Raw genomic sequence first — 115,343 nt, forward strand, 5'->3', positions numbered from 1 at the left:
AGGCGCTCGCCGAGATCAGCAAGAACATCGGCTCGGGGATGCGCGGCGACGCCAACGCCGACCTCCCCGAGGAGGAGCAACTGCAGGGCCGCGGCGTCTGAGTCGACTATTGAAAGGACATACATGATGCAAACGACAAACCCAGCGACGAACGAACCACTCGCGACGTACGAACCGCACAGCCCGGAGACAGTCGAGAAGATACTGAGCCGCGCTGACGAGACCTTTCGAGATTGGCGCGAACGCCCGATAGAGGAGCGGGAGTCCCTTGCCGCCTCGCTCGGCGAGGTCCTGCGATCGAACGCTGGGGAGTACGCGGCGACGATGACCCGCGAGATGGGGAAGCCGATTGACCAGGCCGTCGCCGAAGTAGAGAAGTGCGCCGATCTCTGTAATTACTACGCCGAGCGGAGCGCGGAGCACCTCCAGGACGAGCGAATCGGTGCCGAGCCGGGGACGAAGACGTACGTCTCCTACGAACCGCTCGGGCCGGTACTTTCGGTCATGCCGTGGAACTACCCGTTCTGGCAGGTGTTCCGCTTCGCCGTGCCCGCGCTCACCGCCGGCAACGTTGGCCTCTTGAAACACGCGCCGAACGTCCTCGGCTGTGCGAACGCCATCGAAGCGTGCTTCGAGGAAGCGGGCTATCCAGCCGGTGTGTTCGCATCGATGCAGATCGAAGCCGACCGGGTCGCTGACGTCATCGCGGACGACCGGATCCGCGCGGTGACGCTCACCGGGAGCACGAGAGCCGGCCGAGCGGTCGCGGCGGCGAGCGGCGAGAACCTGAAGAAAACCGTCTTGGAACTGGGCGGAAGCGACCCGTTCATCGTGCTCGATGACGCACCGCTGGACGAGGTCGTCGACGCCGCCGTGACGGCGCGAAACCAAAACTCCGGGCAGACCTGTATCGCCGCGAAGCGCTTCCTCGTCCACGAGTCCGTCCACGAAGAGTTCGTGGAGCGGTTCGGGCGCGCGGCCGAGCAATTGACCGTCGGCGACCCGACCGACGAAACGACCGACGTCGGTCCGCAGGCGCGCGCCGACCTGCTGGAGGAGTTAGATTCACAGGTGCGACGATCTGTCGAGGCGGGTGCGACCGTCGAGACCGGCGGCGAACCGCTGGACCGCGGGGGGAACTTCTACCCGCCGACAGTGTTGTCCGACGTGCCCGAGGACTGCCCGGCAGCGACCGAGGAACTGTTCGGTCCCGTCGCGGCCGTCTTCCCGGTGAGGAGCGACGATGAGGCTGTCGAGGCGGCCAACGACACGCAGTTCGGACTCGGTGGATGCGTCTGGACGGCCGACGCCGATCGGGGCGAAGCGCTCGCAAAGCGCATCACCGCGGGCAACGTCTTCGTCAACCAGGTCGTGAAATCGGACCCTCGCCTCCCCTTCGGCGGCGTGAAGGAGTCAGGCTACGGGTCGGAACTCGCCGGACACGGCATTCGAGAGTTCACCAACGCAAAGACGATTTGGGTCGAACGCTGATTCCAACGGAGAACAATACCATATGACACAGAGTCAATTCACCGAGACGATGCGAGAGAACCACCAGCGAGCGATCGACGAGGCGACGGCCGACGTGCGGTTCGACGCGTGGATCGACGGCGAGGCACACACCGCCGCGGGCGGCGAACGCTTCGAGACGCGAGACCCGGCAATCGAGAAACCGATTACGACGGTCTCACGCTGCGGCGAGGAAGACGTCGATGCCGCCGTCAATGCCGCAAGGGAGACCTTCGAGGGAGAATGGGGCGAACTGACGAAATCCGAGCGGTCCGACGCGATTCTCGACTGGGCCGGCGTGCTGCGAGACCACAGCGAGGACCTGGCGCTCTTAGAAAGTCTGGACACCGGGAAGCCACTCGCGAACGCCGAGTACGAGGTCGGCAAGGCACTCGATTACATCGAGTACTACGCTCATATCGTTCGTGGCGAACAGGGGAACCAGGTCCCTGTCGCCGACGACGTCCACGCCTACGCCACGCAGGAACCGTACGGCGTCGCAGGCCTTATCGTCCCGTGGAACTACCCGATGATACTTACCTCGTGGAAGCTCGGCCCGGCGCTCGCGGCGGGCAACACCGTCGTCTTGAAGCCAGCGGAGAACACGCCACTGACCGCGACGCGCATCGCGCAACTGTCAGAAGGCGTCCTCCCCGATGGGACGCTCAACGTCGTCCACGGGTTTGGTGACGAGGTGGGCGCGCCGCTGACAAGACACGAGGGGGTCGACAAGCTCTCTTTCACAGGCGAAGACAGAACCGGCGAAGTCGTGATGAAGGCCGCCGCCGAGCAGATAACGCCCGTTACGCTGGAACTCGGTGGGAAGTCGCCCTTCATTGTCTTCCCCGACGCCAACTTAGAGCAGGCCGCCGAGATCGCCGCCGACGGCATCTTCTACAACACGGGCCAGTCCTGCGACGCCTTCTCCCGGACTGTCGTCCACGAATCCGTCCACGACGAGTTCCTCGACCTGTTCGTCGAGGAGGCGGCGGCCCGGGAGATCGGCGACCCGCTTCGGGACTCGACGGACTTCGGTCCGCTCGCTTCCGAGCAGCAGTTCGAGAAGGTACGCGAATACGTCGAAGTCGGAAAGGAAGAGGGCGCGACGCTGGCATACGGCGGCGAGCCGATTGACCCAGCCGGCGACAGCGAGGGCTGGTTCGTCGAGCCGACAATCTTCGACGACGTGGACAACGACATGCGAATCGCACAGGAAGAGATATTCGGCCCCGTCGCGTCGGTCATCGGCTTCGAGGATTACGAGGAGGCAATCGAGATAGCCAACAGCATCGACTTCGGTCTTGCATCCGGCGTCGCGACGCGAGACCTCTCGCTTGCCCATCAAGCCGCCGACGACATCGACGCGGGGACTGTCTGGGTAAACCAGTACGGACGGTTAGTCCCAGGAACGGCCTTCGGCGGGTTCAAGCGCTCAGGGATCGGCCGGGAATGTGCGAAAGAGACGCTCGAGAAGTATCAGCAGACCAAGACTGTCAACGTCGCCCTTGACGACCCGGAACTCCGTCCGCGCGACGAGTAGTCTATAAAATCGCACTTCTATCGAACGCAGTTCGGATTTCGCCCGAGATATCACTCGGTGCGTAGCGAATCGAAAAATTGAATCGGACGTCGAGAACGGAGAAGAGTGCGTGTGCCTCAGCGGTCAGTGCCGAGCAGGTCGAACTCGGCCCCCTTCTCGGCTTCGCGGGCGGCGCGGTAGGTGACGCGTGCGGCCGCCACATCCTGTATCGCCAGTCCGGTGCTATCGAAGACTGTAATGGAATCGTCTTCGATGCGGCCGTCTTTGTTCCCTACAACGATCTCGCCGAGGTCACCGTAGATGTCGTCGTCGACAATCGTTCCCTCGGAGTACGGGACATTGATCTCGCCCGAGTGAGTGGTCTGTGCGTGGTCGTCGATAACGAGTTTCGCTTCAAGCAGAATCTCGTCGGCCAACTCTTGCTTGCCCTCGGCATCCGCACCCATCGCGTTGACGTGCGTGTGGTCGCCGAGGTCCTCGCGACTCACGATTGGATCTCGAACCGGCGTAACAGTCGAGAGTACGTCACACGATGCCGCTTCTGCGATATCGCCTTTCCGCACCGAGAACTCGTCTTCGAAGTGGTCGACGAACGCCTGCGCGCGCTTATCATCGGGGTCACTCACGACGATTTCGCTGATTGGTCGAATTTCGGAGATAGCCTGCACCTGCGTGTACGATTGGACGCCTGCACCGATGATGCCGAGCGAGGTGGCGCCCTCGACGGCGAGGTAGTCGGTTGCTACGGCCGCCGCGGCCCCCGTCCGCTTCATCGTCAGCTCCGTTCCGTCCATGATCGCGAGCGGAAGCGCGGTGTCGGGGTCCGAGTAGATCATCGTTCCCATGACCGTCGGCAGGCCGTGGTCGTCCGGGTTATCGGGATGGACATTGACCCACTTGATACCGGCGGCATCCCACTCGCCTGCGTCCATGTACGCCGGCATCGCGCGGAAGTCGCCGTTGTACTCGATGAGGTCGATATAGGACTTCGCCGGCATCTGTGCGGTTCCGCGTTCGTAGGCGGCGAAGGCATCTTCAACCGCCGGAATGACGTCGCTCATCTCCGCGCAGTCTCTGACGTTCTCGCTGCTCAGTAGGAGCACGCTCATAGCCCGACCAACACTATGTAGGATAATAGCTGATTTGTTGGTGCCAATATTGGCCAGTATTCTATATTCTCCCAGTTATTTGGATTTTAGACATATTCGAAGTGACCACGACACTCTGTCGGCGAAAGTAATATATGGTTCGAAAATTAAGGCGTAGAATGAGATGGCATACAATAGCAAAACGGAGATTTCGGTGTCAGGTTCATCTCATATCCCCCATTGGCACGACCCGGAGGGCAGCCGGTTCACAGTGAACGAGGGAGAGGGACCATATCTCTTCGACGAAAACGGCGAGGCGTATCTTGACTTCGTCTCGTCGCTCTACTGTGCTAACGCCGGTCACGACAATCAAAACATCATCGACGCAATGACCGAGCAACTACAGCGGATTCCTTACGTCTCCTCAGCCAAAGAGAACGACACTCGAACCGAACTGGCTGACAAACTCGCAGACGTCGCTCCCGGTCCTCTTTCCGATGTCGTCTTCTCTGTTTCTGGAAGCGAGGCCAACGAACTAGCAATCCAGTTCGCTCGGAAGCAACAGGACGCTTCGAAGATTCTGACGCGCTGGAACTCTTATCATGGAAGTACGTATGGGGCAGGGGCGCTCACGGGCGAGCCGACGACGCGAAACGCCGTGGAGACCCACGCAGCCACGACCGGTGCGGTGAAGTTCCTTCCTGCGCGGGCATATGACTCGCCTTTCGATGCGGATTCGCCGGAAGAGCTCGCGAAGCAGGCCGCCGACCACGTCGAATTCGTTATCCGAAACGAGGGCCCGGAGACCGTTGCTGCCGTCCTTATCGAGCCGGTAGCCGGGTCGAGCGGTGGCTATACTGCGCCGCCAAGCTACTTCGAACGACTGCGAGAAATCTGTGACGAGTACGACGTGCTTCTGATCGCCGACGAAGTCATTACTGGATTCGGTCGCTGTGGTGAGATGTTTGGAATGCAGACTGAAGGCGTCATCCCGGATATGCTTACGTTCGCCAAGGGAGTCACCAGTTCCTACGCCCCGCTCGCCGGCGTATTGATGCGCCCGGAGGTCGGCGAGTCGATTCGGAGTGGGACGGACATAGGGCAGACGTTCGCCGGTCACCCAGTAGGGTGTGCAGCCGCGCTCGCGGCGATCGATGAGTATGAGGACCATCTCATTGAGAACGTCCAAAACCTCGCACCGACGCTCGAAAACGAATTAAAGACCCTGGCGGCGAACCACGAAGAAATTACAACGGTTCGTGGCCGCGGATTCCACTGGTCTATTGTCGTCGAAGACCCTGAGACGGGCGAACCGTTCAAAAATAGTTGGGTTAGCGACGAAGATATCGACAATCCACTCAGCGACGTTACTGAGATAGCCGAAGAACAGGGCCTCTTAGTAGGGATGGGGCGTCCAGATTACCAGCTTATCGTCTGTCCGCCACTCTGTGTGGATGAAACTGAAATTCGGGAAGCAATCGATATTCTTGACGAGGCCTTCGATCAGGTGTTCAATTAATATCGAATTTTAAACCGGTGTTGCGCTGGAAATTAGACCTCAGCTGTGTGTTCGTGACCGCCAGTGGGGTAGTGGCGATGAATGAGAATGAACTCTTTACTGAGATGTCTGGGACAGGCCCCAACGGTATTTCTGCTTAGACTGCCGAGGCGACAGCCATCGCGAACGAAATTCACGACTTGCTTCGGGAGGAGTATGGATTGATTGACGTCGAAGGTGTTGCGACTGTCGTCAATCCGGATATCCACGAGCAGTTCGCTCTGTCGTCTCTACCCGTCCTTCATCGGTGATTTACATATCGATGACGGAGGGAGGGGTCAGGGACTTACACATCGACGACGGGGGGTGTGTCTACACTCAGACTCCGCGAAAAGCGCCACCCTCAGTCCTGGTGGAAGTCCCTCAGCTGTGCGTTGACAACCGTTCGGAGGAGTTCCTCCTGTTCGGCAATACTCTCCAATCGGGTGTCCTCCGTGATCCGTTTCATGATTCCCGTGGGGTCACCCGTGAAGGTGAACTTCATGTACATCCCACCACCGCGACCGCGGCTCTTCCTCGATGCCGAAATCAATCCGTACGTGGGAAGCTCCTTGACATACTTGACGTACGTCTCTCGAGTCATCTGGTCCGCGTCGAGCTCGTCCGTCACCCACTGATACGCTTTGAATCCGACGGGGCTCGGAACAGAACTTCCCGAGCGCTTCGAGTAATGCGCGACGGAAGCAGTAGCGTACAGCGAGATCTTTTTCTGCGTCGTGAGTCCCTCGACGAGCTTCAAGGAAGGGTCCTTGTCGGTCTCTTCCTGTGATTCGCGGACGTGATGTTCCTCGACGCTGTTGTCACTACGCTCGTCAGCGAGGTCGCCGGCGCCACGGAACAGGTCGATTGCCTTACGAGCATCCCCGTGACTTTGTGCTGCGAAGGCAGCGACGAGTGGAATCACGTCATCTGAGAGCGCATCCGGTCGGAAGGCGTCGCGACGATTCTGGAGAAACCTGCTTGTAGAACGCGTTGACCACCTTCTTCACTTCGGGAGGCTCGTAGACGTTGAAATTCTCGTACCTGTCGATTAATGAGTAGTGTATAGCTAAGAAATCGGTCCGCCTCACTTATCACACCTAACTAAGCACCGCCGTACAGACATCACGGATTCTTACAGTGCCAAGAGCACTATATGGTAAAGTCCATGGTCGTTCCTGACTGTAGCCTGAGTGCATGCTTCAAGGATTACCACTGATACTGTTACTCGTCGGGGCAGTGGCATTTATCATCATTGCCACGGCGAAGTTGGATCTGCACGCATTCCTTGCACTTCTTATCGCTGCCTACCTGACCGGGCTCATCGCGGGGCTCGATCCCGCAGAAGCCGCCACGCTGGTGACGGACGGGTTCGGCGGTATCCTCGGCTACATCGGAATCGTCATCATCGCCGGGACAATCATCGGCACTTGTCTCGAACGGTCCGGCGCAGCGATCGTCATCGCGGAGACGATTCTCGACTACGTCGGCGAAGAACACACCACAGAGGTAATGGCGATCACGGGGAGTTTCGTCTCCATTCCGGTGTTCTGTGACTCCGGATTCGTCATCCTCTCGGGGCTAAACCGGTCATTGGCCGAGCGCTCCGGCCTCTCGCTGTCGACACTCGGTGTGGCACTCGCTGGTGGGCTCTACGTCACGCACGTGTTCGTCCCGCCGACACCGGGCCCAATTGCGGCCGCGGGGATTATCGGTGCAGACATCGGTCTCGTCATGCTTGCCGGGATCATCGTCAGTGCGCCGATCGTCTTCGTCGCTGCGATATGGGCCGACAGAGTCGCGTCGAACTATCACATCGATCCCAATCCGGAGATGACGATCGACGAGATCAAAGACGAGTATGGGTCGATGCCATCGCGCGCCGCGTCGTTCGCGCCGCTACTCATTCCGATCGCACTCATCGCGATCGGGTCGATTGCGGCGTATCCTGAAGCGGAGAATCCGGAACTGATCACCGGGACACTCCAACGCTGGCTGCTGTTCCTCGGGGATCCGGCGGTCGCACTGCTCATCGGTGCGTTCATCGCCTTCGCGATCGTCCCCGATTTCGACAGCAGCGTCACGGACGAATGGGTCTCTGACGGGATCAAAAATGCCGCCGTCATCCTCGCGGTGACCGGCGCTGGCGGCGCATTTGGCGAAGTGCTCGGTGCACTGCCGCTCCAGAGCTTCATCACCGACACGCTGGGTGGCCTCGGCATCGGGCTGTTGGCAGCGTTCATCATCGCCGCGGCGATGAAGTCGGCGCTGGGCTCCTCGACGGTCGCGATTCTGACCACCGCCAGTCTCGTCGCGCCGCTGCTTGCGTCGCTCGGATTGAATACGGAGCTCGGCCGAGTGTTTGCCGTCCTCGCGATTGGCGCCGGCAGTATGACTGTTAGTCACGCGAACGACTCCTACTTCTGGATCATCACGGAGTTCTCCGACATGGAGACGGCGACGGCCTACCAGGCCTGGACGCTCGCGACGCTCGTGCTCGGAGTCTCGAGCATCATCTGGATCGTCATCCTCCAGAACGCCGCGGGACTGGTCTTCTAGACGACTACCAGTACCCGCAGATCGTTGCCGTTCGTGTCAGTTGGACCCATCAGAGGGATTAGCGGCGGACCGGGCCGGTCAGTCAAGCCTGCGGGGGACCGGCCTGGTGGTCGGGGAGCGTCTGTCCAGTACTAGTGTAGAGAGTAACAGCTAAGAGTGGACGTCCCGCTCACTTCGCCGGTTCGACCGGCCCGACGTACTGGCTCTTGATCTGGTCGTCCTCACGCCACTGCAGGTAGTAGTAACTCCGCCCGTCGATCAGTTTCGTCGTCAGCGTTCCGTTGCCCGATGGGAGGTCGGCCTTCTCACGGGCGATCTCGAGTGCCTCGTCCCAATCTTCATGATCGTTCCATCTATCAGGAGTCTCCATGTCGTTCTCGTCTTCGTGAGACTGCTCGTCGTCGAGACTCGTCAGCAGGGCTTCGACCGCAATGACTGCGTCCTCGTGGACGGCCTCCACGTGGTCGTCGTCAGGGATGATATCTTAGCGGATTATAAAAATAAATTGACGATGTATAATCATAACGAGAGTCACATTCGGTTATCCAGACGTGTAACGTGGACCTATCCGTCAATAGTCCTATAGTCGTGGTACTGATTCTGGACTTCGATTTCATTCTTGGCGTATCTGAGGACGTCCAACAGATTTGCCATATATTTAGTAGTGAATCGATCCCGAGGACCGGTAATTCCGAATGAAACCAGAACGTCTTGTTCCTCGTCGAATATCGGGACTGCAATTCCACGAACGCCGCGCAGATGTTCCTCGTCATCGATGGCGTACCCCTGCTCCCGAATCTGTTCGAGTTCAGTCTCGAGCGCTTGGGGCGAATCCAATGTGTTATCGGTTCCTACGGGGAGACCGGAGTTCTCGATTATCCTGTCTCGTTTTTCCGGCGGCAGATTTGCGAGAATGGCCTTACCGAGTGACGTCCAGTGCATATGCGTGTGATTACCGATCGGGATTTCGTCCCCGGCTGCTTTTTGTCCAGAACTCCGGTATACGATAACACGACGCCCGTGCTCTTCGAGTCCGACGCCAGCGATTTCGCCGGTCTTGCGGCTAATTTCCTCAACTTTGTTTTGGAGTAGCTGGCTGGCGTCCAGTTGCTGACGAACACTACCGCCGTGTTCGAGAAATCGGAACGACCGTCGATATTCGGTTGCCTCTTTCACGACGTACCCCCGCTCGATGAGCGTATTGAGGTGAATATAGAGTGTACTGGTCGGCACCTCCACATGAGTGGCGAGTTCGGAGAGGGTGATCGGTTCAAGTCCGCTCAGCGCGGACAGAATATCTAACGTCGTTTCGACTGAATTGATAGTTTTGTTCGCTTGGTCAGGCATGTCACACGATAATTCGTCCCGGGTAAAAAATTTTACCCAAGGCTGCAAAATGTTTCCAACCATATTGAAAAGCCGCCTCTTCTCCTCGACTACTTATGGAGTAATATATGTACGTTTGTTATTTTTTGGGGCGAGCGTAGCTTCGGTTCGTGATAATCGTCAACACGAATCAACCAATCTGCGTCGTGGGGAGCAATATGCGGATCTCAAGGTCTCTCAGACCCGATAATAATCCTCGTTCACTGGGCAGTGAAAACAAATTCTCTTTCAACTGTGTTAAGAGATACTACCGACGCCGTCCCTTTGGACCGCTCCGATTGTGTCGTCGGTATTCTCGGGCTTAGAGGCCATCTGATGCTATAATTGGCCGTGCTGTTTAGAAGGCGGTCAAATGAATCCCAACACGTCTACTCGACTTGCGGTAGTTCTAGCGGCATATTACGTCCGTTTCAACGTGAGTGTCTATCCGACCATTGTCAAGACTACCAACATTTATTATGCGCGATGGCGAGTCTTCCCATACTCGATATGAGTGAAGTTACACTGTCGAACGTGACCAAGGTATACGAGGACGACGTCCTCGCCGTCGAAGAACTCTCCTTAGCCGTGGGAGACGGGGAGTTCGTCGTCGTAGTCGGTCCGTCAGGCTGTGGAAAATCAACCACGCTTCGGATGGTTGCTGGACTGGAAACGGTTACTGACGGCGAGATCTCCATCGGTGACGAAGTCGTCAACGACGTTCGTCCCCAGGATAGGGATATCGCGATGGTATTCCAGAACTACGCGTTATACCCGCATATGACTGTGCGTGAGAATATGTCCTTTGGACTGCGTCTCTCGGAGGAGTTCGAAGACCAGATCGATCAGCGCGTCGAGGAGGCGGCCAAAATGCTGGAGATATCGGACCTCATGGACGATCTCCCGAAACAGCTGTCCGGTGGCCAGCAACAACGCGTGGCGCTGGGGCGAGCCATCGTCCGCGACCCGGAGGTGTTCCTCATGGACGAGCCGCTGTCGAACCTCGATGCGAAACTCAGGACGCAGATGCGGACCGAGATCCAGCGGATCCAAGAGGAACTCGGCATCACGACCGTCTACGTCACCCACGATCAGACAGAGGCCATGACGATGGCGGACCGAATCGTCATCCTGAACGACGGCAGATTACAACAGGTCGACCCGCCCGAGCAGTGTTACGACGAGCCGAACAACGAGTTCGTTGCGGGATTCATCGGGTCACCGTCGATGAATTTCTTCGAGGTTACTGCGACGAACACCGCCGATGGCGTCAGATTCGAATCGGCCACTTCTACGTTTACTCTCGATATCAATGTCCCAGACGGCGAGTACACACTCGGTGTACGGCCGGAAGACTTCGTCGTAGAGGACGAGGGAGGATACATCGAGACGATCGTCGACGTGGTCGAACCGATGGGGTCGGACAATTTCCTGAACTTGCGGACTGTAGACGAATCACAGGAGGTCGTGGCCCGCGTCGATAGCGAGTATAGCCCGGAACGGGACGATCGAATCACGCTCGGGTTCGACGAGAGCGATATTCACCTGTTCGATACCGATGGGCAGCGAGTCGCAATCAACGACCTACAGCGGACGGAGTCTACGTAAGATGCTATACGACGCTATCGGCCAACGTAGTAACGAGTGGGCTGGCATGTCCGCCAGTCAAATCCAAGCAGTCGGCGCCCGACCGGGGTCTGTACTGGTGATTCCAATCGGTAGTGTGGAGCAGCATGGCGACCACTTGCCGGTCATTACTGACACACTTCTCGCAGAAGCGATGGTCGACGCCGCGTTCGACCATCTCGACGACGAGCCGGTCGTCGTTACGCCGCCCGTCTGGAGCGGTTACTCTCCACACCACCTTTCGCTTGGAGGGACGCTGTCACTGGAGTTCGCACACATGCGCGCTATCCTCGAAGACATCGCGCACACCGGTATCGAAAACGAATTTGACGCCGTTTTGTTCGTCAATGGCCACGGTGGCAATGGCCCCCTCGTCGATGCCGTCGTCAGTACCGTCGGGGTCGAAACCGACGCGGAGGTGCTCGGAACGACGTACTTTGAACTGGTACCGGAGCTGATCGAAGAGATACGAACGACCGAAACCGGGGGAATGGCACACGGTGGTGAGTTCGAAACGTCGCTCATGCTCGCTCTCCGGCCGGATCTCGTGGGCGAACCCGATACGCGAGATGGCGAATTACTGGACGAACACTACCCGTGGGGCGGCCAGGATCTCCTTGACGGCGGCTCCGTCTCCGTGTATCGACCGTTCGAAGCCTATTCCGACTCGGGAGCTATCGGTGCCCCTGAACAGGCCAGCGCCGAAACCGGGGAGCAGCTCCGCTCGTTCATCGGAGAGGAACTTGCGTCCCTGCTAGTCGCGATTCATGAACACAACGTGTGAACCGTGAGTTCACGACACTAACACAAACAATTATGTATATGGAGCTAAGTCAATCATACGATGCAGCCGAGTGATATGCCCGACTCTGGTCAGGACAGCATCGACCGTAGACAGCTACTGCAGGCCCTGAGTGCTGGCGGTGCCATCGCTATCGCTGGCTGTAGCGGCGACGGTGGTGGTGATGGCGGTGACGGAAACGGTAGCAGTGGTGGCGGCGGCGGTCAGCAGACCATCCAGTTCCTCACGATGGGCGTCGGCGACAACATCAAGAGCTTCTTCCAAGAGAACAATAAGAAATTCGAAGAGGAACACGACGTCAACGTCGAGTTCACGAGCGTCACTTGGGATAACGCCAAGACAACGGTCAACAACCGAGTCGATGGCAACAAAGCCCCTGACGTCGCTCGGTGGCCCGCGCGATGGATTCCGCAGTTAGTGGGGAAGGACGCGCTCGTGTCCTTAGACGATCTGATGCAGGGGGAATTCCTCGACAAGTTCCCCGAAGGCGTTGCTAACGGGACTCGATATCAAGACCACTTCTACGGCGTCCCGTGGGCGGCCTCGAACAAGTGTCTGTACTACAACAAGGACATCTTCGAGCAGGCCGGCCTCGATCCGGAAAACCCCTCGCTTGACTCCTGGCAGGAGATGTTGGCGGCCGCAAAGCAAATCAAGAACTCGGATAGCGTCTCCAAGCCCGCCCTCGGACTCGCGGGAGCGGACGCCATCGAAACCGGCTCGCAGTACTATCACTACCACTGGTCCTACGGTGCGGACCTGGTCAGCGACCAGGGGGACAATGCGGTTTCGATGAAACCGGTCGTCAATACGCCCGAAGCCGTGGATGCGTTATCGTTCTACACCGACCTCGCAAACGAGCACCAAGTGACCCAGTCCTCGCCACTGTCCTCAACCCGTCAAGACATCCGTCAGCTATTCGAGGCCGGTGAACTCGGGATGGTCATCGGACACGTCTATACGGGGCTGAATATCGAGAGTGCCAAAGAGAAGGGGGAAGTCGACTTCGATTACGGCATCGTGCAGGTTCCCAAGGGACCCGCCGCTCGATACAGCCTCTACACCATCGACACGCTGGCCGTGTTCAGCCAGAGCGAAGTGCAGGACTTAGCGTATGACTTCATCGACTTCTATTACGACGAGGAACGTCGCTTCCAGTACTCGAAGCAGAAAGGCTTCCTCCCGGTGACGAAAGACGTCCTGGAACGCGATTACTTCACGGAGTCGAAAAACTGGGCACCCTTCGTCAAGGCGAGTGAGTACGCCCGCGCTCGGCCGAAGCTCAAGCAGTTCAATCAGTTCAACAGTCGGATGGTCCAGGCGATCCAAGAGGCGCTGGCCGAACAGAAACAGCCCAAACAGGCACTCGACGACGCACAGAGTGACCTGAAAGAGCTCATGAGTAACTAATGGGAATTGCCGAACAATACACAGAAAATACGCCCGACTCGCGATACGAGCAGACTGTCGGCTATCTTCGGCGGAACTACCGAGCGTACTTGCTGATCGCGCCAGCGGCGCTCTTCCTCCTCTCGGTGGTCGGGTATCCGATCTTCGAGACGTTCCGACTATCGCTGTATCGAGCGCCCGAATCCGCTACGACGGAGACCTTCATCGGGTTCCAGCATTACACCACTATACTCAACAGCCAGATATTCTACCAGCTGGTCTGGCAAACCGGCCGCTGGGTAGTCGTCTCCGTCTTCCTGAAGACCACCCTCGGGCTACTCATCGCACTCCACCTCAAGGGTGACATTAAAGGTCGGAAGTTCTTCCGGACGGGGTTCCTCATCCCGTGGGGCATTCCCTATGCTATCTCGGCCGTGGTCTTCCGATGGATGGAACACCCGCAGTACGGTTATATCAACGCGATCCTCCTGAAACTCGGCGTGATAGAACAGGGGATCGGTATCCTCGGTAATCCCCAGACTGCGTGGCTTGGCGTTGTCGTCGCCGATGCCTGGATCGGGACGCCGTTTATGGCCATCATCATCCTTGCGGGCCTCCAGTCCATCCCCGACCAGCTCTACGAAGCCGCTGCCGTCGACGGTGCCGAAAAGTGGCATCAGTTCCGGTATGTCACGCTCCCCCAGCTGAAGAGCGTGCTGCTCATCGCGACGCTGCTGTCGACTATCTGGACGTTCGTCAGCTTCGACGTCATCTGGACGATGACCGGCGGCGGCCCGATAAACAGCACGGCGACGCTGGTCATCTGGATCTTCGAGACAGCCTTCGCTCAAGGCAATCTCGGTCTCGGTGCGGCCTACAGCGTCATCGGCTTCGCCATCCTGGGAGTGTTTGCAGTCGTCTACCTGCGCGTCTACACAAGCGGAGGTGAAGAGCTATGACGATGGCTGGACACGACCGGAGCGGCCTCCGCAAGGTTCGCATCTACGGGGTCCTCATAGCGTTGCTGGGGATCATGATGTTCCCGTTCTATACGATGTTCACCAGCACGATCAAGCCCTCGCAGGAGATGTTCAACTCGCCGGCGACGCTGTTCCCGCAAAATCCGACCTTCGAGGCGTACTTCCAGGTCTGGACGCAGACGGACGTCTTGCTCTGGATCGGGAACAGCTTCCTCATCTCCCTGGGAACAGTAGCGCTGACGCTGCTGCTCGCTATCCCCGCCGGCTACTCGTGTGCCCGTAACGACTTCGTCGGGAAGCGGACGTTCCTCTTGGCGGTCCTGGTCGTTCAGATGTTCGCCCCGGTCGTCCTCATCGTCGGTCTGTTCGACGTTATCGTCCAACTGAACTTCTACAACACCTATTTCGCCGTCATCATCCCGGCCGCGGCGTTTACGCTACCGTTCAACGTCTGGATGCTGTATGGCTACTTCAAGACGATCCCGATCGAACTGGAGGAGTCGGCCCGCATCGACGGCGCCAGCCAGTTCCAGATCCTCACGAAGATCGTCCTGCCGCTGACCAAACCCGCGCTCGTCGCTAGCATCACGTACACGTTCCTCTATGCGTGGAATCGGCTGCTGTTCGTCCTTACGTTCCTGACCGATAGCAGCAAATACAACGTCCCGCGCGGCGTCTTCTCGATGGTCGGCGCGCTCCAAACAGACTGGCGGATGATGCTGACGGTGTCGGTGATCGGCATCATTCCGCTCCTGATCCTATTCGCCTTCCTCGAGGAGTACATCGTCTCCGGGATGACGGCTGGCGCGGTCAAGGAGTAGCCGCCTTCACTTTTATTATCGCTCCGGTGGAGGCCTATGCATGGAGTTCGCTACGTGGATCTATCCATGGGACGTCCTCGAAGAGGGACCGGAAACGGTCGAAACACGCTTACAGGCGCTCGGCATCGGTGAAGTGAACCTGGCGACGAACTATCATACGGTTCAGGCGTTCACACCACATAATCCTGAACGACGGACGATTTTCGCCCGCGCGAGTTCGTATTTCGATCCCGGGGAAGCGTACGGAGCGCTCGAACCGATTCCATACGAGGGAATGAACGGCGACTGGGTAACGGAGATCGCCGAGGGGCTGTCGGAACTCGACTTGACGTCTTGGACCGTTGGCTGCCATAATTCCCGACTGGGGCTGAACAACCGGCAGTACACGCTCGAATCAGCGTACGGCGACGACCTGGTGTTTGGCCTCTGTCCATCACGCCCGGCGGTCAGAACGTACCTCGCTGCTCTCGTCGAAGATATCGCTTCCCGAGAGGGGATCGGGCGGGTCGAACTGGAGACGTTCGATTACTTCTACGGGACCGGATTCGGCTGGCACCACCAGAAGATACACGCTCAGTTGGGCACTCTGGGAGAGTTCCTCTTCGGCCTGTGTTTCTGTCCGCACTGTCAGTCGAATGCCTCGGACGCCGGTGTCGATGTCGATCAGGTTCGAGAGGCGGTCGTCGAGACACTCGACGAGATCATCAACGGGACTATTCCATACGATCGCTCGCCGGAGGAGTGGCTCGACAGTCACCCGGCTGTCGGTGCGTACGTGGACGTGCGTGAACAAACTCTCACATCGCTCTACGCTGAGCTGGCCACCGCCGCAAGTGAGACGCCACTTGGCTACTACGTGGGTGTCCCGGACCCGGGTCGAGAGTGGATGGTCGGTGCGGATCTCGACGAGCTATCGCGGTATGTCGACTACTACTGTCTCCCGGCCTACGAGTCCACCGCCGAAGACGTGATGGAACAGTACGGAATCGTCGACGATATCGCGGACGATGTCCCACTTCACGTCGGTCTCTTGCCCGGTCATCCGGCGGTCTCCGACGAAGCGACTGTCGTCGACATGGTCCAGCGACTCAGCGACGAAGACGTCCCGCGCGTGTCCTTCTACAATTACGGACTCTTGCCCGAATCCTCGCTGGAGTGGGTCGGCAACGCGATCGATGCAGTGGGGTAATAACCGGAAGCGGTACTTTGATACTACTTCCCAGTTGAAGAAACTGTATGGAGATAACTGACGTGACAGCGGTGACTGTAGATATGCCGCTGGTCGACTTAGATGAACGCCTCGGGATCGGCCCATATGTGACGAATCACGGTCGTCTGGAATCGATGGAACGTGTCCTCGTTCGCGTCGATACGGACGAGGGCGTCAGCGGCTGGGGCGAGATGCGCGTCTTCCTGTCACCGGCCGCAACCGAATCCATACTCGAGGACGGCGTCGGGCCGATGATCCAGGGCCAGTCTCCGTTCGAGATCGAGCGGCTCCGGCGACAGGTGTTCGTCGAGTACACGAACGTCGATATGTTCTTCTCGGCCGTCGAGACGGCCTGCTGGGATATCGTCGGTAAAACGCTCGACCGACCGGTGTACGAGCTCCTCGGCGGGTGGACGGCACCGTCACAGGGCTCTCAGCAGCATCGGCAAGCGATCGACGGCGATAATCTGACACCGGATCCCGTTCCAGTCGCGTTCTGTCTCGGCATCCTTCCGCTAGACGAATCACGTGTCAAGGCCAGAGAAGCCCTCGAAGCGGGCTTTGACGTCCTCAAAACCAAAGCGGGAGAGGACTGGCGAGAGGACGTCAAACGAATCAGCGCGATGCACGACGAAGTGGACGGACAGCTCGAGTTCCGGCTCGATCCGAACCAGGGCTGGACGCTCGACCAAGCGGTCCGTGTCGGTGCGATGCTCGAAGACGAGGGGATTTACCTCCAGTACATGGAACAGCCGATTCGGGTTGATGCACACCGGTCACTATCTCGGCTCCGGCAGCGGTTGCGACAGCCGATCGCACCCAACGAGGACACCTATATCTCGCACAATATCCAATCGCTCGTCGAAGCCGGTGCGATGGACGTCGGCGTCATCGATCTAACGCCGGCAGGCGGTATCAGCGGGCTCCGTCAGCAGGCGGCCGTCCTCGAAGATGCCGGTGTTCCGTTCACGCATCACTGTGCGTTTGACCTCGGTATCCGAACGGCTGCGATCCTCCACGCGTTCACTGGGATTCCCGGATTCTCTCTGCCACCGGACTCGACGTACTACGGGTGGGAGGACGACATCATCGAGGCACCCTTCGAAGTCAGTGACGGGTGTCTCCCCGCCCCGCGTGGCCCCGGCCTCGGTATCTCAGTCGACGAAGATGCAGTCGAGGAGTATCGAATCTCGTGACCCGACAAGAAAAAAGTTCAAGGGGGACGACTCCGTGGGTGAAACCGACATGGTAGAGTTATCCCTACGGGACCGTCCGGCGATCGTAACCGGCGCGTCTCGCGGCATCGGTCGAGAAATTGCGGCACGGTTTGCCGAGTCAGGCGGCGACGTAGCGATCTGCTCGCGGTCGTACGACGACGTCGAGACCGTCGCGACGGAACTAACCGACGAATACGATGGCCGAGTCGTTCCGTTCGAGTGCGACGTGACCGACTCGGACGCGGTCCGAGACCTCGTCGATCAGACTATCGAGGAGTTCGGTGGTATCCGAGCACTCGTGAACAACGCAGGCGGGTCCGACGAATCCGCGAACCTGTTGCACCGCTGTGACGAGGAGACGTTCGAGCGCATGCTCGATCTGAATCTCAAGAGTCAGTTCCTGCTGAGCAAGGAGGTGTTACCAGCCATGGTAGCAAGCGGCGGCGGTTCAATGATTCATATGGGTTCGGTCAATGGGCTATTCGGAATCGGTCTCTCGGGCTATTCGGAGGCCAAGAGCGGTCTCTTGGCTCTTTCGAGAAACATTGCCGCACACTATGGCCAGCACGGTGTTCGATCGAACGTCCTCTCGGCCGGGACCATCGAAACCGAAAATAGACGCAGAGAGATGGAGAACACCGAGGAGCGGACTAACGAAGGGAGTGCCCGAGACCAATGGCTCGATCAGTACCCCCTGGGCCGCTTTGGAACACCCGAGGAGGTCGCCGACACGGCGCTGTTTCTCGCGTCGGAGCGATCGAGTTTCATAACGGGGGAAAACGTCGTCCTAGACGGGGGACTGACGACCGGGCTCGCCACGCCGTTCCTCAACGAGATGTACGATGCCGACGAACGACCGCAGTAAGAGACAATCCATGCAAGAGATCACCACCGACGACGCGCCGGACAGTATCGGGCCGTACTCGCAGGGCATCGCTAGCGGCGACCGCATCTACGTTTCCGGTCAGGGGCCGGTCGACCCCGAGACTGGTGATGTCGTCTCTGGCTCTCCCGCGGAACAGACGAGACGCACGTTACAGAATATCGATGCCGTCCTCCAAGCGGGTGACGCGTCCCTTGACGACGTCGTGAAGTCGACAGTCTTCGTCAAAGATATGCGGTACTATGACGAAGTCAACGACGTCTACGGCGAACTCATGTCTGCACCGTATCCGGCCCGAAGCGCCGTCGAAGTCGTGAAGCTGCCGGTCGATATCGACGTCGAAATCGAAGTCATCGCAGAACGGTAAATGAGTCGGCTCGTCGTCTTCGATCTCGACGGAACACTGACACGACAGCGGGGCGGATTCAAGCTATTGCACACGCTCTATGGGACTGCCGAGGCCGGCGAGGAGCTTACGGCTAAGTACGAGTCGGGCGAGGTTACATTCGAAGAGTGGTGTCGGATGACGGTCGATACGTGGCGCAATGCGGGAGTTACGGCCGCCGATATCGATCGCGCCACTCGCGCGGTTAAGCCCAAGAGAGGTGCCACGGAAGTTCTCGATTCACTCGAGGCGGAGAGTATTCCGTTCGGGATACTCAGTGCCGGCGTGGGAAATTTGGCACACCGATTCGAACAGCAGGATCTCGAGTTCATCCGAGGAAACTTTCTCCGCTTTAGCGACGGACACCTGTCGAATATCGACGTCGGCGTCGGTCCCTCGAAAAAAGGAGAGTTACTGCGAGAGTTTCGCGGCGAACTGCCCGAGACTGAGATACGATATATCGGTGACTCACATACCGATACGGAAGCATTCGAAGAGGCCGACACCGCAATATTGTTTGATCCGGACGAACGCGTTCCGGACGCAGCGATAGATGCGGCAGATACCATCGTTGAATCTGACGACCTGCGCGATACATCCGAATTTCTCCTCGGTAACTGAATCAGCCGACGATTCTGCATTGAATATCATTATATTCGTTCCATTCAGTAATATTCTCGTATAATCTCCTGTGTTTTAGTCGAAGTTCGTATAAGCAGATGATGAACGCGAATCCCGAAACGAGAAACGGTCGGAATCACATATAATCCGCAGTATCTGAGTTCATGACCCGTGTCTGTGAGACGCGTTCGGAAACTGCCGTGCTGTGGTTCCGAAGCGTCGGTTACTGGAATGGCACTCCGGTGAAGCGCTACCGCCAATGAAGCGATGCCTACAAGCAGTTCACTCCCCCGGCCAGGGGACCTGTGGAGACTGATAGTAGTTCACACCCTGGACGTTCCAGCGTGGAGCTTGTGCCGCCAGTCGATGCTTGAATTCGTCCCAATCGTCGGTCTTCGCCTCGGGCGACCAGCCGAGCTCGGCGACGCCGGGGAACCGGGGGAACAGCATGAATTCGATGTCGGAGAGTGTCCTGATATTCTCGGACCACAGCGCCGTCTCGGGACCCATAATCGAAGACTCGTCGACCCCGTCGATATAACCGGCCGGGTCCCAGTCGTAAGCGTCAGGCACGGGCGTGTATCCGGCCCAGTCGAGTCCCAATTCGGTGTCTTCGTTGTACTTCATATCGAGATAAGCATCGGTCGCGGGCGACATAATCAATTCGTGGCCCTCTTCGGCAGCCGCGGCCACTTCGGGCGCGTCGCTGCTCGTCCCCCAGAACTGGCCGATCGTCTGTTCCGGCGGATCGGCACCGAGAATCTGGTGCCAGCCGATCGGGCGCTTGCCCTGTTCGATGACCATCGGAATGGCGCAGCTCATGAAGTCGTTGTAATCTTCGTCGGAGAGCGTATGCGCCTCGTCGCCGCCGATATGGAGATAGGGACCGGGAGTCATTTCGGCGACTTCGCTGATGACGTCCTCGATGAACTCGTACGTCACCTCTTTATCAAGGCACAGCGAGGTGTCGCCGACGTTCGTGCCGGTATCCTCCTGTCGCTTCTCGCCGTCGCAGTTGAGTTCGGCATACGACTCCAGCGCCGCACCGGTATGGCCCGGCATATCTATCTCCGGGATCACCGTGACGAACCGGCTTTGCGCGTACTGGACGATTTCTGCATATTCCTCTTTGGTATAGTACCCGCCGGAACCGCCGCCGACCTCCGAGTCAGCACCTTCGTCGGTGAGATTCGGCCAGCCGTCGATCTCGATGCGCCAGCCCTGGTCGTCGGTGAGATGGAGGTGAAGGTGATTCACCTTGTACTGTGCGAGATAATCGATGTACTGCTTGACCGTCTCGACGCCGAAGAAGTGACGGGCGACGTCCAGATGGGCCCCGCGGTACGTGAATCGTGGATAGTCGCGAATACGCCCACCGGAGACGGTCCATTCGGCGGATTGCTCGGTATCTGCCTCGATAGCTGGCGGGAGTAGTTGCCGAAGCGTCTGGACGCCGGCGAACAGCCCTGCCGGTTCGCTAGCGCGTATCTGTACGCCGTCCGAGTTAACCTGTAATCGATACCCCTGCGACTGGATAGCCGACGAGTCAGAAGCGAGTCGGAGCGAGATACTCCCGTCTGGCCCCGTTGACGGCCCCTCGACGATCGGGAGTTCGTAGCCCGTCGATGGACGGAGAAGTCCCGCGAGGTACTCTGCGACCTCGGTCGCCTCCCCGTCGCGGACTTCGATGACCGTATTCTCCGTGAGAGTGTAGTCCGCCTTTGACGATTTGACATCGACTGGGGTGGGAACGAGGTTCTCCATCTCCGAACTGTCGGCTGTTCCATTTGAACTTTGCTTCGCCATCCCGACACCGAGTCCCGTCGACAGTGCTCCGAAACCGGCTAACGATTGCAGTACGCGACGACGCTTGAACGTGGTACTATCTGGCATGCACTGCCCGTTTTGGTAGTATATGACTAATATCTTGTGGTTATTTAGATGCTACTGCTATGCTACCCGCGTTATTTCGAGCGAGAGAATAGACGCCCGAAACGGCCCTATTCCGGGTTTAGTGCAGAGATATAGCGATATTGCCGATCAGATAATGGGAAACGAGAAAGTTGCTCGCTCTACAGGTATGTGAGCGACGCAACCGTTCTATATCGTGTCGAAATCCATGACCTGCAGTTCGCGGTCCTCTTCCCAGCGCCCTCGGGTGAAATCGGGAAACTTCACCGGCATTCCTTCGTGCTCGAGCGAGATAGCCGATAGCGGCCGAACAGCGCTCCAAGCGGCACCGTCGTAGACGTTCATGTCGAGTGGCCGCCCCTGGTTGAACGCGTCGAACAGACGGTAGATTTCGAGGAAGTCACCGCCGCCGTGACCGCCGTACTCTTCGGCGATCTCTTCCATCTGAACCCATAGCGGGTGACGATGTTCCTCATAGTACTGTTCGTAGGTGCTCTCGTCGACGAACCCGTGACCTTCACTGTCGACAGCGAGTTTACTCGGGAAGCCTTCGTGGTACGCATCCGAACCGGCAAGTTCGTTCTTCCGGCTGTACCCGCGATTGGTTTTCACGTCGAACTGGAGGTGAATCTGACGGTCCTGCGCTGTCAGAATCTCCGAGCGGGTCGTGTCTCCGTTCTCCCAGTCGTCGATATCGTGGGCCCAGTGGTCTTCGGGGAGTTCCGCAGCCCGTTGTGTCAGCCGGCTCTCGGGGCTCTCTTGACTGGAGATGAACTGGAGTCTATCGCCGCGGTTAATCCCCATGTAGAAGGCGATCGGTCCCAGCCCGTGGGTGGGGTAGAGGTCGCCCTTGTACTTCAGGTGGTTCCGTGAACGCCAGTCGTTCCAGTAGGCTTGGAAGAAGTACTCCGCCACCAGATTGTGGATATACCCGCCGGAGGCGTAGTTCAACTGGTCGCCGAAGACGCCGTTACGGACCATATTCAGGACCCACATCTCAGTATCGAAGTAGCAGACGTTCTCCAACATCATACAGTTCTTCTGGGTCCTCTCTGCGGTGTCCACCAGCGTCCAGAGCTCTTCGATGGTGGTCGCCATGGGGACCTCGACTGCCACGTGTTTCCCCTCTTTCATGGCGTACTCCGCCATCGGTGCATGGTTCTGATGATTAGTGAAGACGAACACCAGGTCCAAATCGTCTCGCTGAGCGAGCGCCTTCCAGCAGCTTTCGGATCCAGTGTACGTTGCGGGCGTGTCGTTATTCCCTTCCTCTTCGATCCACTGTTCCATCTCGCGTACCGGTTCCTCTCGGATGTCACAGATCGCGTTGATGACGCCTTTGTTCGGAGCCATCGCATCGATGAGCTGTGTCATCCCGAAACCGCGGTTTCCGAGTCCGATGATCCCAACGCGAACCGGCTCGATATGTTCGGCAAGTCCAAACACTGTGTCGCCTTTCGCGGGCGGAGCTTCGGATGGCGGTCCGCGACCCTCGAAGTCGTCGACCTCGCGTGCTTTGCCCGTCGCCGAGACGGTAACGATTCCAGCTGCACTGGCTAACCCTTGCATGTACTCGCGTCGTTGCATGCTGCGTGCTAGATATAGCCAACCAATGGTATAAGTATTATTCAAAATAAACGTTCACTCTCTTGTGAGCTAGTTCTGACGATCACTGTGGCTGTCCCATCGGTTTAACACAGCGGGATGTTTCTCAAGCGTATAACTGGGTTCTCCAGCATCGTTATTAGTCGTTAAACCTCCTATTCTATTCCCTCTATGAATTCAATAGAAATGTAGCCGCGGGCTCAGTAGCCTTCGGAAACCGAATTGGTTCAACCTGGTTGTTACTGTCTATCACATGACGATCCCTCTTACTCCATAACAAGGGTACTAACGTTATTAAGCGGCCAGACTAAGCCTGTGTCAGCGTATACCATATTTTAGTGATACTATCTATCCGCTAAGATTCGTGGACGTCAGGTGTGTTCCGGGGCTCTATATTATCATCTGACAATTCAACCGATAGTAGCACGAAAATCCAACTGTGCCAAAAATTAGCTAATAGCATAGTGGCTAGTTTCATGATATAGGAATAATGCTATTGGTTCTACAATTCTGTTGAAGACAGCGTTAATACCAATAGGAGCCATACCGCTACTGAACTCGGATCGTCGCTTCATACCGGTAGATCTCGTATGCAATATAGATTTTGACTCCATATCTCGTTAGTTACATAGATTCATATATACAATGGTCAAATATATAAGTAAATAGACCGTTTCCTTGTCTACTATTTCTCTTATAGAATCAAAATACTATATGCATATTTAAATCTCGATGGTATAACGGTATGTTTCTGACAACGATTACAGAGCAACGCCAGCAGCGGCAGGACACGTGCTACCGCATGCATCAACGCCCGCTCTGTGCCAATTTATTCGTTACGACGTGGTGGTTCAGAGTCAGAGCGAGGACTCTACCGCGAAGGCTGCTGTCACGTGTCGTTCGTCGTTGCTGCTTCGAGCATTGTAAGGAGGGATTCGGAGTGTCGGACCGACGTAGCGAAGAGGCGGTCTTCGGCCACGATGACAGGTGAGGACGCAACTTCTGTCGAGGTCCACCGAACTTCGAACGTCTCTCTATCGATGGCGACTAGACCTGATCGGGCGCTATTGAAGCCCGAACCGCCGTTAATCGAACCGTATTGCGGAACGAATATCGTGTCCGAACTCACAGCTGGGCGCCCCCACCCGTAGCGGACGTACGGGGATTCATTGTAGAAGTCGAGATCGTCCGGGATGGCGGGCCGCAGCACAGCGTCTTGGATTTCCTGGCGCTCGCCGGTTATCAAGTCCCGTTTGTAAAGCGTCGCCCCGCCCTCCTGTCTGACGCTCGCAAAGACAGAAGAGCGCGTTCCGATAATAACCGACCCGTCAGCGAGCGCAGGCTGGCCGAAGCTGTTTGATCCCTCAAACCCGGGTTCGCCGACTGACCCGAGTTCGGTGTGCCAGCGTTCGGTCCCGTCTTCGGTAGCCAGCGCGGTGATGCTGTTATCAGACACCACGACGACTGTCCCGGAAGCGGCTGCGAGCCCCCGAATAGGTGGACTGTTGACGGCCCACTGCGCTGTGTCGCCGGTGATGGAGATGGCGCGAACCTGTTCCTCGACTGCGTAGATTAGCGTCCCGTCCGTGACCGCGAATTCGTCGACCGACTCCGCTACCGTGTGCCGCCACTCGACCGCTCGAGAGTCGAACGAGACCGCGTAGAAGAAGCGTTCTTGCTCGGCTCGGACCAGACCGAATATCGTCCCGTCGACGAGGACGGGAGCCGAGGCCGCTACGGACTCCCCCGTGACGAGCGGTTCAGTAGCCCAGCGCCGCACGCCATCCGTGGCATCGAGGGCCTGAATCGTCACGGTTTGCTCGTCGTCGTTCCGATGGGCCACGGCCGAATAGACGGTCTCAGGGCCGATGGCGGGCGTCGTATACCGGCAGTTTGGTGGACTACGCGCCCAGATTTGGCTCCCGTCGTCCACGTCGAGCGCGCGGAGCGATGAGCCGCCGACGTAGGCCTTGCCCCCGGCGATGGTTGGGAGTTCACGAGTGGGGAGTGCCGTCGTCCAGCGCTCGCTGACTTCCGTTTGCGGGCCGCTAGTTCCGGGATTGTAGTACGTCCGACCGGCGTCGTGACCAATCGTTGGCCACGCGTCGGCGGGGGGTGTTGCAGTCGCGTTGCGGCACGTTGGCTGAGCGGCCGTAACCTCACCCGACAGCAGTGAGAAAGTGGCACCTGCGCCCGCGATATGCTTCAGGATAGATCGGCGGCTCGTCTCTCTCGACATCGTACCGCCTGCTACTGATAGTAGATATTTTATTATCGCTGTAGTAAGGGACTGTTCCACTGCGTTTCTGGTGTCACTGATACGTTTCTTTGCTTCGAGACTGTGTCTGCCCGGCCGACCTGTCGAGTCTTCTCGATAAGGCCGTCGACGCCGATCTCGACCAGTTCCTCCCAGACGCGCTTGATCGTTTGCCGGTGTGGCTCTTCTCCGAATTCGGCAGTCAGAGCAGTCTCTATGTCTTCCTCCGTGCGACGTTCGATGACGACGTTCTCCTCGTAGTCGCCGTCCCGGTACTGCACGGCGAGCGCCTCGACGGCGGCGAACTCCTCAGTCCACTTGGTGTAGCGGACGAGGTCTCCGATCTGATAGCACAGTCACCACTCCGTCCGCCGTGCGGGCGTTGTGTCGCTTGCAGTCGTCTGTGAAGGGGCTGCCTGGACCATCTCGATCACCGCCCGTCTTCGAGTTGAGAGTAGCACGGCGTCGCTGGTGACGTCGACCCGATCGAGTGGGCTGGCGGGGGACCCGAATCTATCTAGCGAGAAGGTTTTTCCAGCTACCTGCGCAACCGAATGACTGCGGTCAGCGGTCCAGCCGTGAATCCTCGGTTCTCTCGTCCGGTGGTCGGGTACTCCCGCCGGACACTTCAGCGGAGGACAGGAACGTGGACGCGTTGCCCAGCGGCAGCCGTGTTGGTTCTAGCCCGAACCGTCACACTCTGTTAAGCGCCACACAACAGCGCTTTTGTGACCGGACATACTTGTACCACAGAACAGAAACAACCACCATGACTGCCGACGAGATGCCAATGCAGCACTGCACACTTCCCGAACCAATAGATATCAAAGACACACTCGAACGAGTTGGCATCGAACACCTCGACGTCGACGAGGAGCGGACGGTCGTCATCTACCAACAGGCGATTCTCAAGGTGATCGCGACAGACGGGCGAATAACGGCGACACAGGAACTCGACGTCGAACTCTGGGAAGCTGCGCCAGGCTCGACGCCGGACCCTGATGCAGTCCTCACAGCGTTCACCGACGAACTGGTCACCGCAACTAACATTCCGTAGTAACAGCTGTGTCTAGTCGCCAGTAGCGAACTCGGTTTCCGCGACTAACCAACGCAGCGGTGTAAATCGTCTGCCTGTTGGTTAGTAAATTCGACCCCATCGTCTAAATTCGATTATCGTCTGATTATGGGTAGTACAGCCATTCAGTAGGGAAACGAAGCCAGATATTCGTACCCAGCATTTACCCGCGTGGGAAACCGAAACGGCTCACACTCCACAATATGTGTCCAGTAGAGTCCTCCCCTCAGTCGGCCGACGTCCCGAGCCATCCGCCGGTTCAGTGCCCTGCGTGTGAGTCTGCACTCCAGTCGAACGACACACCATCCTTCCTGCTCCTCGATCAGCTCACGGTTCCGCTGGTGGGCTGTGACGATCATCTCAGTAAGTTCGCCGACATCTGTGAATATACGACCACGGACACAGCAGATCTCCTCGATCATCACCCCGCTGGGGGTGTAAACTGCCCCAGCTGCCACCTCGCCGCCCACAATCCACGTCATCCGGTGGTTCCAGTTCAGGATGGCGCAGTTGCTGTGCTTGCCTGTCAGAACCACCAGTCACGGATCGTCGACCGCTTCCGGACAGGACTCAGCACACAGCAACAGCTCACAGCCTCGCTCAATACGACATAGACTCGATAGTAGCTAGTAGCGCGAGCAGGGCGGATCCGGCCCCACATCTATCGGAGGCCCAGAAAATCAGTCCTGATCGGTTTTGAGCGAGTAGACGTGTCGTCGAGCGTCCATCGTCGAGATACGAGCGGTGACGATGCCGTTCTCTTCGAGCGTTCTCAGCGCGGATCGAACAGTCCGAACAGGGAGCAGCGTTGACTCCGAGAGTTGCGGTTGTGTGAGTTTGCCCTCGTATTCGAGGGTCTTGGCAACCAGTTTTGCACTCGGTGGCAGCTCTTGCAGCTCGGCGGCGTCCGAAACTGAACAAGAGCTTTCAGTAGGCATTGGTCGCAGTAGGATCCTCTCTCGGCATAATATTCTATCGAGTGTGTACAGTATATACACAACCGACTTTAGTTCTGATACAGACTGATAGCGCATACCTCCGTCTTTAGACGGAGGTCAATCTCTACCAAATATGATAGGGGGAGAGACATGCTTATATATTCAATTTATCCTCGTATTGGAAGACTATGCGCCAATTGGTTACGGCTATTGCTACTGCGTTGCTCCTCGTGAGCGCGGGATGTTCCGGACCGACATCCGGTAGTCAGTCAGCTGCTGAAACGACTGACGAGATACCCCAATCCAGTACCGCGGATGTGGTTAAAACCGACCAAGAGACACCTACTGCAAGTTCGGGTGAAGATATACAGAAGACCGACCGAGAGGTCTCTACTCCGACTCCAGTCGGAGAGCAGTCATTCCAGACTGGGAATCAGACAGGCTATCTCCTGAAGGCGATCTCCGGAGATACCTTTGAGATGTACTATGAAGAACACGATAAGCGGGGTATCGTGAAACTGGCGGCCGTCCGCATTCCCGAATACCGAGAGGATAGCGGTCCCTATGGCAAGCCAAATGGGTCACACATCGATCCCACGATGTACGACTACCACAAGGCATCCACAGACGCTGAGCTCGCCGCCCATCAGTCAGCACTTGTTAGCATCGGTGCCGATGCTATCCAAGCCGCTCGAGACAATCTCGGCACAGATAATAATGTGATCATCAGTCACACGGGCGAAACAACCGATGATGGGACTCCGTTGGTCTATATCTACTTTGACTGGAGTGGACGCACAACACTACATAACGAGTACGTTGCTGGATACGGCCTCGGGATACTGACTGAGCCAGACTCACGATATGCCGATAACATCGCGAAGGCACAGGATTTCGCCCGCGAGAAGGATAAGGGTCTCTATGCGGCGAACGGCGAAGACGATCACCCACACGAATAATAGGAGGCGGGAAGTACGCGGTTCGGAACCGAAGATGACATCGAGTTGTCTAAGTTCGAGTGTGGCCGGACCTAAATGAGCATCTCACTGGCTAACTCAGCCACAACTGGATTTGCCCGCTGTGGTGATCCCCAGTTAACTAACCTTAGCGCTCTCTACAGGGTTCCCTTCGAACACCTCACCCGCCAGAGGCGTACAAAATTAGGATGCAGTTCGTGGTTCCTTGGGAAACCAAGAGATTAGCGACCGACAATATCGACGATCCGCTGGCGCATCCGTGGATCGATCGGAATCTCCGAACAGCGGTCATCAAGGCCGACCGATTGCAGTAAGAGACTTGCCTCGTCCAGAAGCGAGATCTGTAGATACGTACCCTCTCGGTACCCATCACTCGTTCTAACCATATCGATGATTTTCAGCGTCTCGTACTCTCGAAGCTGATCGGTGATTCGCTTCTGTCCGAGGACATCCGCATCGATCGACTGCGCGAATTCACGGTAGATCTGATACATCTCAGTGGCTTTGAAATGCGACTGGTTCGTGAACTCGTCCATCGCGGCAAGCGCGGCAATTGCGATCTTTGCCTGGGTCGGACACCCTCGAATGAGATCCTGAATTCGCGTCACTTCAGCGTCGTCGTTGGCAGCGCGGACGTGCTCTTCGCGAACCAAGTCGGCATCATCGTTACGTGCGATTTCCCCAGCGAGTCGGAAGAGATCGATAGCACGCCGTGCGTCGCCGTGTTCCTGCGCAGAAAACGCTGAACACAGCGGGATGACGTCCCCGGAAAGGATATCGCCGTGGTAGGCGTCCCGACGTCGGTCTAGAATATCGCCGAGCTGGTTTGCATCGTACGCGGGGAACACGATCTCGTCCGGGGCGAACGAGCTTTCGACACGAGTATCTAATCGATCACCGTATTTGAGGTCGTTACTGATGCCGGTAACCGTAATGCCGGCTTCGATGTCATTCTCCTCACCGGCTCGGGACAGCTGCATGAGGAGTTTACTATCGTCTGCTTCCTCTGGGAGAATGTTTTGGACGTCGTCAGACGGTGCGAGACGGTCGATCTCGTCGAGGACGACAATAACCGCATCGTAGAGCTCGTCGATAATCGTCCATAATCGGTCGTAGTACGCCCCCGTCGCAATGCCCGACTGCGGAATCGTCACACCTGTTTTGTCGGAATCATTGAGGCTCTTCGCGAGATGAATGATGGTTTGGACCTCTGACCGACGCTGCGCGCAGTCAATAATAGCACGGCCGATACGAACATCGTTATCCGCACCGCGTTCCGCCACCTCCCGACAGACATACCGAGTGACGAGTGTTTTCCCGGAACCGGATTTTCCGAGTAGAAGTGTCCCTTTTCCGGAACCGCCAGTGATTGCCGGTTTGAATCGACGAGCAACCGTTTCGATCTGGTTATTCCGCCCGACGATTTTGTCGTGGTCCGGGATATGGTCAATACGGAGTAGGTCTTCATCGGCGAAGATCGGGTCTTCCTCGTCCAGAACAGAAAGTGGATCATCGCGAGACTTGGAGCGAGAGTGGGCGACTGCTCCGTGCTCGGCAGCGTAATCGCCGAGCGTACTCATCTGCTCCTCACTTGAGGCCATACACCGGATTTCAAATGAAATTGACTTAGTTCTTTCCCTCGAATCGACCCGTCACTTGGAGCCGCCTGTATAACAGACGAGCAGATCCACAGAGGACACCAGGTTTCAGATGATTCGTGCGGATGGACACCTAAGATACCCCTCACACCCACACCAGATTTCAAATGAAATTTCCGAACGAACGACCTGGATGCAGCCATCGTTACACACCCACCCCGGATTTCAAATGAATTCCCGCAAGAGTAAACCCCATCGTCGAGCGAGATGCTATGGAGAGGGCGTTCGTGAATCTCGACTAACTGCATAGAAGAAGCGTTGTCTACCGGAAATCAATTGAAATTCGGTGTCAGATTGGTATGTACTGTGAGAGAACGTTGAGCGAATAGCTAACGGATTTCTAGCCGGGTTTCTCTAGAACGATAATATAAATGCAGCTATAGCAGATCTGGGCCTCGATCCAATATTTGCTCTACCTCCAGAGAATCCAACTTTCACAGCTTTACTACTACTACTACTTTACCGTTACAATAAAATATATAATAACGCGAAGAGACAGCCAGTTTCCACCTGAAGTCTAAAACGACATCTTATCGGGTTAGAAACCTTTTACCGTGCAAACAACCATCAGAAGACTCTCAAGTGGATTCCCCCTCGGCTGACCCCCTCCTTCCGTTGGAACCGATTTCATTTGAAATCCGGGGTGGGGGTGTCGCCAATAGATGAGGACAACTGAACGAAAGCGCGGGACGTTAAATGACAGGGAAAATCAGAGGCCGCTACTTGTTATAGCTTTCCGGGATCAGTACGACGCCGTGAAAGTCAAAGGCTTCCTCAACGAAGCTCTCGATGCAATCGAAAGTCGGCGTAAACGCGACTGCAGGGAGATAGAATTTCTCAGTCGGTGTCTCATCACGTATCTCGTCTGTGAGTTCTCTTTCACTCATTGTACCTATACCTTGTATCCACGTACGCATTAGTCCTATCGCGTATAATTACACCTCTTTATGTAGGGTAAACATGAATGATATTTTGTTATACTTGCCAAGCGTGTCGGAGCATTCCTTCTCCCGTTTTGGCGACCATCCCATAGCAATCTCACTCCCCAACTATCGAGATCTGGCAGCGTCGGCAACTCTCAGGATGGACGCTTCAGCGAGTCTAGTGAACCCGACGCGTACCGCAAAGCAAGTCTGAAATCGCTTATCGAGATATATCCCTCGCCGATGCAGCCGAAAATCTCAGAGAAAGGCAAATACTGTGGCTACAATACGGCATATAGTGTTATAAAATCTATATTTGTACTATTTTCGCCGTATTTGGCCATGTTATGGGTCCATGTATGAGCCGATTTACGCACAAATGGCTAGTCGCGTTGGAGGCGATCGTTCGAGCGTCCTCGCCGAACAGGTACGGCCGCGTCGTGGGGAGGATAAACACTAATATATACCCGGTATAAGAGTCCAGACGACGAATTGGTTCCATCGCCTTTCGGACGTGACTCTCCAAACGAAACGACCCACTCTATATGTCAGTTACAGCGAAGATACACATCGAACACGAACGACTCGCGCTCATCCCCACGTTGCAGAGCCTCGGTGAGGTAGAAATCAGGGTCGTCACGCAGGGAACAACCGCTCCCGGCGCGACCAATTTCCCTTTTCTCATCAAATACGACGACCGGGCAGAACTCGAAACGATGCTCGACGACGACCCGACGGTCGAAAGCTACGAACTGGTCGACTGGACCGACGACACCGGCATCTACTACATCGAACACACGCCCGAGACGGTCCTCATCAGCAACGTCGTGACCGAGGTGAATGGATTTCTCGTCCACACCGAAACGAAGGGCAGCGGATGGCTCGTTCGCCTACTCCTCCCCGATAAAGAGGCTCTCAACACGATCTGGGAGTTCGCTACCGATCAGGGTATGACGTTCACGATTATCGAGATATACGGGACAGACGACGCGGGAACCGACACTTCCTACGGTCTGACCGACGAGCAGACCGCCGCGCTGAAAACTGCCTACGAGAAGGGGTACTTCGGTGAACCGCGCGACATCTCGCTCGACGAAGTCGCCAGCGAGCTGGGACTCTCCTCGACGGCGATGAGCGGGCGACTTCGCCGCGGGATGCGCAACCTCGTCGCCGCGACTATCGCGGACGTCGACGAGGAGTGATGCTACTTCTCCCGAACCACGGGTCGGAGCGCCGTCGCGTCCTTGTCGTACCCCAGCCAAACGCTCAACGCGGCCGCGACGAAGACGAGATATACGGGAAACAGGCAGACGAGCGCGTACGCAACGAACGCTAGAGTGAGGCCACCGACCCAGTAGAGGAGTCCGATACCGACGAGACCGACGAGAGCACCAGCGCCTACGCCGAGGCGGAACGCGTGGGCTGCGGCCGGGCCGGGGGAGATTCGTACCGTCTTCATGCGAGAATTTGGATCCAGGGACCGATAAACACCTCGAAATCCGACAATTCTAATTATAAATACTACACTCACGTCTATCTACTGCATTGCTCTCTTCGTACGTGTCGACGATACACGGGGCGAAAGATTATGTCCGCTTCAGTCTCACCGACAGACAGAATGGCACTTTCGCTCGTCGCCGCGGTCGCCGCGAACGGCGTCATCGGGGCCGACGGTTCGGTTCCGTGGCACTACCCCGAGGACCTCGAACACTTCAAGCGGACGACAGTGGGCCACCCCGTTATCGTGGGTCGCCGGACGTTCGAAACTATCGCCCAAGAGTTGGGTGGTCCGCTCCCGGAACGACACAACGTCGTCCTGACCCATCGACCTGAGAGCCTCCCCGACTCAGTCGCCGTCGTCGAGTCGCGGTCGGACGCACTCGCAGCGGCGCAGTCTACCGGCGCGGCGACGGCCTACGTCATCGGCGGCGGGTCGGTATATCGGCAGTTCCTCCCTGACGCCGACGAACTGGTATTGACCGAATTAGACGCCGCTTACGAGGGTGATACGACCTTCCCGTCGGTCGATTGGAGCCAGTGGCGCGTAGTCGACCGGGACAGGCGCGATGCCTTCGAAATAGTCACCTACGCTCGCCGGACGCGGTGAGTCACCCCGTCTCGGGCCGGTCGACGACGGCGGCGTGCTACAGCCACACAAAAAGGGTGGGTGTTATCCGGGCTATCTTTTATTAGCGATTGCGGACATGCTCTACAAGCATGAGCGGGAACGAGGAACACCCAAACCACCCGAGTATCGACCAATCTGATCGAACAGTCCCACGAAACCTCCGTCAGACCGGTGACCCCGACATCGAGATGCTCGTCTCGACTCGCGTTCGGAAATCACCCTTCTTCCACAAGTCCTTCAACGAGGAGGGCGCCTGGCGGGCCACCGTCTACAACCGTCTCTACCACCCGCGCGGCCTCATCGAGCCCGAGGACGGCGGCGTGATGAAGGAGTACGACGCCCTGACCAACGACGTGACGCTCTGGGACGTGGCCGTCGAGCGCCAGATCCGCGTCAAGGGTCCGGACGCCGAGGAACTCACGAACTACGTCGTCACCCGCGACGTGACGGGGATGGACGCGATGGACGGGAAGTACGTCATCCTCTGTAACGAGGACGGCGGCGTCCTCAACGACCCGGTTCTGCTCCGCCCCGAAGAGGACGAGTTCTGGTTCTCCATCTCCGACTCGACGCTGATGCAGTGGCTCCAGGGCGTCAACGTCGACAACGACTTCGACGTCGAGATCGACGAGATCGACGTCGCGCCGATGCAGATCCAGGGTCCCAAGTCCGAGGACGTGATGATCGACGTCGTCGGCGAGAAGGTCAGCGACATCCCGTACTACGGCCTGATGGAGGCCGAGATCGACGGCGTCGACGTGCTGATCAGCCAGACCGGCTTCTCCGGCGAGAAGGGCTTCGAGATATACGTCAAAGACGCTCAGAAGTACGCCGAGCGGGTCTGGGACCCGGTCATGGCGAGCGTCAAGGACCACGGCGGCCGCCAGATCGCGCCGGGCCACCACCGACGCATCGCCGCCGGCATCATGTCGTGGGGACAGGACATGGACCACGAGACCTCCCCGTTCCAGGTCAACCTCGGCTATCAGGTGCCCGACGACAAGGAGGCCGACTACATCGGCAAGGAGGAACTCGAAAAGCAGAAAGAGCAGATCGAGAACGGCGACTACCCGTTCGAACACAAGCTCATCGGCCTGAAGATGGCCGGCGAACCCATCCGCGACTACGCGCCGGACTTCTGGATCATCTCCGATCCGGACACCGGCGAGGAGTGCGGCTACCTCACGTCGCCGTGGTGGAACCCGGACCTGGAAACCAACATCGGCATGGGCTTCGTCCCCGCCGACAAGATACAGGAGGTCACGGACACGCCGCTCAACGACGACATCTACGACGAGACACTCGACTTGGAGTTCGAAGTCCACCTCCCCGACGAGTACGCCGAAGAGGAGGGCGAACCGGTGTTCGCCACGGTCGCGAAGGTGCCGTTCAAGGAGTCGGTCAACCCGAGCGCCCGCGAACAGGCGAAGCTCAACGCCCGCAAGGAAGCCGAAAGCAGTAGCGACTGATCGGCGCGACTCACTGACGGCATCGCGTCCGGCCGCCCGGCGGCCGTGACGATTCCTCTCTGCCATCTGCTTTCCGCCTCCAGATTCAAGTCGCTCGGCCCGGGACTGTCGCACATGTCCGACGACTTCGTCATCGTCGACCCGGAGGCGGTGCCGCCGGAATCGTTCCAGACCTGCGAGACGGCCGTCCGGAAACTGACCGAGCCGCTCGGCTGTACCGAACTGCGCGTGAACCAGGTGCTGGTCGAACCCGGCGAAGTGACGACGCCGCACACCCACGACGGCCAGGAAGAAGTGTTCTCCGCCGTGACGGACGGCCAGATCGCTATCGACGGGGACGTCCACGATGTCCCGGCCGGCGCCCTCGTCCGCGTCCACCCCGACACGATACGGAACCTCTGTAACCACACCGAGGAGCGCCACGTCTGGCTGGCGTTCGGTGCCCCGCCCGTCGGCTCCGTCGAGAACTTCGGGGAATACGTCGTCGAGGAGTGACTATCGGGGTCCCGATGTCAGCCCGATCGCATCCCGTTCACTCGTAGAGCGCGTACTCGTCGGTCAGCTCGTCGACGTGCTCGCTCACCGCCGCGATGATTCCCTCGTCGTGTGGGGCCTCGACGACGTCGTAGATGAGGTCGGCCACTTCGCGACAGGCGTCCTCGTCGAAGCCCCGCGTCGTCAGCGCCGGCGTGCCTGCGCGGATGCCCGAGGGGTTGAACGCCGACCGGGTCTCGCCCGGTACCGTGTTCGCGTTCAGCACGAGACCCGCTTCTTCGAGCGCTTCCTCGACTTCCTTGCCCGTCGTGTCGGGATGAGACGGGCGCAAATCGACGAGGACGAGGTGGTTGTCCGTGCCATCGGAGACGAGGTCCAGGCCGTGCTCTTGGAGACGGTCGCCCAGCGCCTTCGCGTTGGCGACGGTCTGTTCGGCGTACGCCTCGAACTCGGGGTCGAGCGCCTCGCCGAAGCCGACCGCTTTGCCCGCGACGTTGTGCATGAGCGGGCCGCCCTGCGAGCCGGGGAACACCGCCGCGTCGACGTCGTCGGCGTGCTCCTCGCCGCACATGATTATCCCGCCGCGGCCGGCGCGAATGGTCTTGTGCGTCGAGCCGGTGACGAAGTCGGCGACGCCGACGGGCGACTCGTGGACACCGGCGGCGACCAGTCCCGTGATGTGGGCGATGTCGGCGAGGTGGTAGGCGTCGGCGGCGTCGGCGGTCTCCTGGATCCGCTGGAAGTCGACCTCTCGGGGGTACGCCGAGTAGCCCGAGACGATGACGTCGGGGTCGAACTCCTCGGCGTGGTCGGCGAGGCCCTCGTAGTCGATGTACCCGGTTTCGGCGTCGACCTCGTACTGTTCGACGTCGTAGACCTGCCCGGCGAAGTTCGCGGGGTGGCCGTGCGAAAGGTGGCCGCCGTGGGTCAGGTCAAGTGAGAGGATCTTGTCGCCCGGGTCGAGGACGGCGAGGTAGACGCCCATGTTGGCCTGCGAACCCGAGTGCGGCTGGACGTTGACGTGCTCCGCGCCCCATAGTTCCTGGGCGCGTTCGATGGCCAGTTCCTCGATCTCGTCGGCGTACTCACAGCCGCCGTAGTAGCGCTCGCCGGGGTAGCCCTCGGCGTACTTGTTGGTGAGTTCGGAACTCTGGGCCTCCATGACGGCCTCGGAGACGTGGTTTTCGCTGGCGATCATCGCGAGCGTGTCGTTCTGGCGTGCGCGCTCGCCCTCGAGCGCGTCGGCTATCGCCTGGTCGACCTCGCGGACGGTGTCGTACGTCATATTCGCTACAGGGGCCGGCAACGGAATAATCTAGCCTCGACAGAACCTACAGCGAGATTGACTGGTTGTGGTCGATGCTCGACTCAGGTCGAGAGCCGACCGTTCCGCCACGACTCGGTGTCGGGCGTCTGGTTGAACGTGTAGATGTGGAGGCCGCGGATGTTGTAGGACTCGTCGTCCGCGTGCGGCCCGAGGCCGTCGACGAGGGAATCCGGTTTGTAGGTCCCCCGCGAGCCGATGAGTTGCCGGACGAAGCCGAGGATGCCGGTCGTCTTCTTGAGGAACTTGATGGAGTCGCCGACGCCGACCTTCTGTGAGATCTGCGTCAGGCGCTTGTAGTTCATCACGCCGGGGATACCGATCTCGACGGGTAAGTCGACGCCGCGGTCACGGACGTCGCGGATCCACTCGAGGACGGCTTCGGGGTCGTAACAGAGCTGCGTGACGATGTACGTCGCGTACGGCTCCTTCTTCTGCATCGCCTCCGCCAGCGTCTCCTCGTCTAGGAACTCGTGGCCCTCCGGGTAGCCGGTGATGCCGACCTCCTCGAAGGAGTACTCGGTCTCCGAGAGGGTCGTGAGGAGGTCGTACGCCGACTCGAACTCGCCGGCCGGTTCCTCTCGGTCGCCGCCGGGGACGAAGATGTCCGTGACCCCGGCCTCGGTGAGCCGGCGAGCGATCTCTTCGAGGTGCTCGCGGTCCTCGACGTACCGTGCCGCTACGTGAGGAACCACGTCGAACCCCTTCTCGGCTGCCATCTCGCTCTTCTCGATGGTTCTGTCGATGCCTAACTGGGGCGAGGTGGTGATCGCAATCGTCGCGCCCTCGGGGAGGTGCTGTATTTCGTCGTCGAAACTGTCGAACGGCATCAGTTCGAACCGGACGTTTTCGAGGAGCGTCTCGGCGCCCGGGGCGTCCGAGGCGGCGAGCGAGTTCAGTGACATCTCTTGGCGAGACATAGGGGCGGTCCCCCTTTTCTCTGTGGGTGCTGTTACCAACCCATTTAAGTGGCACCGGACACCTCAGTGGTCGTACACTGCCGAATCCGCCGGACGACGTCGTCCCGAGAAGCCGTCCGGTCTCCGTGGTCGAGTCGGCACAACACGAGGTCGAGAACGTTGAGCTGACCCAAAAGTTCGCGCGTGCGTTGCTGGTCGAGACCGAGTCGGCGTTCGACCTCGTAGACGGCCCCCGACTCCACGACGGCATCGACGACGTCCTCGACCTGGACGTCTTCGGGAAGTCCGAGACCGTCCGTGACGAGCTGCTCTTCCGGGATGGTATCGAGTGGGGCAGCGGCCTGGTTTGGATGCTGGGTGGTGGGTTCGGACGATGGCTCCTCCTCCTCTTCCGCTTCGACGGACTCGGCGTCGCCGGCAGTGTCGTAGGAGGTCGGGTCGTGGACGCCCGCCTCGATCATGTATCGTCGAACCGTCTCGGCCGCTACGTCCATCGGGATGTGTTCGCTCATCTCGGTGAAGGTGTCACAGGCCTCGTAGAGGGCAGTGAGGTACTCGGTGTCCTCGTAGGCGGGAACGGACTCGTTTCGGACCGCCGCGAGCCGATTCGACAGGTCGTCCGACTCAGCGGGGTCTTCCGACTCCGATGGGTCTCTGGACTTGGTGGGGTCTTCCGACTCGGCGAGTTCGGCGGCTTCGTCTCCATCCGGATGCGACGCTTCGGCCGACACCGGCCCCTGTGCCCCCTCGCACGTGGACTCGATCGTGAGTTCGGCTGTCACGACGAGGATGCCGTCGACGACCCGTACGGCGTGCTCGTCGGTCGAGATGGTCACGCCGTCCACCGACGGGACGTCGAACAGTTCCGACACTGAGAACTCGGCCGTGAGGCCGCCGTCGGAGAGCGACGCCGACTCCAGACTGATCCCCGAGTCCAGCCCGCTCTCGGATTCCGCACATAGCGACACCGGGGCGTCCACGCTGACGTGGAGCGTCTCCGCGTCGCCGGAATCCGTCCTCGCTTCGACGTCCCGAATCGACCGACCGCGTGATTCGTACCGTTCGACTATCCGCGAGAGGACGTCGAACGAACGTTGGAGTCCCATGGTATTGTCATACTATGACACGTTATGGAGCATAATCGTACGTGAGGAATACACAACCCATTCAAATGGCGAGTTCCCGTGGCCGAGCGACGAGGACGGCGGCCAGCGGGCTCAGACCGGCGTCCCGATACCGGCGAGTCGCTCGCCCGCGACGACGACCGCTTCCCGAGTCAGTGAATACGCGACGCCGCTGTCCTCGGCGGTTACGGTCTGGAGTCGGTCGAACGACGACGGGCAGTAGACGGTCCCCAACTCGTCGCCAGCGTCGACTCGGTCCCCGACCGCCACGTCCGGCCGCGCCTCGAACAGTCCCGATTCGGCGGCGACCGCGGCGGTCGCGTCGTCTCGGAGTAGACGCTGTTCGGGCGGCTCGGCGACCACCGGTTCGAGGGCGTCGACCGCTCTGAGGACGTTCAGGACGCCCTCGACGCCCGATTCGATCGCCGAACGGGTCACCTGTCGGCTGTTGCGGAGTTCGGCGGTGATGGCCGGGATGTCCTCGCGGGCGGCCGCCGTTCGGAACTTCCCGCTGAAGTCGTCGTCGGATGCGTCGTCCTCGTCGCTCAGTAGGTGCTTCGTGCCGAACGCCGTCGCGAGCGTCCGGGCGGCCGGTCGGCCGGCCTGAAACCGGACGTGTTCCAGCATGTCGGCGGTTCCGGTGTGCAAGTCGATGGCCGCGTCCGCGTCGCTCACGAGGTCCCAGAGCCGGTCGGCGAGGCGCTCCTGCAACGTTCCGTCGCTGTCGCCCGGCCAGACGCGGTTCATGTTCGGATTCATCACGTCGTACGCCGAGGGAGTCGCGTACGAGCGATGGTCGAACGCGAGCGAGTTCGCCACCGGCACGACGATGACGGTGCCGGCGACCTCGGTCGCTAACAGCCGGTCGTGTAAGCGCCGCAGCGCCGCCGGCCCGTTCAGTTCGATGCCGTGCTGTGCGGCCTGGACGTACACCGTCGGCCCCGCGCCGCCGTCGTACCGATGGACGGTGGCGGTGACGTCGGCACCCGACGGGAGGCGTCCGAGGCGGCGCTGGGTCGCCGCGTGCGAGACCGGTTCGTACTCCATACGGAGTGGCCGTCCGCTGGATGCAAAAAGCACCGGGCGGCGGAGTTTTATCGGTGTCCCCGGCGAGCGAACGCGTATGGACCTGACAACCGCGACGTGGACGGAGATGGACGACGCCGAGACGGACCTCGCGCTGTTGCCCGTCGGTAGCACGGAGCAGCACGGTCCGCACGCGCCGCTCTCGACGGACACGCTCAACGCCGAGACGCTCGCCGAGCGGGCGGCCGAGCGGCACCCTGACCCGGTCGTCGTCGCGCCCCCGGTTCCAGTCGCCATCGCCGAGGAACACAGGCGCTTCGCCGGGACCCTGTGGACGTCCGAGTCGACGTTCCGGTCGTACGTCCGGGACATCGTCGGCAGCCTCGCGTCCCACGGCTGGGACCGCGTCGTCCTCGTCAACGGTCACGGCGGTAACGTTCCGGCGCTCCGGGAGGTCGCCGGACGGATAGTTCGCCACGACGACGCGTACGCGGTCCCGTTCACGTGGTTCGAGGAGGTCGGCGACCACAGTTCGGACATGGGTCACGGCGGACCGCTGGAGACGGCGCTCCTCCGGCACGCCAACCCCGAGACGGTCCGCGAAGAGCGATTGGACGAGGCCGCCGAGGGCGGCAGCGACCGCTGGGGCGACTGGCAGGGCCGGGTCAACCTCGCGTTCGACTCCGACGAGTTCACCGACAACGGCGTCGTCGGCGACCCGCGGGAGGGGAGCGCCGAACTGGGCGAGGAGCTGTTGGAGACGGCCAGTCGGGCGCTCGTCGACCTGCTCGACGCCGTGGCCGAACGGGACCCCGGCCCCACCGCCGAATAACTACTCCGAGAGTTCCTGCCAGCGCTCCACGCCCGCCTCCGCGACCTCGCGGTCCTGCGAGACGGCCCCCCCGGAGACGCCGATCGTGCCGACTATCTCGCCGTCCCGTTCGAGCGGGTAGCCGCCGCCGAAGATGACGATGCGGCCCTCGTCGGTGGTCTGCAACCCGTACAGCGAGTTGCCCGGCTCCGACGGTTCGGCGAGTTCGTGGGTCGGCGTTTCGAGGGCGGCCGCGGTGTAGGCCTTGTTCCGCGAGATGCTGACGGAGGCCAACCACGCGCCGTCCATGCGGTGCTGCGCGACGAGGTTCCCCTCGCTGTTGGCGACGGTGACGACCATCGGGTTGTCGATGTCCTCGGCTTTCGCCTCGGCCGCTTCGATGAGTTCTGTCGCGGTCTCGAGTGGGATGGACTGAACCATGCGTGTCACCCGACTCGCGTCCGTCGTAAATGTCTTTGTGCCGACGCGCTCGGAGCGACCCGTGAGCCCGTCGCAGCGCCCGGAACGCGCCCGTGTCAGTTGTCTCACAGGGGTATCTCTGTTATTCTCAACCTCGAAGTAACAGCTCAGGTACCTTTTGAAAAAGGGAGGGGCACCGGCGACAGCTATATCTGCCCGCCAGCGGCACGTTCGAAACAGATGATGGATACGACCGACAGCGTGCCGAACCGGGCCGACACGGTCATCGTCGGGGCCGGCATCGTCGGCTGCAATCTGGCGTACCAGTTGACGGAACTCGGGCGCGACGACGTCGTCGTCGTGGATCAGGGCCCGATGCCGACCACGGGCGGGTCGTCGACGCACGCACCGGGCATCATGTTCCAGACGGCCGAACCGAAGGAACTCAGCCAGTTCGCGAACTACAGCCGGAAGCTCTATTCGGAGCTGGAGGGGGCCGACGGCCAGCAGGCGTACAACGAGGTCGGGGGCATCGAGGTGGCCCGCAGCGAGGAGCGGATGGCGTTCCTCCAGCGCCGCGTCGAGCACGCGAAGGCCTGGGGTATCGAGGACCCGCAGCTACTCTCCCCGTCGGAGGTCACCGACCATCTCCCCCTGGTCGACGAGAGCCAAATCCTCGGCGGCTACTATTCGCCGACGGACGGTCAGGTCTCGGGAGTCGTCGCCTGCGACGCCCTGGCCCGAGAGGCGATGGACCGGGGTGCGGAGTTCGTCCCGCACACGCGCACGGAAGACATCGAGATCGAGGGCGACTCGGTCGAGCGCGTCGTCACCGAAGACGGCGCCATCGAGTGCGAGGAGGTGGTGGTGGCGACGAACATCTGGGCCCGGCAGCTGGGCGAGAAGATCGACGTACACCTGCCGGTGACGCCGGTCGAGCACCAGTACACGATGACCGAATCCCTCTCGGAGATGGAAGAGAGCGCGGTCGACATCACCGACCACCCGCTGTTCGAGAACTACGAGAACGTCTCCGGCGAGAAGGCGAAGCGGCTGCTCGTCGGTCCCGACCGTCCGATCCTCCGGGATCAGGACAACGCGATGTACTACCGGACGCACGGGGATTCCTACGGCATCGGCTCGTACAATCACGAATCCATCGTCCCGGACCCGGAGGAACTCGGCGGCAACGACCCCGACGGCGAGCAGGGGTCGGTCCACGAGTTCACCGACGTCCACATGGACACCGCGACCCACCCGGACCGCCCGCACAAGGCCCCCCGACAGGCCAGCGACGAACTGCTGCCGGCGACCGAGGGCGCGGAACTGGAACACAAGTACAACGGGATGTTCTCGGAGTCGCCCAACGGCCTCCCGATCATGGGACCGGTCCAGTCGTGCGAGGGACTGTGGACCGCGGCGGCTATCTGGGTCACCCACGCCGGCGGTGCGATGAAGGCGATGGCCGAGTGGATGGAGAACGGCGTCCCGCAGCTGGACGACGGTCCTATCGACCTCTCGCAGTGTAACGTCAACCGCTTCGACGAGCACGAGGGGAGCTGGGACTTCGCCCGCGACATCGGCGCGGAGGAGTACCGCATCGTCTACAACATCATGCATCCCAAGTGGGTGTGGACGGACAATCAGCGGGACATCCGCCGGACGCCGATGTACCACACCCACGAGGAGTACGGCGCGGAACTGTGGGCCGAAGCCGGGTGGGAGGAGCCGCAGTGGTTCGAGTCCAACGCCGACCTCGTAGAGGAGTACGGCGACCGGATCCCCGACCGCGACGGCTGGGAGGGCGTCTACTGGTCGCCCATCGAGGGGGCCGAGGCCCTGCACGTCCGCGAGAAGGTCGGACTCCACGACATGACCTCGTTCAACAAGATGGAGGTCATCGGTCAGGACGCGGGCGAGTTCCTCCAGTACCTCTGTACGAACGACATCGACCTCGACGTGGGCGGCATCCGCTACACGCTGCTGTGCAACGAGGGCGGCGGCGTCCGCGCGGACGTCACCGTCACGCGGACCGACGAGGACCGCTACCTCCTGCTGACGACCGGCCGCGAGGTCGGGAACAACCACGTCGCGTGGGTGCGCGAGCAGTCGCCCGAGGGCGTCGTGGTCAACGACGTGACCTCCAGTATGGCGGCGATGGTCTGTACCGGCCCCGACTCCCGAAAGGTGCTCTCGAAGGTGCTGGACGCGGACCTCTCGGACGACGCCTTCCCGTTCTACACGAGCCAGGAGTGCTTCGCGGAGAACGTCCCCGTCCGGGCGATGCGGCTCTCCTACGCCGGCGAACTCGGGTGGGAGCTGTACACGCCCTCCGAGTACGGCGAGCGGCTCTGGGAGATCGTCCTCGAGGCCGGCGAGGAGTACGACATCCGGCCCTACGGCAACGGCGCGCTGGACGCCCTCCGCATCGAGAAGGGATTCCGGCTGTGGGGCGAAGACCTCCACACGGAGCACAACCCCTACGAGAGCGGCCTCGGCTGGGCCGTCGATCTCGACACGGAGTTCATCGGCAAGGAGGCCGTCGCGGCCGCCGCGGAGGGCGACAACGTCGCTCACGAGGTCGCCTGTCTCACGTTGGACGACGAGGACGCGGCCATCCTCGACGACCGGCCGGTCTTCGCTCCGGGCTCGGACGAGGCGCTGGGCTACGTCCACAGCGCCGAGTACGGCTACGCCACCGGTGCCTGCGTCGCCTACACCTATCTCCCGCCGGAGTACGCCGACCCCGGGACCGACCTGGAAGTCCTCTTCGAGGGCGATCGGTACGCCGCGACGGTCCGCGAGGAACCGCTCGTCTGAGTCGAACGGGCGTTCGTATCTCTCCCCTGTCACTCTGAGGTTCGCTGTGACGGCGGCGACGTCGCGCCGAGGACTGACCCATTTTCCCAATTTATTGCCGATGCCGGCCGTGTACGGCCGATTCTTCGTTCCGCTCGCTCACCTCACCGGTGTATTTAAGATTGTGACAGAAGCAGTTCGGAGTGAGAGATATGAGTGCGAACGAGCCACCAGCACGGACCGACACCGTCGTCATCGGCGCGGGGGCCGTCGGCTGTAGCGTCGCCTACCATCTAACCGAACTCGGAGCCGAGGACGTGACCGTCATCGACCAGGGCCCCCTCCCGGTGACCGGCGGGTCGTCGGTCCACGCGCCGGGCATCATGTTCCAGACGTCGCCGTCGAAGATACAGACGAAGGCGGCCCACTACACGAGCCGACTCCTGTCGGACGCCGGCGTCTACGACGAAGTGGGCGGCATCGAACTCGCCCGCAGCGAGGAGCGGATGGACTTCCTCCGACGCCGTAAGGAGTGGGCGACCTCCTACGGCCTCCCCGACCCGCAGTTACTCACGCCCGAGGAGGTGACCGACCACCTCCCGATGGTCGACGAAGACGAGATACTCGGTGGGTACTACTCGCCGACCGACGGCCGCGTCGACGGCATCGGTGCCCTCCAGTGGTACATGGACAACTCTACCGCGGATTTCTACGGCGACACCGAAGTGACCGACCTCGACGTCGAGGGCGGAGAGATACGCGCTGTCGTCACCGACCAGGGTCGCATCGAGTGCGACCGCTGCGTGCTGGCGACGAACAACTGGGGGTACAAGACCGGCCAGCTGGCGGGACTGGATCTCCCCATCGCGCCCGTCGAGCACCAGTACGTCGTCACCGAACCGATGGACGAACTCGCCGGCGAGGAGAGTGCCGTCGGCGACAACACGACGGGTCTGGACGTGCCCGGCGACAGAGATATCCCGGAGTACATGAGCGAGGGCCCGAACCGAGCGGTCGGCCGCGACCAGGACCACTCGCTGTACTTCCGGACCCACGGGAACGCCCTCGGGATGGGATCGTACAACCACGAGACGCTCTCGGTCGACCCCGACGCGATGGGCACGAACAGCGAGGAGCGGCAGGCGTCGGTGCGGGGGTTCACCGAAGAACACTGGGAGACGCCGACGCACCGCAACCGCGACAAGTCGGCGAAACAGGCCTTCGACGAACTGTTACCGGCCACCGAGGATCAGGAGTACGCCGTCACCGAGAACGGCATCTTCGTGTTCACGCCCGACGGGATGCCTGCCGTCGGACCGACCGCGGCGGTCGACGGCCTCTGGACCGGGCTCGCGATCTGGTGGACCCACTCCGGCGGCTACGGCCGCATCCTCGCGGAGTGGATGGAGAACGGCGTCCCGCGACTCCCCTCGGGACCGGTCGATACCGGCGGCATCCACGTCCGGCGGTTCGAGCCCCACGCCGGCGAGAAGGAGTTCTTCGTCGACCGCGGGGCCAAGCGCTACGAGCAGGTGTACAGCATCGTCGAACCGCGCTGGCAACCGGACGACCACCGCAAACTCCGGACGAGTCCGTTCTATCACCAGCAGAAGGAACTGGGCGCGGAGTTCTACCAGAGCGGTGGCTGGGAATCCCCGCAGTACTACGAGTCCAACGCCGACCTCGTCGAGCGCTACGAGGACCAGATACCCGAACAGGACGGCTGGCAGAACATCAACCGCTCGCCGATCGAAGCCGCCGAACACCTGCACACCCGCGAGAAGGTGTCGATGTTCGACATGACCACCTTCAGCTCCATCATGGTCGAGGGGAGCGACGCCGAGTCGTTCCTCCAGCGGGTCTGTAGTAACGACGTGGAGATCGACGTCGGGCAGGTGCGGTACTCGCTCCTGCTGAACGAGGGCGGCGGCATCCTCGCGGACGTGACCGTCGTCCGGCTGGACGACGACGAGTACATGGTCACCACCGGCGGCGGCAACTCGCCGCAGATTCACGGCAACTGGCTGAAGGAACACGCCCCCGAGACCGTCTCGGTCACCGTCGAGGAGGGCGGCAAGACGACCATCGGGCTCTGGGGGCCGAAATCGCGGCTCCTGCTCCAGCGCTGTACCGACGCCGACGTCACCAACAGCGGCTTCCCGTACTTCCGGGCCAAGCAGATCTACGTCGGTGAAGTGCCGGTCATCGCCCTACGGGTGTCCTACGTCGGCGAACTCGGCTGGGAGCTGTGGGCACCGGCGGAGTACGGCCAGAAGCTCTGGGAGACGCTCTGGGAGGAAGGCCAGGACCTCGACGTGCGGCCGATGGGCGGCGGCGCGCTGAGTTCGATGCGCTTGGAGAAGGGGTATCGGCTCTGGGGGACCGACATCGACACGGACTCGAACCCGCTCGAGGCCGGCCTGCCGTTCGCTCTGGACATGGAGACCGACTTCGTCGGGAAGGAGGCGCTCGAAGACGCCAAAGCGGACGGCATCGACAACCGGATTACGCCCCTGACGCTCGACGACTCGACGGACATCCTGCTGAGCGGCCGCCCGGTCCTCAAAGACGGGGAGGCCATCGGCTACGTGCAGGCCGCCGACTTCGGCTATACCATCGGGGAGTCTATCGCTTACACGTACGTCCCGGACGAGTACGCAGAAGCCGGGACGTCGGTCCAGGTCCAGTGCGAGGGCGAGACGTACGACGCGACGATTCGGGACGAGCCGCTGTTCGACCCGGGCCGAGACAAGATCATCCGCTGACCGTCGTCATCGAACCACGATCACCACCAACCAATGACAACGACTGAATCAGACGAACTCCCGGTCACCTACGCCGCCATCGAACGCGCCCGCGAACGCCTCGACGACGACACCGTCGTCAAGCAGACGCCGGTCGAGCGGAGCTCGTCGCTCGATACGTTTGTCGGCGGCGAGGTGTACCTCAAGATGGAACACCTCCAGTGGACCGGGTCGTTCAAGACCAGAGGCGCGTACAACAAGATTTCACAGGACGTGGCCGACGGCGTCGAGGAGTTCGTCGCCGCCAGCGCGGGCAACCACGCCCAGGGCGTCGCGCTGGCCGCCACGAAATGCGGGGCCGACTCGACGATCTTCATGCCGGAGAACGCCCCGCAGACGAAGGTCGACGCGACCCGAGGCTACGGCGCGACCGTCGAGCTCGTCGGCCGGGACTTCCAGGAGACGATGGCCCGCGCACAGGAGGCCGTCGAGGGCACCGACGCCGAGTTCGTCCACGCCTACGACGACGTCGATATCATCGCCGGACAGGGGACGCTGGGCACGGAGATGTATCACGACCTCCCGGATATGGACACGGTGATCGTCCCCATCGGCGGCGGCGGCCTCATCAGCGGTATCTCGACGGCCATCAAACACCTCTCGCCGGAGACCCGCATTATCGGCGTGCAGGCGACCGGTGCCGAGACCGTTCACGAGAGCCTCGATAAAGGAATGCCAGTGACGCTGGACGAAGTCGAGACCATCGCCGACGGTATCGCCACCGGCGGCATCTCCGAGACTACCCTCCGGATCATCGAAGCGAACGTCGACGAAGTGGTGACCGTTACGGACACCGAAATCGCACAGGCGATTCTCGTCCTGATGGAGCGAGCGAAACAGGTCGTCGAGGGGGCCGGTGCCGCCTCTGTCGCCGCCGTCCTCAGCGACGACGTGGACGTCAGCGGCGAGACGGTGATGCCGCTGCTCTGTGGCGGCAACCTCGACATGACCCAGTTACAGGAGGTGCTCATCCACGCGATGACCGAGCGCCAACAGCTCCTTCGGCTACGGGTCCGTATCGACGACCGCGTCGGCGTGATGAAGGAGATCTCCGGAATCATCGCGGATTTGGGAGCGAATATTCACGACGTACGCCACGAGCGCTCCGTCGACGACCTAGATATCGGCGAGGCGTATCTCGTGTTCAACGTCGAGACCAGCGGGGCCGAACACGCCGAAGCCATCGTCGCCGCGATCCGAGACGCCGACTACCCGGTCGACAATATCGCTCGGAAGGTCTGATACGGTCCGGTCGCAAACGGCCGATTCGTCTGTACGCTCCGAGGGAAAATTATTTGACAGAAGTCGCCGAAATCAGTGTTGGGTGTTCACAATGTACGAGCATATCCTGATACCCTTCGACGGGAGCGACGAGGCACGGAAGGGGGCACGACACGCTATCGAACTGGCGGCCGAACTCGGTTCGACGGCCCACGGCCTCTACGTCATCGATCTCCCCGGAGTCCCTCGGGCCATGTCACTTCGGGACGACGAAGAGGACCTCCGGGAGGAGTACCAGGCCTACGGCGAGGAGGTGCTGTCGGAACTGGGCGACATCGCGGCGGACCACGGCGTGGAGTACGAGTGGACGATACGGAGCGGGACGCCAAGCGAGGAGATCGTCGACTACGCCGACGAGGACGGGATGGACGTGATCGTACTGGGGTCGGCCTACCGCGGCAAACTCGGGAACCTGCTGGGCGGGACTACGGATAAAGTCGTCCGGAGCGCAACCGTCCCTGTTATCACCGAGCGAATGGCAATGGACGAAGTGTAATCGTGGTACGAGCATCCGAACGATCTGTTCTGGAACCACAACGTATCAGCAGATTTTCAGAATCGCTATCGAGACGGGCCGATTCGGCTCTGACGTGACTATAGAGTGAAGTTTTATTATAGTCCAATCAAATCATGTGTATGAGGTTGTGTAACACGCAATATTCGATTCATCACTCATCCGCGGCGACGAGAACGCTGACCCGCCAGACGGGGTGTACGGGCCACCAAGTAGGGTTCAACCGAACACGAACGACGGACACACGCTCCGATGCATCGGACGAATCACGAGCTGCCAACAACGACCATATGATACAACGCGGCCACTCAGCGGACGTTCGAACGAAGGGGGTACCGTATGTCAAGAAGTGATGATACCACCGGCGAGATGTCGGACGGGCTGCAGGTGGAGCTGTTCCACCCCGAGTCCGACCGGGAGCCGGGCGATACGAACATCCAGAGATTGGGATTCGACGTGCATCCGGTCGTGTTCCCGGTGGCGCTGCTCCTCATCGCGGCGTTCATCGCCCTGACGCTGTTGGGACCGGTGGTCGGTCTCGACGTCTCGGGGGCGTACACCTGGTTGTTCAACGCGATCGGGAACACCTTCGGGTGGTTCTACCTGCTGGCAGTGAACATCTTCATCGTCGTCCTACTGTTCTTCGCGTTCAGCAAGTACGGCAAGATCAAGATCGGCGGCGTCAAAGCCGAGAAGGAGTTCAGCGACTTCTCGTGGATGGCGATGCTGTTCAGCGCCGGTATGGGCATCGGTCTCATGTTCTTCAGCGTCACCGAGCCGATGTTCTACTTCAACACGCCGCCGGATTACTTCGGCGTCGAAGCCGGGACGGGGTCGGCAGCCGCCGCCGCGATGGCGCAGACGTTCTTCCACTGGGGGTTCCACCCGTGGGCCATCTACGGCCTCGTCGGTCTCGGTCTCGCGTTCTTCTCGTTCAACCGCGGCCTGCCGCTCACGTTCCGATCGATATTCTGGCCCCTGCTGGGCGATCGGATATACGGCTGGCCGGGCCACGTGATCGACCTCGTAACCGTGTTCGCGACGCTGTTCGGCCTATCGACGTCGCTGGGACTGGGCGTCGCACAGGTCAACAGCGGCCTCAACTACGTGTTCGGCAGCGAGATGCTCGGCGTTGCAGCCATTCCGAACACCCAGTTCTCGCGAGTACTACTCATCGCCGGTATCACCCTCATCGCCACGGCGTCGGTGGCGGCCGGCCTCCAGGGCGGAATCAAGCGTCTGAGCACGCTCAATCTGTACCTGATGTTCGCGCTGCTCGGGTTCCTCATGTTGGTGGGCCCAACTGTGTTCATCCTCGGGACGTGGGTCGAGGGACTCGGCCTCTACTTCCAGAATATCCTCGGTCTTAGCCTCTTCACGGGCACGCTCGCTCCGGCGTCGAACGGGACGCCGACGGCGTGGACGGTGTTCTACTGGGGTTGGTGGATCGCGTGGTCACCGTTCGTCGGGATGTTCATCGCGCGCATCTCGAAGGGGCGGTCCATCCGGGAGTTCGTGCTGGGCGTGCTGTTCCTCCCGTCGCTGTTCTCGACCATCTGGCTGTCCACCTTCGGCGGCAGTGCGCTGAACAGCGCCTTAGGTGGCGGTGCCGTCCAGGCGCAGTACACCGAGCTGAGCTACGCCGCCTTCGAGACCCTCGGGATGTTCATCATGCTGAATCAGTACCCGCTCGCAGCCGTGTCGGGGCTGCTCGCGACGCTGCTCGTCGTCACCTTCTTCGTCACGTCCTCCGACTCCGGGTCGCTGGTCGTCGACCACTTGACCTCGGGTGGCAAGCACGACGTGCCGAAGGTCCAGCGCATCTTCTGGGCGCTCGTAGAGGGGCTCGTCGCCGCGCTGCTGCTCATCGGCGGCGGACTGACCGCGCTCCAGACGGCCGCCATCACCACCGGACTTCCGTTCGCGGCGATCCTGTGTCTGATGTGTTACACGACCTATCTGGGACTCAGCAACGAGTACCAGATTCTCGAATCCGAGGAGTTCGCGGAGACCATCCAGGACCTCTCGGACAGGGGAGACGTCGACGTCGTCACGTCCGGTGACGAGATGGTGACGAACATCAACGAGCGGGACGAATCGGCAAGCGGGACCGATTGACTGACGCGGGAGCACGGTCTTTTTCTCCGGTCGCCCGCCGACCGGCGACGGCTACCGCTCGACGTCGACCGAGCGCTCGGCGTGGTACCAGAGGCGCGTCGCCCCGCCGATGCCGAACGCCGCGAGGACGACCCAGACGGCGAGCCCACCGATCACCGGGAGGACCAGCCAGCCGATAGCGCTGAGCCCCGCCCCGACGACGAGCCCGTAAACCGGTCTGTGGTGGCCCCAGAGGTCGGTGACGAGCGTGCCGACCACGAGGAACCCGAAGCCGGTCAACAGCATGATCGCGGCGAGTATGCAGACGACAGCGAGCCGGCCGAGCAGCGTGTCCGCGACGCCGACGCGACCCAGTTGGCTGATCCCGTAGAGCCCGACGGCGAGCACGATGAGATACGCCATCAGCCCGTAGAAGACGGCTACTCCCGGGCGGTCCACGAGGGCGTCCAGGGAGCGGTCGACGAACCCCTCGTGTCGATAGAGGACGGCCCCGCCGAACAGTAACACGAGCGCGAACGAACCGACTGCCCGAACCGCCCCCGACGTGCCGGTGACGACTGGGAGCCCTGACGACTGTCCGGCGACCACCCCCGGGACGATGGCCAGCAGCGACAGTCCCGCGGTCAGACGACGGCTGACACTAGATATCACGTCTCGGTGTTTCGGTCGATACGGGGAAAAGCTATCGCCGGCGTTGTGGCGTCTGTGCGCCGCAGACGGCTCGTATATGACCGTTCCCGTCCCCGGAACCGGATGACGCAGGACTAGCGACGCCCCGCGTCTACCGCCTCTCAGGGGCGGTCCGCACGCGATGTCGATACCATCGGGAGCCCGCGCAGTTCTACCGGAGCCGGTGAAATCCACAAACTATTCACCGTAGGACTCGTTTATCAGGCCGAGACGATGGTCGAACTGATTCCGACGGGGCTGGCGCTGCTGGCCGCCGGACTGATGCTCGCCGGGCTCGTCGCCATGACCGTCGGGAACCTGCGGGCGGCCGGGTTCAGCTTCCTGAGCGCCAGTCTGGTCATCTACCTCCGGGAGACCCGCTACCGCCAGCCGGCCGCGAAATAGGGTGCTCGCGTCGGCGGTGGCGAAAAGGCTTACTCGGCGGCGCGACCAGCCACGGACATGTCCGACGACCGCATCGCCGACCGAACCATCGACTCGTTCCTCTCGGGAGTCGCCGCTTCGGCGGTCGCTCCGAGCGCGGGCGCTGTCGCCGCCGTGACCGGCTCGATGGGCGCCGCCCTCTGTGAGATGGTCGCCATCCACACGAGCGAGCCCACGGCGTCGCTGACCGACGCTCGGCACGACCTCGCGGCCGACCGGGAGCAGTTACTCGAGCTGGCTGACGCGGACGCCGCCGCCGTCGATACCGTTCAGACGGCCTTCGAGGACGGGTCCGAAACGGACTACCCGCAGGCGGCGCTCCAGCGAGCCACGACGGTACCGTTACGAATCGCGGAAGCCTGTGCGACCGTCGCCGAACACGCCGTCGCCGTCGCCGAGGAGGGGACTCGGAACGCGGTGGTCGACGTGGCCGTGGGGGCGCGGATCGCGCGGACCGCGCTGGCGTCGGCCGCGACTATCGTCCGGGAGAACCTCGACCTCATCGACGACGAATCGTTCGTTGCGGACGCGCGGCGGCGGCTCGACGACGCCGAAGAAGCGGCCGATACGGCGCTCACGGCGGTCGCGGCGGGTACCGGAATCGAGGGATAGCGGGTACGCATGCGGCCGTCCCCGTGGGGAACACGAACTGTCGGTTCTCCTACGTATCGGTGGTCGCACCGACGGTCCGGACCGCCGCCGCGTTCTCCGCTACGTCGTGGACGCGAACCACGTCGGCCCCGCGCTCGGCCGCCATCGCGGTTACCGCGAGCGTCGGCGAGAGTCGGTCGTCGCCCGCGCGGTCGATGCGCTCGAACATCGACTTTCTGGAGTGGCCGACCATCACGTGACAGCCAAGCGCGGCGAACTCCGGGAGCCGGTCGACCAGCTCGAACGATTCGGCGGCGTCCTTTCCGAACCCACAACCGGGGTCGACGATTATCTGTTCCCGGTCGATGCCGGCCCGCTGGGCCAGCAGGACCTGCTCGCAGAGGTCCCGCATCACGTCGTCTACCACGTCGTCGTAGGTCCGCGAGCAGTCGGGGTCGACTGGCGCGGAGAGGCTGTGCATCAACACGAGGGAGGCGTCGTGGTCGGCGACGACGAACCGCATCTCCGGGTCCGAGAGCCCGGACACGTCGTTGACGATGTCCGCGCCGGCCGCCAACGCCGCGTCCGCGACGACGGCCTTCCGCGTATCGACGGAGATCGGCACGTCGAGCTCGGCGAGCGCTTCGACGACGGGGACGACGCGCTCGATCTCCCGCTCCGCCGACACCGGTTCGGCGCCCGGGCGGGTGCTCTCGCCCCCTACGTCGACGATGTCGGCCCCGTTCGCGACCATCTCCTCCGCCCGTCGGACGGCCGCGTCGAAGCCGTCGTGCTCGCCGCCGTCGTGGAAGCTGTCGGGCGTGACGTTCAGGATGCCCATCACCGCCGTCTCATCGGCGTCGAAGGGACCCGTCGACTCGTCGAGCGCGTCCCGGAGACGGCCGGCGACGTGTGCCAGGCCGAGGCCGTCCGCTTCGATCGCGTCGGCGAGTCCCCGCAACTGCGACACCGTCCCCGAGAGGACCGTCGCCACGAACTTCCCGGGCGCGCCCGTCGCCGACCGATGGCAGTCGCCGCCGAGAGCCGTCAGGCGTTCGGCGACCCGCTCGGCTTGCTCGGGTCGGAGGTACGTCGTCAGGACGTGGTGGTCCACGTCGCCGGCGGTCGTCTCGGCGAACGTCGCGCCGCCGAGCGCGCCCCGTTCGCTTGGCGGTCGACCGTGGTCTCTCGGGACGAGAAGGCGCGTCCACCGGTCCCGCGCCTCGGCGACGGCGTACAGCGATCCGGCGACGAGGACCGCGTCGCTCTCGCTGGCGTCCGAGAGCGCGCGCTGGACGGCTTCCGAGACGGATTCGATCCGTTCGGTGGTCGTCGCGTGACCGTCGAAGGCGGCGGCGAGCGTCTCGACGTCCGCTGCCCGGTCGACTCCGGGCCGAGCGAGATAGGCGGTCTCGACCGCCGGCAGCGCGGCGGCCATCTCGTCGTGGTCCTTGTCCGACATCGCCCCGAACACCAGCCGCAGGTCGTCGTACTCGAAGCGGTCGAGCACGTCGCGGAGCGTCGCCATCGCACCGGGGTTGTGGGAGCCATCGAGCACGGTCAGCGGGTCGGTGTCGACGATCTCGAACCGGCCGGGAATCGTCGCCTTCCGGAGCCCCGCCGCGATCCGTCCGACGTCGACGTCGGCGACCTGTCGGGCGAGCGCCGCGGCGACGCCGGCGTTGGTCGCCTGGTGTTCGCCGAGCAGCTGCAGGTGCGTCTCCAACGCCCAGTCGGGGCCGGTGATGGAGACGTCGCTCTCGACGTCCGAGCGCATCCCGTTCTCGACCGCCACTACGTCCGCCTCGCTCGGTCCGGCGGTGATCACGTCCGTCTGTGTGCGGATCGCATCGAGCGCGTCACCGGTCGCGCCGGTCACCAGCGGCGCGTCGGTCGGCGCGACCTGTGCCTTGTCGCGGGCGATCTCCTCGACGGTGTCCCCGAGGAGGTCCGTGTGCTCTAAGCTGACGCTCGTGACGGCGCTGGCGACCGGGTCGACGGCGCTGGTCGCGTCGTATCGCCCGCCGATGCCCACTTCCAGAATCGCGACGTCGACGCCCTCGCGGCCGAAATGGTCGAGCGCCAGCGCCGTCACCACCTCGAAGTGGGTGGGCGCGTCATCGTCGGCCCGGAGGCGGTCGAGACACGGGTCGATGCGGTCGACGAACGAGACGACGCGGGATTTCGGCACCGGATCGCCGTTGACGCGGACCTGTTCGCGGAAGCCGTTGAGGGCGGGAGAGGTGAACACGCCGACGTCGAGGCCCGCCGTCCGGAGCACCGACTCGAGCATCCGACACGTGCTTCCCTTCCCGTTCGAGCCGGCTACCTGCACGCAGTCCATTCCCGCTTGCGGCTCCCCGAGGTGAGAGAGCATCCGCGCCGTCGTCTCGGTTCCCAGCTTCGGCCGACGGCGCTGTAGGGACTGGAGCCGGTCGGCTGCCTCGTGGTACTGCATACCACATATCGGTGGTCGGACCTTGATTAAGCTGTTGCCAGCGGACCATTTATGCCGGGGCGCGCCGAGCGGTCTCACATGACCGACGACACGGGGACCCTCGCGGCCGAGCGGCCGTACGTGACGGCGTTCGAGGCGGCGGTCGCAGGCGTCGACGGGCGAGACGTGACGCTCGATCAGACGTACTTCTACCCCGAGGGCGGCGGCCAACCGGCCGACCGCGGCGCCCTCGGCGGCGTGGAAGTCGTCGACGTACAGAAGCGAGACGACGTAGTCGTCCACACGCTCGCGGCCGACCCGTCGTTCGGGGTCGGCGACACCGTCGAGGGGGAACTCGACGAGGCGTTCCGGACGTACGCCATGCGGGCGCACACGGCGAGCCACGTCGTCTACGGTGTCGGTCGGCGGCTGCTGGACGGCCACGGGTACGGCGGGTTCGACATCGGCGAGGACACCGTGCGACTGGACTTCGACGTCGAGGGCGACGCCGACGACGTGGACGCGCTCGACTTCCAACGGCGAGCCAACGAGATAGTCTGGGACGATCGACCGGTCGACTGGTACGAGATGGACGCCGACGAAGCCAGGGCCGACGACGATATCGTCTTCAACCTCCGCGACGGTGCCGACGCGGCAGAGACGGTCCGTATCGTCGAGATCGACGGTTGGGACGTCTCCGCCTGTGGCGGGACGCACGTTAGGACGACGAGCGAGCTCGGTCCGGTATCGGTGCTCGGGATCTCGAATCCGGGCGCCGACCTCCTGCGGGTCGAGTTCGCCGTCGGCCCCGCGGCCATCCGCCAGGGGGTCGAGACGCGCCGAAACGCGGCCCGCGCCGCCGAGACGCTGGACACGAGCGTCGGGGACCTCCCGGAGTGCGCCGAGAGCCTGCTGTCGGAGAACGAGGCGCTACGAGACGAACGGGACGACCTGCGGGAACGAGTACTCGACGCGCGGATAGCGAGCCTCGCGGCGGACTCGGTGGCCCGCGACGGCGAGGAGTGGGTCGTCGGCACCGTCGAGAGCGTCGGGCCGAACGCGGTGTCGGACCGCCTGCGAGCGCGTGACCTGCCCGCCGACGTGGTCGCCCTCGTCGGCCGCGACGGGGCCACGTTCGTCGTTGTCGGGACGAGCGGCGAGACGAGCGCCGACGAAGTGGTCGACGAGGTGACCGGGGAGTTCGGCGGCGGTGGCGGCGGCCAGCCGACGCTCGCACAGGGCGGCGGTCTCGACGCCGAACCGCGGGCTATCGTCGACTTCCTTCGCTCGGCCGCGGAGTGAGGACCGACTCACCGAAGCTCTTCGCATTTCGAATCCGACACGACGAGGGCCGCTCTCGGCGGCGGCTTCGGGGAAACTTATCGTATACCGCGACTGTCACCTACGCGAACATTCTTTGGGTGGGACGGGGAATCACCGTGTGAAATGTCTTCACCCGATGAGAGCCACGAGCCGATTCCGACGGACTACGACATCGCCCAGTCGACGGACATGGAACCGATATGGGAACTCGTCGAACCGTGGGGACTCGGCCTCGACGACCTCCAGTACCACGGCGAATACACGGCGAAAGTCAAGCACCACGCCATCGACCGACTCCGGGAGCAGGCCACCGACAACGAGGGGAATCTCGTCCTCGTGACCGGGATGACCCCGACGCCGAAGGGCGAGGGGAAAACCGTCACGACGGTCGGCCTCGGGCAGACCCTCAACCACCTCGGCGAGGACGCGATGATAGCCATCCGCGAACCGTCGCTCGGGCCGGTGTTCGGCGTGAAGGGCGGCGCGGCCGGCGGCGGCCGCTCGCAGGTACTGCCGATGGAGGAGATCAACCTCCACTTCACCGGCGACCTGCACGCGCTCACGTCGGCGCACAACCTCATCGCGGCGATGCTCGACGCGCGGCTCTCGCAGGGCAACGACCTCGATATCAACGTCAACGACGTCGCCTGGAAGCGCTCGCTGGACATGAACGACCGAGCGCTGCGCGAGACGGTCGTGGGGCTGGGCGGTGAGTCCGGCGGGACGCCGCGAGAAGACGGCTTCAAACTGACCGCGGCCTCGGAGCTGATGGCCGTCCTCTGTCTCGCGGAGGACCTCGGCGACCTGAAAGAGCGCATCGCACGCATCATCGTCGCCTACGGCACCGACGGCGAGCCGATAACCGTCGACGACATCGAGGCCACCGGGCCCGCGACGATGCTGCTGAAGGACGCCCTGAAGCCGAACATCGTCCAGACCGTGGAGGGGACGCCCGCGTTCGTCCACGGCGGTCCCTTCGCGAACATCGCCCACGGGACGAACTCGCTCATCGCCGACAAGGCCGCGTTCGGCATGGGCGACTACCTCGTCACTGAGGCCGGGTTCGGGTCGGACCTGGGAGCCGAGAAGTTCATGAATATCGTCTGCCGGCTGGGAGACATGACGCCCAACGCGGTCGTGCTGGTCTCCTCGGTCCGGGCGCTGCAGTACCACGGCCTCGACCAGTGGCCGGTCGACTTCGACGAGATCGAGGAATCCGGCGTCGACGCCGTCGAGGCCGGCTTCGAGAACCTCGACCGGCACGTCTCGAACCTCCAGCAGTTCGGCGTCCCGGTCGTCGTGGCGCTCAACCGCTTCCCGGACGACACCGACGACGAGGTCCAGGCGGTACTCGACCACTGTCGGGACGACCTCGGCGTGCGCGTGGCCGAGTCCGAGGTCTTCGAGAAGGGCAGCGAGGGCGGCGAAGCCCTCGGCGAGCACGTCATCAGCGCCGTCGACGAGAGCGACGAGGACGACTTCGAGTACCTCTACGACGACGAGGCCCCCATCAAGGAGAAGATAGAGACCGTCGCCACCGAGATCTACGGTGCGGACGGCGTGAAGTTCACCGGGAGCGCGCTGGACGACATCGAACGCATGGAAGATCTGGGCTTCGGTGACTACCCGGTCTGCATGTCCAAGACGTTCCACTCGTTCAGCGACGACGCGAGCAAGAAGGGCGCGCCCGAGGGCTGGGAACTGGAGATCAGCGAGGTGTACCCCTCGGCGGGTGCCGGCTTCATCGTCGCGCTCACCGCGGACGCGCTGACCATGCCCGGCCTGCCGGCTCGCCCGGCGGCCGCCGACATGGACATCGACGAGGACGGAGACATCTCCGGCCTGTTCTGACGCCGACGGCGAATCGTACGGACTACTGTCGCTATTTTTCGGACTGCCGCACGATGTCGCGGAGTCGATACGGTACCGAAATAGAGAAGTCCGTCTCAGTACCCGCCGTCGGTCGCGGCGCTCCGGCGTCGCATTGCCTGACGGAACTGTTCGCGGTCGCGGTCGGTGACGTCGCCGACCCGTTTGGTCGTCGTCGTCTCCGTCGACGCTTCGACGCCGCGCATCTGCTCGCACATGTGCGTCGCGGTCACTTCGACGAGGACGGCGCTGGCTCCCAGCTCGTCGGCCAGTCCCGTCGCGATGTCGGTGGTCAGCTCCTCCTGGGTCGTCAGCCGACGGCTCTGCCAGCGGACGTAACGGATGAGCTTCGAGAGACCGACCATCGACTCGCCGGGTCGGTACGCGACGTGAGCGACCCCGTGGAACGGCAGCAGGTGGTGCTCGCACGTGCTGTACAGCGGAATGTCCTGTTTCACGACGAGGCTGTCGGTTTCGGCCTCGAACGTCCGCATAGTCGGTTTCTCCTCGGGCCGCATCCCCTCGGTGAGCGTCTCCAACATCGCCGGCACGCGTCGGTGCCACGTGTCGTAGACCCCCGTCTCGTCGGGGTCGCGCCCCACGGCTTCGAGGAGGAGGCGAGCGCCTCGCTGTGCTTTCTGTTCGTCGAACCCGGCCATCGGACCGGTCGTCTCGCCGCTACTGTTCGAGTAGTCGGCCCGCTGTTCCTGCGAATCCATCACGTCAACCAAGCGGGACGGAGAGCATAAAACTGCTGTCGGCGCGTCCCGATCGACGGCCTCACTCCGTCGTCGCGATGGCTTCGATCTCGACCGCCGCGCCCTTGGGGACGGCCCCGGCACCGACGGCGCTGCGAGCCGGCGGGTCCTCGTCGAAGAACTCGCTGTAGGCCTCGTTGAACGCGTCGAAGTCGTCGATGTCGTCGAGATATACCGTCGTCTTCAGGACGTCGTCCAGCGAGAGGCCTTCCGACTGGAGGATCGCCTCGACGTTGCGCATGCACTGTCGGGTCTGGTCGGCCACGGACTCGTCGTCGAGCAGGTCGCCGTCCGCCGTCAGCGGCAACTGGCCGGCCGTGATGAGGAGACTACCGTCGACTGTCGCCTGACTGTACGCGCCGACCGCCGCCGGCGCATCGTCGGTACTGATGGTTCGCTTCACGGTCGTCCGTTCTCCGTGATGCGGCATAAATCCCGGGAGGGGGGTCGACTAACCCCGTCCCATCAGGCCGCTTATCAATTGTGGACGCGAGCGGTCACTGGTTGATGACGACGATCGCGGCGACGGCCAGCCCGATTCCGGCCACTTTGTTCGCCGAGAGCGGTTCGCCGAACGCGACGGTGCTGATGAGCGCCGCCGTGACGAAGTACATCCCGCCGATGGTCGAGACGACGGCCGTCGGCCCGACGGTCACGCCGATAAACGTGGACACGACGCCGACGGCGGCCGCGATACCGGCGACACCGGCGAACATGAGACCGCGGTTGGTAGTCGCCAGCGAGGCGTCGGAGACGAGGACGAACAGGCCGGTGGCGACGGCGGCCGTGGCGTAAGAGACGAACGCCACCGTCTTCGGGTCCATGCTGTTCGAGGCCACGTCGCCGGAGATTATCCAGAACCCCCACGCGATCATCGTTCCGAGGCCGAATAGGACGGCTGAAGTGTTCATCGTCGATTCATCGCAGCCGTCGTTCTTATTGTCGTCGGTACGCCCTGTCGTCGCTGTCGCGCTCGCAGTCAAGCCACGAGTCCGGCAGGACGACGGTGTCCGCGTCGAGTGTCACGCCGCGACTCTACGCGCCGGCGATGTCACGGCAGAAGTTCTCGACGATGCGCTTCCCGGCGTCCGTGAGGATGCTCTCCGGATGGAACTGCACGCCGAAGTGGGGTCGGTCGAGGTGGCGGACCCCCATCACGATACCCCGGTCGTCGTTCGTGTGGGCGGTCTCGGTCAACACCTCGGGTAGATCCGCGCGTTCGACCGCGAGCGAGTGGTACCGGCCCACTTCGAACGGGTCGTCGACGCCGTCGTACAGCTCGGTACCGTCGTGACGTACCGCCGAGGGCTTCCCGTGGACGACTTCGGGGGCGTGACCGACGGACGCTCCGTGGGCCGCACAGAGCGCCTGGTGGCCGAGACAGACGCCGAGCGTCGGATACTCCGTCTCGGCGAAGACGTCGATGGAGACGCCGGCGTCGGCCGGCGTCCCCGGGCCGGGCGAGACGACGATGCCGTCCGGGTCGAGGTCGCGGATGTCCGACACGTCGACGGCGTCGTTGCGCCGGACGGTCACCTCGTCGAAGGTCCCGACGTACTGGACGAGATTGTACGCGAAGGAGTCGTAGTTGTCGACGATGAGTATCATCGCACTTCCCCCACCGGGTCGCCGGGGCGCTCGACGGCGAAGGAACCCTGCTCGCCGAGCGCCTCGTCGACGGCCGTCACCAGCGCTCGGGCCTTGTCCAGCGTCTCCTGATACTCCCGCTCGGGCACGGAGTCGTGGACCACGCCGCCGCCGACCCGGAGCCGATACTCCCCCTCGTGGCGGACCAGCGTCCGAATAGTCATGTTCAGCGTCGCCCGGCCGTCGAAACCGAAGACGCCGATGCTCCCGGTGTAGGGACCGCGCCGGGTCCGCTCGACCTCGTCGATGATCTCCATCGTTCGGGGCTTCGGAGCACCGGTGACGGTGCCGCCGGGGAAGACCGCCGCCACGGCGTCGGCGACGCTCGCGTCGTCTCGCAACCGCCCCTCGACGAGCGAGACGAGGTGCATCACCTCCGAGTAGCGGTCGACGCGGCGGTACTCGGCCACGTCGACGGTGCCGTACTCGCTGACCTTCCCGAGGTCGTTGCGCTCGAGGTCGACCAGCATCGCGTGTTCGGCCCGCTCCTTCTCGTCAGTCGTCAGATCGCGTTCGAGGTCGGCGTCTTCGGCCGAGGTGTCACCGCGAGGACGGGTACCGGCGATGGGTTCGGTGAGCAGGCGGTCGCCATCGACGTCCAACAGGAGTTCCGGGCTGGCGCTGACGAGGTCGACGCCCGGGAACTCCAACAGCGCCGAGTACGGTGCCGGATTGACCCGTCGGAGCGCGGCGAACGTCTCGACGGGATGGACCGACGCGGGCGCTACCAGCCGGTGGGAGACGTTCGTCTGAAAGGTGTCGCCGTCGCGGACGTACCGCTGTATCTGCTCGACCCGATCGGCGTAGGCCGCCTCGCCGCACTCGCTCTCGAAGGTGGCCTGTCTCGTGGACGACGGCTGCGCCCGAACGCCGCGTTCGCCGCCGAGGGCCGACTCCGCGAGCGCCGTCGCCCGCTCGACGCCCGCCTCGTACGCCGCGACCGGCGACTCCTCGACGACGGGGCAAGCCGTGACGCGGAGTTCGGTCTCGTCCCCGCGGGGTTCCTCCCACGCGGCGACGCAGTCGAAGACGCCCAACTGGAGCCGCGGGAGCCCGTCCGAAGCCGTTGTGTCGGGTAGGTCTTCCAGCTCCCGCGCGATGTCGTACGAGAGCCAGCCGAACGCACCGCAGGGGTAGGGCACCTCGCAGTCGCCGCGAACGAGGTCCTCGCGGTCGAGCAGGGCGTCGATGGCGGCGATACTGGGGCCCGTGTCGCCACGCGGCGACGCCCGTGGTCCGACCTCCAATCGTTCGACCGGGTCGACGCCGAAGTACCCCCAGCCGGACTGCCCGCCCGTCGTCTCGAAGTAAAACCCGTCGGCGCGGTGTTCCCGAGCGCGGCGGTACGCCTCGAACGGGTCGGAGACGGTGACCCTGACTTCGACGGGGACGCGCGCCCCGACCGGGGCTGACCGCGCCGTTTCCGTGAACGATGCTTCGTCGGTGACGACCGCGATGTCCGTCATTGGATACGTTCCTCCGCGGGGACCGCTCGATCCCGCGTTTGTGGTGTGAATACACCGCAGACACGGACAAAAATCTTGTGCGACCCTCACACACGCCCGGAGACGGCGTCGATCTCGGGGCGAATCATCGGATATCCGAAGCGAACACGCTCCGGGATTTCAACGGGTGGACTATTCCCCGTCGGAGCCTATGCTCCTCGGCCCGGTGGCGGACACCAGAGCGCTCGGTATCGCGCTGACGTCCGCAGCCAGCGGGAGCGACGCGAACGGGGCGCGACACCGAGACGGCGACTACAAAACAATGACCACGATAATCGACGGCAACGAGATAGCGGACTCGATACAGACGGACGTGCGGGCGTCCGTCGAGACGCTGACCGACGCGGGCGTCCGGCCGGGACTGGCGACCGTGCTGATGAGCGAGGACGGCGCGAGCGAGACGTACGTCTCGATGAAGCAACGGGCCTGTGAGGAGCTCGGCATCGAAGGGTCCCACCATGAAATCAGTCCCGACGCGTCGGCGGACGCGCTGTTCGACCGCATCGACGAACTGAACGCGGACCCGTCGGTCCACGGCATCCTCGTGCAGATGCCCGTGCCCGACCACGTCGAGAAGCGAGCGGTGCTGGAGCGCATCGACCCCGTGAAAGACGTCGACGGCTTCCACCCGGAGAACGTCGGCCGACTCGTCGCGGGGAACGCGCGGTACAAACCTTGCACCCCCCACGGTGTCCAGAAAATCCTGGCCGCCGAAGGCATCGAGACCAGCGGGAAAGACGCGGTGGTCGTCGGCCGGTCGGACATCGTCGGCAAACCGATGGCGAACCTCCTCATCCAGTACGGCGAGGGCGGGAACGCGACGGCGACGGTGTGTCACTCCCGCACCGAGGACCTCGCCGAGAAGACCCGACAGGCGGATCTTCTCGTGGCCGCAGCCGGCGTCCCCGAGATGATAGACGGCGACATGATAAAGGAGGGCGCGACGGTCGTCGACGTGGGTATCAACCGCGTGGACGCCGACAACGAGAAGGGCTACGAGTTAGTCGGTGACGTGGAGTTCGAGAGCGCGAAGGAGCGAGCGGGCGCGATCACGCCGGTCCCCGGCGGCGTCGGACCGCTCACCATCGCTATGCTCATGTACAACACGGTCGAGGCAGCGAGCCTCCAGTCGGACGTGCCCATCGATCTGCCGTAAGCACTCCGCTCGTCGAAGTTTTCGCAGCGGTTTCCCGATGTCCGCAGAATCGTCTTGACGAACTATCGAAATAATTTACGATAGCCCCGTTCGGTACACCTCGACCGCCCCGCACTCGGGGCACAGTACCTCGACTTCGCCGGCCGTCTCGCTCGATTCCTCCACGACGTTGTGTCCCACCGCACACTGGCGGTGCATGTATACCTCGTGATCCGCGTGCTCGTCGAGCAGTAAGTCGTCCGGTTCCCCGCTGAACACGAGTCCGTGGCAGAAGTAGCATTCTCCGTTCATACACGCGGTATCGTGACCCACGATAAAATAAGTACGCCCGGGAGACCTCCGACGCGATCGGCGGGCACGACGAGGTGAGTGGTTATCGGAGAGCGTCGGTCGACCGTCGTCTATGCCGACGACTGTCGAGGGGGTTGAGGACCGAACACATCGTGTCAGATACTACATATTTAGTGTTTCGGGCGCGACGGTAATCGATCGCGGGTCGTCACTCGTCGTACGGAGATGGTACCTGATGGCTCTCGCTCTCCAGCGCCCCGCGAGACGGTGACTCGACCGGTGCTGCGACAGTCGCCGTCCGCCTCGAGATCACCGGCGTCGTGTCACAACGAGCGCTCTCCGGAGAGGTGAGCAGTGACGTCTGTGGAAGAAACCATGCCCACGTAGTCGTCCTTGACGACCGGGAGATGGTCGATGCGAAACGTCTCCATCATCGCTGCCGTCTCGTTCAGACTGAGGCCGGGCGGCACCGTCTCGACGGATTCGGTCATGACATCGGCGACGTCGAGCCGGGAGGTGTCTCTCTCCCGAGCGACGGCGTCGAGGACGTCGGTGCTCGTGACGATCGACGGCGGTGCGGTCGTCACGAGCAGCGCACCGATCTCCTTCGCTCGCATCGCTTTCGCGGCGTCGACGAGGTCAGTATCCGGTTTGATCGTCTCTAGCGGCGTCGTCATAACGTCGGCGACGACGGTTTGTTCGTGCGTCTCCATACTTCCGATGTGCGATCGCAACTGTGTTGAAACTTCTCCCGAGCGGCAGTAACAGCGATACGGGTGACGTGAAACACGCGGAGTCGTCGCTCACCGTCGACGGATCGGAGAGTGTGGTACTGTAATAGACCCAGAATGGTGCGTGGTGGAGACACGGCACCATAGTATGCCAGATGGGACCCGTTAGATTCGTTATGGACTACGACACTCACTGGGCCGCGGGTCCGGATAGACGGAAGCGCGAAGGCCATATAAAACCAGGTCGGGAAATCTGAACGGGTTTATATCGGTCGAGCGAACCGCGCGCGCCGGTTGTAATACCCCGCCGACGCGTCGTTCTCCGTCGTTTCATCACCACTTAATACCGCGTACAAATCGGTGTGAGAATTTAACCGCGAGGGGGCGGAAGCGGTCGATACGATGGAGCGTTCCACGCGTCCGGCTACCGGCCAAGCAGCATCGAGCGTCACACGGTCGACGAGTTGTCCGAAGTGCGGCACAGAACTGAAACATCGGGCGGGAACCGGCATTTGCGGTTCCTGCAACTGGGTACAGCAGTTCCCCGCGGACTGACTTGACTCGGACGGCGGCCGGAATCGATCGGGATACACGTAGAACATGTAAGCAACCCATGGACCAGTATCGCGAGGTAGCCAGGTATGAATAGATAATATCCAAGGTCCTAGTAGCTGAATCGTCCTCGTCCACCGCTCGGCCGTCATTCGCTAATTTCTCACGGATGACGAATGACGTGGTCAATATACCAGAATAAATATGTATGGTGTTTCACCGACGTACGACTGGATACCAGCATACAACAAGCTCGTTGAGTAAGAGCGGTGACGTTCTCAATAGCGGAACCCCCCCGTTCAATGAACGACTGTCTAACTGTCTCGATCGATGAACAGGCCATATGAGTCGCCGATCGCGAACTCATCATGATAGTGAGGTTTCATCTCAAGCCGGCGGCCAACCGAATGGTGGTAGAAGAAAGCGATTTACGAGGCACAACGGCCTCAAACTTGCACAACAGCACACGCGTTTTTCGCTGCGACAACTCGACGTTATTGCCATCGTACTATATGGAATTGACGATACTTAGCGGTTCGTCTGACGAGAACATCGCCGAGTGCATCTGTCAGCGCAATGCTGAGGGTTCTTCCTTCTCTCCGGTACACGGGTTATTTTGTCGACAGATATCCATTGAATCTTATCGGCGAAGATACAGTCAGCAGAGACCATATGACCACTCGGATATATTATCATTAGAATAGAATAACACCTGTACCTTTGGTAGACAACGTTTGCAAAATCGCAATAGTTCGCATACTTGGGACAGCGACACCGCGGTTGACGCTCACCAAAGTAGTACGGCGTCGAGTCGAGCGGGGTAGTCGAGGTTTCGCCGAGCTGTCGGAGACGGGGTCCCTGGTGTACGAATCTTCCACTGGTCCATGTCCATTTCGAATAATCACCCCCTCAATCGACACGCTATATTGGCAATTCAAGGCGGTCGTATCCCTCCGCAAACAGGTCCCAGACGTCGCGAATTTCTGTAAGCGAATCAACGCCCTGCAACTGCTTTCTCAAGTGGTCCGTTTCCTCATGCTCTAAGGATCCGTCTCTGCCTGCTGTTGAATCGTATCTGTGGGCCGCTCGATCTGACAATTGAGGCTTGGCAGTCCGCCGGCTGACGTCGAGACGACCGTCGCCAGCAGCACCTGCGGAATCGCGATATCCAACACATATGTGGAATCTGGATTCTAGATACGGATACGTGAGATAGATACAGAATATGGATACAAAATACAGATCCACCCCAAAAAATTCGACGCCAATATACACAATACTGATACACAGTCTATAGACAGTAGTCAGATTCAAGATACAGATTCATAGTATAGATACTAGATACAGATACAAAATGTGTATATATTTCTCGAGGAGGGAACAACGCCGTAGGCTGGCGCTTACAGGCGGAACAGCCGAGTATCGTCCGAGACAGCGGAGCCGTCTCATACTATCGAAAAAGCGTTGCTCTCTCGAACCACGTGACCTTGAGGCAATCTACAGGAAAGCAAGGCGAGTGCCTCGGGGCTTGACCCCGAGGCGGTTCACGACGCAAAAACGGCGGCTCAGAACTGCGTTTCTTGGCGTTCGGTGAACGTCTCGTACCCCGCTTCGCCCGCTTCAATAAGATCGGGGCGAACCTCGCTGAGTCCTACTCGGACCAGGAGACCCAGAACTGAGCCTCGGCTTTCTGAATCGGCAGCATCTCTGTCCAGGTGGTCACGAACATCGGCACCGACAGCATCGAGTTGGCCCGCCTCGTCGAGGCCACGAATTAGTGCTGCGAGATTCCGGTCCCGCATGGTCAGGTTCGTCGGTACTTCTCCAGCGTCGAGCTCGTCGTAGACGTCGGCGATGTACTCCTCGAGCGACGGTGCCTCAGACTCCGCCTCGTTGTTCTGTTGGGGTTGACTACGATGGCGCTTCTGTTCTTTGGACTGCTCGAGTAGTTCTTCGGGGTCGCGGTCGTCACTGGTGTCGCTCATCGGTCTGTGAGTTGTGAAAGTAACTGCTCAGTGTTCGCACTGTACGCCTCACGGGCCCGTTTCCCGGTCGGATAGAGTTCATCGTCGGGAACGGCGTAGAGCGTCCGGCCAGCGTTCTGGTTGTTGCCAATATCGGCGGTCTTCGTGACAGGCTCACCGACGATCTCTGGATACTCTTCGGTCACGTGGTCGATGAATGACTCCGAGAGGGTCTCTTGACTGCTGATAATCGTGGGGATGATCAGCGCCAGGCCGAGATCCACGTCGAGGTCAGTACTAATCTCCGCCAGCGTCGCGTCCAGTTTCTGCAACTGATCACGCTCGAAGGCACCGGGTTTGAGTGGGGCAACCACGTTCCGAGCAGCGAAGAGACCGTTGAGGGCGATGTTATCTTCCTTCCCGGGAAGGTCAAAGATGACGAGGTCGTACTGCTCGGCGACGAGATCGTCGACGAACTCATCGAGTTTTTGGTAGCGTTCTTCGAGTGGGACGTTCGCGAGGTTGTTGTCGGCACCGCCCAATCCTGGGTCCGCCGGGATAAGATCCGGCCCCTCGTCGGTCGAGAACGTCATCCGGTCGAGGAGGTCGTCGATGTTGTCCCGCAGGAATTCCCAATCGTCACCGAAGACAGCCGAGATCGGCGCGTCGATCGAGACACCGTCATCGGTGTCGCTATCCCCTTCAACGATAGAGAGGCCAAACTGTGTGGCCAGATCGTTCTGTGTCCCCGCGAGGTCGACAAGCAGGACCTCGTGACCCATATTGTGTGCAGCAACAGCGATGTGGGCGGCACTGGTCGTTTTCCCAACGCCACCCTTCTCCACGTACGTTGCTGCCCGTTGCACGGATGCCATATACAGATACTGTATCCATATCGAAGATACAAATATCTACGTCAGACAAATGTCATTGGAATGGTTCGTAACACGGTATGTTAGCTTCATCTCCCAGGCCAAGCCCGGGGCATTCGTCTTGTCCGGTACGCCCCCCAGAACGGATGCTCCCAGATAGCTGTCGGGTCCGTCTCGTTCAGTTCGGCGTTCGTCTACGTCTTCCGAAATTCGATGATACACCGCTATGCGAATCATCGTCGGTCATATTGGGTGTTACTTCGCTCTGGTACAAGTATGCGCGTTTGATAACTGTACGGCGTCGGTAAAACTACCTGTTTGACATCTCACGTAATCGGAGAGTCTAACACAATAATAGATACAACCAGTACGGAAGCTGAATCACTCCATTTTCAACCCGCTCAATAGGTTGCCTATCTCGCACTGTATCCCCGGCGAGAAGGAAGCCGAGCGGTACGTCGTATGCCTGCTTGAACTCCCGAACCGCGTCTATGGTTTCGTCACGCGCTCGCGACTGATACGCCAACCCAATCGGCACCGGTGTGCCATCCACTTCGAAGACGAAGTCAACCTCACCTGATCGGCCACGCCAATACTGCACAGATGGGGACACATTGTTGCCCTGAATAGCGTTGACTCCATAGGCGAATCGCATCGTGTGGTCAAACGCCGCAACGCGGGCAAGGTCAGCTTCGCGGTCAAAGTCGTTGCGAACAGTCGCGGCATCGCCGTCCGTGAGGGCAGTCACTAGGCCGGTGTCGCGAAGATAGAGGCGCACCGACCGTGGCCGGCTGTTGTCGTACTCAGTAACGCCAGTCAACAGATACAGCTCACTCAGTGCAGGGAGGTAGCTGTCAGCGATCGTCCGCCGATCGACGTCGAACAGCTCGACGAGTTCCTGATAGCGGAATGGTTCGGCCCCACGATTCCGCGCTGCCAGCGCACAGAGGCGCTCTAAGTCTGCGATCGTCTGGATTGACTCGAAGCCCGGGACCTCCTGATAGAGGGCATCACGAACGTCCTCCCGAAGCTGTGTGTAATCCGCTGGCGTCAACTCCCCTGCCGACTCGATGGCGCCATCCCGCTCGTAGCTGATGGTCCCGCCCATCGCGAGGTAATCCACCACTTGGGACTGGATGCGTCGCTCTACGTCTGCGACCTTCTCGTATTTCTGGCGCAACTCGTCGACGAGCGGACCGATATCGCCGCTGTCGAGGGCTGCCGGCAGGCTCTTCTCACCGGTCCGGAGTGAGGTCGGACTGACACGGTTTTCCGCTTCCTCGAGCTCCGGATACAGTGTGAATAGATAGTCGCGGAACTTCTCTGCCATAATCGGCTGAATATCGTAGTCAGACTCTGCGAGGGTCGTGTCCTCGAGTTCCCGTTGAACTTGAATACCAGCGCTGGCGGTGACGATGACGTGTCGCTCCGGCATGTCTTGGAGGATTTCTGCAGCCGGTACGCCCCACCCGTCGATAGTCGGCTTGTTGGGATGTTCGATCTGGTGAACGTCATCAAGGAGGACGAAGTGTGACTGGTCGGTGTCGCTGTGGCCCAGAACCCGGCTCTCGTAGTACCGAACCGCTCGTTTGAGCTGTTCGTCGGATTGCAGTTGATAGAGGGGATCAGCATCGAAGGGGAGGTAGAGAAACTGTTCTGGCTCGTCACCTGAAGCGAGACGGTGGTGAATGAACTGCTTGAGGAGCGTGGTTTTCCCGACGCCACGTCGACCGACAAGCCCGAGAAGCGGCTGATCTTCGAACTGACTGCCCGACGCATCCGGGCGAGCGAGATGATAGAAGTCGCTCTTCTGGCGAGCGGGTAGTGAAAATGCGGCTGCTCCTTGTTCCCACCACGGATTGTGCTCGTGGAGTGCACGGACGAGCGCATCACCGGCGTCGATAGACATAGGTTCGTTAGCAGACCCACGACGCCCTTCGCATTGATTGTTTCGGCCCAATACTCACCCCTCGAACGGTGGTTATTTGTGAGTAATCTGTCCTCTAACGCCCAATACTTGGCCTCGTCGGGTTATTCTACATCGCTATGCAGTTATTAGGGGAACTAACAACCTTATACTGTGAACTAGCGAAGGACTTATCTTCCATTGCCACATACTGATGGGTGTGACAGGTCGAAAAGGAGCATCGCAGTGGTGGTAATTTGCGGTCTCAGCAGTGCGTGAGTATCCACTATCGTTGAGCGCCCGTTGGCTGTCCGGGAGATGACAGTCGCTTCGAACACAATGCATACGACACACGCGGACATGAGGGATGGGAAGCGAGTCGATATCGCGGTCGAATTCATCACCAGACGAACCATCGACTGCGAGGGAAAACGTGTTCAACGCCTACTGGTCGCTGATCGGACTGGCACACAGTTCACGATCTTGGCGACCCCCGACAGCGAACCGCTGTTCGATCTGAAGACAGGTGGAATGCACCGCATTTCGGGGATGCTCAGCGCAGCTCCCGTGACGCAGACTGGCCCTGGCTCGGAGGAGTGTCCTGACTGTGAGGGATCGTTGCGAGTAGGGCAGACCGTCGATGTAGTCGACTCCGCACTGGCCCAGATTGCCGCACGGCCAGGTATCACCGACACGTTTGGCATCATCGACGCCGAAACTACCGTCCGTCGCGTCTCGGATGATAGTACGCCTGTCGACGACTGGACGCCGATGACGGCCGACGAAACGGTAGCCCCGCCCGACTACGTTTGTACGTCCTGTGGCCGACACAGCGACGACTACGAGCTTCACGAGGAAAACGAACTGCTGAATGCGTCCGTAGACCACCAGATGGCATCTCCGGCACCGGCCAGTGAGAACATGGCGAGTTCGGAGACGCTCGGACTGGCCGCGGGTGGGGCAAAGGACGCCACCAACTTCCGGGAGAACATTACGAACGGGTATACGCCACAACCCGAGGCCATTAGCGACGAAGGGTTATTCTACGATTATTACTTCGAGACTGGTCATCGGCCCGAAGCGGACGCCCTGTTCGCGCCACGCTATACGGCCGCCAAGAGCACTCACCCACTGACCGGCGACACCGAGCAGTATCTCTCGGTCGGTCTCGACTCGACGCTCTCGACCGATGCGTTCGAGCGGCCGCGTTTGGACCTCGTGGCAGTCCTCGACGTCTCGGGTTCCATGGACAGCGCCTTCGATGCGTACTACTACGACGAACAGGGGGAGAAACAGCCAGCCGAGAACGACGCGACGACGAAACTAGCGGCGGCCACACAGTCGCTGTGTGCGCTCACTGAACAGTTGCGTGACGACGACCGCTTGGGCGTCGTCCTCTACAATCACCGTGCTCACGTCGCCAAGCCGCTTCGTGACGTCGGCTCCACGGACATGCCCGCGATTCGCCGGCATATTCAGGAGATCGCCGCTGGCGGGAGTACGAACCTCGCGGATGGCTTCGAGGCGGCCGTCGACATGCTGATCGAAGAGCCGGCGCGGCCAGATGTCGAACGCCGCGTCGTCTTTATGACGGACATGATGCCCAACACGGGGACGACGGGCAAGCGTGAACTGACCGATCTGTTCGGTGACGCAGCCACCGAAGGCGTTCACACAACGTTCATCGGGATGGGGATCGATGCTAACGCGGAACTGGCGGAGACGCTGTCAGGTATTCGCGGGGCGAACCACTACTTCATTCACTCGGCGACGGAGTTCGAGCGCCGACTGGGTGCGGAGTTCGACTACATGGTCACGCCGCTCGTCTATGACCTGACGCTCGAACTCGAGACTGATGGCTACCAGATCGAGGCAGTCCATGGCTCGCCGTCGGCCGACACCGCGACGAACCGTCTCATGCACGTCGGGACGCTGTTCCCGTCCGCCAAGCAGGACGGTGAGGCTCGCGGTGGCGTTGTTCTCGTACGCCTCGACCAGACAGCGCCGGATGCCGACTTAGAACTGGTCGCCTCGTGGACCGAACGGGGTGGCGGTGAACAGACCGAACGCGTGAGTGTCGACACGCCCGACGCAGAGACATATGCACACGATGGTATCCGAAAGGCTATCGCGCTGTCGCGGTACGCTCGTGAACTTCGCGCATGGGCGACTGATATCCACGATCGGGCCGACACAGCGACTGGCGTCGACGACTGGTTGCTGCCCGGTCAGCGTGGCCAGCACGAGCGCGAGGCCGTTCCCCTGGTCGTTCCCGACCAGTACGCCGAGCGATTCGACGAGCTGCGACAGTACCTTGACGCGGAGATGGCAGCCGTCGATGATGAGACGCTCCACCAGGAGGTGACGCTGCTCGAGACGCTGTATCGGGCGAGGCCTCAAACACCAACTGAGGTGACTGAGTAATGCTGGTGTTCGCGTTCGACCGCGATTGGACCGTCGTGGGCGCTCGCTCAAATCGATAGCTGAGGGGGATTTCAGAGCACCATCGCCCTCTTGTTGGGATGTACTGCGAGTATAGAGCACCGAACACCCACACAGACAACACGATTATGACAGAACGAAGTAGCGCACAAGGATGTCTTCTTGGCCTGGCCTGCGGCGATGCGTTGGGTCGACCGGTCGAGTTCAAAAGTAGTGACGCGATTAACGCAGAGCACGGCAAAGTGACGTCGATGCTCGGCCACGGTACACATGGCCAACCACCGGGGACCATCACTGACGACACCGAGATGGCGCTGTGTATCGCGACGAGTCTCGTCGATAGCGGTGGATTCGATCCGACCGACGTCGCCGATCGGTTCGCCGAGTGGCTTGAATCTGACCCGTTCGATATCGGGGTGCTGACGCGAGATGGACTCGCACAGATCCGTGATGGGGCGTCGTGGGATGAGGCGGGCGTAACTGTCTGGGAGTCTCGTCCGGAAGGGTCCAACGCAGGGAACGGCAGCGTGATGCGCTGTGCACCATACGCTATCGCGTTTCGGGAGTTCGAGGCGGAACTCGCGCATGTCAGCTGGCTCTCGTCGGCGATTACCCACGCTGACCCCCGCTGTCGGTGGGGGTGCGTAATCTTGAACCGAACCCTGGCGAATCTGATCCGCGGGAGAAACGCTCCGCTCGCCTATGCACTGCAGAATACGCAGAGTGCGCCGGACGAACTCCGATCGGCACTCGAACAAGTGCAGCGAGCGCTCCGAGCAACACGCGATGATGCGTCATTCGACCCTGATATGCCGACGTCAGGTTACGTCGTCGATTCGCTTCAGGCAGGTCTGTTCTTTGGCCTGTCTGCCGAGTCTGTCGAAGGTGCTCTGGTTCGGGCGGTCAACAACGGTGGTGACACAGATACAATTGGTGCCATTGCCGGCGCCGTGGCTGGGGCTCGCTTCGGAGTGAGTGACATCCCAGATCGGTGGATAGACGAGATAGACGAGTCCGCTCGACTGAAGCGCTTAGCGAAGCAACTGCTCGCGATTTGGATACAGATACCTGGGAAGGAGTACGTAACGCTGGACGACGGGAGTCTCGTCTTCAAACAGCGCACGATCGATGGGCCAGCGTATATTTCGGTGGGTGAATTCCAGCGAGCGACTATTGGCCATCGCCCCCATCCGGCACCTCACCGAACGATTCGACGAGAGTATCATGAATTGACGCCTGCGTCGGCTGCAATGCTGGACTGGGAGCGTCGAGCATACGCTGTCGGGAACGGTCGATGTGATGTCTATAGTGGCTCGAAGCTGCTACCGGGCGACGACAGTGCCAGTCCACTGCCGAAGGTCGTGCCGGTGCCCCAGTATCCATTCGCTGAGAGCTTCGACGATCTCCCTGAACAGGATCAGGCACGCGTCCGTCGTGACATGGAGGCGGCGGCAGAAGCGTACGTGGGTGCTTACACGGCGTTCGCGGGGATTCGGTATCCGATAACGGAACTCGAAACGGAACCAATCGGTATCGAACGCATGGACCCGATTGCGGGGGCAACTCGAGTGCTAGTCGGCGTCTTCGGTGATGCAGGCGAAGCACTCCTAGGAAACGCCCAGCGTGGGGGCTACGATTCACCCGCCGATATCGAAGCCGCCTTCGAGACGAGGATGGCTGGCCAGGGTATCGGAGCAACTGCTGTCAACAGAACGATGCGAGTATTCGAACCGCTGATTAGTGGTGCCAGCGCTATTCTGGATTACCTCACGCAGTTTCGGCTGCCGCAGGGCCATCAGTCCTCGAGTGACACAGACCCGGGGAAGCTACTATCAGATCTCCGTGCGGAAGCGCGGACGATGGTGGGCGAACTATACGGCATGTATGAAGCACTTCGGCGGGTAGCGCTCCGGCACCCGGAGGTCGATTACGAAGAGTGGCAAGCTATCGCCGGTGAGTCCGGAGGCCGCTAGCGATAGTGGCTGCGTGGCTTACGACCGAGTATAAAACGATGTGGTGAACAATCGGTGGCGAAATATAGCCGCTCCATCTATCTCGCCTGAGTCTCTGAGCACTGTAGAGCCAATCTCTCTTCAGTCACTAAACTGGCCAAGCCCAGTTTGTGACTGGCCGGCTCGGCTCTCTTCACTGACGCTAGTTGCGATAATTTCTTCGACTTCCCCCCTATTCTCACCGTCACTATTGATCGACCGGGTTGCCCCGACGGTATCTGGCAGTAGATTCTCTGACTCCGCCTCGTAGAGGTCGTACATCACGCCACTGTTACTCAAAATAACGTGAACTCCTTCGCTGGCCAAGGAGTCGGCAAATTCCAAGAGTGATTGCTGGTCTTCGGTATCGAACCCATCTGCGCTGTATTTGGTGAAGTCTGCAGTTGTACTCATCGGCTCGTATGGCGGATCGAAGTAGACGAGGTCACCCGGCGATACGACCTCCTCTACGTACGTATAGTCTTGATTGTAGAGTTCTACGCGCTCTAGAACACGACTTGCTGCACGAACCTCTTCGGCCCGAACCCAATCTGGGTTAGCATATCGCCCTTGTGGGATGTTAAAGAACCCATCCGCATTTTCACGATACATTCCGTTGAACCCCGTTCGATTGAGATAGAGTAGAAGGGCAGCCTCTTCAAGCGCATCGAAGTCATCGCCTGCTGGCCGGTTATTAAATCGAGCTCGCTGTTGGTAATAATACGAATCGACATCTTTTCCGCTCCGGTCTGTCGTCGAAAACGGGAAACTTTCGTCTGGATCGTGTTCGGGGTCCTGGAACTCTCGACACCGATTGATGAGCTTTTCAGGGTTGTCCCGGACCTGCCGGTAGAAGTTTACGAGGCGGGCGTTCGTGTCATTCACCGTCCCCGTAGTCGGCTCGATGTCGAAAAAGAGTGCGCCGCCACCTAAGAACGGCTCGTGGTATGCATTTTCGGTAGCGTCGAAATCACGCGGGAACCTGGCTTTTAGGTCGTCTAACAGCTGCCGTTTACCGCCGGCCCACTTGAGTACCGGTTTCGTCATTCGAGTAAATACAGGGTACGCCTAGGTAAAAAACCTGCCTTTCAGTCTATATTGAAAGGCGATAACTCGAAGAGGGTTAAGTAGGGCGCCCATAGATGTATCCGTGTGGTCCGGGACCGAGAATCCGATACAGGTCAATACACAGAGACATATTCTGATGAGGCATTCCTCGATGCTATCGACAGCGTAGACCCACCGACGACAGCGAATGTCGCCGAATCAGTGGGATGTTCCTATGACTTAGCATATCGCCGTCTCCGTTCGCTTCGTGACGAAGGTAGTGTCGATAATACTGAGGTTGGCGGGTCGTTTCTCTGGGAACATACTGAGCGCGAAACTGAATGAGACGCCGTTCAATACCCCTGTAAAGGTTATTGAAGTGAAGGAACGTTCTACCGCGGTTATGCCAATTCGGCGCCGTCGGCCGCCAGTAACTGAGTTTGTTGGAGAGTTTCAAGAAGGGGTTATCCCCTCTGCGATCCCGATGTCGGATTTCATCGATTGGGAACGGATAGAGCGTGAGCTAGCGAACTACCAGCCACAAATCGAGGCACTTGATTCCCTGCGCAACGTCTCTGAGGATGGGTTTATTACTGGTTTAGCTGATGCCCTCAGTAACGCTGAGGACACGAGAGAGTGGATTGATTTCTACTTCGACCTCTTGGGTCATTCCGGGACAAAATATGCCGCTCTGGAGGGGCTTTGGCGGTTCTACGATATCCAACGTGCCATCGATAGTGGTGACCGAGACGCTGCGCGGGACCTCGGGAAAGTCTTGCAAGAAATCGGGTTACAGTATCTCGTCGATACGACCGACGATATCAGTGCGCATTTCCGTGGGATGAAAGTCGGAATGGAATCGCATAAACGAAAGAACCGCGGGGGGGACTGTTTCGAACAAATCATCCTCGAAGAGCTAGAGACTATTACTCAAACACTTCGCAAGCGAGGTCATCGTGTTGAGGTCATTGAACAGCACACAACACAGTATCAGGACGAATCTGGGCAATCGAAGGTCGTAGATTTTGCTATCATGGAAGACGATGAGCCCCGGGTTGTTTTCGAGGCCAACTGCTATACGGCGAGTGGGAGCAAGCCAAGCGAAATCAAACGGTCTTACGATCGTGTCTCAACACGAATGCGTCAAGACGGTATCGAATGTGTATGGATTACAGATGGACAGGCGTGGGAGACGAGCCTCGGTAACGTCTTGAAAGAGGCTTACAGGGATATCGTAGACCTCTATAATCTCGAGATGGTCCAAACCGAACTTGAGGACGATGTCCTCGCATACTTCGAACAAGGAGCAGCTATTGGGGAAGACGAAGTCAATGTTGAACCACAGCAGACGTTCGAAGAGCTTTGAGGTAGTCAAGAAGCATTGACGCTCTCAAATATATTGGCAATCTTTTAGCAGCAAACTAGGTACTATTATGTCCTAACAATAGTATCTCATGATAGTGATTGTCTGATGACCTCCTTTGACGACATTAATCAGGAATTGAACGACTTGCTACCACAATCTCAAACCAGAGAAAAAGAGCCAGATTTAGAGGGGCAGTTTCAGGCATTGTCGTCTCTGGGTGGGCATCTGGGTGTGTACCGCGACCTGACTAATCCAAGCAAAGACGAACTTCTTTCAGCACTGTATGACCTCAATGTTCGGAACGCCGATAGTGAGTCGGTATTCGATTTTCTACAGGTTGATGGTGAAACAACGAAGGGATTCATCAGGTCGAAAACTGGGGAGTGGATAGAACAGGAGATTGCGGAAGATCCAACAGCCGATATCTCTGGAACCTATGGCGAACTCGCGAAGGTAGCCAGTTTTCTTGGTCTCTACGAAAAATACGGTTTAGATGGACCGAGTAAAGAGAAGCTCCAACATGCGCTTGTGAACTATGGCGTCGAAGCTGTTGCAGATGAGCCAAATAAGTATATAGCCCCCTTGCAGGGAGAAGACGGTACTGACCATTTGATAGGTATCGAAACTGGTAACGTTACGACCGGCTATCCCATTGATTCGAACGGCCAGAGAATTGGTGATGATGAATACACACGGGATTTACTTCCGAAATTGGCGAAACGGCTCGGTGATGGAAGTCACGAAACGTCTGGTGGAGACATCAAGCAGTTCGTGGCAAACCTACCCGATAATGTCGAAAACTTGCTTGACAATGAGAGAGTCGCCCAAAACTACCAGTATATGATGCATCGGTTGGCAGAACAAGCCGCTGGAGATGACATCTCAGATGCCATTCGCACAAAGAAGCTGGAAGAAGCTCGCTTCATTACAGAGGTATTATCTGGAGAGCGCACCTGGGAATGAAAACTCATCACACGTCACCGACCGTAACATTAATTCAACCTGACACTCCAGAGTAAGCGTGGCAATTCAACGGGCTAGATCTATTGACGATATCTACGATGAGGTCGCTGGTGCTGACACTGTTCTCTCGACAGAGGGTCCACTCACGCTCGCACTCGACCGACGTTTAGAGGAACCTCGCCTAGGGAGACTCGCTGCAACGCCGCGTAGCCATGCGTCGGGACAGATGGTCCCAGCAGACCAGCGACCGCTTTTCCTCGCCATTATTGACCAAACGACCCTCTCTTGGAAAGAAGCGGCATTTACCGTCCAACACATCTTGGACTGCTGGGATCGGACTGGAGACCCGGAAAACGTACTGCAAGCGCAGTATGATACCGCTGCGATGCGGAAGGCACTGGCAGTCGTCCGAGCTGAGCGGAGTACGTATCGAGACTTGGCTGACTCCGACCCCGTAGCGGATGATGTCGTCGTGGCTGGTGAGGAGTTTTTCACGCCGCTGGATGACACCGTTGTTCCGTCGGGATACAAGTCAGTGGACCTTTTCGCCGAAGGAACATACGAACTCCCGGAGATCCGTATCTTTGAGTCACCGACAGAAATCGTTGATACACTCGTAAACTATATCGATGCAAACAACGCTGAGGACGTCGGTATTGTTCTCAATCGGGGGAGCAGATATGCGACGTTAGTGGAGACCGCCTTCGCCGCTAATGACATTCCATACCGAGGCGGCCCTGGTTTTGAGGATCAGCCGTCCGTCCGAGCGTTTCTTCGGCTCCTCAGAGCGGCCTTTGACAGCGACGACCTCAGACTGAGCGACATCCGGCCCCTCCTCATACAGATGGCTATCGAGCCGCCAATTGACGACGAAAACCGGCGACTATCAACAGTCACTGACGATGCGGTCCAAGACGTAGTTGACCTTATTGACCGGATTCCGTCGTTGTCGTTTAGCGAGGTGCTTGCAGCCTACAGTAACCGTACGGCAGTGCCGATGTGGGACTTAGAGACCGAACTGGAGACAGTGGGAATTCTCGATAGCCAAGTAACACAGTCGCGCGTTGACGACCTTCTGTTCTATCTGGATACGTTCGATGTCCCGTTCGAGTCATCGACTGATGGTGTCCTACTGGCATCAGCGACCTCTTCCGTCTACGTCGACCGACCGACCGTGTTTTACATTGGCCTCGACCGGAGTTGGGAGCGGGCGGTCCCTGAGCGGCCATGGGTCGACACGGCGCAAGAAGATGCACTGAATCTCAAACGTTTCCAGCTCCTTCTCCAGAACGGCCAGAAGCGTCATTATTTCGTCGTCGATGCAACTGGTGGCGATCCAGTCACTCCCTGTCTCTACTTTGAAGACCTCCTAGACTCGAAGTTTGACAGTTTCGGGGACCTGCCATCGACACGACACGGGGGACCATCGCTTGGTGGCTCAACACCGTTCAAACACGACCCACCGAATGGTGTTTCATCGAGTGACCCAGTCACCTCACTCAGCCAGTCTACATTGCGTACACTCGTCAACTGCCCACGAGAATACTATATCTCGGAGCTTGTCGAGAGCTCGACGGACCATTTTCGCCAGCGGGGTACTGCCTTCCACGATGTTGCCGAACTCTATACTGTCGCACCGGAGGCTATTCGTACGAACCGTGAGGCGGTCTTGAACTGGCTCGTTGACGAGCAGCGCCCGTTTTTAGACCAGCACGATGTTGAAACGTGGCGAACGACCGCTGCTGTTGGTCTGGACCTGCTTACGGATTACTTGGACGATATTGAAATCGAAGAGCGGGTATACAATGGATACGAGTCGTTTAGCGAGTCACAGAGTCTGGCGACTCATCTCGGCCAGGAACTGGAATCAACTGTAACCGAACAGCGGTTTGAGAATGAAGACTTAGGTGGCCACGGTGTCGTCGACCTTGTTCAGGACCCCACAACGCTCGTCGATTACAAAACCGGTTCACAAAGTACCGCTACTTCAGTCCTCAAAGACGGAGCCATAGAGAACCCAAGCGACACACCAAATTTTCAGGCTCATCATTATCTCGCACACCATCGAACTGTTACCCCTGAACAGCCTCTTTCCTTCCGTTTTGTGTACTTCCTCGATATTGTCGATAAGGCAGTTGTCAGTCGTGATGATGTCTCTGTTCATGAGACTGTGACCGAGGTCGAGTATACTCCCGACCGATTCAGCGACTATATCGGCTCCGAGTCGGTTTATCAATGGCTCTGGGAGGACCTTGCTGAGAGCAATAACCGACGTAAAACACTCGAACGAATGGAATACGAACCGTACGCGGCGTTCTTTACGAGCCACGATTACCCCGATGCAGAGTCCAAAGACGAGGTACTGGACTCGCCAATCACCTCGGCCTTTGAAAGCCACTGTGTTGACCACGTGGGCGACTACAAGTATGTCCGAAAAGGGGCGCGTTCGACAATGAAGAAGTTATTCGGGCTGCGTAACGGGCAGCTATTCGGCAGAGACCTTAATGAGTATGAGACATTCCTGCAAACATGGATCAACCAAGTGAACGAGTATCGCAACTCTGGTTTCCCTGTCGGCGACCCGAACGATGATCGCCTTGACCATCCATTGTTAATCGTCGGCGGTGATGACCAGTGACTGACTCGCCGCCTGTTGACGATTCAGCCCCGGAGCAACGTGAGGAGACCGCAACTTCCGATGAGCCTGCTGGTCCGAACGAGCAACAGCAGAAACTTATTGACGAACTTACGGGAACTTATCTCGTCGATGCCGGCGCGGGTACTGGGAAAACCTATGCGGTCACGCGACGCTATGCGGCCATCATCGACCAAACAGCTGTCGACCCTGAAGATGTACGGCTGTTCACGTTCACGGAGAACGCAGCCGACGAGATGCGAGAACGAATCGTCCGCCACTGTGACTACGAGATGGCGGCGCTTCGTGATGCGCCGATCGGGACGTTCCACGGCCTCTGTAATCAGATACTTGGGACACACGGTTTCCTCGCACCGACCTATTTAGGCATCGAGGACACGCTCGCGCCTACTGCCGATGTGCTCGCAGAAGAAGTCGTCGAAGCCGAGCGGTTTCGTGAATTCACTCGCCAGTTCATCGACGATAATCCCGAATACGAGCAGTTCTTCCAAGTTGTGAACGACCCCGAAACGTTCCTTCGGCTGATTCGTGAACTCGCTGCAAAGGGTGTCTTCCCTCAACGTAATGGTTGGTACCGGCAGAGTGAGCGCTATCTCAATGGCGATTCAGAGCTCTTCGAGGAGGCACTTTCGAAGGCAAACGCTCCGCAAAACGATGGCTCACGTCAGTCCGATATGCGGAGTGCACTCAGCGGCTGGTCGGGTCAACCCTACGAACCGAATGCTCCCACCGAAGACACGGTTCGGGGAGACGGGAAAGCAGCGACAGAATCCGTTGTTTGGGATGCCTTCGAAAGCGACCGCTCGGCGCTCGAAGCGTTCGTTCATGACCTGTACTTCGACTACATCAGGTTCGCGCTTAGACGCAACTATCTCACGTTCTGGATGCAACTACTGTTCGCATTCGTCTTGCTCTGTGAAAACGACACGCTCCGCGAAGAGTTACAGGCCGACTATGTGATGATAGATGAGTTCCAGGACACGAACGAGCTCCAGTTCAAGATCGCCTTGCTGTTTACTGGACAAGACAACCTGTGTGTTGTTGGCGACTGGAAACAGAGCATCTATGGCTTTCAGCACGCAGCAGTCGAGAACATTCTCGATTTCGAGACGCGTCTCAACCGGTACATCGAAGAACTCAACAGCGACACTGACCGCATCCCGTTCGAAGCGCCAGACGTCGAAGAGATAGAGCTTGAACAGAACTATCGGTCAACCCAGCGTATTCTCGATTTCTCCGAACAGAGTCTTTCGTTACCGGCTACCGGCAGTGATGACGTCTCCCGGCAGGGCTATCCCAGCGGTATTACTCCATTGTCAGCAAACGTCGATCATAACCTCCCGACACGGATTGAAGCCTTCCAGAGCGAGTCGGACCAAGGGATAGATGCACTCCTCACCAAGATACAGGACATCGTCGGAAACCCGAAATACACAATCGAAGCAGACGAGGATGAGACTACAGGACGGCCACCGACGTACGCCGATATCGCCGTTCTCACACGGGTCCGACGATTCGGCCGTGATCTTCAACGGGCCGCTACCGACTACGGCATTCCTGTTGCTTACGAGGGGGGAATGGAGCTATTCGATACCGACCATGCAAAACTGGTGTTGGCCTGGCTTCGCATCGTCGAGAACACTCATCCGCGAAAGGGCTGGACTGTCATCTTAGAACAGGCCGGCTACACCCTCCCGGAGGCCGAGTACATCCTCAAGGAAGAACGATACCCCGATGACATGGTCGAATTCCGGAATGAACTACAGGAGTTGACTGGTGTTGGGTCACTCGCTCAGCGCGTTCTTGACCGATATGGCCTCAACGATGGATACGCTGATGCACTGGTCAGCACGCTCCAAGATACATTAGAGTCGACGTCGCTAACCAGGGGCGATCTCGTTCGACTTATCCAGCAAAGTTGGGCAGATGAGAGTACGGTCGAGGTCGAAAACCGAACTGGTCGCGATTCAGTAACAGTCCAGACCATCCATGCTGCAAAGGGACTCGAGTATCCGATAGTTATCATCGCCAACATGAATCAGGGAGCGTTCCCGCCAGCCGGTGGCAGCGACGGTCGTATTCGCTATTCCGATGAACTCGGTCTCCAGCAAACCCACGTCGCCACTGACGCATACGATGGCCCCTACGTCCTTCCCAATTGGCGGTATGATCTCCTCTCAGCAGGTATCCCGACTGAGTATCACGAAGAGCGACGGCTCCTCTATGTAGCTATGACGCGAGCGGAGCAACATCTCCTCTTCAGTGCCGGGCAGGAACCCTGCACGTTCTTCGAGGAACTAGACTGTTCGGCCGATCTCCTCGAGCCTGACGTAACACCACAGAGCCTTCAGACGGAATCGGTGTCACAGTATGAACCAGCAATACGAACCAGTACAACGCCCCTGCGGCTGTCTGCACACGATATTATGGATGAGGTTGAGGGAGCCGGCGAAGATGGCCTCGGGATGGAACACGGGCAGCGCGTTCACGACTTTGCCGAGCTTTATGCTCAGACCGGTAACGGCGAGCCGTCAACGCCGGATGAACGGCGCGTACAAGAGTTCCTTGATGGGCTCTCTGGAGATCTCATCGCCGAGGAGAATGCTCACCTTCCTCTAAAGATGGAAAACGGACGTGTCCTGTTGGCGGGCATTATTGACCTGATTCATCGCACTCCCACGACTATTCAAGTGGTGGATTACAAGACCGACCGAGTGCGAACCGGCCAGCCTGAGTACCGAAAACAGCTTAGTGTCTACTATCACGTGCTTACATCGGTGTATCCCGACCACGATGTCGAACTTACTATCTTCTACACTGCTGAGGGAGAACTCGTTAAAATCGAGCCGCTCACTCTCGCCGAGCTCCAGGGTCTCGTTTCTGATGTAACTCCCAAACTGTCTCGCTAAATCGAGAACACGTCTTGAGAACTGCTTGAAGTGAAACCATCTCGCCTCGGTCATTTTGACCAAAGCTTTTGATCCCTCACCAGTAATAATCTCGATATATCTAGGGAAATTGACTGTCTGAGCAGGAATTCCCGCTCATCCGAAGATGTCATCGAAGTCGTCAGGTTCGTCGGTTAGACTTGTGTCCTCGTCTGATTTCGTTTGAGATTCGGAAGTCACACCGTCACTGTGTATCGTTTGTTGCGTGTTCTTAGTCGGTTCAAACACGTCTGGGTCCTCCACTGTACCGAGGAAGACGGGGCCATCTTGGAGGATGGTAAGCAGGTGATTGTGCTCATTCACGATGATCGTCCCGCCGCCTTTCTCGCGGCGGACGAATTCGATGACCTCTTCGAAGGTCTCGGTCGATAGATACTGCCGACCGTTCCGAGTCTTTTCGAATAATCGACCGCGGCTATCGACACTTACGCGTTTGATGGGTTCACGCGTCCCTTCGTAGTCATCACCAATCGTCAACTCGTCTGGGTCTGGAATAATTTCTGGCTCTGGACGAGGTGGGTACTCTTCGGGGTCAGCTGGTCTAATTTGGCCGTCAGAGTAACTCTCATCGCCCTCACGCTCCCAGATTTTGTGTTTGACTTTAGCGCTGGCCAGCTCTTCCTGCCAATCGTACTCTTGGAAGATGCGTTCATCGACGGTATCACGCGCATAGAGAACGTACAGAGTTGACTCCTGTGAGATATCGTCGCCGGTCCGGAGAATCCGCCCGAGTGTCTGGATACGCTGACGGATACTACTGCTGGACACCCGTACGATACCGACGTCGGCACTCGGAACGTCGACTCCCTCGATGAGCGCTTTCACGCTCAGCATGACGTTCGCCATGTCGTCCTCGCGGAACCAATCCATCGCGATATCATTCCAGATGTCACGAGAGTGACCTGAGTGATACATCACGGGCCAGTAATCAGTATCTGCGAAAAGTGTCTCGACCGCTTGGTCGACTTCTTCAAGCCCCTCAAACGTCTCGTAGAGACGCCGGTGCTCTGGGGCATCATCTGCCAATTCGCCCGTTCGATTATTCTCCCCACGCCGCTCGACAGGAGCGATGAGTTGTTCGAGCTGTTCAATGCGCTCTTGGAAGACGATGGCTTTCTGGTCGGCGGTAACTGTTTGTTCCAACAAATCTAGCGTGATCGCTTGTCGTGCGGCCGCGTTTGCTACTAATTCACGTCGCTCCTGTGTATACTGAAAGTAATCCGATATCGGGCCGGTTGGACCATCCGTGTTGTTTCGAATAACTTGGAGTTTTCTGGCAAAACTCCCGCTCAGCTCGTGGAGACGGTGGTCGTATCGCTGCTTTATTTCCTTGACAGCATTCGATACCTGGCGCGAAAGTTCTTCGTAGGCGCGCCGTTCAGGGTCGGCTAACTCGAACCCAACATATTCTATCGTAAATTCGGGGATGAGACCGCGTTGTATCCCCTCATCGTATGTAAGTCGGTAGTATATCTCGCCAAGCTCTCGGAGCAGTATTTTATCTGCGGAGGTCAGCTCATCCTCTCGAGAGATTGGCGTTGCTGAGAGACCAAGTGAGGCTGCTCGAGGGTAGGAAAAAATATTCGAGAACTTTTCGCCAGTGTAGCGGTGACACTCGTCAGCAACGAGTAGGTGGTCGGGTTCGTCTGCTTGTTGGAGAGCTTCACGAAGGTAGTCATTTTTGACCGCGCTGTTGACGATACTGACCATAATTCGGCAGTCCCCAAAGTCGTCTTTGTGCCCACCGCCGGCCCAGCCGATCTCATCAATAGGCACGTTCAGCGTCGAGACGAGCTCCGTGAGCCACTGATGCAGCAAGACCTTCGTCGGCACGATAACCGTTGCTACTCGGTCATCGTCTTGTTGAAGCCACCGTCGCAACACCTCCAACGCCATTACCGTCTTCCCAGCACCAGTTACAACTTGAGCGATACCTGTCTCTGGGGTACGGCCATTGTCATCAGAAAACCACCTATCGGCTGCTTCTCGCTGCCAACCGTACAGCGAGAACCCATCTGAGAATGTATATGAGTCTCGGTCTGAGTCGGCCAGTAATTCGAGGTCAGCAATAGAGATACCACTGCCTGCCGAAATGCGAATCCGTTGGGCCTCTCGCTCGGTATCGGCGTTTCGCATGCGTTCGAGAACGCCTGCTGAGAGACCACGTAGCGATTTCGAGTCCAAAAATTCGTACTGAGCTATCACTTCGTTTCGGAGATCTCTCCGACGGTTCTGTGCTTCCCGATATTCATTTTTCCGGCGAAGCTCGTCACCAGTGTTACCGTCCCGGGTTGCTTTCTGAAGATAATTCCGCCAGAACGTCTTATACCACTGTCTGCGCTTATACCAGCCCCCGGACTCGCGGTACATGTAGTACTTCATCATGTCCCGCTTGGCAGTCCGAGACGGTGGGTCAACTGTGGTACCCTCACGCTTGAGCCGACTCTCGAGCGTATCGAAAATATCTGTATTCCGGAAGCGTCGTTTATATCGTTCGACGACTTCCTCGCTTGTCGTATTATATGTGTGCCCGTCTTTTTCGAGTACACCAAGTATCCGGAGGAGATCAGGATAGCCCCGAACCCCCTCCTCGTTGAATTCATAGCCGTGGTTGGCTGCGAGCCGATTTTGGATTTCACCGAACTTGAGCCCATCAGATGCGGCTTCAACTGTTCGAAGTATCCGGTCGAGACCCTCAATCCCCTCCGGTTTTTCGCCCATCGCAACCCAGCTTCGTTTGAGTGATTTCCAGACGAACTCGGAGAAGGCTAAGTCTCCATGGAACCAGTCTGTGGCAAACGGTGACGGGCGAACGCCATCATCGGTACGTTGGATGACCCCTAGGTTTGCAAACGTTGGAAGAATCCGATCAAGATACGAGTCGGAGTACTGTTCTCCGGTATCTGGCTTCAGCAAATGCCGTTGACATCGGTCTCGGAATGTTGCCCATGCTAGTGGACCTGACGCTTCCACAACCACTCCGATAACTGTTCGATAGCGCTCTTCTTCGGTCGCTACGCCGATTATCGGCGTCGGAAAGCGTCGGCCCATGGTCAGTAGTCCGAGAGCTCTTCGCCGTGGGCAGCAGCGACGTAGTAGGTCTCATCCTCGACGACAGGTCGTGGAATCAGCCCGTCATCAAACTGCGAGAGATGCCCGATATAGAGCGGCAAATGGCCCTCTTCTGGATTACCGCCGCCCGTCACCTTGAGCCTGCGGGTAACCAGCCGCTGGGCTGCTGTGTCATTTTGTCGCTCAGTTTTTTGCTCCCACTTCGAGTGAATTGCAGCGAGTTCCGATTTTTTGGACTCTGGAACCTGCTGCTGTGGGACGTTCACGAATACGTGACCGTACTCATTAATGTATAGACGTCCGGCAGTGGTCCGGAATTCCTGGTAGGCTTCGATAAGTTCTGGGTGCTCGAATGCCGAGTAGAACCGGTAATCCTGCCACTTCCAGATAAGCCTATTGTCGTAGCTGACTGCCCATCGCTCACCATGATTGAACGGGAACCCACTCCAAACAGTGACGTTGCTCGCCTCTATCTCTGGATTTACTTGAATATCAAAATCAGGTTCGCCGTCGAGTGTACCGAGGTAGACTGGTATCCAGCCAGAGTCGACGGGTGCCTGATTTGCGTAGGCGTACTCGCTACTCTCTATCTTCGTCAAGACCTCGCCGCCTGCGGTGACGCGAACGCTCCCCTTCCCGCTCCCCCGTGACTTACCGAGTTCACTGAGTCGCTCAAGGAGCCCTGTGGGCGGATCAACCATCGCCACCAAGTCATTGTACTTCCACTGAAAAACGGTCTGTTTGTGCTCTCTCGACGTGACGAGGCTATACCGTGACCCACGGTATGCAGAGGGCCATGGCATCCCTGGTTCGATTTCCACGTCTTGAGCATCTGCTATCGGCACCGTCGTCGTTTCGTCGGTGAGTCTGGCACTCATCCTTACTCCTCTTTCTTCTCGATATTGTCACGCATCCAGTCGACAGGGTCGTCATCAAAGCGAGGCACATCGTCTGCCTCATCAGTCGACGGTATGTCTTCCTCAGAAGGTTGCTGCTGACTCTCTGTCTCGTGTGCAGCGGGTGACGTAGTCGAGGTCCGTCCCAGTCCACTCGCCCAAGATGAGAGCGCATCGCGTTCTTCCGTCGAGAGTTCGTCCGTGAGCGACCGTGGCTCCGTGACTTCGATTGTGGCGTCGCCGACGTTACCGATATATATGGGTAACATTTCCACGCCCCGCTCTTTCCGGAGCTTGATGATGTTCTGTACCACTCGTGGGAGGTCCCCAAACTGCGCTTGAACCTCTCCGGGTGCAGGATGTGATGGAACCAGGGTGATCACGTCGCCCCATGGCGTTATCCGGAATGACCCGCCACTGGATTTGTAGCGACGAAGCGTCTCGAGAATATCCTGTGGGAATTTTCCATCCACCATGTGGCGTCGATTGGTCGATCCGTTCTGCCACCAGACGCGTTCCCCAGCGAACGAATAGCGGCTGCCATCATAGACGCTGGGCCACAGGTCGCCTGAGGAGAGTTCATCCGGCCGGAGTGGAATACCGAACTCCGGATTGTCCTGCGGTACGAGTTCTCCATCGAGTTCGATATCGCCGACATAGATGTCGATGTAGTCATCTGACTCGTCCTCTTCGACTCTCGTCAGTACGTGTCCATCCTCAGTGATATGAATGCGACCGCCGAGATGCTTCAGTTCTAGGAGTGTCTCGACGAGTTCGGTGGGCGGCGATGACAGCTCTAATCGGTCAGTTCCGCTGTATAACTGCCACCAGATACTGCCGTTCGGGCTGATCTGTAGACTGAATCCGCGGTAATGATTCGGCCACTCATCACCGGCAGATAGTGAGGTAATATCCCCCATATGATACACAGATTGAACGTTATTAGTACAGAAATAGGTTACGGTACTGAAGAATACAGAACGATGAAATGGTTTTGCTAATCCTGCTGTCCGCTTCTATTATTCTTCTATCAGAGAGGCGAGCTTAGACTCTCTGCGAGAGAATACTTCTTATTTGGCGGTCGTACTCTATCTCCTGAACATGCTGGCTACCACCACTTCAGACCGTTTACTCTCCGATCTTACTTTCGTCGAAACTTGCGGCGATGGTCCCGAGGATATCCTCCTGTTGTGAGTCACCATTCGGCTGCTCGTTCTCGATGAACGAAATAAGCCCATCTCTGGGGGTGCTTGCCGATTCTCCAAACTCCGTCTCGAGACGATCGATACCCGCTCGTGCATACCGAGCGAGCACTTCGAGTTGTAGCTGCGGGTCGACTAGTGCTTCAGGGTCACCTGTATGTTGATAAGCAATAGAGGCTGCAACCGCTCGATAGGTCGTCTTGTTCGCGAGGTGCATCCAGAGCATTTCACCTTGCGTGTTGCCTTCTCCCGCATACTCACTCGTATCGTAGCCCGCAGCGGTCGTTCGGTCGATAGTTGCATACCCCACACACCCAGCGAAGACGAAGAGGTCGACGTAGGTATTGAAGAGGTCCCACTCTTCGACCATTTTGTCGTACAGCGAATGCCGATAGTAGTTCTGTCGAATAGTTGATTCTGGCATGGTTAGGGCTCCGTAACCGCAGTTTCGTTTTCAATCGTTGTCTGGGGGAATGTCTCTGCACTGTCACCAGCGTCGTACTCGAGACGATACTGCTGCCCAGCAATCGCGGAAAGTTCGCTTGCAACCGGTCCTCGCCACTGTGAGTCTGTCACGAGGATGATTACCTGCTCAGCCATTTCTGGAATGACCCGGCTCACCTGTCGACGGTGGTCATCATCGAGGGCCCCGAACGGGGAGTCCATCATGATAGGATAGATACCGCCGCTGAAATACTCTGTATCGTCGCTCGATTCGTAACGTTCTCGGGCGATCTGGACCAGACTTCCGATGAAGGTGAGACTTGCAATTTGGCGCTCACCACGCGATTTCTCTACTTCGAGATACTCGTTTTCGACCTGGTCTTTGATGTGGAGTTCAAAGGCGTCTGTAATCTCTGCCTGATATCCCTTGGTCGCGATCTCTTCGAAGGTCTGTTCGACAAGTTTATTCGACCAGTTGCGGACACGTTTTTGCAGGTCGTCAAACGATGCTTCCAGCTGTCGACGGACTGATTCTGTAGCCCGCATCCGCTTTCGCGCGAGTTCGGCCTCCTTTTTATCTTGCCGTGCTTCGTCGATATCGGTGTTTACCTCTGCCAGCTCTTCATCTAACTCTTCAATCTTGATCTCGTGGCGGACGATATCGCTTTCCGTTTCGCTGAGTTGGTCAGCCTTCGAATCTCGTGCTGACTCCAGTTCTGCTGGAGTCTCTCCGGTCTGGGGGTCAACAACGTCTATCTTTTCGACTTGGGCGCTGATCTCACTCAGCTGTTCTGCGATCTCCTGTTCCCGGTCACGGAGTTTCGAGCGCCGTTCGAGTAGCTCTGAGATGCGCTCGAAATAGTCGGTCCGCTCTGAATCCAGCTGGGTGAGATGTGAGATGATACGTATTGCAGCCTGATCGAACCCTTCAGTTACATCCTCTGATTGGTACGCTGTGACCTTGGCGTATGGCTCTGTGTCCGGTTCGAGCGGGCGGCCACAGAGACAGGTGCCGTCAGTTAGCAATCGGTCGATGAACTGGTTCGACACCTCCGAGGGGAGTACACCCTCCTCGCGGAGTCGGTCGAGGTCCTTTGCCGTCTCTTCGACCGCTGGCATGGCAAAAGGGAGATGGCCCTGAGTGCTGATCGTGTCTTCGATGTCGTCGTTAATGGCGTCGACCTCTGCGTTGATTCGTTCGAGTTCCGACTCGAGTTCTGTACGCTCTTCTTCTAACTCGGATGAATCGTCTATTTGTTCGAGTTTGTGCTTGATCTCGTCGATCTCCTCGTTTAACCGAGCTTTCGTGTCCTGGGCCGCACCAAGTGCCTGTTCTCGATCGGCTTTCTCCTCGCGAAGCGTTGTCCGTTGGTCCATCAGGGACTTGAGCTCCGTACTCGCAGCCTCCTGTAGTTCGTCTTCGAAGCGCTCCTCGACAGCCTCGAGGTGGGTGATCGAGCGCTCGATAATCTTGAGCCCCATGATATTCTGGATAGCGGCTCTGATCTCGTCTTGACTCCGCGTCTCTGAGAGGCGAGTGATATACTCGCCATCGAAGAAGAACAACGAACTCAGCCGCGTTGGGAGTATCTGTTCGATGGCGTCTTGTGGGTTATTTCGCGTGCCTCTGGTACCATCGGGTTCTGAAAACGTCAGCGAGAGACCGTTGTCGATGATCTCCCCTTCGTAGTCGCTTGCCGACTGTTTCTGGTAGTCGACCCAACGGGTGAGTTCATAGTCGATATCTTCGTCTTCGAACTCGAGTACGGCCTCGACACGGACAGTGTCACCCGTCTCAGTCTCGGCGAACGACCCTTGACTAGCAAGTTTATCGGGCCGGAGGGTGAAGTCCACTTCGTCATATAGCACCCACGTCAGAGCGTTTTTCAGCGTCGTTTTCCCCGAGCCGTTCTGGCCGTGGACGACAGTAACGTTTTGCTCACCACCTTGTGCGAACGTAATTGTTCCCGTCCGAAACTGGCGGAAGTTCGTGAGATGGAGTCGGTGTAATCGCATAAGTAGATTACTCCGGAATCTCCTCTTCGACGATCTCTTTTAATTCAGGGATAATATTGTGTGGCTTACGCATGTGAAGTTGCTTCTTTTCTGCACGAAGTGTGCGCTCGCGAATGCGTGCCAGCGTCTCGGTACTAACGTCCTCTGTGTCTTCACTGTCAGTCATATACGATCACCTGACAATCTATGGGTATTAATCTGGCTGGTACGCAGTGCATGAAGTCTAGTGCAGTAGTTCTCAGTGCAGCCTTGGAGTAGCGGTTGTCTCTGTTGGGTCATGGATGTCACATTTGGCGCAGGTTGAACTCGCGTTTGAGTTCGCCGATGGCGCCAGCATCGGTTGGAATGCCATCAATATCGGCATCTGGGTGGTTTCGGGCCGATTCAGCGAATAGCGTGACCCGTTCGAGTTCACGTTTGATGAGATTGCGCTCGGTCGTGAACTGCGATTCGTCACTAGCCGCGTCTTCGCGGATCGCCGGTGGTGGGGCGACGACGAAATCGTGGATCACGGCGTGGTGTTTCCCCGGATAGGTTCGCAGGATGCGGCCTCGGCGCTGGACGAATTGCCGAGGGTTCGAGGAACTCGCGAGCATGTACGCAGTCCGTGTCGCCGGAACGTCCACGCCTTCGTCGAGACAGCGGATAGCGACCAATGCTTGAATTTCCTCCTTGTCGAAGCGCGATAACAAGGTCTGGCGTTCGCTTCGTGACTCATCGGCAGTAAAGCGCTCTGCACGCAAGCCAAGTTGGCTTCGAAGTCTTGAGACGGCCGCGTCGACGTGGCGTCGTGTTCGGGACGTGATGTCGCCTTCGACCGTCCCATCTCCGCAGTAGACGAGCGTGTGTTTCGTCTGCTGGTCGTATTCGAGTAACTCGACCAGCCGGTCGAGTTTTCGCTCGGCGGTCCCGACCAGTCGAGCGCGCTTGAACAGTGCGAACTGCAGGTCCTTGTTCCCCTGGAGATCTGCATCACCGAGGTCGTCATCTGATTGGCTGATGAGGCGGGCTATCTTTTTCGAGAGGCCGAGATACTCGTCGGCTTCATCTTCGGTCAACTCGACGACGTGTGGGATATAGTAATACTCACAGAGTGCGCCATTTTGAATTGCCTCTGTGAGGTCGTACTCATAGACGACGCCGCCGAAGTACTCCATGAGGTCTTCGGTCCCCGCTTCATCGTAGAACCGTTCTGGCGTTGCCGAGAGGCCCAGCCGAAGGTGGATATCTGTTGGCAATGCCGATTTGAGGTGTGGCGCACCGAGGTGGTGGACCTCGTCGGCTATTAGCATGAATCGCTCGCGATTGACCCGGCTCAACACTCGCTGGAACGTCTCAGAAGCGAAGGTAGCGTGGGTTGTGATAATGACGAGACTCTCACGAACGCCCAAGTCGAACTCTGCGAGTTCACCTTCGAGGCGTTCCTGCCATTGGCGACGGCTCTCGTAGGCAAGGATCGGTGAGCCACCGAAATCTTGGACATCGTCTGCCCACTGGTCAACGAGGTGTTGATATGGGGCAGCGATGACCAGCGCCAGTCGGCCATCGTATTGCTCGGCGACGTGGGCAGCCGTCAGCAGGGAGGTAACTGTTTTACCGGTCCCAGTTGCCATCCGAAGCACGCCACGGCCACCAGCAGCCGCCCAGCGTTGCACTGCCGCTTGTTGGTACTCGCGAGGTTCGACCCAGTCTGGGCGTGCGAATGTCACGGCGATAACGCCCTCCGTTCCACGTACGCGGTTGTCCGTTGTTGGGCTTCATAATGCGAATCATATTCGTAGCGCATAACGAACACGACCCGCTCTCTCCCTTCGATACCATTGACGTCCAGCGCTAACACTACCTCTCTGTCCGCCTCCATTACCGGCTTTGTGATTGGATTCTTTGAATTGCTAAAATCCGCCACTGCATCCTCGTATTTTCCCCAATCTCCGGGCCTGCCATAGACCAGTAAGATACTCCTTGGTATAAATATATTATGTGGATTTCAACCGTTCTTAACATGTTTACCAATTAAGCCCCTCGAAGAACAGGAGAGATAATAGATATGAATCAAAATGAACTGACAAAGTATCTGAAAAAAGTAGTGGGAATGGATATATCATGGATATATCAAGAAAACGCGAGGTGCCAATGGTGAGTGTCAACAGGCTAAGTAGTGTTAGGAGCGCTGGCCTCCATCATAGATCCAGCCTTGAGGAATGGATAGACATCCCACGAGATGTCTCCCTGAAGATAATCCGAATGGTGGCTAAATCCTCGGTTGGAGATCAAGGGGGTAAATTACGACGCCAACGGTCGGCAACTCATTGCTCTAGTTGGCGACGGAATGGGAGTTACAAAAAGGATTATCCGATATACCCGAACAAAGAGTATGCCTCGATTTAACGAAGACAAATACCGCGAAGAAGTACTAGCTGAGTTTCTAGAAAGCGAGTTCTATCCAAACGTAGCGACCTATTCTGAGCGTGTTTCTTCTGCGGAAAAACAGAAGGCTGGACATGATGCCAAAGTGGAGTTCGACTGGCTGTCGGACCCAGTCATCGTAGACGAGAAGGCACAGAATAGCGATAAATGGATCAATGACCCTTCACACACCTTTGTGATGGAGATTTTCGGGGAAAGCTGGGTCGACGCTGGTGAACCAGATGGAAATATCGGCTGGTTCGTCAACCCGGAGAACGAAACAGAGTACTACGTGCTAGTCTGGCTTCCAGATGTCTCGTTGTTCAAGATAACGCAGGGGATAGATGACTATCCATACCTACGCTATCAACCTGCCTCGGCCGTCGATTTCGAGCCAGAGATGATTTCTGAAGCCGTCCAATCGGATCTCCATCACCTGATGGATGACTCGATCGGGGAATATCGAGTAGAGCTAACAACGGATGTGATACAAGCGTTTCAGAGCGCTGTCGAACCTATTCCGGAGATACTGGCGATACGCGACGAAGCCGACTACGGCGAATGGTATTACGAGCCGGGACATATCTATGAGGCCAAAATTGCCATCGTCGAGAAAGAACGGATTAAAGAGACCCTGGCAGAAGATGGTCTGACCCGTGAAATACTACTTGAGAAGGGTCTAAGAGCTATCAAGGACGAAACTGTTGACGTGGACTCTGAGAAGGCAAGATACATCAAACGGTCTAGTGGGAAACAGTCTGGCAGTGGTGACGGGGAGAATCCGATTATTCTGGTCGTTGAGTACGATACATACCACGATATCGCCGATAAGACTCTACACTATGCGAATGGTTCATGGTCCGAAGACGTACGACTATTCTAACTGTCTGGACTAAGTACGGTCTCTGACTCGTCAGAAGGGAGATATTTACCGTCGCGGAGACACGGAAGATGTCGTCAATCGAGGATATGTTCGGTTGTAGTGACATCTCCGTCGGCTGTTCGTCGTAAAGACACAATCTGATCTGGGGTTTCGATGACTACGGATTCTCCGCCGGGTTCCCCTTGCGTATTTCGAATGACGTTCTCACAGAGGACCGCCCCTTTTTGTGTTACAGTGTCATGTCGCGTATGCCCTACAATTTGCGAGGGGGCGTCCTGGGACAGATACTGGAAATCTAACCACACGAGGCCAGCTGGTGGATGTTTGAGATGTCCGTCGCCCATGCCTAGCACTAATGGATACTCGTCGACGACTGCCTGCTGAACTTGAGTGTCGGTCAGCGTTTCATGCGCATCTTGCAATTTGCCGACGGCAGCAACAAGTCGAGAATTGACCGTTTCGACATCGTAGGTCTCGGGATGTCCGGCGTGGGCATAGACTGCTGAATACCCCTCGTAGGCTGCGATCACGTACCCCCTCTGAATAGCTTCGAATAGTGTTTGCCGACCTTCTGAGCCAACGCTATCACAGAACCACCCATCCCAGTGAAACAGGTCTGGCGTCAATACCGCCATTTCATGATTCCCAAGCGTTACGCGGACTCGACCAGGTGGAGCTTCGTTGATGAGTCGCGCGACTAGCTGCAGAGTCTCGATATTGTGGGGGCCGCGGTCAATTAGATCGCCGTTGAACAGAAGGACATAGTTGTTATCTGCCCAGTGGAGGTAGTCATCTGCGGACTGGGTAACGACCGGCTCATAGTCGGGGTGGTTCGTGAGAGTCAGTAACGCGCTGCGAGCTTCTGCAAGATAGCCATGAATGTCGCTAATGCTCACAATTGCAGGGGTCTGGTCGGCAAAGGCAGCGATCGAATCTCTGACCTGCTCACTTATATTTTGCGACGACTCTGTCTCTAACGGAAACGGCTGGGTGCCTCCTGCCATGTATAGTATCTGTAAAATGAATTTAGCTTAGGTGTTTTGAACCAAGTTCTATTCGCTATCAGTCTACCTGTCACTAGATATCTGAAAATAAATAACAAGACCGTACCTATTACACCTTCTCTCCAATCAATTTGCACTTCCGAGTCCGAAACCACTCATGACATTTTCCCGATGTACAAAATGGGCCGAAGTAATGTCCTGAATAAGCCGTCGTAGTGGCGAAATCAGTGCCGATCGATGATAGTTTCTGACAATTTCATTAGATAGTCTCCCTCTGCTAAAGGTGAAGTATATAATATTCTGGTAATCCTCATTTCATCACCAAAAGCTAATAAGCCAGTAATCACATTTTCTCTACCGATGTCTGAAGACGCGTCAGAATCCCCGCCGGCGCCGGGATCTTCGTACTCTATAGATGACCCGTCTGTCGCGTCCACTGCGCTCGCTGAGTCGGGACAGGATTCGACTGGTCATCTACTTAACATACAGGCACAGCAGTTTGCGATCGCACAGGGACAACAAGAACTCCTCTCAGTCGAGGAGATCAAAGACCGAATCAAACTGTTGGATCACCAGCTTGAAGCAGCGCATCAGGCCCTCTTTCAGATGGGGGGAGGCGCGTTGTTTGCTGATGAAGTCGGGCTGGGGAAGACAATCGAGATCGGCATGGTCCTCAAGGAGATGAATTTCCGGGACACGCGAGATAGTTTTCTCATACTGACCCCAGCTCAGTTAGCACCCCAGTGGCAAACAGAACTCCAGGAAAAGTTCGGGCTCGACTTCGTCTGTAACTATGACGACGAGTTCCAAGGGTTCGACGCTCACGATAAGATCATCGCAAGTGTCGACACGGCGAAATCGAAAACGAACAGGGCAGATGTCCTCTCGCGGCGCTGGGACGTCCTCGTTCTCGATGAAGCCCATTACGTTCGGAATCGGGATACAGACCGCTACGAACTCATCGAGGAACTCACCTATGGAGAGGCGTTTTTCGCCACCGCGACGCCCATTCAGAATGACATCTCCGATCTGTACAATATTGTCGACCTTATCCGGCCGGGCATGCTCGGCACGCAGAAACAGTTCGATAACCGGTACGTTGTGGATAGTGACGATGCACAGATACAGCGTGGTGATGAGCTACAGTCGAAACTCGACCGTGTGATGATTCGGAATCGCCGTGAGCAGACGGATATCGATTTCACCAATCGAGCGGTTCACACGAACGTCTTCGAGCCATCAACCGCTGAACGAGATCTCTACGATGCTGTCACCAACTACGTGAGGTCCAACTATTCGAGTAAGGGTGCGCGGCATCTCGTTTTATTCACGCTCCAGAAAGAAGTTGTATCGAGTCCGTATGCTGTCGAACAGACGATTGAAAACTGGGTCGGAGACGATGAGAAACGGCTGACCGCAAGCGAGGAAGACGCACTCGCGGAGATCAGCGAGAGCATCGCCAATATAGATGAGACAACCAAGCAAACGCGGTTGCGAAACGTAATCGAGACCATCCAGGAGCAAGCCGAGACGACACGAGCCGTTGTCTTCACTCAGTTCCGACCTACGCAGGACGCGATCGCTGATAGTGTCCGTGAACTCGATTTGCCGGTCCACATCGTTAACGGAGATCTGTCTAGTCAAGCGAAAGAACGCAAAGTCGCCGATTTTGAATCTGAAGGCGGTATTATGGTTGCGACAGATTCCATCAGTGAAGGACGGAATATGCAGTTCTGTAACGTACTGGTCAACTACGACTTGCCGTGGAATCCGATGAAGGTCGAACAGCGAATCGGCCGCATCGACCGTATCGGACAGGACCGAGAAGTCCACGTTTTCAACATGGCACTTGCGGATACTATCGAAGAACACGTCCTCGACAAGTTATTCGGCAAGATCGATCTTTTCAGCCAGTCTATCGGAGGCCTTCGAGACATTCTCTCGCGGATGGAACAGTCTGGATCGGACTTCGAACGAGAAGTCTTCGAGAAGCTCCGAAATGCAGACTCGCAGGTTGAGTTAGAGAACAACTTCGAGGAGATGGCGGTCGACCTCGAAAAGAACACCGAAGCGGCAGAGAAGATGAACGACTTCAATCGAAGTGTCTTCGATAGCTTCGAGTTCGGAGAGAGTGCATGAGTGTCGACGATATTGGAACGCTCAACCGGTTAGAGATCCGGCGGTTCGCTGCAACCGTAATCGAATCGTACGGTGGAACAGTCAACCGTGGGGATGGGGAGTCGTGGGACGTCACACTGCCAGGGCCACTGACCAGACTTGCTGATGATCGAGAGGTAAGTGTCGTCTTCGACCCGAAAGATCAGAAACCTGGTCGTCCAGAGCTACTCGTTCAGCCTGGGTCGCTGGCCTTTAACGAGCTACTCGAATTAGGCAGACAAGAAGTGTCGGTTGGGAAATTATATCTCACTGCAGACGACCTCCAGGTGCAGTTGCCAGATGCGGTCGACGTTTCAGAATTTGCGGTGACTGTCGGTGAGTTCGAACCGAAGCAAATGGCCCGGGCAGTGTCGTTCCATTTTCTCGTCGAGTTAGAAAGCGTCTCGTCGTTCCATCGGGAGCGCCTCGAGACGGTGTCGCTGGACCTGGCCAATGGAAGCCAGCTCCCGGAGCTCACAGACCGACTGTTAGCCCATACCGGCGCTCTTTCACGAGGACACCAGCCGACAGATATCGACCCGGACAGCGAGACGATCGAAGGGCGGTACGAGACCGCGGTCGAAGAGGTACAGACCCGTATCGATGATGAGGTCACCGAGTTAGTTCAGGAAGCCGAGGAGACGGTCACAGGGCGAAAAGAAGAGATTGAAACGGTGTACGAACAACGACGCGAAGAACTGGAGGTTCGCATCACCGAGCAGAAAGAACAGGTGCGAAAGTGGCGTGAGAAGAAAAAGCGCGCTCGGAAATCGAGTACGCGAAAGAAATATAAGCAGAATCTCTCCAGAGCCCAGCAGGAACTACGGGAGGTCCAGCAGGCTGTTGCCGACGAGCGGGAAGCCCTTCGCGAAAAAGAGGAACACGAGATCATCGAGACAGCTGACCGCCACAGTCTGGAGGTTGATATCTCACTCGTTGGAATGACGCTAGTCACCCACGATATTGGTGCGCTTGCCCTCTCTTTTGATGACGGAGAACGGACTGGAGAGACGACGGCGCGATATGCGCCAGCCACAGATGGTATCATTGCCTTCGACTGTGAGACCTGCGGGACCGGGTTCGATTCGACGACCCGCCCACAGGTTTGTGAATGCGGGAGTATCGTCTGTGCTGGCTGTCTCGATGTATGTGAATCCTGTCAGGTAACCGGCTGCCCTGACTGTGACACGCCAGTTATGGCCTGTGAGTTGTGTGGCGGCGTCGAATGTCACGACTGTGGATCCCTCTGTGAGACGTGCGAGCGCTCGGTTTGCTCACACCATATTTCGGTCTGTACTACGAGTTCTGATCCAACCTGTTTAGCTTGTGGCCAGGAGTGTACAACGTGTACTCACTTTCACAGTGAGAGTCATCTCAGCCGCTGTTGTGTCGATCAGGAATTCTACTGCCCAGACCACACTGCAGCGTGTGATACCTGTGGCGATACCGTCTCTACGCCACAGTTGGACGACTGTACAGCATGCGGGAACTCGTTGTGCCCCGACGACCGACTGACTTGCGCGACGTGTGATGAGACGAGATGTATCGACGACGTCATCGCCTGTGATGGCTGTGGTGGCTATCACTGCACAGAGAGTGGTCTCACATGTGGCATCTGTGCGAATCAGTTCGGTGAGGAGCACCTCTCCGCGTGCGGTACCTGTGGCGAATCAGTCTGTGAGGCTGACCGGATCGAATGCTCGGCCTGCGATGACAGTACTTGTACCGACCACGCCTCGGACTGTGTCGAATGCGATGCTGCACTCTGTCCGGATCACATCTTCGAGTGTGATTGCTGCGGTGAGTCGGTTTGTGATGACCATCTCGACATCTGTGAGACTTGCGACCGGGCTATCTGTGAGACAGACCAGACCTTCTGTACTGTTTGTGACGCAGTTACCTGCCCAGATGATACTACAGCCTGCACTGCATGCGATGAGCCACTGTGTCCTGCGCACACTTCGACATGCGAAAGCTGTGGAACTGCGCTGTGTCCGACTGATACGCTAACCTGTAGTGAACACGAGACGGCACTCTGTGCGACCCATGCTGAACAGTGTACGCAGTGTGATGAGGTCTACAGTCCATCAGTTGGAACGACGTGTGCCCACTGTGAGGATTTCGTCTGCACTCATGATTCAACCGAGTGTGACCACGAGGGAGACGTAGTTTGTGCTGCTCACATTGAGTCCTGTAGCGCCTGTGGCGATCAGTTCTGTCCCTCGCATCGGACAGTGACACATGATAGCGGTGAGACGCGCTGTTTCGACCATTCGACCCGCTGCACCGATTGCAACGAACAGTTTGCATCAGATGGTTTGGCCAACTGTGCCAAGTGTGGTGAGCCTGTCTGTGATGCAGATCAAGCTGACTGTGTGACGTGTGGCAAGACACTCTGCCAGACCCATCAAGGCCAGTGTACCGTCGACGAGGCGTCACACTGTCGCTCGCATCTCACGCCATGTGCTACCTGCGACGATACCGTTTGTACCGACCACGTCACTACCTGTACTGAGTGCGGTGACGAGCTCTGTCACGAACATACGACCGGCTGTACGATGTGTGATCGCCCACACTGTGGGGACCATCTCGAAGATTGTGCTGCCTGTACTGACCCTCACTGTGCTGACCATCGTGAACGCTGTCAGGAGTGTGATTCGTGGTTCTGTGAGCAGCATCTCCAGGAGTGCAGTGATTGTGGCGACACTGTTTGTTCGGCTGATAGCCACCACTGTGCCAGCTGCGACGAGGTCACCTGTGAGACACACAGCGGTCAGTGCGCTCAGTGTGCGGAGACATTCTGTACTGAGCATTACACGGCCTGTAGCACGTGCGAGCAGCCGACCTGTCTCGAGCATGCACAGACATGCGTTGAGGGCGGTGGTCGTCACTGCAGTGACCACATGTCGTCGTGTGATGTCTGTACCGACGATTCCGACCAGGGTCGCCCCCTCTGTCCAGCCCATCGTCGGACATGTATTGTTGGCCAAGAGACGCTCTGCACAGAGCATTCACACTTCGGGCCGATCGCGGAACTAGCACTCTGTGCCGACCACCTTGTCGAATGCGATATGTGTCGACAGCGGGTCGCTGAAACCGAAATCACCGATGGCGAGTGCCAGACTTGCCAAAACCTCACAACAGCAGAAGAGCAAACGCGCGGACTAACAGCCAAACTCCCAGACGACTTCGAGTTCTCTAAGCCGGCGCTTAGTGTGAATAGTCAGTATATCGTTGCTTACGGGACGCAACTCTTCGGTTCGAACGAGATTGTGGTCGTTGAGCGCGAGAGTGGAAGGACAGTTGAGCGGTATGGCGTCGGTTGGATCGCCTGGCTTACAGGGGGGCGATTATGAGACCCGGTATACTACTTCCCTCCTGGTATCATACCGGAGATGTCAGGCAGACGGTCCACGCGGCGGCTGCCGCTGGGATAGAGACGGACGAAGTCGCATCTGTCCTGAGCGATGAGATATTCGATGATATTCCGTTACAACGCGTCAAATCGATCGTCGAAGCGATTCCGACAGATGATGACCAAGCACCGGACGTCGAAAATTCGCTCTCACAGGCTGCGACAACAGACGCGGCGGCACGGCCACCGTTGGCCAATCGATGTACAGTAACTGATCTCGAGTATCTCTCGGCGAGAGAAGCGGCCCGCATTGTCGGTCTCGTCCTCGAATTATTCGATGGGAACACTCTCAGACCACCAGCCACCGAATCCGTCGAAGCTGACCTTCTCTGGCGTCGACAGTACATGAATGTCGGGCTCAAGATTATCCCCCAACGGACGACTGTCGGTGTCGAGTCTATCGAGGCGCTCCGCAGCGGGCAACTTGTCCCGGACGATCTGCAGAGGCCGTCCGAACTTGCTATCGTCACGAGCGGCAGATTTGATGAGGAGATACTGGCTGAGGCTGCGAACAACGATATCCACTGTTTCGACGCTGGCCACGTCGAGGAGTGGCTACTGCGGGCACAGTTATCGCCGGACATCGTCGGGACCCTCCTCGAAAATGGGGAGAATCACGATGGCCCGCTCACGGATTTGGTCGACGTCCCACCGATCCCAGCGCCACGAACATCTACCGACCCTCTCGAAATTGAGCGAGCCTTCGATGTCGATAGCTACAACGTCGCGGCAGAGACGACCTCATCGGAACCACAGCCACAGGAATCGGGGACCACTTCGGCCCAATCTACGGGCGAGACGAGTGCTGCGCCCTCACAAACTGACGAAGCGGATCCAGAGACAGTAGCTGATCCACTAGCGGGCTCACAACCACCGCCTGGGAAGACAGGGACGCTGTACGCGGATCCCGATGAAGACGGAGAGTATACTGCGTTCGACGACTACCTTGATGACCTCTAACTACCAATGACTGCAAGCCTCGAGGAAGTATCCACGACCGTACCGATTACCGATGGCCAGTCCGTCTCGATCGAACCAGGGCAACCTTGGCCGTCTGCCTATCGCGGTTCGAAGTATAGCCTCGTTTCTGACGAGGACTATGACGACCCCGTCGTCAAATGGAAACAACGTGATCTCGCGATCTTCACGGACCCGCCCGACGGGCTTTGGCGTGCACTCGCGTTGCTGGGAAAAAGTGGTGGCTACGGGAGCTTTCGAGTCACTGCTGACAGCGAAATCATCACGAAAGTACCCGCTGATGAGTACAAACACGTTGAACAGGCGCCGGTAGATAGTGGCTGGATTCCAGTGTACGTCGGCCAACTTTCCGGGACGATCGATTTTGACGAAGTCGACTCCGACCCGTCCACGCCGAGCCGACAGCAAATTAACGTCTGGACTGGCTTTCCCTTCAACCATGGTGAACGATGGAGTGTCAGCCATGAAGGGACTCTGTTCTGGAAGTGGCGAGACTATCGGTTTGAGTCGACGTTCGACCACTCGGAACTCGTCGAGACCTATCAATCGTATCGTGGTACTGCTGGGCGACTCTATCTAACCGAATATGGGCACATCTGGGTGAACGTTCCAAAGAACGACATCGCGCCAGGAAAAGAGGGGGCGATTGGCACAGCAATCAAGGACTGGAAACGGGATGCTGAAGCCAGCGGTAATACCGCGACACTTCGGTTGGTAAACCGCCGGCTCGTTGCAACGAGTCGCGATGATGACCCGTCAACGGGTCACTTTCCGATCCATCTCGGTCATCTCCGGTCCTTCGATGACGGTCTGATTCCCAAACCGGTTGTCGACGATCCCTCCTACTATCAGGCTGTTTGTGAATACGAGCAAGTCTGGGAATGAGATGTCAGCAGGTATCCTTAGATAGGTGAGTGATTCTTCTGAAGAGAGTGTACTGATGAATTCCAGTTACAATAAGAGTGGGTATTCATTTAATAGAAAACATACCTTTATTTTCAGTGACTTTCATTTCAACACCACATTTTTGACATCTACCTGAACGACCGTGCTCACCCCATACAATCTGTGTCTCCCTATCGTAGCAATTCGTACAGAACGCGATGAACCAGCCGTGATCATATCTATGCATGGTAAAACATCGTTTGCAGAATGCATATAGCGGATTTTCTGTCGAAGTAGGAGTCCCAGCACAATCCTCGGTATGGCATGTGCGAGGCGTACGAGGAGTCACTGAGTTCGAGTTCACACGGTTTGCCTTTTCAGGAGCAGAAGCACCACTAACATGGATTGCATCATGGCAGCTTGCACAGAGTGTTTTTAAGTTCGACAATCTGTTCGACCCCCCATCCTTTAGCGGAACGATGTGGTGGACATGAAGGTCCTGGGAAGAACTTCGCCCACAATTTTGACACTGGTAATCGTCTCGTTGGAGAACAGTTTCCCTACGAGTTGTCCAATCGGTTGAACGCTCATTCCCCATACCAGTTCTGTAACAGTATTCTCATACTAATTTATTTATAAACCGGACAATAGGAAAGTCTGCTAAAATTAGTATACTCTGTTTAAACGGTCGTGTTTAGTTTGGAGCATTGTGCCAGCGAGCGAAGCTCTGTAACCACTTTTCAGCTGTTTCGGGTTCAACGTGGCTGAAGCAGTTCGAAAACGAGGAGGTTCGTCGCTTCAGCTCTCGAAAGATTCGTTCGACAGCGTTCCGATTTCCGTGGCGACGCATCTGAAATCGGAGTCCGGCTCGTTGAAGTGCTGTTTGGAGGTGTTGAGCGCCATCGACGAGAAACACGGCGGTTTCGACATCGTGTTTTTGCTGAAGTTCGCGAAGAAATATCTCGGTGAGGGCGGTCGTAGTGGTTGAAAACAATCGGACGTGAAGCAGTTGGTTCGTTTGCGGGTCAGCGGCGGCGTACAGCCAGAACTGCTCGTCGTTAATGCGAATCACTGTTTCGTCGAGCGCAATCTGATTCGGGGATCGTCCAGATTCTGGCTGTAGATCGGCTTTCTGCACCCAATCATGGATCGCTTTTTTCGACCGTTGGACACCCAACGAGTCGAGTAATCCGACGGTATTCGACAGTGACAGACCCGCAACGTGCGATTGAATACCAATCTTCATCGCCAGCTCGGGTGTCCGCTCGCGCTCCACAAAATCCAAATCAATCCAGTCTCTATTTCCGCTGAGGCGGCTGATTTCTGGCATAGGCACCAAGAAATCCGTCCGCCTCACTTTTCACGCTTAACTAAACACGACCGTTTAAACAGATCGAGGACATAACTGCTTTATCTGTATACGGTATACAGATATGTGATTCGTATCCGATTTATCAGAGAGACCTCTACAATGATGGGTGCGAATAGAAGATAATTGCAGTCTGGGGCTTCATTTTCTGCGAGGCCGTTTGAACTTCTCATTTAAAGATACGCTTCCTCGTGGTCCACTGAGTTCAACCGTTCATAGGTTCAGCCAGCCTTGTTGAAATCCTCAACCAGTGATGGGTTCCAGCAGTCGTGCTAAATGCAGAGCGTGTATCGGTCATCCCCGACCTGCCAAATAGTAATACGGTGGATCGCTCAGTACAGGTTATTTATCCATCGATCAAGGTAACGAATTTTCCCCGGAGAGCGTTTCTAGACTGGCAGACGTTCAAGGCCCTGTTTAGTCGAGACCTGCCGGAACTGTTGGACTATCCAGTCGTCGTCGGAACCAAATGATGGGACGGTTACTTCGGAGTCGCCGTTTACCGACTCAACAGTCGTTTCGAACCATTCGTTTGCTGGCTGGCGTGGCTGACGTATTGTGAAATCCACATTGCTCGGACGCCCGTCCGGAGCGTATACATAGCAGTGATCTATTCGTCGATAAGCACTCTGTAGTGTGATCTCATCTACGTCGGGTGACGAGGGTGATACATCCGGGACCAGAAGGGTCGTGATTGCCCGGTCGTTGATCGCTCGCAAGAGTTGCTCTGCAGTCGGTTCGACTGTGACATTCTTGTGGTCGGGGTAGATATCGAGCATCCGGTAATCCGCTGGGTTGCTGGCCGTCTGGAAGGTATAGTAGTCCGGATACTCGAAGAACTCTTCCTCGCGTGTTTCTCTGAGGTACTCGTAGAACGCAGTAACACAAGAGAGGACGAAGGTACCAGCACCGAGCCCCTCAGCCCCAGTACCCATCGCGACACCCACGCGTTCCGTCGACGTGATGCGTGGCATCACCGTTTCTCTGGAGACACGGTCGCCATCGGACTGATACTCGAAGGAGGGACTATCCAGGTCTTTGGTCGTATGCATCTGTTAGAACTGTATTGTGTCTGATCCTCAAAATAATTTGAGGGGCGTGTGCTCAATTGCTGAATAGGCAGTCCTAACTAACGGCTGTTGCATCAAGAAAGCTGTCGAACCAATAGGGTTTCAACAGAACTGTTCGGCCATAACTGTCGGTGATGCAGTCAGTGTATGTACTGAATTGGTTACGCGACTATGCCATTAACAATCTAAGAGAGTCAAGTGAAGTACCGAACGACACAAACGACAGTGACATAACTGCTAGGTGAATAAATATCGACAAATTTGGTAACGAAGGCCGACCCAGAGCTACTCCTTGAGCGATTTTCGAAACTCGAGAATATCGCGGCAGAGATCACCACCGAGCTGGACAATCTTGGCCATGGTGCGCTGCCCAACGCTGCAAAATTTGACTTGCTTTCCACATCACACCTTTTTTCCCGTGATACTGAGAGGCACAGATAGTGCCACAGAAATATGATTCGATAATTACCCTGCCCGGTGGTGTCGAAAAATACACAGAGACCCTTCATCGGATGCTCAAATTTGTCGACACCGAATCACCTACTCTCGAGGAATTTGCTGAGTGGGTCCTCGAGACCTTTTCGCAAATGTCGAGTCGGGACTCTGCAGAGGATAAAAGCCGCCTTCTTCGTCGAATGGGTGCTGTGACGGTAGATAACGAGGAGCGATTTCAGCTAACTGAGTTAGGCAACCAGTTGTTGAATCAGCCACCGCAGGAAAATAGAGAACTATACTTTGAGACTCTGACAGGCCGGTATATTGGTTTTAAAACTATATTACAGGCTTTGAAACAACAGCCGGCTTCAGTTGAGAAGCTACAGACTGTCCTCCATGCCGTCCACAACGAAAACTGGGGATCAATCTACCAAGCGGAACACCGAGTCAACTGGTTGCGGAGTCTTGGTATAGTTGAGAAAGACCAAGAGACTGTACAGCTCACACGATATGGTCAGGAGATTGCCGAAGAATATCCTTCACTAGATGTCAACATCGTTGACCTACCTGAATCTGCAATTCAGGCACCTACTAACGGGCCTGACCCACAATCGAATATCGACCTCGACGCATTCGAAGACGACGTTACTTACTACTGGGTGAACCAGAGTAATGCCGCCGAGCGTGAGGGCAGTTATCTCCGCTCGAGCGATACATACTATACCCGTGATCTAACGAAGCTAACCCCTGGTGACGTACTAATTCACTATTGGGACGGCGGAGTTCGAGCCTATTCGGTCGTCCAAAGCGAGGCATATGAAGTCTCGGGAGAAGAACTTGAAGGAGTAGACGATGAGGAAACGTACTGGTGTGTCGATATTGACCTCCACTCGCTTGAGCCAATTCGCGATATCGAAACGATTGCGCCTGTCCTCCGACGAGACGATATCAAGCAGGGTCGAGAAAAATACGCGATTAATGCGACTGGGGTTCAGTCGTGGTATCTCTGCAATCTCACTCCTGCTGCAGCCCAGTACCTACTTAGTACCTATCCTACTCAACCAGGTGATACGAGCCCAGACGGAGGTCGATACTTCTGGGTGACGGCTAACCCGGATATTTGGGCTCCCGAGAAAATAGCTGATTCCGACGGAGAGGAGGGTCAGGTCTTCTTTGAAGCGTTCAATTCTCAAGGGAATAAGCGGCGTATCTCCGAGGCGTTTGAGCGCGCTACTTCGGGTGACGAAGTTGTCTTCTACGAGTCGGCTCCAACTCAAGAAATCGTGGCCCTTGGAACAGTCGTGCAAGGGCTCCACGAAGAAGACGGGACAGTGGGTATGACAATTGCATATGACCGGGCAGTCAATGGCATCAATTGGAATGACCTGACTGCAGTCGACGATCTCGAGGATTCTGCGCCAATTCGACAGAATGCCCGTGGGAGTATCTTCGAACTCGAACAGAGTGAGTACGAGACGATTCTGGCACTCGAACCTGAGCCACCCGACCGAGAAGATATCGAGCAACTCCGTGAACGACTTACTCTTCCAAGTGTCTCTATCTCGATTCCCGATGGCTTGTATTTCGACGACGAGACACGGCTTACGAGAGAGATTGAAGTTGCACTTGAAGCTGGCAAACATATTATTTTCACAGGTCCACCAGGGACCGGCAAGACCAAACTCGCCACGCACGTCGCAACCCTCGCAGCCAGGTATGATGCTGTCGACGACTATCGATTTACAACTGCCACTGCTGATTGGACTGCCTTCGATACCATCGGAGGATATGTTCCCAATCGAGACACACACGGACAGGAACTACTGTTTGAACCCCGCCTTTTTCTCCAGTGTTTCCGAGATGCCACTGGTGTGAAAAATGAGTGGCTTGTTATTGACGAACTGAACCGAGCGGACATAGACAAAGCAATAGGGCAGTTATTCTCCGTGCTTTCCGGTGACTCGACCGAACTCCCGTACGAACGAGATGCTCCAATAGAGGTTAAATCACTGGCTGCCGATGCAGACGATGACGTCCTCGAGACGATCGTCTCGTCTCCAGATACATTCCCCGTGACGCCTGCCTGGCGACTGCTTGCGACAATGAACACCTATGACAAAGCGTCGCTATACGAACTTTCCTACGCGTTCATGCGCCGATTTGCATTCATTCACGTTGGCGTTCCTGTCCTCAAAGATGACGATGGCGAACTTCGGACCTCGTTGCTTGCCCCGTCTCCTGACGAGCCGAACTACGCATCGGCTTGGCTCGACCAGTCGCCTGGTTTGGAACGCCCACTATCGAAATGGAGTACGGAACTAACCGAGGTCTGGGATCGAGTCAATGAAGAGCGGGCAATCGGGCCAGCGATTGTTCATGATATGGTTCGATATATTGCTAACTACGACGGGCGGGCACAGCCCGAAGAAGCGTTTACCAGTGCTCTCGTGACCCATGTCTATCCACAGCTGGAAGGTCTCAGGCAAGAGAAACAGAGAACGATAATCGAAGGGCTTTGTAGCAGCGACGTACCCGTCGATACGGACCGTCTCTGGTATCAAGCTAGTGACTTCCTCGGGTTACCAGATACCCGAGATACGGAATGAGTGGTGGTTTTTCACGAGATGAACTTGCGGATGCAGTTCTTGCTGAGTTACTAACGTATCTCCAATCTGGAAGTCTCAATACAGATGTCATTACGGATGCGATCGTTCCTTCGGAGCTCGAGATAAGCGAGTGGGAGCGATTACAGCGAGTCCACTTCTGTCTCGCCCCACAGATTAGTGAGTTTTGTACGTCGATTTGGGACGATTTGCGGGGGATAAAAACGGTTACCGACAGAGAACGGAACAAAACTCGTGGCGCAGTTGAGGGACAAGTTGATTGGGGGCAGACGATTCAGACACGAGCTGAGACCGGGTTCAGTGACCGCTCTACGTTCGTCTGTTCGGCGCCAGTGTCGGAATACGATATTCCTGAAAATCGCGTTTTGAAGCGCCTTCTCTGGGAAGTCGAGCGAACTGTAGACACCCTTCGAGATGTCGATCAACCATGGCGATATGAACCGTGGAATGAGACTGACCTTGATCGCTTCCAGCGCCGCTATCGCCGTAATATCCATCTCAGTCGAATGCCTGACGGTGAAGCCTGTACGGTAACTGGTCGTGACTTTACGGCTGCTCGGCAAGCACGAACCGCGATGTATCGTACAGCTGCTCGCTGGCTTTCTGTGCTACAAAAGATGCGACGTGAGGAATACGCCGACCCAGACGTGCAGGCTGTTCTCTCTCACTCCCTTGTATTACCGGCTACAGATGCTCGGTTGCTGGAGCTATTTACCACGTTCAAACTGGTCAAAGCACTTCAAGAGATTGTTCCTGGTCTCACACTACAACCAATCGAGAGCGGTGACTCGCCTGTTGCTCGATTGGCTAATGACGAGACTGCTGTCTGGATAGATGTCTACCACGACCAAACCGGCACTCTGTCATTTCATGAACCACTGCCTGATGGGGTTGAATCATCGCTACCGGCTGATCCGGGCTATTTCCGAGACTATGTCGCATCCCAAACCGCATATAAGCGCGTCGCTGGCCGGATGAGTGATTCAAGTCCCCGTTTGGCACTGTATCGCGGTCGACCCGATATCGTCGTCGAGATTCGCACGAGTCAGGATAGTCAACCCACTGCCGTTCTCCTAGGCGAAGTCAAACAGACAACCCGTCAAGAGACGTTTCGTGAAGGGCTCAAAGAGCTAATCGAGTATTGGCATCACGGCCAGTCAGCGAATCGCCGCTTAGCATCCCCTGGCGAACCAGTTACGCTTGGATTTGTCACAACCAATGGTCTCGGGGCGCGACAGAGCGCCGGCCCCTGTTTCCATGTTGATGCTGCGGGGAGCTTTCAACAGGTTCTAGAGACGCTATTTGCACGAAGTATATTCCCCAGTATATCCTGATTTTCTGACTTGTGTATGTGAATAAAGGCTCTTCTGCCCCCACTGGTTTTGCATCCGCAGGCAGTTCGGCCGCGGTACTAAGTATCGATTGCCATTTTGAACTGTAATTTTTACGCCTCGAGGACCGAGCCGGTTTCGATGTTGACACCGAGGTTATTACCGATCCGCGGGACGATATAGATGACCGCGTTACTGGCGAGCGCGAATTCGATGCTCTGTGTCGCAGCGTCCATCTCTTTCAGAGAGATGTCGATATCAAGAGCCAGCGCATTGACGGCCGGATCAGTCCGGAGCCGGTCGCGGGCGTAGAGCAGGAGATCGAGTACTGCCTCCTGTTGGTCGAGATCCTCGTCCGAACCGACAAGCGCACCTAAATCGACTGTCTCTGGAATCGAACTCAGCATTTCACCGTCGTCGTTCTCAGCAGCGGTCTGCAGTGCGTCGAAGGTTTTGTATGGGACTATCAGATAGATGAGAAATCGCGAGTGGGCGAGTTCGCCGAGGAGACGGTCGTGCATGATAGCGACCGTTCTACCTATTAATAACCTACTTTTCTGCGACTGCTGAGTCGGCGCCCATGTATGGGTTTGTCTGCGTGACTAGCATGTATTGTCGAAACCGATCGTTCGTCCGCTGATCGAGATGATCTGGCCGGCCTCCTGCCGGAGCAGAGTCTGCTCTCGCTCGAAGCGTATCTGGATATGCAGCGAGCGATCGGGAACGAAACCCGGTTTCGGATTCTCTATTTTCTCACCGAACAGGGAGCACAGAGTGCGAAAGAGCTTGCACAGGAACTCGACCTTCCGTCGAACACGCTGCATTATCATCTTGAGTTACAAGCGATGCGCCCGTTCGGCGGTACCTGGGCTACATGCAATAGGGAGAGCGTGGGCTACTGTTCAATTCGCAGGACTCGACGAGGTGGATAGCTGACCGTGGCGCTCTCGTCAGCCTCGTCTCGGCACCGTACCCAACCACTCTCATCGATATTGATCAAATCGTACTCCTCGCTGGAGACCGAGCTATCGTCAGGATCGACGAGATATACGGTCCCTGCCTGTCCGGATTTGGAATTGACCCAGGAATCAAGCGACGTCTCGACCGATGGCGGCCCGCCGGTGGTTTGACTCACTGGCAGTCCGGCATCGTAGGCGATCACAGCTGTCAGCTCGTCCAGCTGCTCTTGGATCGTCGCTAGGTCGTCAGAATCATCAGTGGACGCCATACCAGTGTTACTGTCATGGGGACGCGTAGCTCTTTCTGTAGCTGGATCTGGTGAGGTACTGATAGTTCTCTATGAGTCACTAGCACAATCGACAGCTCACAAAAAACAACGAGTTATTCCGCGACGAGGCGGGTCTCGAGGGGAACCTCGTTCATGATTACGTCCATTAGCGGCGAGGTTGCTTCGACGCGCTCGCGGAGTTCCGAGAGTTCGTCCTCGCTTGCATCGGCGGTCACGTAGGTCGTGCAGGTAATCGACTCGTAGCCGGGGCGGACGTCCTCGGAGATACCGAGGAAGCCGCGGAGGTCGACGTCGCCGCTCATCTCGAATCGGAGCTCCTCGAGTTCGATGCCCATGTGTGCAGCGTTGGCCGCGTAGCCGACACTCAGACAGGACCCGAGTGCACCGAGGAGTAGCTCGACGGCGTTTGGCCCGGTGCGCTCGCCGAGAATCTGTTCGGGTTCGTCGCCCTGCAGCGTGAATTCCTGGGTGTGGATTGTCTCGCCCGCTTGGTCGAACTCGTCGATCGTCGTCACGGATTTGAGTGCGTCCTGCCACGTTGTTTCGGCCCGGAAAGTGAATCGTCCGACCTCGGAGTCGTCACTGATCGTTTCGACCGCACCTTCGAGTGCGGAAACGTCGACGCCGTTGACGCTTGTCGGTTCGGTGGTTGCCATCTGGGATCACCGCTACTAGGGACGACTGGTGATAGCATAATCACATATCTATGTCTACTGCCCTGTTTTGTACTGATATCTGCAGGATAATCGCTGCGTAGTCAGCCACAGTGGTCAGTACAAAGGGAAATCCTGCCCCGTACCGACAGGCAATGTGTTGAAGTCGATTGGCCGGCTGGGTAGTTATTCCTCGGTGACGATGACCGCGCCGCGCATCCCGAACTCGTTGTAGACTAGCTTCCCTTCGAAGTTCTCTACCTTTTCCGGTGCCCCGTGGGGCGTGCAGTAGTAGAGGTAGGTTCCCGGCTCCTCAAAGGTGTACGAGAAGTCGTCGTCGCCCGGGTAGCGGTATCCGCTATCGAATAGGCCGACGTCCAGTGACACCACGTCGTGGGGAATCGGGAGGAAAGCTTCGGGCCACGTCCAGACGACCTCTGTGCCAGGCGAGACCTTGATGGCCATGGGGGCGAACGCGACCGGCGCTTCTTCGAACGGAAAGTCCGGAATCTCGACGTTCGTCATTGCACCAGTCACTACTTCGACGGTGTCCTGCTCGGTCATATCGACGACACCATCAGCCCAGATCGGCGAGGGCTTGTACAGGGCTCGCTCGTTGAGGAAGGCGCCGATGCCGTTCCCGTTGCCGAAGTTGTTCCCCTTCCGTTCGGGCTTGGCTGCTGCACCGACGCCAACGGTCGAGAGGAAGGCGAGCGCCCCAGCGGTTTTCAAGACATTGCGGCGGCTGGTCGGACGAGAGTCTGGTGACTGCATAGGATTACGACCGCTTTGGTCGCTACTCATTAGTGGTCTTGTATGTAGATAAATACGTCTGTGACACCAGATAGCTCATCGTCGGTCTCAGTGTGGTCATGACGGCGGTGAGTGTAACGGTTGTGTACTGGCCGCTGACTTGGTGGTTGTGAGCGACAGTTCTCTGGAGGTTCTGGTGTCCGCTTGCCTCGTTCTGTCAGTACCGTCCTCACTAACTCACTCGTAACAGTGGATGGTCGGTGGTGCTCTCAGCGATAGCATGCGTATCTTTACCACACAGAAGGGCGTAGTTGCGACGTAGCCAGCAGTGCGACACCGGTTACCGGAGACACCAATGCCAAAGGCAGCATGTGCAGACTGTGGCCGTGAGTTTGCGTACGATACAGACCGAGAGACGCCGCGTGCACCGCTGCGGTTCTGTCAGTACTGTGGTGCTGAACTGCCACCACGAGAGGAGTGGTGACCAGCACTCGCGTTTGGAGTGCTCCTAATGCGTGCTCTCATGGTCTGAAATCGAGAGCGCGACACTCTCCCTTCTGGCGCGGACAACCACCCCACGCGAGACCGCGTCCCCTATTCGCTCCAGAGAGTCGTGATCCGGTCTTCGATCTCGTCGAGGACGAGCGCAACGACATCACGATGGTCGTCCGGCCACGATGCGTCTTCGCCAGGCGTCGGGGCGGTGGGTGGAGGATGGAAGTGGTCTCGGGTATTGTGCGGATTCGGGTGCCGGTCCCACCGGCACTCCCACGCGTGGTCCGAATGCTGCTCTCGATAGTGGAGTTTGCAGTCGTCGTTCGTGTACCAACGGACCGTCAGCTGCGCCTCGTCGACGGCTGCTGGGTAGTACGACGGGGCAAAGACGACGAGGAGTGCCAGATGGCCGCTGGCGTCCGTGACGGTCGCTCGGGAGACCTGCCTCGTCGCTTGGAGCCGTGACTGGAGGAACTTGAGGATGGGGCGATCGATTGGGGCAGGGCTCCCACCATCATCTGTCGGTGGCACCATCGAACGGGCTATCCGGACGCCTGTTCGCGCTCGCCATCCGTGAGTTGCTGGCGCGCGCGTTCGTAGCGGTCACGCTCCTCGCGGGCGGTCGCCCAGTCGCCGAGGTCGCTGTAGATGGCGTCGATGGTCCGCTCGTCGCTGTCCTCCGCAGCGGCGACGGCGTCGACTGCGGCTGGTGAAGCGGCGTCGTATGTCGTCTCGTACTCGGTGATGCGCGTCGTCAGCTCACGAACGTGATCCTGCAGGTCCTCGACGGACTGGTCGGCTGCGAGCTGGTTGATGCGTCGCCACTCAAAATACGCGTCATTCCGTTCGTAGGTGGCTGGATGGCCATCGTATCGAGTAACGATTCCCAACTCGTCGAACCAGCCAAGGTACTTCCGGGCGGTCTTGGGGTCACAGTCGGCGCTGTCGGCGATCGCGCTCGCCGTCGTCGGCTCTCGGGTCTGCAGGATGGTGCCGTAGATGCGTTGTTCGACGTCGTCGCCACTGAACGCATTCTCGAAGGGGGGCGGCCCATCGGCGGCGTCTGTCTCGGCCATATTCGGGATTGCAGGGTGAGAGATATAGTTCTTACTTCGGGGAATAGTTTCCTGATACAGGTGCAGCGGTCAGCACTGCGGCGAGCAGCAGAGTTTAGCAAGCCTACGATGCCTGTCTGCACCAGCTGCGCAACGGCGATCGGGTCGGCAACACCTCTCGTCTGCAGTGAAGTCTCGAACAGACATACACCTCGTTTTCAGTGAAAGCAGAAGACGACGATATCGTTTCGAGTTGGGCGAAGTACCAGCTCTAGACGCCTCATTGTCAGTGAAAGCGACACCTGAACTTCGTATAACCAAGTTCAGCAAGACCGGAAGCAAGAGTTACTGATAATAATGATCTGTATACAGTATACAGATACAAGATACAATCCACTGTCCTACGTCTGAGTCTGAAGACGGCGGAGACGAATTCGCTAGGACCAGTTGCAGGTGTTGACGCTGTCAACCGTTGGCAACTTCTCATGCTGACTCCTAGCGACTTGCAGATCGAGTGTCTGCCTTGCTACTTCGACTCGACTTACAAGGGCGCTTGTAGTGTCTCCCGGGGTGTACGCGCAGCTATTTAGCAGGAGATAGCTAATCTCGGTCTACGATGATACTAAGAGAGACAACGGAGCTGGAGGCGTCTCCGGACGAAGTGTACCGGTTTTTCGAGGAGATGGCGGACAACTACGAACGGTGGCATCCTGATCACATCACGTTCCGCTGGACAAAGAAAAATGGGCTACAGCACGGTGCAGAGGCCTATTTTGAAGAACGAATTGCAGGCAAGGTACAGAAAAAGACGGTGCGGTTCGTCGCGGTCACTCCTGATCACTATCTGGAATTCAAGCCGACAGCACTCCTGGTTGGGCTGCTCATGCCACACATCAGTTTCACGATCGACGTCAGCCCGGCGGGCTGTGAGCTCACCCAGCGCATCAAAGTCCGAACGGGACCGATCGGTGCTTGGCTCAACAAGAGCGAATTCGACGCCGTCCGAACACACATGCGCGAAGAAGGCGAGAATTTGAAATCCATACTCGAAACGGAGAGACGAGTTCCGTAGGGAAGAACCCGTAGTGATAACGCTGCACTATTATGTGCAACTAGACGATGGAAGCCTCGGGTGGTGGTGCGGAAACGACGGAAACGGGGGAAGTTCGATTAGTGCACCGGCAACACGCGAGAAGGACGAATTGTTCAGTAGTGCGATGATCGGCTGAAGGAAGCGAGTCTTGGGAGAGCGGTGATGGAAAAACACAGGTGGTTACTCGTGGACCCCGCCGTCTTTTTGCATATTACCAGGTTAGTGCCATGAGATTTCTGCGAACTTAATTGGAACACTACTACTAGCAACTAATAACGAAAGTAAGGCATCTAAGTATCGGTCTTCTCCAAAGTGTCAATCAGATTTTTATTTCTTGTCGGTTGTTAGCATAAGACGTGGGTCGAATCGACCAGATGACTAGGGACATCGAAAAGAGTTACGCTTCATTAACCATTGGCATGGTTAGCGGTGGAAAGAAGTCCCCCTGCAACTCTTCGAACAGAGGCATATCTGTTCAAGACAGCCATGGGGCCAAACAAGAATCAGATGAATGGGTTACTCATCAGGGTGGAGACAATGATCGACGCCGATAGCTTAGAAGAGATTGCATTCCTGAGCCGCTCACCAGTCAGAGTAGAGCTATTGCATCGAATTGAGCGAAAGCAGGCACCGACCTGTCGGGACCTTCGTGATGATATCGACGCCTCTCGAACGACGATCCAGCGGAATCTCAAAGCGCTCGTCGACAAAGGGTGGATTGAGAAGAGCGACAACGTGTACATCTGTACGTTCACAGGGAATCTTCTCTGCTCAGCTATAACGGAGTTAGCCGACTCCATTGAGACGCTGCACCGACTCGAACCTATACTTGAACACGTCTCCCGCTCAGATTTGGACCTCAACATCCAACAGTTACACAATGCGAAAATAACGGTCGCCACTCCAAGCAATCCCTATGCACCCGTGAACCGTCATGTTGAGGCACTGCAGACGGCACATGACTTTCGGCTCTCGACAGCTGTCGTTGGTCGAGATGCGTTTGAGCAGGTCTGGGAGCAGACCGTTCAAAACGGCTGTGACGGTGAGTTAGTTCTCACAAACGACGCGTTTGAAATCGTCCGGTCCGATTCGAGCTATGCAGATCTATACAGAGAACTGCTTGACGTAGACAATGTTGAGCTGTCTGTCTATGATGGCGATCTTCCCTACTATCTGGGTATTGTCGATGATATTGTCCAGGTCGGTGTTGAAGACGAAACCGGTGTTCCGAAGGCGCTCTTAGAGAGTGACTCACCGGCTGTCAGAGAATGGGCTATCGCAAAACACGAGACATATCGATGTGAGTCTGAGCCGATTTGAGGGCCTCTGCATCTTCTTGAGGTGGTACAAACCAGCGTAAGTATGGTAAATACGTCATGGAGACGATGCTGAAAGCAGATTTGAAACCGGTTGGAAGAACCGTTACCGCTGGGAGGAAAACTTGCGTTAGGTCCGACCCGGTTGTTCGTGCATCCCGTGCACATTGTACAATGGGCAAAATCTGTTCAGTAGGTAACATTACCTGGCTCCCGGAGCCATCTCCAGCAATGTTGTGTTGTCTGAACAACAAAAACGCGTGCATTGAGCAGCCGCATAGTAGCGAAGCTTCCCATATCCACTA

General features: G+C 58.3%; 93 protein-coding genes and 2 pseudogenes. 47 read left to right on the top strand and 48 right to left on the bottom strand.

Features of this window, described 5'->3' with window-relative positions:
• The 3 genes and pseudogenes from GO488_RS19985 to GO488_RS18250 all read left to right on the top strand — a co-directional run.
• Window positions 1–101: pseudogene (locus GO488_RS19985) on the top strand (pyridoxal 5'-phosphate synthase lyase subunit PdxS); the annotation flags it as partial.
• A gap of 25 nt (window positions 102–126) precedes the next feature.
• Window positions 127–1,491 (top strand): NAD-dependent succinate-semialdehyde dehydrogenase, encoded by a 1,365-nt coding sequence (locus GO488_RS18245; RefSeq protein ID WP_162319291.1) that lies wholly within the window; start codon window positions 127–129, stop codon window positions 1,489–1,491.
• Between the two features lie 22 nt (window positions 1,492–1,513).
• Window positions 1,514–3,049 carry an aldehyde dehydrogenase family protein gene (locus GO488_RS18250; protein WP_162319292.1) on the top strand — a complete coding sequence of 512 codons (1,536 nt, stop codon included), beginning with the start codon at window positions 1,514–1,516 and terminating at the stop codon, window positions 3,047–3,049.
• Between the two features lie 116 nt (window positions 3,050–3,165).
• Here the strand turns inward: GO488_RS18250 and GO488_RS18255 are convergent, their stop codons facing one another.
• On the bottom strand, window positions 3,166–4,158 hold the full coding sequence (locus tag GO488_RS18255) for an ornithine cyclodeaminase family protein (RefSeq protein WP_162319293.1): 993 nt from the start codon (window positions 4,156–4,158) through the stop codon (window positions 3,166–3,168).
• A gap of 163 nt (window positions 4,159–4,321) precedes the next feature.
• On the opposite strand from GO488_RS18255, the gene GO488_RS18260 reads away from it, so the two are divergent.
• The gene (locus GO488_RS18260) at window positions 4,322–5,656 is read left to right on the top strand and encodes an aminotransferase family protein (RefSeq protein WP_162319294.1); all 1,335 of its coding nucleotides are present in this window, start codon (window positions 4,322–4,324) and stop codon (window positions 5,654–5,656) included.
• A 382-nt stretch (window positions 5,657–6,038) separates the two neighbouring features.
• Here GO488_RS18260 and GO488_RS18265 read toward each other — a convergent pair.
• Window positions 6,039–6,647, bottom strand: a pseudogene (locus tag GO488_RS18265) (cell division control protein Cdc6); the annotation flags it as partial.
• A gap of 224 nt (window positions 6,648–6,871) precedes the next feature.
• On the opposite strand from GO488_RS18265, the gene GO488_RS18270 reads away from it, so the two are divergent.
• Entirely contained in the window at window positions 6,872–8,233 is a 1,362-nt protein-coding gene (locus GO488_RS18270) for a GntP family permease (protein ID WP_162319295.1), read from the top strand.
• 169 nt (window positions 8,234–8,402) lie between these two features.
• Here the strand turns inward: GO488_RS18270 and GO488_RS18275 are convergent, their stop codons facing one another.
• On the bottom strand, window positions 8,403–8,693 hold the full coding sequence (locus tag GO488_RS18275; protein ID WP_241692974.1) for a DUF6788 family protein: 291 nt from the start codon (window positions 8,691–8,693) through the stop codon (window positions 8,403–8,405).
• A 104-nt stretch (window positions 8,694–8,797) separates the two neighbouring features.
• Entirely contained in the window at window positions 8,798–9,580 is a 783-nt protein-coding gene (locus tag GO488_RS18280; protein ID WP_162319296.1) for an IclR family transcriptional regulator, read from the bottom strand.
• Window positions 9,581–10,108: 528 nt separating this feature from the next.
• Between GO488_RS18280 and GO488_RS18285 the strand changes: the two genes are divergently transcribed.
• From GO488_RS18285 to GO488_RS18330, 10 genes are read left to right on the top strand one after another with little or no spacing between them, the layout of a single operon-like run.
• Window positions 10,109–11,206 carry an ABC transporter ATP-binding protein gene (locus GO488_RS18285; RefSeq protein ID WP_162319443.1) on the top strand — a complete coding sequence of 366 codons (1,098 nt, stop codon included), beginning with the start codon at window positions 10,109–10,111 and terminating at the stop codon, window positions 11,204–11,206.
• A 1-nt stretch (window position 11,207) separates the two neighbouring features.
• Window positions 11,208–12,008 (top strand): creatininase family protein, encoded by an 801-nt coding sequence (locus GO488_RS18290; RefSeq protein ID WP_162319297.1) that lies wholly within the window; start codon window positions 11,208–11,210, stop codon window positions 12,006–12,008.
• 60 nt (window positions 12,009–12,068) lie between these two features.
• A complete protein-coding gene (locus GO488_RS18295) occupies window positions 12,069–13,436 on the top strand; it encodes an ABC transporter substrate-binding protein (protein WP_162319298.1) in 1,368 nt (455 codons plus the stop codon).
• On the top strand, window positions 13,436–14,374 hold the full coding sequence (locus GO488_RS18300) for a carbohydrate ABC transporter permease (protein WP_162319299.1): 939 nt from the start codon (window positions 13,436–13,438) through the stop codon (window positions 14,372–14,374). Before GO488_RS18295 ends, GO488_RS18300 begins: the two co-directional genes overlap by 1 nt.
• Window positions 14,371–15,216 (top strand): carbohydrate ABC transporter permease, encoded by an 846-nt coding sequence (locus GO488_RS18305; RefSeq protein WP_162319300.1) that lies wholly within the window; start codon window positions 14,371–14,373, stop codon window positions 15,214–15,216. Before GO488_RS18300 ends, GO488_RS18305 begins: the two co-directional genes overlap by 4 nt.
• A 40-nt stretch (window positions 15,217–15,256) precedes the next feature.
• Window positions 15,257–16,405 (top strand): hypothetical protein, encoded by a 1,149-nt coding sequence (locus tag GO488_RS18310; RefSeq protein ID WP_162319301.1) that lies wholly within the window; start codon window positions 15,257–15,259, stop codon window positions 16,403–16,405.
• 47 nt (window positions 16,406–16,452) lie between these two features.
• Window positions 16,453–17,622 (top strand): mandelate racemase/muconate lactonizing enzyme family protein, encoded by a 1,170-nt coding sequence (locus tag GO488_RS18315; protein WP_162319302.1) that lies wholly within the window; start codon window positions 16,453–16,455, stop codon window positions 17,620–17,622.
• A gap of 49 nt (window positions 17,623–17,671) precedes the next feature.
• Window positions 17,672–18,508, top strand: coding sequence for an SDR family NAD(P)-dependent oxidoreductase (locus tag GO488_RS18320; protein WP_162319444.1), 837 nt, complete (start codon window positions 17,672–17,674; stop codon window positions 18,506–18,508).
• A gap of 10 nt (window positions 18,509–18,518) precedes the next feature.
• Window positions 18,519–18,893 (top strand): Rid family detoxifying hydrolase, encoded by a 375-nt coding sequence (locus tag GO488_RS18325; protein ID WP_162319445.1) that lies wholly within the window; start codon window positions 18,519–18,521, stop codon window positions 18,891–18,893.
• Window positions 18,894–19,532 carry an HAD family hydrolase gene (locus GO488_RS18330; RefSeq protein WP_162319303.1) on the top strand — a complete coding sequence of 213 codons (639 nt, stop codon included), beginning with the start codon at window positions 18,894–18,896 and terminating at the stop codon, window positions 19,530–19,532.
• Window positions 19,533–19,814: 282 nt separating this feature from the next.
• Here GO488_RS18330 and GO488_RS18335 read toward each other — a convergent pair whose 3' ends face one another.
• From GO488_RS18335 to GO488_RS19990, 4 genes are all read right to left on the bottom strand, one after another.
• The gene (locus GO488_RS18335; protein ID WP_162319304.1) at window positions 19,815–21,425 is read right to left on the bottom strand and encodes a family 20 glycosylhydrolase; all 1,611 of its coding nucleotides are present in this window, start codon (window positions 21,423–21,425) and stop codon (window positions 19,815–19,817) included.
• A gap of 207 nt (window positions 21,426–21,632) precedes the next feature.
• Window positions 21,633–23,030: a Gfo/Idh/MocA family protein gene (locus GO488_RS18340; protein WP_162319305.1), complete on the bottom strand. Its 1,398-nt coding sequence runs from the start codon at window positions 23,028–23,030 to the stop codon at window positions 21,633–21,635.
• A gap of 907 nt (window positions 23,031–23,937) precedes the next feature.
• Window positions 23,938–25,287, bottom strand: a complete 1,350-nt coding sequence (locus GO488_RS18345; RefSeq protein WP_162319306.1) for an outer membrane protein assembly factor BamB family protein — start codon at window positions 25,285–25,287, stop codon at window positions 23,938–23,940.
• A gap of 32 nt (window positions 25,288–25,319) precedes the next feature.
• Window positions 25,320–25,586: a hypothetical protein gene (locus GO488_RS19990; RefSeq protein WP_162319287.1), complete on the bottom strand. Its 267-nt coding sequence runs from the start codon at window positions 25,584–25,586 to the stop codon at window positions 25,320–25,322.
• Window positions 25,587–26,074: 488 nt separating this feature from the next.
• On the opposite strand from GO488_RS19990, the gene GO488_RS18355 reads away from it, so the two are divergent.
• On the top strand, window positions 26,075–26,362 hold the full coding sequence (locus GO488_RS18355) for a hypothetical protein (protein WP_162319307.1): 288 nt from the start codon (window positions 26,075–26,077) through the stop codon (window positions 26,360–26,362).
• A 143-nt stretch (window positions 26,363–26,505) separates the two neighbouring features.
• On the opposite strand, the gene GO488_RS19810 is transcribed toward GO488_RS18355, so the two are convergent.
• Together GO488_RS19810 and GO488_RS18365 are read right to left on the bottom strand one after the other, a co-directional pair.
• Window positions 26,506–26,916 (bottom strand): hypothetical protein, encoded by a 411-nt coding sequence (locus GO488_RS19810; protein ID WP_162319308.1) that lies wholly within the window; start codon window positions 26,914–26,916, stop codon window positions 26,506–26,508.
• A 144-nt stretch (window positions 26,917–27,060) separates the two neighbouring features.
• On the bottom strand, window positions 27,061–27,318 hold the full coding sequence (locus tag GO488_RS18365; protein ID WP_162319309.1) for a helix-turn-helix domain-containing protein: 258 nt from the start codon (window positions 27,316–27,318) through the stop codon (window positions 27,061–27,063).
• A gap of 317 nt (window positions 27,319–27,635) precedes the next feature.
• Here GO488_RS18365 and GO488_RS18370 point away from each other — a divergent pair, with 317 nt between their 5' ends.
• A complete protein-coding gene (locus GO488_RS18370) occupies window positions 27,636–28,277 on the top strand; it encodes a hypothetical protein (RefSeq protein ID WP_162319310.1) in 642 nt (213 codons plus the stop codon).
• 239 nt (window positions 28,278–28,516) lie between these two features.
• Here the strand turns inward: GO488_RS18370 and GO488_RS18375 are convergent, their stop codons facing one another.
• Together GO488_RS18375 and GO488_RS19760 are read right to left on the bottom strand one after the other, a co-directional pair.
• Complete coding sequence (locus GO488_RS18375) at window positions 28,517–29,896, bottom strand: Cdc6/Cdc18 family protein (RefSeq protein WP_162319311.1); 1,380 nt, start codon at window positions 29,894–29,896, stop codon at window positions 28,517–28,519.
• Window positions 29,897–30,672: 776 nt separating this feature from the next.
• Window positions 30,673–30,840: a hypothetical protein gene (locus GO488_RS19760; RefSeq protein ID WP_164509663.1), complete on the bottom strand. Its 168-nt coding sequence runs from the start codon at window positions 30,838–30,840 to the stop codon at window positions 30,673–30,675.
• A gap of 581 nt (window positions 30,841–31,421) precedes the next feature.
• On the opposite strand from GO488_RS19760, the gene GO488_RS18380 reads away from it, so the two are divergent.
• Entirely contained in the window at window positions 31,422–32,078 is a 657-nt protein-coding gene (locus GO488_RS18380; protein ID WP_162319312.1) for a helix-turn-helix domain-containing protein, read from the top strand.
• A 2-nt stretch (window positions 32,079–32,080) separates the two neighbouring features.
• Here the strand turns inward: GO488_RS18380 and GO488_RS18385 are convergent, their stop codons facing one another.
• On the bottom strand, window positions 32,081–32,335 hold the full coding sequence (locus tag GO488_RS18385) for a hypothetical protein (RefSeq protein ID WP_162319313.1): 255 nt from the start codon (window positions 32,333–32,335) through the stop codon (window positions 32,081–32,083).
• A 159-nt stretch (window positions 32,336–32,494) separates the two neighbouring features.
• Here GO488_RS18385 and GO488_RS18390 point away from each other — a divergent pair, with 159 nt between their 5' ends.
• The 3 genes from GO488_RS18390 (at window position 32,495) to GO488_RS18400 (ending at window position 34,968) form a co-directional block, all read left to right on the top strand.
• Window positions 32,495–32,983 carry a dihydrofolate reductase gene (locus GO488_RS18390; protein WP_162319314.1) on the top strand — a complete coding sequence of 163 codons (489 nt, stop codon included), beginning with the start codon at window positions 32,495–32,497 and terminating at the stop codon, window positions 32,981–32,983.
• A gap of 110 nt (window positions 32,984–33,093) precedes the next feature.
• Complete coding sequence (locus GO488_RS18395; RefSeq protein WP_162319315.1) at window positions 33,094–34,473, top strand: aminomethyltransferase family protein; 1,380 nt, start codon at window positions 33,094–33,096, stop codon at window positions 34,471–34,473.
• Window positions 34,474–34,587: 114 nt separating this feature from the next.
• A complete protein-coding gene (locus tag GO488_RS18400) occupies window positions 34,588–34,968 on the top strand; it encodes a cupin domain-containing protein (protein ID WP_162319316.1) in 381 nt (126 codons plus the stop codon).
• Between the two features lie 37 nt (window positions 34,969–35,005).
• Here the strand turns inward: GO488_RS18400 and glyA are convergent, their stop codons facing one another.
• The 4 genes from glyA to GO488_RS18420 form a co-directional block, all read right to left on the bottom strand.
• Entirely contained in the window at window positions 35,006–36,253 is a 1,248-nt protein-coding gene (glyA, locus tag GO488_RS18405) for a serine hydroxymethyltransferase (protein ID WP_162319317.1), read from the bottom strand.
• An 83-nt stretch (window positions 36,254–36,336) separates the two neighbouring features.
• The gene (locus tag GO488_RS18410; RefSeq protein ID WP_162319446.1) at window positions 36,337–37,197 is read right to left on the bottom strand and encodes a methylenetetrahydrofolate reductase; all 861 of its coding nucleotides are present in this window, start codon (window positions 37,195–37,197) and stop codon (window positions 36,337–36,339) included.
• Window positions 37,198–37,256: 59 nt separating this feature from the next.
• Window positions 37,257–38,318, bottom strand: coding sequence for a DUF8073 domain-containing protein (locus GO488_RS18415; RefSeq protein WP_162319318.1), 1,062 nt, complete (start codon window positions 38,316–38,318; stop codon window positions 37,257–37,259).
• Between the two features lie 111 nt (window positions 38,319–38,429).
• Window positions 38,430–39,383 carry a succinylglutamate desuccinylase/aspartoacylase family protein gene (locus GO488_RS18420; RefSeq protein WP_162319319.1) on the bottom strand — a complete coding sequence of 318 codons (954 nt, stop codon included), beginning with the start codon at window positions 39,381–39,383 and terminating at the stop codon, window positions 38,430–38,432.
• A 76-nt stretch (window positions 39,384–39,459) separates the two neighbouring features.
• Here GO488_RS18420 and GO488_RS18425 point away from each other — a divergent pair, with 76 nt between their 5' ends.
• A complete protein-coding gene (locus tag GO488_RS18425) occupies window positions 39,460–40,194 on the top strand; it encodes a creatininase family protein (protein WP_162319320.1) in 735 nt (244 codons plus the stop codon).
• On the opposite strand, the gene GO488_RS18430 is transcribed toward GO488_RS18425, so the two are convergent.
• Entirely contained in the window at window positions 40,195–40,614 is a 420-nt protein-coding gene (locus GO488_RS18430) for a GlcG/HbpS family heme-binding protein (RefSeq protein ID WP_162319321.1), read from the bottom strand.
• 222 nt (window positions 40,615–40,836) lie between these two features.
• Here GO488_RS18430 and GO488_RS18435 point away from each other — a divergent pair, with 222 nt between their 5' ends.
• The 5 genes from GO488_RS18435 (at window position 40,837) to GO488_RS18455 (ending at window position 50,109) form a co-directional block, all read left to right on the top strand.
• Window positions 40,837–43,413 (top strand): FAD-dependent oxidoreductase, encoded by a 2,577-nt coding sequence (locus GO488_RS18435; RefSeq protein WP_162319447.1) that lies wholly within the window; start codon window positions 40,837–40,839, stop codon window positions 43,411–43,413.
• A gap of 191 nt (window positions 43,414–43,604) precedes the next feature.
• Window positions 43,605–46,157: a GcvT family protein gene (locus tag GO488_RS18440; protein WP_162319322.1), complete on the top strand. Its 2,553-nt coding sequence runs from the start codon at window positions 43,605–43,607 to the stop codon at window positions 46,155–46,157.
• 33 nt (window positions 46,158–46,190) lie between these two features.
• Entirely contained in the window at window positions 46,191–47,438 is a 1,248-nt protein-coding gene (gene ilvA / locus GO488_RS18445) for a threonine ammonia-lyase (protein ID WP_162319323.1), read from the top strand.
• A 91-nt stretch (window positions 47,439–47,529) separates the two neighbouring features.
• A complete protein-coding gene (locus GO488_RS18450) occupies window positions 47,530–47,973 on the top strand; it encodes a universal stress protein (protein ID WP_162319324.1) in 444 nt (147 codons plus the stop codon).
• A gap of 357 nt (window positions 47,974–48,330) precedes the next feature.
• A complete protein-coding gene (locus GO488_RS18455; protein ID WP_162319325.1) occupies window positions 48,331–50,109 on the top strand; it encodes a BCCT family transporter in 1,779 nt (592 codons plus the stop codon).
• A 51-nt stretch (window positions 50,110–50,160) separates the two neighbouring features.
• Here GO488_RS18455 and GO488_RS18460 read toward each other — a convergent pair whose 3' ends face one another.
• Window positions 50,161–50,760, bottom strand: coding sequence for a hypothetical protein (locus tag GO488_RS18460; RefSeq protein WP_162319326.1), 600 nt, complete (start codon window positions 50,758–50,760; stop codon window positions 50,161–50,163).
• 252 nt (window positions 50,761–51,012) lie between these two features.
• On the opposite strand from GO488_RS18460, the gene GO488_RS18465 reads away from it, so the two are divergent.
• Window positions 51,013–51,183 carry a hypothetical protein gene (locus GO488_RS18465; RefSeq protein WP_162319288.1) on the top strand — a complete coding sequence of 57 codons (171 nt, stop codon included), beginning with the start codon at window positions 51,013–51,015 and terminating at the stop codon, window positions 51,181–51,183.
• 57 nt (window positions 51,184–51,240) lie between these two features.
• Window positions 51,241–51,834: a cyclodeaminase/cyclohydrolase family protein gene (locus GO488_RS18470; protein WP_162319327.1), complete on the top strand. Its 594-nt coding sequence runs from the start codon at window positions 51,241–51,243 to the stop codon at window positions 51,832–51,834.
• A 49-nt stretch (window positions 51,835–51,883) separates the two neighbouring features.
• On the opposite strand, the gene folP is transcribed toward GO488_RS18470, so the two are convergent.
• On the bottom strand, window positions 51,884–54,271 hold the full coding sequence (folP, locus tag GO488_RS18475; RefSeq protein WP_162319328.1) for a dihydropteroate synthase: 2,388 nt from the start codon (window positions 54,269–54,271) through the stop codon (window positions 51,884–51,886).
• A gap of 78 nt (window positions 54,272–54,349) precedes the next feature.
• Here folP and GO488_RS18480 point away from each other — a divergent pair, with 78 nt between their 5' ends.
• On the top strand, window positions 54,350–55,552 hold the full coding sequence (locus tag GO488_RS18480) for an alanyl-tRNA editing protein (protein WP_162319329.1): 1,203 nt from the start codon (window positions 54,350–54,352) through the stop codon (window positions 55,550–55,552).
• 144 nt (window positions 55,553–55,696) lie between these two features.
• Entirely contained in the window at window positions 55,697–57,424 is a 1,728-nt protein-coding gene (locus tag GO488_RS18485; protein ID WP_162319330.1) for a formate--tetrahydrofolate ligase, read from the top strand.
• 95 nt (window positions 57,425–57,519) lie between these two features.
• Here the strand turns inward: GO488_RS18485 and folE are convergent, their stop codons facing one another.
• The 5 genes from folE to pabB all read right to left on the bottom strand — a co-directional run bounded on the left by folE (window position 57,520) and on the right by pabB (window position 61,313).
• On the bottom strand, window positions 57,520–58,161 hold the full coding sequence (folE, locus tag GO488_RS18490) for a GTP cyclohydrolase I (protein ID WP_162319331.1): 642 nt from the start codon (window positions 58,159–58,161) through the stop codon (window positions 57,520–57,522).
• 61 nt (window positions 58,162–58,222) lie between these two features.
• A complete protein-coding gene (locus tag GO488_RS18495) occupies window positions 58,223–58,603 on the bottom strand; it encodes a Rid family detoxifying hydrolase (protein ID WP_162319332.1) in 381 nt (126 codons plus the stop codon).
• Between the two features lie 94 nt (window positions 58,604–58,697).
• Window positions 58,698–59,111: an EamA family transporter gene (locus GO488_RS18500; RefSeq protein ID WP_162319333.1), complete on the bottom strand. Its 414-nt coding sequence runs from the start codon at window positions 59,109–59,111 to the stop codon at window positions 58,698–58,700.
• A gap of 124 nt (window positions 59,112–59,235) precedes the next feature.
• Window positions 59,236–59,808 carry an anthranilate synthase component II gene (locus GO488_RS18505; protein WP_162319334.1) on the bottom strand — a complete coding sequence of 191 codons (573 nt, stop codon included), beginning with the start codon at window positions 59,806–59,808 and terminating at the stop codon, window positions 59,236–59,238.
• Window positions 59,805–61,313: an aminodeoxychorismate synthase, component I gene (gene pabB, locus GO488_RS18510; RefSeq protein ID WP_162319335.1), complete on the bottom strand. Its 1,509-nt coding sequence runs from the start codon at window positions 61,311–61,313 to the stop codon at window positions 59,805–59,807. The genes GO488_RS18505 and pabB overlap by 4 nt, the downstream gene beginning before the upstream one ends.
• A 301-nt stretch (window positions 61,314–61,614) precedes the next feature.
• Here pabB and GO488_RS18515 point away from each other — a divergent pair, with 301 nt between their 5' ends.
• Window positions 61,615–62,508 (top strand): bifunctional methylenetetrahydrofolate dehydrogenase/methenyltetrahydrofolate cyclohydrolase, encoded by an 894-nt coding sequence (locus tag GO488_RS18515; RefSeq protein WP_162319448.1) that lies wholly within the window; start codon window positions 61,615–61,617, stop codon window positions 62,506–62,508.
• Window positions 62,509–62,583: 75 nt separating this feature from the next.
• Here GO488_RS18515 and GO488_RS18520 read toward each other — a convergent pair whose 3' ends face one another.
• The 5 genes from GO488_RS18520 to GO488_RS18540 form a co-directional block, all read right to left on the bottom strand.
• Window positions 62,584–62,799 carry a hypothetical protein gene (locus tag GO488_RS18520; protein WP_162319336.1) on the bottom strand — a complete coding sequence of 72 codons (216 nt, stop codon included), beginning with the start codon at window positions 62,797–62,799 and terminating at the stop codon, window positions 62,584–62,586.
• A gap of 323 nt (window positions 62,800–63,122) precedes the next feature.
• Window positions 63,123–63,512, bottom strand: a complete 390-nt coding sequence (locus tag GO488_RS18525; protein ID WP_206674439.1) for a CBS domain-containing protein — start codon at window positions 63,510–63,512, stop codon at window positions 63,123–63,125.
• Window positions 63,513–65,647: 2,135 nt separating this feature from the next.
• Window positions 65,648–66,067, bottom strand: a complete 420-nt coding sequence (locus GO488_RS18530; RefSeq protein WP_162319337.1) for a DUF8115 family protein — start codon at window positions 66,065–66,067, stop codon at window positions 65,648–65,650.
• The gene (locus tag GO488_RS18535) at window positions 66,064–66,921 is read right to left on the bottom strand and encodes a ParA family protein (RefSeq protein ID WP_162319338.1); all 858 of its coding nucleotides are present in this window, start codon (window positions 66,919–66,921) and stop codon (window positions 66,064–66,066) included. The genes GO488_RS18530 and GO488_RS18535 overlap by 4 nt, the downstream gene beginning before the upstream one ends.
• A gap of 340 nt (window positions 66,922–67,261) precedes the next feature.
• A complete protein-coding gene (locus GO488_RS18540; RefSeq protein WP_162319339.1) occupies window positions 67,262–68,827 on the bottom strand; it encodes an ATP-binding protein in 1,566 nt (521 codons plus the stop codon).
• 315 nt (window positions 68,828–69,142) lie between these two features.
• On the opposite strand from GO488_RS18540, the gene GO488_RS18545 reads away from it, so the two are divergent.
• Both GO488_RS18545 and GO488_RS18550 read left to right on the top strand, forming a co-directional pair.
• Entirely contained in the window at window positions 69,143–71,248 is a 2,106-nt protein-coding gene (locus tag GO488_RS18545; protein WP_162319340.1) for a vWA domain-containing protein, read from the top strand.
• 146 nt (window positions 71,249–71,394) lie between these two features.
• On the top strand, window positions 71,395–73,239 hold the full coding sequence (locus tag GO488_RS18550; protein WP_162319341.1) for an ADP-ribosylglycohydrolase family protein: 1,845 nt from the start codon (window positions 71,395–71,397) through the stop codon (window positions 73,237–73,239).
• Window positions 73,240–73,359: 120 nt separating this feature from the next.
• Here GO488_RS18550 and GO488_RS18555 read toward each other — a convergent pair whose 3' ends face one another.
• Window positions 73,360–74,304: a DNA adenine methylase gene (locus tag GO488_RS18555; RefSeq protein ID WP_162319342.1), complete on the bottom strand. Its 945-nt coding sequence runs from the start codon at window positions 74,302–74,304 to the stop codon at window positions 73,360–73,362.
• 268 nt (window positions 74,305–74,572) lie between these two features.
• On the opposite strand from GO488_RS18555, the gene GO488_RS18560 reads away from it, so the two are divergent.
• The 4 genes from GO488_RS18560 (at window position 74,573) to GO488_RS18575 (ending at window position 82,198) form a co-directional block, all read left to right on the top strand.
• A complete protein-coding gene (locus GO488_RS18560; RefSeq protein WP_241692978.1) occupies window positions 74,573–75,670 on the top strand; it encodes a type II restriction endonuclease in 1,098 nt (365 codons plus the stop codon).
• A gap of 105 nt (window positions 75,671–75,775) precedes the next feature.
• The gene (locus tag GO488_RS18565) at window positions 75,776–76,633 is read left to right on the top strand and encodes a hypothetical protein (protein ID WP_162319343.1); all 858 of its coding nucleotides are present in this window, start codon (window positions 75,776–75,778) and stop codon (window positions 76,631–76,633) included.
• Between the two features lie 58 nt (window positions 76,634–76,691).
• Entirely contained in the window at window positions 76,692–79,271 is a 2,580-nt protein-coding gene (locus GO488_RS18570) for a PD-(D/E)XK nuclease family protein (RefSeq protein WP_162319344.1), read from the top strand.
• Complete coding sequence (locus GO488_RS18575) at window positions 79,268–82,198, top strand: UvrD-helicase domain-containing protein (RefSeq protein WP_162319345.1); 2,931 nt, start codon at window positions 79,268–79,270, stop codon at window positions 82,196–82,198. Before GO488_RS18570 ends, GO488_RS18575 begins: the two co-directional genes overlap by 4 nt.
• Before the next feature lie 135 nt (window positions 82,199–82,333).
• Here the strand turns inward: GO488_RS18575 and GO488_RS18580 are convergent, their stop codons facing one another.
• The 7 genes from GO488_RS18580 to GO488_RS18610 form a co-directional block, all read right to left on the bottom strand.
• Window positions 82,334–85,288, bottom strand: a complete 2,955-nt coding sequence (locus GO488_RS18580; RefSeq protein WP_162319346.1) for a DEAD/DEAH box helicase — start codon at window positions 85,286–85,288, stop codon at window positions 82,334–82,336.
• Between the two features lie 2 nt (window positions 85,289–85,290).
• The gene (locus GO488_RS18585; protein ID WP_162319347.1) at window positions 85,291–86,187 is read right to left on the bottom strand and encodes a hypothetical protein; all 897 of its coding nucleotides are present in this window, start codon (window positions 86,185–86,187) and stop codon (window positions 85,291–85,293) included.
• 2 nt (window positions 86,188–86,189) lie between these two features.
• A complete protein-coding gene (locus tag GO488_RS18590; RefSeq protein WP_162319348.1) occupies window positions 86,190–87,125 on the bottom strand; it encodes a hypothetical protein in 936 nt (311 codons plus the stop codon).
• Between the two features lie 208 nt (window positions 87,126–87,333).
• Window positions 87,334–87,831, bottom strand: coding sequence for a hypothetical protein (locus GO488_RS18595; RefSeq protein ID WP_206674440.1), 498 nt, complete (start codon window positions 87,829–87,831; stop codon window positions 87,334–87,336).
• A gap of 2 nt (window positions 87,832–87,833) precedes the next feature.
• Window positions 87,834–89,867, bottom strand: a complete 2,034-nt coding sequence (locus tag GO488_RS18600) for an AAA family ATPase (protein WP_162319349.1) — start codon at window positions 89,865–89,867, stop codon at window positions 87,834–87,836.
• Between the two features lie 7 nt (window positions 89,868–89,874).
• Window positions 89,875–90,033 carry a hypothetical protein gene (locus GO488_RS18605; protein WP_162319350.1) on the bottom strand — a complete coding sequence of 53 codons (159 nt, stop codon included), beginning with the start codon at window positions 90,031–90,033 and terminating at the stop codon, window positions 89,875–89,877.
• 118 nt (window positions 90,034–90,151) lie between these two features.
• Window positions 90,152–91,576, bottom strand: coding sequence for a DEAD/DEAH box helicase family protein (locus GO488_RS18610; protein WP_241692979.1), 1,425 nt, complete (start codon window positions 91,574–91,576; stop codon window positions 90,152–90,154).
• A 665-nt stretch (window positions 91,577–92,241) separates the two neighbouring features.
• On the opposite strand from GO488_RS18610, the gene GO488_RS18615 reads away from it, so the two are divergent.
• Window positions 92,242–93,156 (top strand): hypothetical protein, encoded by a 915-nt coding sequence (locus GO488_RS18615; RefSeq protein ID WP_162319351.1) that lies wholly within the window; start codon window positions 92,242–92,244, stop codon window positions 93,154–93,156.
• Between the two features lie 74 nt (window positions 93,157–93,230).
• Here the strand turns inward: GO488_RS18615 and GO488_RS18620 are convergent, their stop codons facing one another.
• Complete coding sequence (locus tag GO488_RS18620) at window positions 93,231–94,160, bottom strand: metallophosphoesterase (RefSeq protein ID WP_162319352.1); 930 nt, start codon at window positions 94,158–94,160, stop codon at window positions 93,231–93,233.
• A gap of 360 nt (window positions 94,161–94,520) precedes the next feature.
• Here GO488_RS18620 and GO488_RS18625 point away from each other — a divergent pair, with 360 nt between their 5' ends.
• From GO488_RS18625 to GO488_RS18635, 3 genes are all read left to right on the top strand, one after another.
• The gene (locus GO488_RS18625) at window positions 94,521–96,299 is read left to right on the top strand and encodes a DEAD/DEAH box helicase (protein ID WP_241692980.1); all 1,779 of its coding nucleotides are present in this window, start codon (window positions 94,521–94,523) and stop codon (window positions 96,297–96,299) included.
• A gap of 3,370 nt (window positions 96,300–99,669) precedes the next feature.
• Entirely contained in the window at window positions 99,670–100,692 is a 1,023-nt protein-coding gene (locus GO488_RS18630; protein WP_162319353.1) for a hypothetical protein, read from the top strand.
• Between the two features lie 6 nt (window positions 100,693–100,698).
• Entirely contained in the window at window positions 100,699–101,595 is an 897-nt protein-coding gene (locus tag GO488_RS18635) for a hypothetical protein (protein ID WP_162319354.1), read from the top strand.
• Between the two features lie 85 nt (window positions 101,596–101,680).
• Here the strand turns inward: GO488_RS18635 and GO488_RS20265 are convergent, their stop codons facing one another.
• From GO488_RS20265 to GO488_RS18650, 3 genes are all read right to left on the bottom strand, one after another.
• Window positions 101,681–102,193 (bottom strand): HNH endonuclease, encoded by a 513-nt coding sequence (locus tag GO488_RS20265; RefSeq protein ID WP_162319355.1) that lies wholly within the window; start codon window positions 102,191–102,193, stop codon window positions 101,681–101,683.
• Between the two features lie 96 nt (window positions 102,194–102,289).
• The gene (locus GO488_RS18645; protein ID WP_162319356.1) at window positions 102,290–102,925 is read right to left on the bottom strand and encodes an IS6 family transposase; all 636 of its coding nucleotides are present in this window, start codon (window positions 102,923–102,925) and stop codon (window positions 102,290–102,292) included.
• 428 nt (window positions 102,926–103,353) lie between these two features.
• Entirely contained in the window at window positions 103,354–104,016 is a 663-nt protein-coding gene (locus GO488_RS18650) for a hypothetical protein (protein WP_162319357.1), read from the bottom strand.
• A gap of 458 nt (window positions 104,017–104,474) precedes the next feature.
• Here GO488_RS18650 and GO488_RS18655 point away from each other — a divergent pair, with 458 nt between their 5' ends.
• Window positions 104,475–107,075, top strand: a complete 2,601-nt coding sequence (locus tag GO488_RS18655; protein WP_162319358.1) for an AAA family ATPase — start codon at window positions 104,475–104,477, stop codon at window positions 107,073–107,075.
• Window positions 107,072–108,427, top strand: coding sequence for a hypothetical protein (locus GO488_RS18660; protein WP_162319359.1), 1,356 nt, complete (start codon window positions 107,072–107,074; stop codon window positions 108,425–108,427). Before GO488_RS18655 ends, GO488_RS18660 begins: the two co-directional genes overlap by 4 nt.
• 110 nt (window positions 108,428–108,537) lie before the next feature.
• Here the strand turns inward: GO488_RS18660 and GO488_RS18665 are convergent, their stop codons facing one another.
• Window positions 108,538–108,945, bottom strand: a complete 408-nt coding sequence (locus tag GO488_RS18665) for a DUF7509 family protein (protein ID WP_194242926.1) — start codon at window positions 108,943–108,945, stop codon at window positions 108,538–108,540.
• Window positions 108,946–109,128: 183 nt separating this feature from the next.
• Between GO488_RS18665 and GO488_RS18670 the strand changes: the two genes are divergently transcribed.
• Window positions 109,129–109,356: a winged helix-turn-helix domain-containing protein gene (locus GO488_RS18670; protein ID WP_162319360.1), complete on the top strand. Its 228-nt coding sequence runs from the start codon at window positions 109,129–109,131 to the stop codon at window positions 109,354–109,356.
• Here the strand turns inward: GO488_RS18670 and GO488_RS18675 are convergent.
• The 5 genes from GO488_RS18675 to GO488_RS18690 form a co-directional block, all read right to left on the bottom strand.
• Window positions 109,320–109,652 carry a hypothetical protein gene (locus tag GO488_RS18675; RefSeq protein ID WP_162319289.1) on the bottom strand — a complete coding sequence of 111 codons (333 nt, stop codon included), beginning with the start codon at window positions 109,650–109,652 and terminating at the stop codon, window positions 109,320–109,322. The genes GO488_RS18670 and GO488_RS18675 overlap by 37 nt on opposite strands.
• Window positions 109,653–109,765: 113 nt before the next feature.
• Entirely contained in the window at window positions 109,766–110,329 is a 564-nt protein-coding gene (locus tag GO488_RS18680; protein WP_162319361.1) for an OsmC family protein, read from the bottom strand.
• A 183-nt stretch (window positions 110,330–110,512) separates the two neighbouring features.
• Entirely contained in the window at window positions 110,513–111,100 is a 588-nt protein-coding gene (locus tag GO488_RS18685; protein WP_162319362.1) for a plastocyanin/azurin family copper-binding protein, read from the bottom strand.
• A 573-nt stretch (window positions 111,101–111,673) separates the two neighbouring features.
• Window positions 111,674–112,108, bottom strand: coding sequence for a toxin-antitoxin system TumE family protein (locus GO488_RS20270; protein ID WP_164509664.1), 435 nt, complete (start codon window positions 112,106–112,108; stop codon window positions 111,674–111,676).
• Between the two features lie 8 nt (window positions 112,109–112,116).
• On the bottom strand, window positions 112,117–112,650 hold the full coding sequence (locus GO488_RS18690; protein ID WP_162319363.1) for a DUF7342 family protein: 534 nt from the start codon (window positions 112,648–112,650) through the stop codon (window positions 112,117–112,119).
• A 595-nt stretch (window positions 112,651–113,245) separates the two neighbouring features.
• Between GO488_RS18690 and GO488_RS18695 the strand changes: the two genes are divergently transcribed.
• Window positions 113,246–113,701 (top strand): SRPBCC family protein, encoded by a 456-nt coding sequence (locus GO488_RS18695; RefSeq protein ID WP_162319364.1) that lies wholly within the window; start codon window positions 113,246–113,248, stop codon window positions 113,699–113,701.
• Window positions 113,702–114,151: 450 nt separating this feature from the next.
• Entirely contained in the window at window positions 114,152–115,042 is an 891-nt protein-coding gene (locus GO488_RS18700; RefSeq protein WP_162319365.1) for a helix-turn-helix transcriptional regulator, read from the top strand.
• Window positions 115,043–115,343 lie beyond the last annotated feature (301 nt).

It is taken from the genome of Haloarcula limicola (assembly GCF_010119205.1).
Classification (GTDB): domain Archaea; phylum Halobacteriota; class Halobacteria; order Halobacteriales; family Haloarculaceae; genus Haloarcula; species Haloarcula limicola.

Coding starts and splice junctions, on each gene's coding strand:
- GO488_RS18245 (WP_162319291.1), top strand. CDS start 127: ATGCAAACGACAAACCCAGCGACGAACGAACCACTCGCGACGTACGAA.
- GO488_RS18250 (WP_162319292.1), top strand. CDS start 1,514: ATGACACAGAGTCAATTCACCGAGACGATGCGAGAGAACCACCAGCGA.
- GO488_RS18255 (WP_162319293.1), bottom strand. CDS start 4,158: ATGAGCGTGCTCCTACTGAGCAGCGAGAACGTCAGAGACTGCGCGGAG.
- GO488_RS18260 (WP_162319294.1), top strand. CDS start 4,322: ATGGCATACAATAGCAAAACGGAGATTTCGGTGTCAGGTTCATCTCAT.
- GO488_RS18270 (WP_162319295.1), top strand. CDS start 6,872: ATGCTTCAAGGATTACCACTGATACTGTTACTCGTCGGGGCAGTGGCA.
- GO488_RS18280 (WP_162319296.1), bottom strand. CDS start 9,580: ATGCCTGACCAAGCGAACAAAACTATCAATTCAGTCGAAACGACGTTA.
- GO488_RS18285 (WP_162319443.1), top strand. CDS start 10,109: ATGAGTGAAGTTACACTGTCGAACGTGACCAAGGTATACGAGGACGAC.
- GO488_RS18290 (WP_162319297.1), top strand. CDS start 11,208: ATGCTATACGACGCTATCGGCCAACGTAGTAACGAGTGGGCTGGCATG.
- GO488_RS18295 (WP_162319298.1), top strand. CDS start 12,069: ATGCAGCCGAGTGATATGCCCGACTCTGGTCAGGACAGCATCGACCGT.
- GO488_RS18300 (WP_162319299.1), top strand. CDS start 13,436: ATGGGAATTGCCGAACAATACACAGAAAATACGCCCGACTCGCGATAC.
- GO488_RS18305 (WP_162319300.1), top strand. CDS start 14,371: ATGACGATGGCTGGACACGACCGGAGCGGCCTCCGCAAGGTTCGCATC.
- GO488_RS18310 (WP_162319301.1), top strand. CDS start 15,257: ATGGAGTTCGCTACGTGGATCTATCCATGGGACGTCCTCGAAGAGGGA.
- GO488_RS18315 (WP_162319302.1), top strand. CDS start 16,453: ATGGAGATAACTGACGTGACAGCGGTGACTGTAGATATGCCGCTGGTC.
- GO488_RS18320 (WP_162319444.1), top strand. CDS start 17,672: ATGGTAGAGTTATCCCTACGGGACCGTCCGGCGATCGTAACCGGCGCG.
- GO488_RS18325 (WP_162319445.1), top strand. CDS start 18,519: ATGCAAGAGATCACCACCGACGACGCGCCGGACAGTATCGGGCCGTAC.
- GO488_RS18330 (WP_162319303.1), top strand. CDS start 18,894: ATGAGTCGGCTCGTCGTCTTCGATCTCGACGGAACACTGACACGACAG.
- GO488_RS18335 (WP_162319304.1), bottom strand. CDS start 21,425: ATGCCAGATAGTACCACGTTCAAGCGTCGTCGCGTACTGCAATCGTTA.
- GO488_RS18340 (WP_162319305.1), bottom strand. CDS start 23,030: ATGCAACGACGCGAGTACATGCAAGGGTTAGCCAGTGCAGCTGGAATC.
- GO488_RS18345 (WP_162319306.1), bottom strand. CDS start 25,287: ATGTCGAGAGAGACGAGCCGCCGATCTATCCTGAAGCATATCGCGGGC.
- GO488_RS18355 (WP_162319307.1), top strand. CDS start 26,075: ATGACTGCCGACGAGATGCCAATGCAGCACTGCACACTTCCCGAACCA.
- GO488_RS18365 (WP_162319309.1), bottom strand. CDS start 27,318: ATGCCTACTGAAAGCTCTTGTTCAGTTTCGGACGCCGCCGAGCTGCAA.
- GO488_RS18375 (WP_162319311.1), bottom strand. CDS start 29,896: ATGGCCTCAAGTGAGGAGCAGATGAGTACGCTCGGCGATTACGCTGCC.
- GO488_RS19760 (WP_164509663.1), bottom strand. CDS start 30,840: ATGAGTGAAAGAGAACTCACAGACGAGATACGTGATGAGACACCGACT.
- GO488_RS18380 (WP_162319312.1), top strand. CDS start 31,422: ATGTCAGTTACAGCGAAGATACACATCGAACACGAACGACTCGCGCTC.
- GO488_RS18385 (WP_162319313.1), bottom strand. CDS start 32,335: ATGAAGACGGTACGAATCTCCCCCGGCCCGGCCGCAGCCCACGCGTTC.
- GO488_RS18390 (WP_162319314.1), top strand. CDS start 32,495: ATGGCACTTTCGCTCGTCGCCGCGGTCGCCGCGAACGGCGTCATCGGG.
- GO488_RS18395 (WP_162319315.1), top strand. CDS start 33,094: ATGAGCGGGAACGAGGAACACCCAAACCACCCGAGTATCGACCAATCT.
- GO488_RS18400 (WP_162319316.1), top strand. CDS start 34,588: ATGTCCGACGACTTCGTCATCGTCGACCCGGAGGCGGTGCCGCCGGAA.
- glyA (WP_162319317.1), bottom strand. CDS start 36,253: ATGACGTACGACACCGTCCGCGAGGTCGACCAGGCGATAGCCGACGCG.
- GO488_RS18410 (WP_162319446.1), bottom strand. CDS start 37,197: ATGTCACTGAACTCGCTCGCCGCCTCGGACGCCCCGGGCGCCGAGACG.
- GO488_RS18415 (WP_162319318.1), bottom strand. CDS start 38,318: ATGGGACTCCAACGTTCGTTCGACGTCCTCTCGCGGATAGTCGAACGG.
- GO488_RS18420 (WP_162319319.1), bottom strand. CDS start 39,383: ATGGAGTACGAACCGGTCTCGCACGCGGCGACCCAGCGCCGCCTCGGA.
- GO488_RS18425 (WP_162319320.1), top strand. CDS start 39,460: ATGGACCTGACAACCGCGACGTGGACGGAGATGGACGACGCCGAGACG.
- GO488_RS18430 (WP_162319321.1), bottom strand. CDS start 40,614: ATGGTTCAGTCCATCCCACTCGAGACCGCGACAGAACTCATCGAAGCG.
- GO488_RS18435 (WP_162319447.1), top strand. CDS start 40,837: ATGGATACGACCGACAGCGTGCCGAACCGGGCCGACACGGTCATCGTC.
- GO488_RS18440 (WP_162319322.1), top strand. CDS start 43,605: ATGAGTGCGAACGAGCCACCAGCACGGACCGACACCGTCGTCATCGGC.
- ilvA (WP_162319323.1), top strand. CDS start 46,191: ATGACAACGACTGAATCAGACGAACTCCCGGTCACCTACGCCGCCATC.
- GO488_RS18450 (WP_162319324.1), top strand. CDS start 47,530: ATGTACGAGCATATCCTGATACCCTTCGACGGGAGCGACGAGGCACGG.
- GO488_RS18455 (WP_162319325.1), top strand. CDS start 48,331: ATGTCAAGAAGTGATGATACCACCGGCGAGATGTCGGACGGGCTGCAG.
- GO488_RS18465 (WP_162319288.1), top strand. CDS start 51,013: ATGGTCGAACTGATTCCGACGGGGCTGGCGCTGCTGGCCGCCGGACTG.
- GO488_RS18470 (WP_162319327.1), top strand. CDS start 51,241: ATGTCCGACGACCGCATCGCCGACCGAACCATCGACTCGTTCCTCTCG.
- folP (WP_162319328.1), bottom strand. CDS start 54,271: ATGCAGTACCACGAGGCAGCCGACCGGCTCCAGTCCCTACAGCGCCGT.
- GO488_RS18480 (WP_162319329.1), top strand. CDS start 54,350: ATGACCGACGACACGGGGACCCTCGCGGCCGAGCGGCCGTACGTGACG.
- GO488_RS18485 (WP_162319330.1), top strand. CDS start 55,697: ATGTCTTCACCCGATGAGAGCCACGAGCCGATTCCGACGGACTACGAC.
- folE (WP_162319331.1), bottom strand. CDS start 58,161: ATGGATTCGCAGGAACAGCGGGCCGACTACTCGAACAGTAGCGGCGAG.
- GO488_RS18500 (WP_162319333.1), bottom strand. CDS start 59,111: ATGAACACTTCAGCCGTCCTATTCGGCCTCGGAACGATGATCGCGTGG.
- GO488_RS18505 (WP_162319334.1), bottom strand. CDS start 59,808: ATGATACTCATCGTCGACAACTACGACTCCTTCGCGTACAATCTCGTC.
- pabB (WP_162319335.1), bottom strand. CDS start 61,313: ATGACGGACATCGCGGTCGTCACCGACGAAGCATCGTTCACGGAAACG.
- GO488_RS18515 (WP_162319448.1), top strand. CDS start 61,615: ATGACCACGATAATCGACGGCAACGAGATAGCGGACTCGATACAGACG.
- GO488_RS18520 (WP_162319336.1), bottom strand. CDS start 62,799: ATGAACGGAGAATGCTACTTCTGCCACGGACTCGTGTTCAGCGGGGAA.
- GO488_RS18525 (WP_206674439.1), bottom strand. CDS start 63,512: ATGGAGACGCACGAACAAACCGTCGTCGCCGACGTTATGACGACGCCG.
- GO488_RS18530 (WP_162319337.1), bottom strand. CDS start 66,067: ATGAGCGACACCAGTGACGACCGCGACCCCGAAGAACTACTCGAGCAG.
- GO488_RS18535 (WP_162319338.1), bottom strand. CDS start 66,921: ATGGCATCCGTGCAACGGGCAGCAACGTACGTGGAGAAGGGTGGCGTT.
- GO488_RS18540 (WP_162319339.1), bottom strand. CDS start 68,827: ATGTCTATCGACGCCGGTGATGCGCTCGTCCGTGCACTCCACGAGCAC.
- GO488_RS18545 (WP_162319340.1), top strand. CDS start 69,143: ATGACAGTCGCTTCGAACACAATGCATACGACACACGCGGACATGAGG.
- GO488_RS18550 (WP_162319341.1), top strand. CDS start 71,395: ATGACAGAACGAAGTAGCGCACAAGGATGTCTTCTTGGCCTGGCCTGC.
- GO488_RS18555 (WP_162319342.1), bottom strand. CDS start 74,304: ATGACGAAACCGGTACTCAAGTGGGCCGGCGGTAAACGGCAGCTGTTA.
- GO488_RS18565 (WP_162319343.1), top strand. CDS start 75,776: ATGACCTCCTTTGACGACATTAATCAGGAATTGAACGACTTGCTACCA.
- GO488_RS18580 (WP_162319346.1), bottom strand. CDS start 85,288: ATGGGCCGACGCTTTCCGACGCCGATAATCGGCGTAGCGACCGAAGAA.
- GO488_RS18585 (WP_162319347.1), bottom strand. CDS start 86,187: ATGAGTGCCAGACTCACCGACGAAACGACGACGGTGCCGATAGCAGAT.
- GO488_RS18590 (WP_162319348.1), bottom strand. CDS start 87,125: ATGGGGGATATTACCTCACTATCTGCCGGTGATGAGTGGCCGAATCAT.
- GO488_RS18595 (WP_206674440.1), bottom strand. CDS start 87,831: ATGCCAGAATCAACTATTCGACAGAACTACTATCGGCATTCGCTGTAC.
- GO488_RS18600 (WP_162319349.1), bottom strand. CDS start 89,867: ATGCGATTACACCGACTCCATCTCACGAACTTCCGCCAGTTTCGGACG.
- GO488_RS18605 (WP_162319350.1), bottom strand. CDS start 90,033: ATGACTGACAGTGAAGACACAGAGGACGTTAGTACCGAGACGCTGGCA.
- GO488_RS18615 (WP_162319351.1), top strand. CDS start 92,242: ATGCCTCGATTTAACGAAGACAAATACCGCGAAGAAGTACTAGCTGAG.
- GO488_RS18620 (WP_162319352.1), bottom strand. CDS start 94,160: ATGGCAGGAGGCACCCAGCCGTTTCCGTTAGAGACAGAGTCGTCGCAA.
- GO488_RS18625 (WP_241692980.1), top strand. CDS start 94,521: ATGTCTGAAGACGCGTCAGAATCCCCGCCGGCGCCGGGATCTTCGTAC.
- GO488_RS18630 (WP_162319353.1), top strand. CDS start 99,670: ATGAGACCCGGTATACTACTTCCCTCCTGGTATCATACCGGAGATGTC.
- GO488_RS18635 (WP_162319354.1), top strand. CDS start 100,699: ATGACTGCAAGCCTCGAGGAAGTATCCACGACCGTACCGATTACCGAT.
- GO488_RS20265 (WP_162319355.1), bottom strand. CDS start 102,193: ATGGGGAATGAGCGTTCAACCGATTGGACAACTCGTAGGGAAACTGTT.
- GO488_RS18645 (WP_162319356.1), bottom strand. CDS start 102,925: ATGCCAGAAATCAGCCGCCTCAGCGGAAATAGAGACTGGATTGATTTG.
- GO488_RS18650 (WP_162319357.1), bottom strand. CDS start 104,016: ATGCATACGACCAAAGACCTGGATAGTCCCTCCTTCGAGTATCAGTCC.
- GO488_RS18660 (WP_162319359.1), top strand. CDS start 107,072: ATGAGTGGTGGTTTTTCACGAGATGAACTTGCGGATGCAGTTCTTGCT.
- GO488_RS18665 (WP_194242926.1), bottom strand. CDS start 108,945: ATGCACGACCGTCTCCTCGGCGAACTCGCCCACTCGCGATTTCTCATC.
- GO488_RS18670 (WP_162319360.1), top strand. CDS start 109,129: ATGCAGCGAGCGATCGGGAACGAAACCCGGTTTCGGATTCTCTATTTT.
- GO488_RS18675 (WP_162319289.1), bottom strand. CDS start 109,652: ATGGCGTCCACTGATGATTCTGACGACCTAGCGACGATCCAAGAGCAG.
- GO488_RS18680 (WP_162319361.1), bottom strand. CDS start 110,329: ATGGCAACCACCGAACCGACAAGCGTCAACGGCGTCGACGTTTCCGCA.
- GO488_RS18685 (WP_162319362.1), bottom strand. CDS start 111,100: ATGCAGTCACCAGACTCTCGTCCGACCAGCCGCCGCAATGTCTTGAAA.
- GO488_RS20270 (WP_164509664.1), bottom strand. CDS start 112,108: ATGGTGCCACCGACAGATGATGGTGGGAGCCCTGCCCCAATCGATCGC.
- GO488_RS18690 (WP_162319363.1), bottom strand. CDS start 112,650: ATGGCCGAGACAGACGCCGCCGATGGGCCGCCCCCCTTCGAGAATGCG.
- GO488_RS18695 (WP_162319364.1), top strand. CDS start 113,246: ATGATACTAAGAGAGACAACGGAGCTGGAGGCGTCTCCGGACGAAGTG.